This window comes from Pseudidiomarina sp. PP-1MA (genome assembly GCF_041200125.1).
Taxonomy (GTDB): Bacteria; Pseudomonadota; Gammaproteobacteria; order Enterobacterales; family Alteromonadaceae; genus Pseudidiomarina; species Pseudidiomarina fusca.
The window spans coordinates 2587105-2700133 of sequence record NZ_CP165718.1 but is presented as its reverse complement, the minus strand read 5'-3'; the positions used below and the strand labels follow the sequence as shown (position 1 = coordinate 2700133).

Annotated in this window: 124 protein-coding genes and 1 pseudogene (2 of these 125 running past the window's edge); 78 read left to right on the top strand and 47 right to left on the bottom strand. The window is 46.9% G+C overall.

Going from position 1 to position 113029, the window contains the following annotated elements; genetic code table 11:
* Window positions 1-2169: the 5' portion of a flagellin gene (locus AB8S08_RS12805; RefSeq protein WP_369742967.1), read on the bottom strand. 300 nt of this gene lie to the left of the window's left edge; 2169 of the gene's 2469 nt are visible here — the first part of the coding sequence; its start codon is at window positions 2167-2169; its stop codon lies off the left edge, out of view.
* Between the two features lie 233 nt (window positions 2170-2402).
* Here AB8S08_RS12805 and AB8S08_RS12800 point away from each other — a divergent pair, with 233 nt between their 5' ends.
* Window positions 2403-3551, top strand: coding sequence for a dicarboxylate/amino acid:cation symporter (locus AB8S08_RS12800; protein WP_369742966.1), 1149 nt, complete (start codon window positions 2403-2405; stop codon window positions 3549-3551).
* 85 nt (window positions 3552-3636) lie between these two features.
* On the opposite strand, the gene AB8S08_RS12795 is transcribed toward AB8S08_RS12800, so the two are convergent.
* From AB8S08_RS12795 to AB8S08_RS12715, 17 genes are all read right to left on the bottom strand, one after another.
* Window positions 3637-4263 (bottom strand): OmpA family protein, encoded by a 627-nt coding sequence (locus tag AB8S08_RS12795; protein WP_110075721.1) that lies wholly within the window; start codon window positions 4261-4263, stop codon window positions 3637-3639.
* Window positions 4264-4386: 123 nt separating this feature from the next.
* Window positions 4387-4884: a DUF4199 domain-containing protein gene (locus AB8S08_RS12790; RefSeq protein ID WP_153826538.1), complete on the bottom strand. Its 498-nt coding sequence runs from the start codon at window positions 4882-4884 to the stop codon at window positions 4387-4389.
* Window positions 4885-4947: 63 nt separating this feature from the next.
* Window positions 4948-5652 (bottom strand): RNA polymerase sigma factor FliA, encoded by a 705-nt coding sequence (locus AB8S08_RS12785; protein ID WP_313932775.1) that lies wholly within the window; start codon window positions 5650-5652, stop codon window positions 4948-4950.
* Between the two features lie 29 nt (window positions 5653-5681).
* Window positions 5682-6182: a hypothetical protein gene (locus AB8S08_RS12780; protein ID WP_369742965.1), complete on the bottom strand. Its 501-nt coding sequence runs from the start codon at window positions 6180-6182 to the stop codon at window positions 5682-5684.
* A gap of 9 nt (window positions 6183-6191) precedes the next feature.
* Window positions 6192-8336, bottom strand: coding sequence for a flagellar biosynthesis protein FlhF (flhF, locus tag AB8S08_RS12775; protein ID WP_369742964.1), 2145 nt, complete (start codon window positions 8334-8336; stop codon window positions 6192-6194).
* Window positions 8333-10414, bottom strand: a complete 2082-nt coding sequence (gene flhA / locus AB8S08_RS12770; RefSeq protein WP_369742963.1) for a flagellar biosynthesis protein FlhA — start codon at window positions 10412-10414, stop codon at window positions 8333-8335. The genes flhF and flhA overlap by 4 nt, the downstream gene beginning before the upstream one ends.
* Window positions 10411-11553 carry a flagellar biosynthesis protein FlhB gene (flhB, locus tag AB8S08_RS12765; RefSeq protein WP_110075727.1) on the bottom strand — a complete coding sequence of 381 codons (1143 nt, stop codon included), beginning with the start codon at window positions 11551-11553 and terminating at the stop codon, window positions 10411-10413. Before flhB ends, flhA begins: the two co-directional genes overlap by 4 nt.
* Before the next feature lie 100 nt (window positions 11554-11653).
* Window positions 11654-12601, bottom strand: coding sequence for a flagellar motor protein MotB (gene motB / locus AB8S08_RS12760; protein WP_110075728.1), 948 nt, complete (start codon window positions 12599-12601; stop codon window positions 11654-11656).
* Window positions 12601-13467: a flagellar motor stator protein MotA gene (motA, locus tag AB8S08_RS12755; RefSeq protein WP_110075729.1), complete on the bottom strand. Its 867-nt coding sequence runs from the start codon at window positions 13465-13467 to the stop codon at window positions 12601-12603. The genes motB and motA overlap by 1 nt, the downstream gene beginning before the upstream one ends.
* Window positions 13468-13523: 56 nt before the next feature.
* On the bottom strand, window positions 13524-14069 hold the full coding sequence (gene flhC / locus AB8S08_RS12750; protein WP_110075730.1) for a flagellar transcriptional regulator FlhC: 546 nt from the start codon (window positions 14067-14069) through the stop codon (window positions 13524-13526).
* Window positions 14070-14078: 9 nt separating this feature from the next.
* A complete protein-coding gene (locus AB8S08_RS12745) occupies window positions 14079-14378 on the bottom strand; it encodes a flagellar transcriptional regulator FlhD (protein WP_369742962.1) in 300 nt (99 codons plus the stop codon).
* Window positions 14379-14505: 127 nt separating this feature from the next.
* Entirely contained in the window at window positions 14506-14799 is a 294-nt protein-coding gene (locus AB8S08_RS12740; RefSeq protein WP_110075732.1) for an EscU/YscU/HrcU family type III secretion system export apparatus switch protein, read from the bottom strand.
* The gene (locus AB8S08_RS12735) at window positions 14789-15595 is read right to left on the bottom strand and encodes a flagellar hook-length control protein FliK (RefSeq protein ID WP_369742961.1); all 807 of its coding nucleotides are present in this window, start codon (window positions 15593-15595) and stop codon (window positions 14789-14791) included. The genes AB8S08_RS12740 and AB8S08_RS12735 overlap by 11 nt, the downstream gene beginning before the upstream one ends.
* Window positions 15592-15894 (bottom strand): flagellar protein FliT, encoded by a 303-nt coding sequence (locus AB8S08_RS12730; RefSeq protein WP_162014506.1) that lies wholly within the window; start codon window positions 15892-15894, stop codon window positions 15592-15594. Before AB8S08_RS12730 ends, AB8S08_RS12735 begins: the two co-directional genes overlap by 4 nt.
* Window positions 15895-15956: 62 nt before the next feature.
* Complete coding sequence (fliS, locus tag AB8S08_RS12725) at window positions 15957-16355, bottom strand: flagellar export chaperone FliS (protein WP_181394909.1); 399 nt, start codon at window positions 16353-16355, stop codon at window positions 15957-15959.
* Between the two features lie 15 nt (window positions 16356-16370).
* Window positions 16371-17744 (bottom strand): flagellar filament capping protein FliD, encoded by a 1374-nt coding sequence (fliD, locus tag AB8S08_RS12720; protein WP_369742960.1) that lies wholly within the window; start codon window positions 17742-17744, stop codon window positions 16371-16373.
* A gap of 116 nt (window positions 17745-17860) precedes the next feature.
* Window positions 17861-19567, bottom strand: coding sequence for an HD domain-containing phosphohydrolase (locus AB8S08_RS12715; protein WP_369742959.1), 1707 nt, complete (start codon window positions 19565-19567; stop codon window positions 17861-17863).
* 206 nt (window positions 19568-19773) lie between these two features.
* Between AB8S08_RS12715 and AB8S08_RS12710 the strand changes: the two genes are divergently transcribed.
* From AB8S08_RS12710 to AB8S08_RS12695, 4 genes are all read left to right on the top strand, one after another.
* The gene (locus AB8S08_RS12710) at window positions 19774-20871 is read left to right on the top strand and encodes a FliC/FljB family flagellin (protein WP_369742958.1); all 1098 of its coding nucleotides are present in this window, start codon (window positions 19774-19776) and stop codon (window positions 20869-20871) included.
* Between the two features lie 160 nt (window positions 20872-21031).
* Window positions 21032-22129 carry a FliC/FljB family flagellin gene (locus tag AB8S08_RS12705; protein ID WP_369742957.1) on the top strand — a complete coding sequence of 366 codons (1098 nt, stop codon included), beginning with the start codon at window positions 21032-21034 and terminating at the stop codon, window positions 22127-22129.
* An 87-nt stretch (window positions 22130-22216) separates the two neighbouring features.
* Window positions 22217-22567: a hypothetical protein gene (locus AB8S08_RS12700; protein WP_110075739.1), complete on the top strand. Its 351-nt coding sequence runs from the start codon at window positions 22217-22219 to the stop codon at window positions 22565-22567.
* A 79-nt stretch (window positions 22568-22646) separates the two neighbouring features.
* Window positions 22647-22994 (top strand): flagellar protein FlaG, encoded by a 348-nt coding sequence (locus AB8S08_RS12695; RefSeq protein ID WP_110075740.1) that lies wholly within the window; start codon window positions 22647-22649, stop codon window positions 22992-22994.
* A gap of 31 nt (window positions 22995-23025) precedes the next feature.
* Here AB8S08_RS12695 and fliE read toward each other — a convergent pair whose 3' ends face one another.
* Window positions 23026-23373 carry a flagellar hook-basal body complex protein FliE gene (gene fliE, locus AB8S08_RS12690; protein ID WP_110075741.1) on the bottom strand — a complete coding sequence of 116 codons (348 nt, stop codon included), beginning with the start codon at window positions 23371-23373 and terminating at the stop codon, window positions 23026-23028.
* A gap of 206 nt (window positions 23374-23579) precedes the next feature.
* Between fliE and fliF the strand changes: the two genes are divergently transcribed.
* From fliF to fliR, 13 genes are read left to right on the top strand one after another with little or no spacing between them, the layout of a single operon-like run.
* Window positions 23580-25340 (top strand): flagellar basal-body MS-ring/collar protein FliF, encoded by a 1761-nt coding sequence (gene fliF, locus AB8S08_RS12685; RefSeq protein WP_369742956.1) that lies wholly within the window; start codon window positions 23580-23582, stop codon window positions 25338-25340.
* The gene (gene fliG / locus AB8S08_RS12680) at window positions 25327-26373 is read left to right on the top strand and encodes a flagellar motor switch protein FliG (RefSeq protein ID WP_369742955.1); all 1047 of its coding nucleotides are present in this window, start codon (window positions 25327-25329) and stop codon (window positions 26371-26373) included. Before fliF ends, fliG begins: the two co-directional genes overlap by 14 nt.
* A complete protein-coding gene (fliH, locus tag AB8S08_RS12675) occupies window positions 26360-27088 on the top strand; it encodes a flagellar assembly protein FliH (protein ID WP_369742954.1) in 729 nt (242 codons plus the stop codon). Before fliG ends, fliH begins: the two co-directional genes overlap by 14 nt.
* Window positions 27081-28439, top strand: coding sequence for a flagellar protein export ATPase FliI (gene fliI / locus AB8S08_RS12670; protein ID WP_369742953.1), 1359 nt, complete (start codon window positions 27081-27083; stop codon window positions 28437-28439). Before fliH ends, fliI begins: the two co-directional genes overlap by 8 nt.
* Complete coding sequence (gene fliJ / locus AB8S08_RS12665) at window positions 28439-28888, top strand: flagellar export protein FliJ (protein WP_110075746.1); 450 nt, start codon at window positions 28439-28441, stop codon at window positions 28886-28888. The genes fliI and fliJ overlap by 1 nt, the downstream gene beginning before the upstream one ends.
* A 10-nt stretch (window positions 28889-28898) precedes the next feature.
* Window positions 28899-30200 (top strand): flagellar hook-length control protein FliK, encoded by a 1302-nt coding sequence (locus AB8S08_RS12660; protein WP_369742952.1) that lies wholly within the window; start codon window positions 28899-28901, stop codon window positions 30198-30200.
* A gap of 36 nt (window positions 30201-30236) precedes the next feature.
* Window positions 30237-30728: a flagellar basal body-associated protein FliL gene (gene fliL / locus AB8S08_RS12655; protein ID WP_181394910.1), complete on the top strand. Its 492-nt coding sequence runs from the start codon at window positions 30237-30239 to the stop codon at window positions 30726-30728.
* A gap of 9 nt (window positions 30729-30737) precedes the next feature.
* Entirely contained in the window at window positions 30738-31853 is a 1116-nt protein-coding gene (fliM, locus tag AB8S08_RS12650; protein ID WP_110075749.1) for a flagellar motor switch protein FliM, read from the top strand.
* A complete protein-coding gene (gene fliN / locus AB8S08_RS12645; protein WP_110075750.1) occupies window positions 31843-32244 on the top strand; it encodes a flagellar motor switch protein FliN in 402 nt (133 codons plus the stop codon). Before fliM ends, fliN begins: the two co-directional genes overlap by 11 nt.
* Window positions 32245-32248: 4 nt before the next feature.
* A complete protein-coding gene (gene fliO / locus AB8S08_RS12640; RefSeq protein ID WP_110075751.1) occupies window positions 32249-32617 on the top strand; it encodes a flagellar biosynthetic protein FliO in 369 nt (122 codons plus the stop codon).
* On the top strand, window positions 32617-33360 hold the full coding sequence (fliP, locus tag AB8S08_RS12635) for a flagellar type III secretion system pore protein FliP (protein WP_110075752.1): 744 nt from the start codon (window positions 32617-32619) through the stop codon (window positions 33358-33360). The genes fliO and fliP overlap by 1 nt, the downstream gene beginning before the upstream one ends.
* A gap of 9 nt (window positions 33361-33369) precedes the next feature.
* Window positions 33370-33639, top strand: a complete 270-nt coding sequence (fliQ, locus tag AB8S08_RS12630; RefSeq protein ID WP_110075753.1) for a flagellar biosynthesis protein FliQ — start codon at window positions 33370-33372, stop codon at window positions 33637-33639.
* Between the two features lie 8 nt (window positions 33640-33647).
* Window positions 33648-34433 carry a flagellar biosynthetic protein FliR gene (gene fliR, locus AB8S08_RS12625; RefSeq protein ID WP_369742951.1) on the top strand — a complete coding sequence of 262 codons (786 nt, stop codon included), beginning with the start codon at window positions 33648-33650 and terminating at the stop codon, window positions 34431-34433.
* Between the two features lie 41 nt (window positions 34434-34474).
* On the opposite strand, the gene flgL is transcribed toward fliR, so the two are convergent.
* The 11 genes from flgL to flgB are packed head-to-tail and all read right to left on the bottom strand — an operon-like array spanning window position 34475 to window position 43742.
* Window positions 34475-35671, bottom strand: a complete 1197-nt coding sequence (flgL, locus tag AB8S08_RS12620; RefSeq protein WP_110075755.1) for a flagellar hook-associated protein FlgL — start codon at window positions 35669-35671, stop codon at window positions 34475-34477.
* Window positions 35672-35688: 17 nt separating this feature from the next.
* Window positions 35689-37296 carry a flagellar hook-associated protein FlgK gene (gene flgK, locus AB8S08_RS12615; protein ID WP_110075756.1) on the bottom strand — a complete coding sequence of 536 codons (1608 nt, stop codon included), beginning with the start codon at window positions 37294-37296 and terminating at the stop codon, window positions 35689-35691.
* Window positions 37297-37353: 57 nt separating this feature from the next.
* Window positions 37354-37674 carry a rod-binding protein gene (locus tag AB8S08_RS12610; RefSeq protein WP_110075757.1) on the bottom strand — a complete coding sequence of 107 codons (321 nt, stop codon included), beginning with the start codon at window positions 37672-37674 and terminating at the stop codon, window positions 37354-37356.
* Window positions 37674-38777, bottom strand: a complete 1104-nt coding sequence (locus AB8S08_RS12605) for a flagellar basal body P-ring protein FlgI (protein WP_369742950.1) — start codon at window positions 38775-38777, stop codon at window positions 37674-37676. Before AB8S08_RS12605 ends, AB8S08_RS12610 begins: the two co-directional genes overlap by 1 nt.
* Before the next feature lie 26 nt (window positions 38778-38803).
* The gene (locus tag AB8S08_RS12600; protein WP_313933292.1) at window positions 38804-39487 is read right to left on the bottom strand and encodes a flagellar basal body L-ring protein FlgH; all 684 of its coding nucleotides are present in this window, start codon (window positions 39485-39487) and stop codon (window positions 38804-38806) included.
* A 12-nt stretch (window positions 39488-39499) separates the two neighbouring features.
* The gene (flgG, locus tag AB8S08_RS12595) at window positions 39500-40282 is read right to left on the bottom strand and encodes a flagellar basal-body rod protein FlgG (protein ID WP_110075759.1); all 783 of its coding nucleotides are present in this window, start codon (window positions 40280-40282) and stop codon (window positions 39500-39502) included.
* A gap of 14 nt (window positions 40283-40296) precedes the next feature.
* On the bottom strand, window positions 40297-41040 hold the full coding sequence (locus tag AB8S08_RS12590; RefSeq protein ID WP_110075760.1) for a flagellar basal body rod protein FlgF: 744 nt from the start codon (window positions 41038-41040) through the stop codon (window positions 40297-40299).
* A 6-nt stretch (window positions 41041-41046) separates the two neighbouring features.
* Window positions 41047-42231 (bottom strand): flagellar hook protein FlgE, encoded by a 1185-nt coding sequence (gene flgE / locus AB8S08_RS12585; protein ID WP_110075761.1) that lies wholly within the window; start codon window positions 42229-42231, stop codon window positions 41047-41049.
* Between the two features lie 11 nt (window positions 42232-42242).
* Complete coding sequence (gene flgD, locus AB8S08_RS12580; RefSeq protein ID WP_313933293.1) at window positions 42243-42917, bottom strand: flagellar hook assembly protein FlgD; 675 nt, start codon at window positions 42915-42917, stop codon at window positions 42243-42245.
* The gene (gene flgC, locus AB8S08_RS12575; protein WP_110075763.1) at window positions 42917-43321 is read right to left on the bottom strand and encodes a flagellar basal body rod protein FlgC; all 405 of its coding nucleotides are present in this window, start codon (window positions 43319-43321) and stop codon (window positions 42917-42919) included. Before flgC ends, flgD begins: the two co-directional genes overlap by 1 nt.
* A 13-nt stretch (window positions 43322-43334) precedes the next feature.
* Complete coding sequence (gene flgB, locus AB8S08_RS12570) at window positions 43335-43742, bottom strand: flagellar basal body rod protein FlgB (RefSeq protein WP_110075764.1); 408 nt, start codon at window positions 43740-43742, stop codon at window positions 43335-43337.
* A 153-nt stretch (window positions 43743-43895) separates the two neighbouring features.
* Here flgB and flgA point away from each other — a divergent pair, with 153 nt between their 5' ends.
* The 3 genes from flgA (at window position 43896) to flgN (ending at window position 45456) form a co-directional block, all read left to right on the top strand.
* Window positions 43896-44657 carry a flagellar basal body P-ring formation chaperone FlgA gene (flgA, locus tag AB8S08_RS12565; protein ID WP_110075765.1) on the top strand — a complete coding sequence of 254 codons (762 nt, stop codon included), beginning with the start codon at window positions 43896-43898 and terminating at the stop codon, window positions 44655-44657.
* Window positions 44658-44723: 66 nt separating this feature from the next.
* Window positions 44724-44993 carry a flagellar biosynthesis anti-sigma factor FlgM gene (flgM, locus tag AB8S08_RS12560; RefSeq protein WP_369742949.1) on the top strand — a complete coding sequence of 90 codons (270 nt, stop codon included), beginning with the start codon at window positions 44724-44726 and terminating at the stop codon, window positions 44991-44993.
* 7 nt (window positions 44994-45000) lie between these two features.
* The gene (flgN, locus tag AB8S08_RS12555; RefSeq protein ID WP_369742948.1) at window positions 45001-45456 is read left to right on the top strand and encodes a flagellar export chaperone FlgN; all 456 of its coding nucleotides are present in this window, start codon (window positions 45001-45003) and stop codon (window positions 45454-45456) included.
* On the opposite strand, the gene AB8S08_RS12550 is transcribed toward flgN, so the two are convergent.
* Genes AB8S08_RS12550 through AB8S08_RS12530 form a run of 5 tightly spaced genes read right to left on the bottom strand, consistent with a single transcriptional unit; the run spans window position 45453 to window position 50872 of the window.
* Window positions 45453-46280: a S1/P1 nuclease gene (locus AB8S08_RS12550; RefSeq protein ID WP_369742947.1), complete on the bottom strand. Its 828-nt coding sequence runs from the start codon at window positions 46278-46280 to the stop codon at window positions 45453-45455. The genes flgN and AB8S08_RS12550 overlap by 4 nt on opposite strands.
* 19 nt (window positions 46281-46299) lie before the next feature.
* Window positions 46300-47418: a PQQ-dependent sugar dehydrogenase gene (locus tag AB8S08_RS12545; RefSeq protein WP_369742946.1), complete on the bottom strand. Its 1119-nt coding sequence runs from the start codon at window positions 47416-47418 to the stop codon at window positions 46300-46302.
* The gene (locus tag AB8S08_RS12540; RefSeq protein WP_369742945.1) at window positions 47415-47873 is read right to left on the bottom strand and encodes a hypothetical protein; all 459 of its coding nucleotides are present in this window, start codon (window positions 47871-47873) and stop codon (window positions 47415-47417) included. Before AB8S08_RS12540 ends, AB8S08_RS12545 begins: the two co-directional genes overlap by 4 nt.
* A gap of 21 nt (window positions 47874-47894) precedes the next feature.
* The gene (locus AB8S08_RS12535) at window positions 47895-48422 is read right to left on the bottom strand and encodes a DUF6702 family protein (protein WP_181394912.1); all 528 of its coding nucleotides are present in this window, start codon (window positions 48420-48422) and stop codon (window positions 47895-47897) included.
* Window positions 48422-50872: a M1 family metallopeptidase gene (locus AB8S08_RS12530; protein WP_369742944.1), complete on the bottom strand. Its 2451-nt coding sequence runs from the start codon at window positions 50870-50872 to the stop codon at window positions 48422-48424. Before AB8S08_RS12530 ends, AB8S08_RS12535 begins: the two co-directional genes overlap by 1 nt.
* Window positions 50873-51102: 230 nt before the next feature.
* Between AB8S08_RS12530 and AB8S08_RS12525 the strand changes: the two genes are divergently transcribed.
* The 17 genes from AB8S08_RS12525 (at window position 51103) to glmS (ending at window position 68106) form a co-directional block, all read left to right on the top strand.
* Window positions 51103-52506 carry a diguanylate cyclase domain-containing protein gene (locus AB8S08_RS12525; RefSeq protein ID WP_369742943.1) on the top strand — a complete coding sequence of 468 codons (1404 nt, stop codon included), beginning with the start codon at window positions 51103-51105 and terminating at the stop codon, window positions 52504-52506.
* Between the two features lie 52 nt (window positions 52507-52558).
* Entirely contained in the window at window positions 52559-53014 is a 456-nt protein-coding gene (locus AB8S08_RS12520; protein WP_369742942.1) for a flavodoxin domain-containing protein, read from the top strand.
* A 447-nt stretch (window positions 53015-53461) separates the two neighbouring features.
* A complete protein-coding gene (mnmG, locus tag AB8S08_RS12515) occupies window positions 53462-55372 on the top strand; it encodes a tRNA uridine-5-carboxymethylaminomethyl(34) synthesis enzyme MnmG (protein ID WP_369742941.1) in 1911 nt (636 codons plus the stop codon).
* Between the two features lie 8 nt (window positions 55373-55380).
* Window positions 55381-56001: a 16S rRNA (guanine(527)-N(7))-methyltransferase RsmG gene (gene rsmG / locus AB8S08_RS12510; protein ID WP_153826500.1), complete on the top strand. Its 621-nt coding sequence runs from the start codon at window positions 55381-55383 to the stop codon at window positions 55999-56001.
* Window positions 56002-56006: 5 nt separating this feature from the next.
* Window positions 56007-56804 carry a ParA family protein gene (locus AB8S08_RS12505; RefSeq protein ID WP_110075776.1) on the top strand — a complete coding sequence of 266 codons (798 nt, stop codon included), beginning with the start codon at window positions 56007-56009 and terminating at the stop codon, window positions 56802-56804.
* A gap of 20 nt (window positions 56805-56824) precedes the next feature.
* Complete coding sequence (locus AB8S08_RS12500; protein WP_110075777.1) at window positions 56825-57730, top strand: ParB/RepB/Spo0J family partition protein; 906 nt, start codon at window positions 56825-56827, stop codon at window positions 57728-57730.
* Window positions 57731-57803: 73 nt separating this feature from the next.
* Window positions 57804-58199 carry an ATP synthase subunit I gene (locus AB8S08_RS12495; protein ID WP_110075778.1) on the top strand — a complete coding sequence of 132 codons (396 nt, stop codon included), beginning with the start codon at window positions 57804-57806 and terminating at the stop codon, window positions 58197-58199.
* Between the two features lie 17 nt (window positions 58200-58216).
* Window positions 58217-59074: a F0F1 ATP synthase subunit A gene (gene atpB, locus AB8S08_RS12490; RefSeq protein WP_153826497.1), complete on the top strand. Its 858-nt coding sequence runs from the start codon at window positions 58217-58219 to the stop codon at window positions 59072-59074.
* A 55-nt stretch (window positions 59075-59129) separates the two neighbouring features.
* Window positions 59130-59363: a F0F1 ATP synthase subunit C gene (gene atpE / locus AB8S08_RS12485; protein WP_034733567.1), complete on the top strand. Its 234-nt coding sequence runs from the start codon at window positions 59130-59132 to the stop codon at window positions 59361-59363.
* Window positions 59364-59408: 45 nt separating this feature from the next.
* Window positions 59409-59879 carry a F0F1 ATP synthase subunit B gene (gene atpF / locus AB8S08_RS12480; RefSeq protein WP_110075779.1) on the top strand — a complete coding sequence of 157 codons (471 nt, stop codon included), beginning with the start codon at window positions 59409-59411 and terminating at the stop codon, window positions 59877-59879.
* 18 nt (window positions 59880-59897) lie between these two features.
* Window positions 59898-60431: a F0F1 ATP synthase subunit delta gene (atpH, locus tag AB8S08_RS12475; RefSeq protein WP_110075780.1), complete on the top strand. Its 534-nt coding sequence runs from the start codon at window positions 59898-59900 to the stop codon at window positions 60429-60431.
* Between the two features lie 14 nt (window positions 60432-60445).
* Window positions 60446-61987, top strand: a complete 1542-nt coding sequence (gene atpA / locus AB8S08_RS12470; RefSeq protein ID WP_369742940.1) for a F0F1 ATP synthase subunit alpha — start codon at window positions 60446-60448, stop codon at window positions 61985-61987.
* A 57-nt stretch (window positions 61988-62044) separates the two neighbouring features.
* On the top strand, window positions 62045-62911 hold the full coding sequence (gene atpG, locus AB8S08_RS12465) for a F0F1 ATP synthase subunit gamma (protein ID WP_110075782.1): 867 nt from the start codon (window positions 62045-62047) through the stop codon (window positions 62909-62911).
* A gap of 39 nt (window positions 62912-62950) precedes the next feature.
* The gene (atpD, locus tag AB8S08_RS12460; RefSeq protein WP_110075783.1) at window positions 62951-64336 is read left to right on the top strand and encodes a F0F1 ATP synthase subunit beta; all 1386 of its coding nucleotides are present in this window, start codon (window positions 62951-62953) and stop codon (window positions 64334-64336) included.
* 17 nt (window positions 64337-64353) lie between these two features.
* A complete protein-coding gene (locus AB8S08_RS12455) occupies window positions 64354-64770 on the top strand; it encodes a F0F1 ATP synthase subunit epsilon (protein WP_110075784.1) in 417 nt (138 codons plus the stop codon).
* Window positions 64771-64903: 133 nt separating this feature from the next.
* Window positions 64904-66268, top strand: a complete 1365-nt coding sequence (gene glmU, locus AB8S08_RS12450) for a bifunctional UDP-N-acetylglucosamine diphosphorylase/glucosamine-1-phosphate N-acetyltransferase GlmU (RefSeq protein ID WP_369742939.1) — start codon at window positions 64904-64906, stop codon at window positions 66266-66268.
* 5 nt (window positions 66269-66273) lie between these two features.
* Window positions 66274-68106, top strand: coding sequence for a glutamine--fructose-6-phosphate transaminase (isomerizing) (gene glmS, locus AB8S08_RS12445; RefSeq protein WP_369742938.1), 1833 nt, complete (start codon window positions 66274-66276; stop codon window positions 68104-68106).
* 11 nt (window positions 68107-68117) lie between these two features.
* Here the strand turns inward: glmS and AB8S08_RS12440 are convergent.
* Window positions 68118-68638 (bottom strand): annotated as a pseudogene (locus tag AB8S08_RS12440) (phage integrase N-terminal SAM-like domain-containing protein).
* Window positions 68639-68948: 310 nt separating this feature from the next.
* On the opposite strand from AB8S08_RS12440, the gene AB8S08_RS12435 reads away from it, so the two are divergent.
* From AB8S08_RS12435 to AB8S08_RS12305, 27 genes are all read left to right on the top strand, one after another.
* A complete protein-coding gene (locus tag AB8S08_RS12435) occupies window positions 68949-69497 on the top strand; it encodes a hypothetical protein (protein WP_369742937.1) in 549 nt (182 codons plus the stop codon).
* Window positions 69498-69558: 61 nt separating this feature from the next.
* Window positions 69559-69897 carry a hypothetical protein gene (locus AB8S08_RS12430; RefSeq protein ID WP_146204078.1) on the top strand — a complete coding sequence of 113 codons (339 nt, stop codon included), beginning with the start codon at window positions 69559-69561 and terminating at the stop codon, window positions 69895-69897.
* Window positions 69898-70070: 173 nt separating this feature from the next.
* Window positions 70071-70358: a hypothetical protein gene (locus tag AB8S08_RS12425; protein WP_110077075.1), complete on the top strand. Its 288-nt coding sequence runs from the start codon at window positions 70071-70073 to the stop codon at window positions 70356-70358.
* 79 nt (window positions 70359-70437) lie between these two features.
* Window positions 70438-70674, top strand: coding sequence for a hypothetical protein (locus tag AB8S08_RS12420; protein WP_369742936.1), 237 nt, complete (start codon window positions 70438-70440; stop codon window positions 70672-70674).
* A gap of 71 nt (window positions 70675-70745) precedes the next feature.
* Window positions 70746-71036, top strand: a complete 291-nt coding sequence (locus AB8S08_RS12415; protein WP_369742935.1) for a hypothetical protein — start codon at window positions 70746-70748, stop codon at window positions 71034-71036.
* A 119-nt stretch (window positions 71037-71155) separates the two neighbouring features.
* Window positions 71156-71473, top strand: a complete 318-nt coding sequence (locus AB8S08_RS12410) for a heavy metal-binding domain-containing protein (RefSeq protein ID WP_110077055.1) — start codon at window positions 71156-71158, stop codon at window positions 71471-71473.
* 127 nt (window positions 71474-71600) lie between these two features.
* Entirely contained in the window at window positions 71601-71900 is a 300-nt protein-coding gene (locus AB8S08_RS12405) for a hypothetical protein (protein WP_369742934.1), read from the top strand.
* Between the two features lie 78 nt (window positions 71901-71978).
* The gene (locus AB8S08_RS12400; protein WP_153827398.1) at window positions 71979-72401 is read left to right on the top strand and encodes a hypothetical protein; all 423 of its coding nucleotides are present in this window, start codon (window positions 71979-71981) and stop codon (window positions 72399-72401) included.
* A 113-nt stretch (window positions 72402-72514) separates the two neighbouring features.
* The gene (locus tag AB8S08_RS12395) at window positions 72515-72745 is read left to right on the top strand and encodes a hypothetical protein (protein WP_153827399.1); all 231 of its coding nucleotides are present in this window, start codon (window positions 72515-72517) and stop codon (window positions 72743-72745) included.
* A 676-nt stretch (window positions 72746-73421) separates the two neighbouring features.
* Window positions 73422-73721 (top strand): hypothetical protein, encoded by a 300-nt coding sequence (locus tag AB8S08_RS12390; RefSeq protein ID WP_369742934.1) that lies wholly within the window; start codon window positions 73422-73424, stop codon window positions 73719-73721.
* A gap of 110 nt (window positions 73722-73831) precedes the next feature.
* Window positions 73832-74794 carry a hypothetical protein gene (locus AB8S08_RS12385; RefSeq protein ID WP_369742933.1) on the top strand — a complete coding sequence of 321 codons (963 nt, stop codon included), beginning with the start codon at window positions 73832-73834 and terminating at the stop codon, window positions 74792-74794.
* Window positions 74795-74908: 114 nt separating this feature from the next.
* Entirely contained in the window at window positions 74909-75268 is a 360-nt protein-coding gene (locus tag AB8S08_RS12380) for a VOC family protein (protein WP_369742932.1), read from the top strand.
* A 77-nt stretch (window positions 75269-75345) separates the two neighbouring features.
* The gene (locus AB8S08_RS12375; RefSeq protein WP_369742931.1) at window positions 75346-75879 is read left to right on the top strand and encodes a hypothetical protein; all 534 of its coding nucleotides are present in this window, start codon (window positions 75346-75348) and stop codon (window positions 75877-75879) included.
* Window positions 75880-75963: 84 nt separating this feature from the next.
* Window positions 75964-76551: a hypothetical protein gene (locus AB8S08_RS12370; RefSeq protein WP_313933456.1), complete on the top strand. Its 588-nt coding sequence runs from the start codon at window positions 75964-75966 to the stop codon at window positions 76549-76551.
* A gap of 163 nt (window positions 76552-76714) precedes the next feature.
* A complete protein-coding gene (locus AB8S08_RS12365) occupies window positions 76715-77137 on the top strand; it encodes a hypothetical protein (RefSeq protein ID WP_369742930.1) in 423 nt (140 codons plus the stop codon).
* Window positions 77138-77245: 108 nt separating this feature from the next.
* Complete coding sequence (locus AB8S08_RS12360) at window positions 77246-77692, top strand: hypothetical protein (protein WP_369742929.1); 447 nt, start codon at window positions 77246-77248, stop codon at window positions 77690-77692.
* Window positions 77693-77803: 111 nt separating this feature from the next.
* A complete protein-coding gene (locus AB8S08_RS12355) occupies window positions 77804-78208 on the top strand; it encodes a hypothetical protein (RefSeq protein WP_008983325.1) in 405 nt (134 codons plus the stop codon).
* Between the two features lie 111 nt (window positions 78209-78319).
* Window positions 78320-78733, top strand: coding sequence for a hypothetical protein (locus AB8S08_RS12350; RefSeq protein ID WP_110077099.1), 414 nt, complete (start codon window positions 78320-78322; stop codon window positions 78731-78733).
* Between the two features lie 116 nt (window positions 78734-78849).
* Complete coding sequence (locus AB8S08_RS12345; RefSeq protein ID WP_110077101.1) at window positions 78850-79506, top strand: hypothetical protein; 657 nt, start codon at window positions 78850-78852, stop codon at window positions 79504-79506.
* A gap of 144 nt (window positions 79507-79650) precedes the next feature.
* Complete coding sequence (locus AB8S08_RS12340; protein WP_146204115.1) at window positions 79651-80013, top strand: hypothetical protein; 363 nt, start codon at window positions 79651-79653, stop codon at window positions 80011-80013.
* A gap of 1795 nt (window positions 80014-81808) precedes the next feature.
* Window positions 81809-82330, top strand: a complete 522-nt coding sequence (locus AB8S08_RS12335; protein ID WP_369742928.1) for a YcxB family protein — start codon at window positions 81809-81811, stop codon at window positions 82328-82330.
* 725 nt (window positions 82331-83055) lie between these two features.
* The gene (locus tag AB8S08_RS12330) at window positions 83056-83328 is read left to right on the top strand and encodes a CopG family ribbon-helix-helix protein (protein ID WP_054640921.1); all 273 of its coding nucleotides are present in this window, start codon (window positions 83056-83058) and stop codon (window positions 83326-83328) included.
* A complete protein-coding gene (locus AB8S08_RS12325) occupies window positions 83325-83606 on the top strand; it encodes a type II toxin-antitoxin system RelE/ParE family toxin (RefSeq protein ID WP_369742927.1) in 282 nt (93 codons plus the stop codon). The genes AB8S08_RS12330 and AB8S08_RS12325 overlap by 4 nt, the downstream gene beginning before the upstream one ends.
* A gap of 173 nt (window positions 83607-83779) precedes the next feature.
* Window positions 83780-84031: a hypothetical protein gene (locus tag AB8S08_RS12320; RefSeq protein ID WP_313932587.1), complete on the top strand. Its 252-nt coding sequence runs from the start codon at window positions 83780-83782 to the stop codon at window positions 84029-84031.
* A 74-nt stretch (window positions 84032-84105) separates the two neighbouring features.
* The gene (locus tag AB8S08_RS12315) at window positions 84106-85371 is read left to right on the top strand and encodes an APC family permease (RefSeq protein ID WP_369742926.1); all 1266 of its coding nucleotides are present in this window, start codon (window positions 84106-84108) and stop codon (window positions 85369-85371) included.
* Window positions 85368-86303, top strand: coding sequence for a cation diffusion facilitator family transporter (locus AB8S08_RS12310; protein WP_369742925.1), 936 nt, complete (start codon window positions 85368-85370; stop codon window positions 86301-86303). Before AB8S08_RS12315 ends, AB8S08_RS12310 begins: the two co-directional genes overlap by 4 nt.
* Before the next feature lie 24 nt (window positions 86304-86327).
* The gene (locus tag AB8S08_RS12305; RefSeq protein ID WP_369742924.1) at window positions 86328-87086 is read left to right on the top strand and encodes an SDR family NAD(P)-dependent oxidoreductase; all 759 of its coding nucleotides are present in this window, start codon (window positions 86328-86330) and stop codon (window positions 87084-87086) included.
* Between the two features lie 85 nt (window positions 87087-87171).
* Here the strand turns inward: AB8S08_RS12305 and AB8S08_RS12300 are convergent, their stop codons facing one another.
* Both AB8S08_RS12300 and AB8S08_RS12295 read right to left on the bottom strand, forming a co-directional pair.
* Window positions 87172-88527, bottom strand: a complete 1356-nt coding sequence (locus AB8S08_RS12300) for a permease prefix domain 1-containing protein (RefSeq protein WP_369742923.1) — start codon at window positions 88525-88527, stop codon at window positions 87172-87174.
* Window positions 88508-88855, bottom strand: coding sequence for a PadR family transcriptional regulator (locus tag AB8S08_RS12295; RefSeq protein ID WP_369742922.1), 348 nt, complete (start codon window positions 88853-88855; stop codon window positions 88508-88510). The genes AB8S08_RS12300 and AB8S08_RS12295 overlap by 20 nt, the downstream gene beginning before the upstream one ends.
* A gap of 150 nt (window positions 88856-89005) precedes the next feature.
* Here AB8S08_RS12295 and AB8S08_RS12290 point away from each other — a divergent pair, with 150 nt between their 5' ends.
* On the top strand, window positions 89006-89251 hold the full coding sequence (locus AB8S08_RS12290; protein WP_153827169.1) for a GlsB/YeaQ/YmgE family stress response membrane protein: 246 nt from the start codon (window positions 89006-89008) through the stop codon (window positions 89249-89251).
* Window positions 89252-89322: 71 nt separating this feature from the next.
* Here AB8S08_RS12290 and yghU read toward each other — a convergent pair whose 3' ends face one another.
* Together yghU and AB8S08_RS12280 are read right to left on the bottom strand one after the other, a co-directional pair.
* Window positions 89323-90186: a glutathione-dependent disulfide-bond oxidoreductase gene (gene yghU / locus AB8S08_RS12285; RefSeq protein WP_313932584.1), complete on the bottom strand. Its 864-nt coding sequence runs from the start codon at window positions 90184-90186 to the stop codon at window positions 89323-89325.
* A gap of 58 nt (window positions 90187-90244) precedes the next feature.
* Window positions 90245-90655: a BON domain-containing protein gene (locus tag AB8S08_RS12280; protein WP_110076819.1), complete on the bottom strand. Its 411-nt coding sequence runs from the start codon at window positions 90653-90655 to the stop codon at window positions 90245-90247.
* 168 nt (window positions 90656-90823) lie between these two features.
* Here AB8S08_RS12280 and AB8S08_RS12275 point away from each other — a divergent pair, with 168 nt between their 5' ends.
* The 7 genes from AB8S08_RS12275 to AB8S08_RS12245 all read left to right on the top strand — a co-directional run bounded on the left by AB8S08_RS12275 (window position 90824) and on the right by AB8S08_RS12245 (window position 98845).
* Window positions 90824-91282 carry a YccF domain-containing protein gene (locus tag AB8S08_RS12275; RefSeq protein ID WP_110076818.1) on the top strand — a complete coding sequence of 153 codons (459 nt, stop codon included), beginning with the start codon at window positions 90824-90826 and terminating at the stop codon, window positions 91280-91282.
* A gap of 40 nt (window positions 91283-91322) precedes the next feature.
* On the top strand, window positions 91323-92360 hold the full coding sequence (locus AB8S08_RS12270) for a trans-acting enoyl reductase family protein (RefSeq protein ID WP_369742921.1): 1038 nt from the start codon (window positions 91323-91325) through the stop codon (window positions 92358-92360).
* Between the two features lie 26 nt (window positions 92361-92386).
* Entirely contained in the window at window positions 92387-93352 is a 966-nt protein-coding gene (locus AB8S08_RS12265) for a phospholipase A (RefSeq protein WP_369742920.1), read from the top strand.
* 11 nt (window positions 93353-93363) lie between these two features.
* On the top strand, window positions 93364-94443 hold the full coding sequence (locus AB8S08_RS12260; RefSeq protein ID WP_369742919.1) for an HlyD family secretion protein: 1080 nt from the start codon (window positions 93364-93366) through the stop codon (window positions 94441-94443).
* A complete protein-coding gene (gene rbbA, locus AB8S08_RS12255; RefSeq protein ID WP_369742918.1) occupies window positions 94443-97193 on the top strand; it encodes a ribosome-associated ATPase/putative transporter RbbA in 2751 nt (916 codons plus the stop codon). Before AB8S08_RS12260 ends, rbbA begins: the two co-directional genes overlap by 1 nt.
* A 1-nt stretch (window position 97194) precedes the next feature.
* Window positions 97195-98307: an ABC transporter permease gene (locus AB8S08_RS12250; protein ID WP_369742917.1), complete on the top strand. Its 1113-nt coding sequence runs from the start codon at window positions 97195-97197 to the stop codon at window positions 98305-98307.
* Window positions 98308-98368: 61 nt separating this feature from the next.
* Complete coding sequence (locus AB8S08_RS12245) at window positions 98369-98845, top strand: hotdog fold domain-containing protein (protein WP_369742915.1); 477 nt, start codon at window positions 98369-98371, stop codon at window positions 98843-98845.
* On the opposite strand, the gene AB8S08_RS12240 is transcribed toward AB8S08_RS12245, so the two are convergent.
* The gene (locus tag AB8S08_RS12240; protein WP_369742914.1) at window positions 98846-99427 is read right to left on the bottom strand and encodes a gamma-glutamylcyclotransferase; all 582 of its coding nucleotides are present in this window, start codon (window positions 99425-99427) and stop codon (window positions 98846-98848) included.
* Window positions 99428-99593: 166 nt separating this feature from the next.
* On the opposite strand from AB8S08_RS12240, the gene AB8S08_RS12235 reads away from it, so the two are divergent.
* Window positions 99594-102152 carry an EAL domain-containing protein gene (locus tag AB8S08_RS12235; RefSeq protein ID WP_369742913.1) on the top strand — a complete coding sequence of 853 codons (2559 nt, stop codon included), beginning with the start codon at window positions 99594-99596 and terminating at the stop codon, window positions 102150-102152.
* A 17-nt stretch (window positions 102153-102169) separates the two neighbouring features.
* Here the strand turns inward: AB8S08_RS12235 and AB8S08_RS12230 are convergent, their stop codons facing one another.
* Entirely contained in the window at window positions 102170-103675 is a 1506-nt protein-coding gene (locus AB8S08_RS12230) for a PH domain-containing protein (RefSeq protein WP_369742912.1), read from the bottom strand.
* Window positions 103668-104174: a PH domain-containing protein gene (locus tag AB8S08_RS12225; protein WP_369742911.1), complete on the bottom strand. Its 507-nt coding sequence runs from the start codon at window positions 104172-104174 to the stop codon at window positions 103668-103670. The genes AB8S08_RS12230 and AB8S08_RS12225 overlap by 8 nt, the downstream gene beginning before the upstream one ends.
* Window positions 104175-104251: 77 nt before the next feature.
* Here AB8S08_RS12225 and AB8S08_RS12220 point away from each other — a divergent pair, with 77 nt between their 5' ends.
* On the top strand, window positions 104252-104932 hold the full coding sequence (locus AB8S08_RS12220; protein ID WP_082388970.1) for a type 1 glutamine amidotransferase domain-containing protein: 681 nt from the start codon (window positions 104252-104254) through the stop codon (window positions 104930-104932).
* Between the two features lie 118 nt (window positions 104933-105050).
* Here AB8S08_RS12220 and AB8S08_RS12215 read toward each other — a convergent pair whose 3' ends face one another.
* Window positions 105051-105434, bottom strand: coding sequence for a DUF4168 domain-containing protein (locus AB8S08_RS12215; protein WP_369742910.1), 384 nt, complete (start codon window positions 105432-105434; stop codon window positions 105051-105053).
* 156 nt (window positions 105435-105590) lie between these two features.
* Here AB8S08_RS12215 and AB8S08_RS12210 point away from each other — a divergent pair, with 156 nt between their 5' ends.
* Both AB8S08_RS12210 and AB8S08_RS12205 read left to right on the top strand, forming a co-directional pair.
* Entirely contained in the window at window positions 105591-106919 is a 1329-nt protein-coding gene (locus AB8S08_RS12210) for a sensor histidine kinase (RefSeq protein ID WP_369742909.1), read from the top strand.
* Window positions 106920-106936: 17 nt separating this feature from the next.
* Window positions 106937-108310, top strand: coding sequence for a sigma-54-dependent transcriptional regulator (locus AB8S08_RS12205; protein WP_369742908.1), 1374 nt, complete (start codon window positions 106937-106939; stop codon window positions 108308-108310).
* Here the strand turns inward: AB8S08_RS12205 and AB8S08_RS12200 are convergent.
* Entirely contained in the window at window positions 108288-110276 is a 1989-nt protein-coding gene (locus tag AB8S08_RS12200; RefSeq protein ID WP_369742907.1) for a TonB-dependent receptor family protein, read from the bottom strand. The two genes, AB8S08_RS12205 and AB8S08_RS12200, sit on opposite strands and share 23 nt — an antisense overlap.
* A gap of 3 nt (window positions 110277-110279) precedes the next feature.
* Window positions 110280-111416, bottom strand: coding sequence for a PQQ-dependent sugar dehydrogenase (locus AB8S08_RS12195; protein WP_369742906.1), 1137 nt, complete (start codon window positions 111414-111416; stop codon window positions 110280-110282).
* Between the two features lie 266 nt (window positions 111417-111682).
* On the opposite strand from AB8S08_RS12195, the gene AB8S08_RS12190 reads away from it, so the two are divergent.
* Entirely contained in the window at window positions 111683-112108 is a 426-nt protein-coding gene (locus AB8S08_RS12190) for a hypothetical protein (RefSeq protein ID WP_181394956.1), read from the top strand.
* Window positions 112109-112136: 28 nt separating this feature from the next.
* Here AB8S08_RS12190 and AB8S08_RS12185 read toward each other — a convergent pair whose 3' ends face one another.
* Window positions 112137-113029: the 3' portion of a hydrogen peroxide-inducible genes activator gene (locus AB8S08_RS12185; protein WP_110076806.1), read on the bottom strand. 22 nt of this gene lie beyond the right edge of the window; only the last 893 of its 915 coding nucleotides appear in the window; its start codon lies off the right edge, out of view; its stop codon occupies window positions 112137-112139.

Below are 113029 nucleotides of genomic sequence, written 5' to 3'. Positions count from 1 at the left end.
ACCCATTTCGCGAATATTCAATTGAGTATGCGCCACCCCATCATCGACAAAGCCATCGGCATCGGTGATGGCTGTAACACTATAATTAACACCCGCTGAGACATTACTCGGATAGTAAAAAACCACCTCACTGCCACCATTTTTAGTCCGTATTACAACCTCTCCGGTACTATCTAAGTCGACCAAAGTCGCTGTTTTATAGCCGCTAAAGTCAGTACTTGAACTCGGTAGTTGAAAAAAGTAATTACCATCGTCACTTTGCCGCAACACATCCGTATAGGTTTGTCCTTCAAGATCGGTATAATTCACGCTTACATTGCGGGTATCGATAAGGATTTCAGAATAACCAGATACACGGTCCTGCTGCTGAGCTGTTGCACCTAAAATCAGAGGAGTAGTTTGGGTTGCATCCGCTCGCACTGCGCTCAGTTGCTGTTGCCCATCAAACTCGAGGTCAACATTCGCGTTAAAGTAGGCGCTGCTACCATCGGCTTGCTCGCCACGAATCACCCATTGCCCCAACCCATCATTTCGTTGCACGAGAGTGAGGTTTGATAATCCGGAAAAGTCTGCACCACTAAATTCTACGTTCGCAAATGCAGTAAAATCCTTAGCGGGTGTCGCCCAGCTTGAAACGCTCGCTGCGCTGGCCAAATCAACACCAGTAAAGCTTTGGCTAGCCGCCGTCAACGCTAAGTCGTACTCTTCACTTACATTACTCAACGCGTAATAGCTATTATTTGCTGCTTGCAGATACAAATCGCCGCTAGCTGTGTCTTCTACAAGAACGGCCCCAAGATAATTGAGAATCACTTCATCAACCGCGGTTAAGGCGTAGTCATTACCAGCAAAATTAAAGCTATCAGTCACTGCGACAAAGGTCTCCGACCCAGTCGGGGTGGTGGCGCTTGCTTCTGCATCCAGGCGTAAACGATCGGTTTGTTCAATAGCGGCTACGCGTTGATAACGCATGTCACTCCCGCTACCACTTTGAATATAGAACTCGCTGGTACTATCTGCTTGCACTAATGCCGCAGAGGGTAACGAGTTACCACTATCGCTCACAAAACTAACGTTTGCGGCTGCAGCTAGGTTGTAATCGATACCAGCAATAGTAAAATCATTTTCAACCGCCGTGTAGCTCCCCATTTCCGGATTCGATGGAGCATAACTGCTTTGTGCCGGATACACTTTATAGGTGTAGGGGTTACCATCGATGTCATACCCCGTCGCCCAGTCTTCTTCGTATTGCAGCAAGGTATTGGCCTCACGGTAACTCAAACTATCATCGGCGTTGCGAGACTCAATGTAAAAGGTGCCATCCGCTTCTAGCAGACGCTCATTAGGGTTAAGCGCTGGCAAATCGTTACTTCCTGCATTCAGCGTAGGATTAAATAAGTCATAAGCTGGCGTGATGGTCACCGAGCTAGTATCCGTGGCGGTAGTATGGGTCGCCGCAACATTTAACCGGACAAACCCCTCAGCATCGTCACTAGCGTAATAGCCCACACTTGGATTGTAGAACAGCGGCAGATTCACCCCATCTGCGCTCAGCGTTGTAGCTGCATCATACAAGCCAATGTGCTGAGCTACACCGGTTAACTGATTGCGCTCAGTAATGGTTGTTGGTGGACCAGCGATGTTAAATCCGGCCAAGCCTAGCGCATCAGTTGAGAACCCTGGGCCGGTCAGATCAAGCTGCAGCGTTTGTTGGTCGTTAGCCCCCACTTGCATGCTGATTCTGTTTGCACCGCCGTTAAGGAGCTTTAATCCGTTGAAGTTGGTCTTTTCGGCGAGGCGGTCGATTTCTTTTAAATGCTGATTAATTTCTGCCTGAACCGTATCTTTGTCTTGTTTATTTAAGTTATCACTTAAACCTTGCACACTGAGCTCACGAATTCGTTGCAGGCGCTCATTGATACTATCAAGCACACCAAGGGCTGTTTGACTCAACGAAATGGCATCTTGAGCATTACGAGACGCTTGCTGTAAACCGCGCGTTTGACTACTAAAGCGATTAGCTATCGCAGCACCGGCAGCATCATCTTTGGCATGGTTAATTCTTAGCCCCGACGACAGTCGTTCAAGAGCGACTGCCACCGTTGATTTCGCTTGCCATAAATGGGCTTGACCTTTGTGCGAAAGAATATTGGTATTAATTATCGACATACCTGTCCTTGCCATATTCCATAGGTAAAAGTAGAAACTCAATGATGCTATACAGAAGTTATCGGATAGCCGGCGACATTCTTTAATTTCTATGCGCCAGTTCATGACGCGACATCAATCGCAAGGCCCTAGCTACTGAACTAAAACTTTTCCCCCTTAGTGACTTTATTTGCGATAATGCAACGGTATAGATAAGTCATCACGACACATTTTTATAATAACGAGAGAACATCATGGGTCTTATAATCAAACTCATTCTAGGGATTGTTGCAGGTACACTTATTGGCCTCTACACCCCCGATTGGATGACACAGCTGCTACTAACCTTCAAAGCAATTTTTGGTCAGCTACTATTTTTTACCATTCCGCTGCTCATCCTGTTTTTTATCACAAGCGGTATCGCTGGATTACCACAAAATTCTGGAAAACTACTCGGACGCACCCTTGGTATCGCCTATTTATCCACAATCATCGCCGGTATTGTCGCCTATTTTGTGGCCAGCATTGTGGTGCCTTTCTTAACTACTGCCGCTAAGAGTGCTAAACAAACAGACGCTAACTCGCTGGAACCATTTCTTACCTTAGATATGCCCCCCGTATTTGGGGTTATGACAGCATTGGTCCTGGCTTTTATATTTGGGTTAGGGATTGCAAGCACCAAGGCTGAAAACTTAAAGCAAATAAGTGACCAGGGCCGTGACATCATCGAGTTACTGTTAGGCAAGGTGATCATTCCTTTATTGCCAATCTATATTGCTGGCGTATTTGCAGAAATGGCCGCTGCCGGCACTGTTTTCGCTACCCTCAAAACCTTTGGTATCATCTTACTGCTAGCAGTTGCACTGCACTGGGTTTATATCACCGCGATTTATACCCTTGCCGCCGTGAAATCAGGGCGTAATCCTTTTGCGCTTATCAAAAACATGTTGCCAGCCTACTTTACTGCGCTTGGTACCATGTCTAGCGCTGCGACTATTCCGGTCACCTTGCAGAGCGTGAAAAACAATAAGGTTAATGATGACGTGGCCAACTTCGCCGTGCCTTTGTGCGCGACGGTGCATTTGGCAGGTTCAACAATCACCATTGTTAGCTGTACTCTTGCGGTAATGTATTTACATAGCGCACTCGCTATTCCGTCATTTCTTACCATACTGCCATTCATTTTGATGCTAGGCGTGGTGATGTTGGCTGCGCCAGGAGTACCAGGTGGTGCGGTGATGTCGGCGGTTGGTTTGCTGGGATCTATGCTGGGTTTTGGCGAGACCGCCATTGCTCTTATGATTGCCCTTTATATGGCCCAAGATAGCTTCGGCACTGCCTGTAATGTTACTGGCGATGGTGCGATTGCGCTGCTAGTCGATTCGTCACGGCAGCAAGCATAATTGATTGGTTTTATAAATAAAAACCCGCCTTTATAAGGCGGGTTTTTTGATGGTTAATAACTAGCGTTGCCAATGCGCTTAAGCGCTAAGCTTGATTTGGCACAATTCGTAACTCTACGCGGCGGTTTAACTGCCGTCCAGACTGAGTATTGTTATCTGCAACCGGCATGGTTTCACCATACCCAACTGTCGTAACTCGGCGACTATCTACTGCTTGACCTACTAAATGGTTACGGACTGCATTTGCACGGTTCACACTAAGGGTTTGATTATATTCGGCAGCCCCGGTGCTATCCGTGTGACCTTCCACAATCATGGTGGTTTTGTTGTATTTATTCAACACCTTAGCAACATCATTAAGAACCGGATAAAAACCTTCGCTGACCACCGTGCTATCGGTAGCAAAGGTTATGGCGCTAGGCAATTGTAGGCGAATATTGTCACCATCACGGATAACTTCAACACCGCTACCTGCTAGCTCTTGGCGAAACTCCTCTTCTTGCTGGTCCATATAGTTACCGATCGCGCCACCGGCGATAGCGCCTACGACAGCACCCCATGCATACCGACTTTTATCATGGTCGCCCGTGCCTTTACCTAATACGGCACCTGCTACAGCGCCGATTGCTGCGCCTTTTTGAGCATTGGTCATATTGGCACAACCGGTTGCCACTAGGGACGACATGGCTACCACTAACATAAGCTTTTTCATACAAGGTTCCTTTTAATGCTGATTCAAGACCAAACATAGCTTACTAGCTTTCTTTACAATGAAAGTAGCACATACATCCTGACAATAAAGCTTTCTTTGCGTGTTCTTTACCCTCAACCAAGCTTACTTAGTAGCTGGGGATTGCGGCGTTCTACGAACAAAAAATGCCACCACCAACGAGGTGAGAACCCCCATCACAAAGGCCCCAAGCACGGCTTGCAACATGTAGCTTTGCAATGAGAAATATTGGGCCGCAGCCGTGGCCTCCATGAGTCCGTTCTGCACCGCATAGTCTGCCATATTAGTGAAGAAATGCGGACTAATCAGGGTATGGATAACCCATTGCGATAGTGGCGTTAATAAGGCGACAAAAACACTGATTAATAGGCCGCATTTAAATGCTTGCCCCCAACTAATCAAGCCTCCAAAAACACGATCTCGCTTATCCCGTAGCGCCAGCACATAGATGGTTATTGCTACAATCGCGAACACATTAGTATAAATCGCATGTTCTTCTATACGTGTGCTATGCAATCCGAACAGTCGCTCGATCAGCATCCACACCCACATCGCTAGAGTAAAGATAACGGCCCAGCGCAATTCTAGTTTGATAGCATTCATAGGGTTGTCCTTGTTTTATTATAGTTCTTATTGCGATAACAACTTCAAGAGGTATAGCAGAAACTAGCTATATTGCCCAATTCGCGCGCGAATACGTTTAATCGCTTGGCTATGCAATTGACTCACTCGAGATTCGGTGACATCAAGCACCGCGCCAATTTCTTTAAGATTTAGTTCTTCTTGGTAGTAAAGCGTCATCACCAACTGCTCACGCTCGGGTAAGGCTTCAATAGCCTGCAGCAAGAGTCCTTTGAGTTCGGCATCACCAAAGAGATTCTCGGGCTGGCTGGCTGGATTTTCCGCAGACTCGGTGTGAGGGCTATCCTCCAACATATCGTCGTAAGACATGATAAGCCCGTTATTGGTATCCAATAACAGCTGTTGATAATCGCTCAAAGACATATCTAAGGCTGCTGCAATTTCGCGCTCTTCGGGGCTGCGACCCAACTGCTGTTCTAGCTTGCGTATCGTCTGTTCAAGTTCGCGGCCGCTGCGGCGCACACTGCGCGGCAACCAATCGCGACTCCGCAGCTCATCAATCATGGCGCCACGAATACGTTGATGGGCATAGGTTGAAAACGCCACACCTGCCTCAGCATCAAAACGCTCGACACAACTTAACAGGCCTTCAACGCCAGCTTGGATAAGATCGTCCACATCGATACCCGCCGGCAACCGCACTTTCAAGCTAAAGGCTTGTTTGCGCACCAGCGGATAGTATTGCTCTATCAAGCTCTGTTTGTTGATTTTTCCTGCGGCCGTATACATGCGTTAGGGTCCTGTTTTGTTGCACCAAATTAAGACGACAAGACTAATAATTCAATATTAAAGTAGCGTTTGGCGACATCTTGTAAATTAGCCAATAAACCTCGCCGCGCCAAGCTTGCTTGGTGTAACGCAAGGATCTGCTTCGGTGCACCCGCCTGGTGCATGGCTTTCAAGGCTCGATAAGCCCGTGCGAAACTATCTAAATCATCATTTATCCAAAGCGCCCAGCGTTGGTAAGTACCCACCAACCTAGCCATCTCAGGATAATCTGATGCAACGGGTATCACCCGCCATTGACTCGGATCACCCACCCATTTTTTACCAGCCGCGGCCCAGCGTTGAAACACCTCTAATGCCGCTAAGGCATGTTGCTCTTGCAAACTAGGCAAGCCGAGCACGACCACTTGCTGCCCGCTGAATTGTGACTCATTCGATGGACTCACCTGTTCACTCACCGCTTTCTGCTGGTCTTGCGGTTGGTCTTGCCGCTGCGCAGCCCATTGGCGCAAACTTGCTGCTTGATCACTCATACTACTGCGTTATGCTCCTGCTTGTCGCCCTGCTGCCACCAACGCTTGGTGAGCCTGTAAAACTCGCAACATACCAGGCACTAATTTATCCCCCTGCACGCGTCCACGTTTACCGGTTAAGCTAAGTAACTCACCCCGTAAATGGGCCGCTTCAGGGTGCTGACTGTACTCTAACTGCAAGGCGGCGGCGGCCAGAGTTCCAGCCAACAGCAACTGTAATGGCTGTCCGGCCTCACGCATAGTAGCTTTCAATTCTTGCCATGCCAGCCTGGTCAAACGACTGTACTCTTCGCTTTGCAGCATTGCTTTAACCCGAACTACGAGTTGCTCCGCACTACATCTGCTATCAAGCATCCAATAACGGCGCTGCACGGGGTTTTTACCACTGCCGCCATGTAATTCACCATAGACTACCTGATAAGGTGCGTCTGCTTGATGACTGTCTGCGGCAGCAATGCGCAACTCTAACCGGCGCATTTCGCCACGATACAGGAGGTTCTGTTTGGTTAGCGGAATAGCATGCTTCTTAACTAAATCAACGACTGCAAGCTCAGCCCCTTGAAAGCTTAATTTGTGGTTTAGATTTAAACTCACCAACCAACCGGTTCCATGTTCGATAAATATCTCTAACAGGGTGGTCGCAGGTAAATAATCAAATAACTGCACCGGTGCCAACTGATAGTCCGGTTGCAACTCATCAGCTTGCTGCAATACCGCCGGTAATTGTGGCGAACCGTCGGCGTTTAGGGCCAAATGGGGCGTGCGATGCTGCCAACCTTGCAATGGTTGTGGTGCCGCCCAACGCAACAGCGGAGGAGCCGCTGCAGCAGTGCTAGCATTTTCCGTAAAGGCCATAGCCTGCAGAGGACTGGGCCATTGCTGGGTGCGCCAAGCTTGCTCAAATTCGGTAAATCCTGCCAGTTGCGCTCGTAACGCTTGGATACTCGACTGAATCACCGAGCCTTGACTGATCACTTGGTTAGCCGCCAAGCCGGTAGCCATAGGTTGTTCCCACTCGGCTTGGGCCAGCACCGATTCATTCACCTCGTTCGCTAAACTCTGACTGATCAGCGCAACAATATCTGGTGCCTGAATATCTTCTGGCACGCGTTGCCCGACCGAACACGATTGAATGGTTAGCTTATGCCGAATAACCGTATCTAACACGCCCCCAAGTAGCGCTGACTCGTCTAGTTTGGTGAGCACACAGTCTCTTACTGGCAATCCACTTTCGGCACCTAAACGCTGATAAATGGTAGCTACTTCGGCTAATGTTTCAGGTTGCGAGGCGGCATTTAACAGCAATACCACGCGCGTAGAATCTTTATAATCATCAGCACCTAGCGCAGCGATTTTCTGGGCTAAACGCTGGTCTCTTTGGCTCATGCCGACCGTATCCACTAACACCAACCGTTTGCCCTGCATTTTCTCCTGCAAGCTGTTCATGGTGTCGCCTTCGGCCAAGGCATGCATCTCTACATTAAGGAGCTCAGCATAAATAGCTAGTTGTTGTTGAGCCCCAATCCGATAACTATCCGTTGTTACTAACAACAGGCTATCGTGGCCATGGCGCATCACGTAGTGAGCTGCCAACTTAGCTGTGGTGGTGGTTTTTCCCACCCCGGTCGGGCCTACTAACGCAAGCACCCCTTGGTGCTCAAGTAAGTCCCAAGTTCCAGCATGATGGCTTATGCGTGCACCTAATTGCTGCTCAAGCCATTCTTGTGCTGCGGTTAACTGCTTGGCGGAATGATTTAAATGCACCGGTAGCAATGCTACTAATTGGCGGGCTAGCTCATCGCTATAGCCGCCCGCTCGCATCTTGCGATACAGCTTACGTTTATTGTCGTCGGGTACTTTTAGCCCTTGCTGTTGGTGCAACATCGCCCGCATGTCCTGCACGTCGCTTAACAGCTGCTGTGCCACTTGTGAAAAGTCGCTACCGGCAATAACACCCGAGGTGGTCTGATGCCCGTTCGTTGACGGAGCTGTAGTGTCACTTAACTGCAACAGTTCTGCTTCAGCAATGGCAAAAATCTCTGCCCCTTGTGCCGTTTTGCGGGATAATACAATCACCGCATCATCGCCCAAAGCATCACGTACTTGGCGCATTGCATCTTTATGGCTGGCCGCTAAAAAGCGCCGAATACTCATGCCCTTTCTCCGATTACGGTCACTACTTGTATACTACGATCATCTGGAATTTCAGCCTGCGATAATACTACCAAATCACGTAGCTGACGGCGCAAAAAGTGAGACAACAGTGGCCGTAAATTAGGTGCTACCACCAATACCGGTGGTAACCCCATAGCTTCAGCTTTGTGCATGGCTTGCTCGGTTTGTTGTTGTAACGTCATCGCTAAGCTAGGCTCAATTGAGCTATTTTGCTGCAAAGCTTGGCTTAACATGGTTTCTAGCTGCATGTCTAAGCCCATTACTTGCAGATTACGCTCGCCGCCAAACCATTTTTGCGTGATATTACGCCCCAAAGCTATACGCACTCGGGCCGTTAATTCATGCACATCAGACTGTTGTCCTTCAAACTCTGCCAGTGTATCAAAAATCGAGCGTAAATCGCGGATAGATACGTCTTCTTCTAGCAAGTATTGCAGCACCCGCTGTAGGGTCGTTACGGTCACGCACTTAGGAATAACGTCATCAACTAACGCCTTATTCTCTTCGCCCAGCTTGTCTACCAACTGCTGCACCTCTTGGCGACCGAGTAAATCTGCCGAATAGCGCTGTAACAGATGGTTTAAATGAGTTGCCACAACAGTACTTGCATCAACCACCGTGTAGCCAAAGATTTGTGCATGCTCACGTTGATTCGCTTGAATCCAATGGGCCGGCAAACCAAACGCCGGGTCAGTGGTTTCTATCCCTTCTATCGCCCCAGTTACTTGCCCCGGATTAATCGCCAGCCAACGATCAGGGTAAATCTCCGCACGACCAATCTCACCGCCTTTCAGGGTAATGGTATAGGTGTTTGGTTTGAGCTCTAAATTATCGCGAATATGAACCACCGGTGGTAGAAAGCCCACTTCTTGGGCAAACTTCTTACGCACACTTTTTATTCGTCCTAGCAGTTCACCTTGCTGATTATCATCCACCAGTGCTATCAATCGATGGCCAACTTCCATGCCCAAAGTATCCACTAACTGCACATCTTGCCAACTAGCTTCAGGGCTACTGAAGGTGGGTGCAGGAGCTGCTTCGGTGGCGCTGGCTGCGGCTTGCTGTTGCTGCTGCTTTTGCTGTAAATACCAAGCAAATCCGCCCAACATGGCGGTGAACAACAAGAAGATAAAGTTTGGCATGCCTGGCACTAAACCAAGCAAACCAATCACCCCGGCCGCCAAATACAGCACCTTGGGGCTGATAAAGAGTTGTTTTATAAGCTGCTGGCCAACATCTTGCTCGGTGTTGACCCTAGATACAGTTACGCCGGCTGCGGTTGAGATAATCAGCGCAGGAATCTGTGCCACCAAGCCGTCCCCGATGGTCAGCAACACATAAGTATGGGCTGCGTCACCGGCACTCATATTGTGCTGCATAACCCCAATTAATAAGCCGCCAATAATGTTCACTACCATGATCACAATACCGGCTACAGCATCACCACGAACAAACTTACTGGCACCGTCCATCGACCCGTAAAACTCGGCCTCTTGAGCAACTTCTTGGCGGCGTCGACGAGCTTCTTCTTCACCAATCAGGCCGGCGTTAAGATCGGCGTCAATCGCCATTTGCTTGCCGGGCATAGCGTCTAACGTGAACCTAGCTCCAACTTCAGCAATACGTCCGGCACCCTTGGTAATCACCATAAAGTTAATAATGACCAAAATGGCAAAGACCACTAGGCCAACCGCAAAATTACCGCCTACCAAGAATTCACCAAAGGCTTCAATCACCTTGCCTGCCGCGTCTCCTCCGTTATGCCCCTCCATCAACACCACTCGGGTTGAGGCCACGTTCAAGCTCAGACGTAATAGCGTGGTAAACAGCAATACAGCAGGAAATGCAGCAAATTCAAGAGGCTTTTCGGTGAACATACTCACCAATAACACCATCAAGCTGAGCGCAATGTTAAAGGTAAACAAAAAGTCCAAGGCAAAGGGCGGCAATGGCAATACCATCATCGCCAAAATCATCAAAATTAGAACCGGGCCCACCAACACTTGCAGCCGTGCAGTGGTCAAGCTACCCGCGAGGGCTTGATAGCTTAATTTCATGATGCGGGTACCTCATAATCTGCAGGAACAACAATGTTTTCAGGCGTTGGCGGCACAGCGACGGTGCCTTGCTCTGCGCGTTTTAACTGGAACGCCCAAGCTAAAACCTCGGCCACAGCGGTATAGAGAGCGGCAGGGATCTCATGCCCTAAATCAACGTGAGTATACAATGCTCGCGCCAAGGGTGCAGCCTCTAAGCGGGGGATCTGGTGTTCATCACCTAACTCTCGAATACGCTGAGCCACCAAATCTGTCCCTTTGGCAATCACTCTGGGGGCACCCATGGCACCATCTTGATACGACAAAGCCACGGCATAGTGAGTTGGGTTAGTAATAATCACGTCGGCTTTTGGCACCTCACTCATCATTCGACGCCGGGCCATAGCTTGTTGCTGCTGTCTAATCTTACCTTTAACGTGCGGGTCACCCTCTGTTTCCTTGTTTTCTCGTTTGACTTCTTCTTTGCTCATCCGCAATTTTTTTGTATGGGTGAATAATTGATAGGGCACGTCAAACAGTACCACCACTATTAATGTTAGAATCATCAGCAGGCAGGCGAGTGCAGCAAGTTTCATGGCCTCAAACAAAGCACTCTTAACGTTTAGTGACATCAGCGCCAAAAAAGTATCGCGGTGTTGCCATAAAAACAGCATCAATACGCCGCCCACCAAGATCGACTTCGCCAAAGCTTTACCTAATTCTGCCAACGCCTGGCTCGAGAACGTGCGCTTAAGTCCTTTTAGTGGGTTAAGCTTTTCAAATTTCGGCTGCAAAGATTTAGCCGACACCACCCAACCACCTAATAGCGCCGGAGCAATCAAGGCCAACAGCAGCATCACGGCAAACAGAGGCAACAGCGCCAGCAGTGCTGATTGGCCCAACTCTAGAACATTTTGCAGCATAGGCCCGGCTTCAGACACTTGTAGGCGTTCAAACAGAAAAGCTTGCTCCATCACCCTACCCAAGTTTTGATAAAGGGTTTCGCTTACGGCCCAAAGCACGCCAACGCCGCCAAAAAGTATGACAAATGTAGTTAACTCACGCGATCGTGCAACCTGACCTTCTTCCCGCGATTTTTCAATTCGCCTGGCCGTGGGGTCTTCTGTTTTTTCCTGATCGCTGGTTTGTTCTTCTGCCATCGCTGCTGCTACGCAATAAAAACTTAGAGTTAGGGATATTGCGCTCTAGTATGCCGCAGTTGAGGCGGTTTGAAGGACTGAATAACGGGGTTAGAACCCTTTATTTCGAGGACTGTTTGGTGCTTGGTGGATCGCTAACACGCGGGTCGACCACTGACGGGTCTATAGCTTCAGGGTCAGCAACGGGAGCTGGTTCAGCTTGCTGATCTTGAGGGAAAAATCCTTGGCGCTTAATGAAAGCTGCCGATTCTGGCGTATGCACCACAATAGTAATGCGTCTATTACGCGGATCAGCCGGCTCGGTCCCGTCTAAGGGAATGCGGTCCGCAGCTCCCATCACCAGTAACAACTGGTCCGAGTTAAACCCGCCTTGCAGAAGCGCTTTGCGCGACTCGTTGGCTCGATCGGCTGACAATTCCCAATTACTGTAACCTCGCTCACCACCAGCATAAGGTAAGCTATCGGTATGGCCAGCAATGGTTATTTCATTGGGTAATTCATTTAATAAGGGGGCTAACGTCTCTAATAGGCGCTGCATGTAGGGTGCTATGGTGTCACTACCGATCTCAAACATGGGTTTGGTTTCGGTGTCTAACATCATGATGCGTAAGCCTTCGCGAGTCACGTCAAAACGTAATTGTGCTTTAAGTGCACGCAGAACGGGGTCGCGATCTATCGCAGCCTCTACCCGTTGCCGTAATTTATTGAATTGTTGGCGCGTATCCGCTGGCCGCGTCTCACGACGCAGATCGATACGAGCCTGCTCGCCAGCGCTATGAGAGGGATCATCACCACCTCCTTTGATAGCGCTGGTACTGGCCGACGCTCGGTCACCACCAGCCATAGCTACTAACAAGGGTGTGCGAAAATATTCAGAAATACTTTGCTTCTGCTTTTCCGACGACATCGACAAAATCCACATCACCAAAAACAACGCCATCAACGCCGTCATAAAGTCCGCCAGCGCAATCTTCCAACTGCCGCCGTGGTGTTTCTTTATGATTTTCTTGCGCCGAATAATAATCGGTCGTTGTTGCTGGTCATTCATCACGAGGCGTCCGATTTTGCTCCACGTACATAGTCTTCAAGCTCATTGAAGCTAGGACGCTCTTCCGAGAATAACGCCTTACGGCCAAATTCAACCGCCAATTGCGGTGCATAGCCGTGCATACTGGCAAGGAGAGTCACTCGAATCACCTGGAGGGTTTTCGACATTTCTTGCACTTGCCGTTCAACGCGACTGGCAAGCGGATTGATAAAGCCGTAACCCAATAAAATACCAAGGAAAGTTCCGACCAATGCATGAGCAATCATGTTACCCATAACATCCGGCGGTACATCGGCAGTACTTAATGCCCGCACTACCCCGAGCACAGCTGCAACGATACCAAAAGCCGGCATGGCGTCACCTACTTTACTCAAGGCATCCGCTGGGATTTCTCCTTCGGCTTCAAAGGTTTCTATTTCGTGCAGCATCAACTCATCTAGTTCTTGTGGGTTCATGTTGCCACTAATCATGAGGCGTAGATAATCTGAGATGAAGTTCAGCATCATCTCATCTTCTAGCACATCAGGATGTTCGCTGAAAATGGCACTTTCGGTAGGATTTTCAATATCTCGCTCTACCGCCAACATCCCGTCTCGGCGCATTTTATTGAGTAGTTTATAAATCACCGCCAGTAATTCGAGGTAGGTTTCGTTGGTGTATTTGGTCGAGGGCTTAACTCGCTTAGCCATCTTTAAGGTAGCTTTTATAGCCTTGCCATTATTTGCCGCAACAAAGGCTCCAAGCCCGGCACCACCAATGATGACAAACTCTAACGGCTGGAACAAAGGCCCTAACGAACCACCCGCCAAGGCATAACCACCAAACACCGAAGCAATAACAATGATAAACCCTAGAGGAACGAGCACGGCCTAATCCTTCTCTTTTTTACTATAAGAATTTTATCGGCCACAACAGGCGAAACTTAAGCAGGTTTTGCTGCTTTTGGAGATTTATTTTTCAACGGTTTACCGGCTCGGGAGGGGGGTGCGCAAACACCACATACGTAGTCTTTATCTGGGGTATGAGCATGATTAACGAATTTTAGCCCACAACAGGTGCAGCTAGACAACTGAAACATGTCGCTTTCAAAAAACCGAATGAGTGTCCAAGCGCGGGTGAGCGCCAACACATCTTCTTCATTGCATAACCGAATATGTTCTTGATAGAGCTTGTAGGCCTTGATAAAAGCTTGCATCCGCTCTAATTTGTGTTGCTCGCGCAAACGCAGGTAAATGTTGTAGAAAAAAGATGCATGTACGTTCGGTTGCCACGTCATAAACCAGTCCGTAGAAAAGGGCAACATACCTTTTGCTGGTGATTTACCTGCGACTTCTTTATACAAGCGAACCAAGCGACCACGGTTAAGACTAACTTCTGATTCAAGCACTTGCAATCTGGCACCCAGCTCTATCAACTCGATGGCGAGTTGCACTTGGTTCAGTTCATCAAGTAACTTGGTAGAGCTCACAAGCTATCCTTATACCGATGCCATCAACATCGCTAAATGAGTTTGTTGCATGCCGGTGTCGCGTTTATTACCAAGCACCGCTTGTAACTGTTCTACCGACCCTAAACTTGGTTTGAGTAGACTGTGTGGCTGGCGTGCAAGCAAGGTGAGTTCTTTGGCCGACAAGCCTTCAATAAGATCCGCAAGATCCTCGTCAATTTTAAGACGAAACATAGCAGTATCGCGATCTTCTGCAATTAACTTTTGCACCAGCATCAAGTAACTTAAATTAAGTTCTTGTAGCTCAGCGATAATTCTATTTTCAGACATGTACTACAGTCCCAGATCCATTAATCCATACAAATTAATGGGATCTTTAACAAACTTTAACAGTGCAAGTCAAGATTTCGGCAAAGATAAAACAGCTAAGCACTCATAGCTTTATGTAATTTATTTGTTATTTTGGTTCATTATTTGAACTGAATTTAGCGTTATCCTCTAAACCCTTCGCCCATATTAACAATTCAGCAACAATTAGCCACATCGTTTGGGGTACATAGGTATCGAGTTCCAGTTGCGACAACAAATCCACCAACTCCGGCGAATCATGCACAAACACCCCATGCTCATTTGCCAGTGCGATCATCTCTTCCGCCACTAGCCCCTGCCCCTTAGCAATCACCTTGGGCGCAGGTTCAAATTCTTGATATCTTAGCGCTACTGCTTTCTTGTTTGGCTTATCATGATTCATTGGCTAGCACCCCTACAGCAATGGGATCGATCTGCAATCCTGTTATTTGCCTTAAGCGTTGGGCTAACATATCTACCTGAGACCGTACCAGCTGCACTTGAGACTCTGTGCATTGTACCTGCATCGTGAGATGTTGATCACCGAGCCTGAGTTTGGCTCGCAATACTCCAAGCACTGGTAAACTCAATTTTATCTCACTAGTCCAAGCTGCGGCTTCGGGCTCATCTCCCTGTTGTCGCCGTTGCTCATCACGCCAACGTTGCACTAGAGGATTAACCTCGGGTTGCACCAACCATTGCAGCGTGGCTTGGGGCCATAACTCGGTTTCAATACGCAACATGCCGCTATTAAGTAGGTCTATTTGCTGCCCTAAAATAGATTGAATAGTACTGGGGGTGCGATTTTGAGGCTGTTGTTGCAGCAAGTTTATTGGCGCTTTTTGTGCAGCCCAGCGGGCTAATAACGTCTCGTAGAATACGCCAGAATCTTTCACTAATGTCTGTAATTTGCTAACTAATGCAGCGACATTCAAGTTAGTCGCTTGAGCTGGGAATAATTGCCCCGCAGTTTGGATAAAGGCAGATTGCGAACCACGTGGTGGGAGTTGCTGCTGCCAGCTGTCTATTAGCTGTAATAAGCGCGCTACTTGCTGACCCGCTTGGCTAAATTCAGTGGTGGTTGCGGCGGCTTGAATGGGGGCAACTGGTAAAGGATGTCTGGGCAGAGCTGCCACCGGGCTGCGCTGCTTGGCAACCTGGTGGACTAACGTATCGAGAAGAGGTGTGATGCTGCTCAATTGCGATAACTATGCTCTAGTTTTTGCTTTTTGTTCATACTGCGCAAGGTTTGCTCAAGCATGGTTCGCCGTGCAACCAAGCGTTCGCGAATCTCGCGGTCTTGATCCATGATAGTGCTTAGCAACTGCAATTTATCGAGCTTTTGTTGGTCACTCAACTCAACTTCTGCTTCAGCTACGCTCAACCGTTCCACTTCTTCAACGTATTGTAGCTCAGCTTTAATTAAGCTATCCCAGTCTTCGTTACGCACACTAGCTAACATCTGGTTTGAGTGCTCGAGCAAAGTGTAATACGACATAATAACCTCCGTCGCAGAGAGAGCATAGGTGCGGGCAACTCGCTCAGATGCTGACACTGCGATCATGCTCCTTCAACCTGCGGCTGAATTTCTTTCCAAGCAGAACCAATTTGCTCCAACAACGCTGCAGCTTCGTCTAGTTTCGCTACATCATTGTGCAAATTAGCTTTCAGTAGCAACTCAGCCACGTAGGTGTAAAGGGCCTCTAAGCGTTCAGCTAAGTCACCACCTTGTTCTTTATCTACGGCAGCCAACAAACCTTGGTTCACAATATCCAACGCCTTGCTAATTGACTGAGCTTTAGCAGCTATGTTCTTTTGCGCAATGTGTGCTTTCGCGCCTTTAATGGCTTGAATAGCCCCATCAAATAACAAACTAATCAGTTTGTGCGGGCTCGCTGAAAGAACATGGCTTTCAATTCCTACTCGACCGTAAGCGGCCGCTCCACGCATACCGTACATAGGTAGTTACTCCTGCTACTTCTTATTGCCTAGCTGCGCATTTAAAGCATCAAACTGCTGCATTAAATACGAACTAGTAGAATTCATATTAGCGATCATGCTGTCTAGCTGACCAAACTGCACTCGATACCGCTCTATTGTTCGAGCGATGCTGACTTCTTCTCGTGCATAACGTTCTTCAAGACGTTCTATCGCACTCTTCATACCTTCGGTACCCAGCGCTATCGGACCATTTTCGTCCAATAACTGAGTGACCGTATTACCAGCTTTAGCGACGAAGCCATTCGCCTCGTCAGTACCAACGTTTTCGGTACCCGTGAAGAAGTTACTTAATTGCGTTAGTTGTGTACTGGTTAGCTCTTTCAGCTTATCTGTGTCTAGTTCTAACGAACCATTGAGCTGTCTGCTGATACCGATCTCGCTTAAGGTATTAAGCCCCTCGCCATCTACAGCTTCAGAAAAAATGCTACGCAAGCGCGTTTCTACGGTGCGCAAACCACTATCACCCAACAACCGGCCAGCGGTTTGAGTTTCAGCGTTGTATTTGCTTAAGTCTTTGATGGTGCTTTGTAAGCTGTTATAACTTTTCACAAAGTTCTCAACAGCACCCGTGATAGCCGCTTCATCTCGGGTGACATTAACCGTAGCAGTCTGCCCTTCTTGTTCAAGAGTAAGGGTTATGCCCTGCAACGCATCGGTCACTTGGTTTGATTGGCTACTAATGCCAATCCCGTTCACGGTTAAACTGGCATTAGTACCGGCTTGAATCGAGCCAGCATCAACAGCTAGCTCATCACCAAAGCCATTAAAGGTTAGTGAACTTACGGCAGCATCTGTGCCGGTTTTACTCGAGGTCAAAGCTAGACGGAAGGGTGCGTTAGGGTCGCCGTCATTAATGATCGAGGCAGTGACATCACCTTGCTGAGCATTAATAGCATCCCGAATATCTTCTAACGAACTCGCACCGGCTTCGATATCTATACTATGACTGGTGCCATCACCGAGAGTAAAGCTAAAAGTTCCAGCCCCTAAATCACGACTTTTATCGTCTAATCCAAGGGTTGCACTGCTGTACGCCCGCGCTAGGGTATTCACTTGAACGTTATACGAACCTGGTACCGCACTTGCGCTAGCTGCTGCCTGCAAACCTTCGCCAGTTACTGAGCTACTAACGGCTTGAAAGGTCTCTGGTTTACCAAGGTTGGTTAAGGCATTTTGAAACGCCGATAACGAACCTTCTAGACGACCATAGGCAGAAATGCGCGCCTGATAGCTAGCGCGTTGTTGCACTAACGGCTCTAAGCGCTGACGTTCAGCTGATTCTAGCTGCGTCAGTAAGCCATTTAGATCTAACCCGGAACCAATTCCGAGTGCTGCAATAGATGCCATATCAATACGTCCTATTTAACTGCTAATCAGTTTGCCTGATGCGAATCAATTCAAAACCGATAATAGCCGCTGTTACGCGCTGTATTTCATGTTTATCGGCTGTTATTTAAACAACTTTAGGTCTCTGGAACTAAAACATCTCTAATTCGTCCGAGCTCGGCCAATGCAGCGCCAGCAATCACAGGTCCCAGCTTTTCATCCGGAGCATACTTATGCGGGGACACTCGTACTTTCGCTACTCGTTTTTGTCTATCTAGCCCAACCACCCAGGCAAAGACGCCTTTCTCAAAACGTAATAAAGAACCTATAGGTAGCACGCCAAAGTGCGTAACATATTTTTTTAACCAACTTTCATCGAACTGATCTACCAAGGGTTGCATAAGCTTAGCCGCAACCGCTGCCGGTTTAGCCGGTCGGTCTGGACGCGAGCGCTGTAATGCATCCATACTGTCTACGACCGCCGCCATACGCGCTAATTGTCCCAACTGGTCGGCCTTTAATCCTAACGGATAACCCGAACCATCAAGGCGTTCATTGATTTGCGCAATCACGTTATCGCGAACCACCGGCGCTAACCACTTTACGCCACCCATTTTATCCAATAGCGCATCCACGTGGGTGTGCATTTCTTCGTACATTTCTGTACTTAAAGTCGTTGCTCGCCAAATATCTTGTGGCAATAAGCCTTTCCCAAGATCATGTACCATGGCTGAAGCCGCCACCGCTTTGCGCAATTCACGCGGTACTTTCTGACTGCCTAACATATCAGCCATTCGCAACGCCACAGCTAAACCGTGTCGCACCCACCGCGATTCGCGATGAATACAGTGCACTGAAAATAGCGCTTCTTCGCGGTCATCATCTAACATATCCAGTAATCGATCGGCATGCAGCGACAATTGTTGTGAGCTCACCGCTTCACCTTGGCGCATCACCACCATCTGACTATCTAAATAACCAGCGATACGAGCCAGGCGCCGCGCCATAGGAGTCGCATATTGATGCTTATGCCGGCGCCCTAAGCGGTCATCATCTTCATCGCGAATTCGAAACAGCTCTGATTCGTTGCGACTATCCCCATTACTTGCACTACGGCTAGCTTCGCGTTCAATCTCCCGCACATAGTTCCAGACCTCGCGCTCTTGCGCCTTACTGGGGTTTTCAAACTCAAAACCCACCGCCATAACCTGACGGTCGTTGTCGTTCTTAATATGGCGAACCCTAGCAGTCACCTCAAACGAGGTGCCGTTAGGAAAATGCAGTGCAATTTCCGTAGCAATATCCGGCAATACCCGCGATACACCATCTTGCATAAAAAATTCAGCCAAACATCCTGTCGCGGATAAATCACGTAAATCACCTTGCAGCTCTACTAACTCTTCTTTGTCGTTATCGGTACTGCGCACCAGCACCCCAACGTGCATCCCTAACCTTAAACTGGCGCGAAAGCTCGCACGACGTTGTTGTACATGAATTTCTTTGGGCCAATCTACATAAGCTAACAAGCGCCCTTCTACTGAAGAAAAATCACGAACCGCCAAGGGGTTTGAGCGAACTAGGCCGCCTGGTGTATAGCCTGAAAGGATAAACTTACCCCCACGACGTAAACTAGGTGCAACATCACGAATGGCGGTAAGATCAAGTAATAAATAATCTTCTTCTAGCTGCTCAACTATCACCAACGGATGACTTTTCTCACCCGGTCCCAGTAGGGTTAGGTTTGCTACCCCCGGTTGGCTCAAAGCATCGTAATAGGTGGCGAGCTCTACCACACTATTAACGGGAGTAAACTCGTTGTCGGCTGTTACCGGCGCTTCGTTCACGCAAAATTCCTTGTGTCACTAAATTTAACTTCGCTGATGTTGATATCGGCATGAGAGCTTAGATCTTTAGCTTACTCTGGGGCTTCGCTTAGCCTATCCACAAATAATCAAAGGAAAATTTCTAAAGTTATTTTTTTTGCTTCCGATAACAAGAATAACGGCAGGCCGATTGGGTTGCCTAATTTGGAAACAGAAGGAATATACCTATGTCAGTTATCAATACAAACATCACCTCGATGATTGGCCAACAGAACCTGTCTAAATCACAGTCTGCTTTGGCTACCTCTATGGAGCGTTTGTCTTCAGGCCTGCGTATCAACAGCGCTAAAGATGACGCCGCCGGTCAAGCCATTGCAAACCGTATGTCTTCACAAATCACTGGTTTAGGCCAAGCACAGCGTAACGCCAACGACGGTATCTCTGTCGCGCAAACTGCTGAAGGCGCACTGAACCAAGTGAACGACAACTTGCAGCGTATCCGTGAATTGAGCGTTCAGGCGCAAAACGATACCAACTCGCAAGACGACTTAGATTCAATCCAAGCTGAAATTAACCAACGCTTGAGCGAAATCGACCGTATCTCTTCTGAAACTAGTTTCAACGGCGTGAAAGTATTGGCTTCTGACCAAGCTCTTTCTATCCAAGTTGGCGCTAACGACGGTGAAAAAATCGACGTTAACTTGCAGGAAATTACTGCAGCAACATTGAACATGGATACTTTCAATGTGAACGGCGTTGATACTAACAACCTTCAAGCAGCCTCTTTTACTGATGACGACGGCCAAACTGTGGCTGGCACGGTTACTATCGAAGATGCTGATGGCAACGCTTTAACTGGTACTTTACAAGAAATTACTGATGCTGATGGTAATGGCACCGGTGCGTATGTACTGCAAACAACGAACGTTGATGGTGATACCGTATACCAAAACGTTACCGACGTAGCTGTAACAACTGGTGTTGCTGGTGACGGTTCTGATTCAACCGCTACTGTGACAGTAGATGCTACTTATGACCTTGGCGCGTTGACTGCAACACCTTTAGCAGCAATCGACGAAGCGTTATCAACTGTTGACACCTTACGTTCTGACCTCGGTGCTATCCAAAACCGTTTCGAGTCTGCAATCACTAACTTGCAAACCAACGAAACTAACTTGGCAGCAGCGCGTTCACGTATCGAAGATGCTGACTACGCAGTAGAAGTTGCGAACATGACTCGTTCACAAATTCTGCAGCAAGCGGGTACTTCGGTTCTTGCGCAAGCGAACCAGGTTCCACAAGGCGTATTGTCACTGTTGGGTTAATACCGGCAGGGCTAATCCCCTTAGCGATGATGAAAGGCACCTAAGGGTGCCTTTTTTATTTTTAGAAATTTTTCTAAAGCTTTTCTAATAGCGACCGATAACTAGATACAACGGCAGGCCAACGTAGGCAGCCTATTTTGGAAACAGAAGGAATAAGACTATGTCAGTTATCAATACAAACATCACTTCGATGATTGGTCAGCAAAACCTTCAGAAGTCGCAATCAGCATTAGCAACTTCTATGGAGCGTTTGTCTTCAGGCCTGCGTATCAACAGCGCTAAAGATGACGCCGCCGGCCAAGCCATTGCAAACCGTATGACCGCACAAATCACTGGTTTGTCTCAAGCACAGCGTAACGCCAACGACGGTATCTCTGTTGCACAAACTGCTGAAGGTGCTTTAAACCAGGTAAACGACAACTTACAGCGTATTCGTGAATTGAGCGTTCAGGCGCAAAACGATACCAACTCGCAAGACGACTTGAACTCAATCCAAGCTGAAATCACTCAGCGTTTGAGCGAAATCGATCGTATCTCAAAAGAAACGAGCTTCAACGGCGTGAAAGTTTTGGCTTCTGACCAAGAGCTTTCAATTCAAGTTGGTGCGAATGACGGCGAGAAGATCGACGTTAATTTACAAGAAATCACTGCTGCAACGCTAAGCATGGATACTTTCAACGTGAATGGTGTTGATACTAACAACCTTCAAGCAGCCTCTTTTACTGATGACGACGGCCAAACTGTGGCTGGCACGGTTACTATCGAAGATGCTGATGGCAACGCTTTAACTGGTACTTTACAAGAAATTACTGATGCTGATGGTAATGGCACCGGTGCGTATGTACTGCAAACAACGAACGTTGATGGTGATACCGTATACCAAAACGTTACCGACGTAGCTGTAACAACTGGTGTTGCTGGTGACGGTTCTGATTCAACCGCTACTGTGACAGTAGATGCTACTTATGACCTTGGCGCGTTGACTGCAACACCTTTAGCAGCAATCGACGAAGCGTTATCAACTGTTGACACCTTACGTTCTGACCTCGGTGCTATCCAAAACCGTTTCGAGTCTGCAATCACTAACTTGCAAACCAACGAAACCAACTTGGCAGCAGCGCGTTCACGTATCGAAGACGCTGACTATGCGGTAGAAGTTGCGAACATGACTCGTGCGCAGATTCTTCAGCAGGCTGGTACTTCGGTTCTTGCGCAAGCAAACCAGGTTCCACAAGGCGTATTGTCACTGTTGGGCTAATCGCTCTGAATTGTTTGAAAAAGGCGCCGATTGGCGCCTTTTTTATTAGTAGAGGCAGTATATGATGCTCACTTTTAAGGCGAATTTATGGCGTGGTCGGCGACAACCATTACTTCAGTCAACCTAATCAATGACGTGATTCCGAAGCTGAAGACGGTAGAGTTTATTTTACAAGGTAAGCTACAACAGGCTATTGATCATGGCCCTAGCGCTGAGAGCCGGACTAAATATCAGTTACTGCAACAAGAATTTGAGTTAGAGCTATTGATGATTCAAATGAATTTAGAGCATTTACTTCATCGTTATACTCAAGATTTACAGCCTACGGCTGGTCGGCTTGATAATAAAATTTTAGATCTAGACGATAACGAGCGTGTGGCAATCACTGCTGTCTACCAATTGTATGAACGTGTTTGTGCGCTCACGACCAAACTTTAGTTGCTTCGTTAAATTGTTTAAAGTTTCAGCAATGATTGCCGATATATCGTTATAACCTCATTGTTTATGGAGAACTGTTATGGCGTCGCCTATTAATGAAGCCGGTTTAAATTGGCCGGTAACATCGGCAGCTGCCGAGCAACAACGGCTTGATCGGGTACTACAGCAATTGCCTGCGGTACGCCAAAGTGAAGCTCAAAAGGAACTGAAAAAAGACGAATTGGTGAAACCTATTCAACAAATCAACGAAGTGATGAACAATTACGGCATTCATTTTGAAATGAATGATGATGCTGGTCGAGTGGTGGTTAAAGTGATTAGCCGCGATTCCGGTGAGGTGATTCGACAAATCCCATCGGAAGAAGTGATTCGCATTGCCCAGCATCTGCATGAAATGTCTGGCTTGCTGGTCCGCGAGCAAGCCTAGCAGGTCACCATGACGACGCCATGCAGGTGTTCTACACCTGCATGTTCATGATTTCTTTGTAAGCGCTTACTAATTTGTTTCGTACTTGTACACCCATCTCAAAAGCCAGCCCGGCTTTTTGTTTATCCACCATCACTTGGTTTAGAGACACGTTCGGGTCACCTAACTGAAAGGCTTTGGTGTTGGCTGCGGCAGTTTGTTGCAGACTATTAATTCGTTCCAGGGATTGTTTTAATTCAGTGGCAAAACCACCCTGTGGTACTGCGCTGTTTGCAGCGCCTATTGCGTTGGCTGCCATCGAGCTCGCTGAAGGGGCTGCTGTTTCGGCTTTAAGCGCTTGCATTTGTTGCAATGCGGTTTGAATTGCGGGTACGCTCATTATTGTCCTTGGTGCTAGTTAGGCCATTTTTATGCATGCCACTATACCCAGTTGAATCGCTAGTGAAGCAAACAATAAGCCTTAAAAAAGTGCCTTTATTGCCCCTTTGAGTTGCCACTACCTGCGCATAATGTGCACTAGATAAATCCGTCTACCCTAGACGACATTTCCGTCATTTGATTAACCGAATTGAGACCCAAGGCCCCATGGAAGCATCTGCAACAGTGACCCAAGCCGGTACCGCTAGTAATAGCCCAGACTGGCTGGCCAAGTTAAAACAAACCGGAATGGTGCCATTATTGATTGGCGGAGCTGCATTCATCGGCTTGGTTTTTGCCCTAGTGATGTGGGCTAGTGCGCCTGAATATCGCGTGCTTTATAGCAATTTAAGCGAAGCTGATGGTGGCCGTATTGTGACTCAACTGGACACCATGCAAGTGCCCTATCAGCTAAACGGCAATGGGACTATTTTGGTGCCTAGTAACGATGTGCATAAGCTGCGTTTACAAATGGCTGAGCAAGGTTTACCGCAAGGGGGCAATGCTGGTTTCTCACTCATGGACAACCAAGCCTTTGGGATCAGTCAGTTTGCCGAGCAAGTTAATTTTCAGCGTGCCTTAGAAGGCGAACTGGCCAGCTCCATGGAATCTCTCGGCCCTGTACTCAAAGCACGAGTGCATTTAGCCATGGCTAAAGCCTCCGTGTTTGTCCGTGAACGTGAGCCAGCCAAAGCCTCGGTTATTCTTACCTTGCATCCTGGCCGCAAGCTTGGCGATGGACAGGTACAAGCGATTATCCACATGGTTTCAAGCAGTGTTCCCGAGTTAGCGCCGGAACAGGTTACTGTGGTGGACCAATACGGCTCCTTATTGTCGAACAGCAATCAAGAAGACGCTCAAATCGGTTCTAAATTAGAGTACATCCATCAGTTAGAGCGCTCCTATCAAGAACGTATCGAAAATATTTTGAGCCCGATCCTTGGCCGCGATAATATCCAAGCGCAAGTTGTTGCTGAAGTCGATTTTGCCAAGCGTGAAGCGACCGCCGAGCGTTATAGCCCCAATCAAACGCCGGAAACTGCGGCTATCCGTAGTATTCAACGCAATCTCAGTATGCAGGGCAATGCCCAGGGCGCTAGCGGCGTTCCCGGAGCATTGAGCAATACGCCTCCTGGTGTAGCTGCATCACCGATCGAGTCGATCACCAATGCCGATGAAGCCACCGCTGCCGACAACGCTAATCCACAACAAATTCAGCAAGACCAAGTGGTTAATTACGAAGTTGACCGTACCGTTGAACACGTTGACCACCAACGCGGCCAACTGCAACGACTAAGCGTAGCCGTGGTTATCAATCATCGCAGTGTGTTAGACGAAGAAGGCGTGCCGCAATTAGTTCCACGCAGTGAAGAAGAGCTTGATTACATTAATCGGCTGGTACGCCAGGCTATGGGCTTTTCAGAAGTCCGTGGCGATCAGCTCGAAGTAGTGAATAGCGTGTTTGTACGACAACGCACCACCGACGAACAGCCGCCTTGGTACGAGCAACCGTCAATGGTTGATTTTATCAAGCAGCTAACTCGGTATGTTATTGCTGGTATCGGCGTGCTATTACTGTATTTGCTGATTCTACGGCCGTTGTTAAAACGTTATGCACCAGCTCCTGCAGTTACCGAGACCCCTGAAACTCGTGGCCGTCTACGCGCAGTAGTAGGCGACGATGATGATGATGATGCCGTTGCTGCAAATAGCAACAATCGCAGCCGTCGAGCGGGCGGCGGTTACGCTGATGATGATGAGCTTGAGGTGGATGACAATACCCCAAGCGATCCTTTCCATTGGCCGAAACAGCAACGTAATGCGAGCTATGTTCAAGCCTTAGCGAAGGCGAAAGAAGCAGCACAAAGTAACCCACGCCAAGTAGCTCGTATTTTACAAAATTGGATGAACGAAGATGACCACGTCTAACCCAGCGAGCGCGACGCCGGCCACCAATGGCGCCAAAGCAAGTAAAGAAACCACCGGGCTACGGCGGGCTGCGCTACTGTTACTAATGATTGAAGAAGAATCTGCTGCAGAAGTCTTTAAACACTTTGCGCCTAACCAAATTCAAAAGATCAGTAAGGAAATGACGCGCCTTAATGACGTATCCCATGCCGAAATCAAAGCGGTGCTGGAGCTCTTCCATCAGCATCTGGCCGACACCCCATCGCTAGATAAATACGACGATTACGTGCGTTCTGTGTTAACCAAAGCGCTTGGTACCGACCGTGCCAACTCACTGATTGAAGACGTGCTTGAGCACAAAGTGGGTGGCATTGGTATAGACGCATTAAACATGATGGACGTACCAGAAGTTGCTGAAATGATTAAAGATGAGCATCCGCAAATCATTGCCACCATCTTAATCCACTTGGATCGTGCCCAAGCGGCAAAAGTACTGGAGCTATTTGACGAGCGCCTACGCAATGACGTGGTGCTACGAGTTGCCACCTTTACCGGGGTGCAGCCAGCGGCTTTACAAGAGCTGACCGAGGTGCTTGGCGGTATGTTAGATGGTCAATCGCTCAAGCGCAGCAAAATGGGCGGAGTGCGAACGGCTGCAGAGATACTCAACTTACTTTCTGCAGGCCAAGAAGATACTGCATTGGAAAATATTCGCGCCTATAACGACGAGTTGGCACAAAAGATTGTCGACGAAATGTTCTTGTTCGAAAACTTATTGGACTTGGACGACCGCAGTATCCAAGTACTCTTGCGTCAGGTAGAAACCTCATCGTTGGTGATCGCTCTCAAGGGCGCACCCGACGAATTGGTGGAGAAATTTCTACGCAATATGTCCCAGCGTGCGGCACAGCTTATTCGTGAAGAAATGGAGACTCGTGGACCGATCCGAGTATCGCAAGTGGAAGGCGAACAAAAAGCTATTCTGCAGGTGGTTCGTCGCTTGGCCGATGCTGGTGAAATTGTCTTGAGTAGCGGTGACGATGCCTACGTTTAAGCCTTTTTTTACTGAACCAAGCTCTACCAATAGCAACTCTGAGCAAGAGTGGCAAAGCTGGAACATGCGTTCGTTAAATCAGCCGGCGCCGTCCAAACCACCAACACCCGCCGACAATGCTCAGGTTAAAACGGCCGAGTTTGCCCAGCAAAGCGAACTTAAGAAGTTACAAGAGCAAGCGCGTACCGAGGCCGCTGAACAAGGCCATGCCGAGGGGCATAAGGCAGGTTACGACGCAGGTTACGCTGAGGGCCTAGCGGCGGGTAAAGCGGCCGCAGAAGAAGCCGCAAAAGCCGAACTAGCACAAGCTCTAGCGCCATTAGCAGACTTATTAAAAAGTGCCGACAGCGCTATCAATAGCATGAGCGAGCAGTTAGCTGATAGCTTACTGCAATTGGCCATGACGGTAGGAAAACAACTTGCCGGTGAAGCCTTGGCGGCGAATCCTGAGCAAATCATTGCGCTTATCCGCGATATCATTCATGAAGACCCCTTGCTGGGTGAGCGTCCCACGCTAGTTCTGCATCCACAAGATCTGGCGCTCGTGGAACAGCATATGCAAGATGAGCTCGCCAGTTTACGCTGGAAATTAAAAACCGATGAGCGATTAGAGCGCGGCGGCTGTAAGTTACTCACCTCTCAAGGTGAATTAGACGCAACCATCGAAACCCGCTGGCAACGTATGCTACAGCAAGTACGAGGGCGACATGCCTAATTCGGCCCGCCTATTGCCCCACTGGCAACAAACGCTTACCAGCGTACAGCAGCGCCTTAACGAACAGCCGCGTTGGTTTATGTGCGGCCGCTTGGTGCGGGCCACCGGCATGGTACTTGAGGCTGTGGGCTTACGAGTGCCGGTTGGCAGCCATTGCTGTATTGAAGCCAATACCAACAACATTACTGCTGAAGTGGTTGGTTTTGCAGGTGATATTACTTATTTAATGCCACTCAACAACGTGCAAGGATTAGTGCCAGGCGCACGCGTGGTGCCTTTTACCGACAACGACCAAAGCGGTCAGCGCTTTCCTCTGGGCCCTGCGTTATTAGGACGGGTGTTAGATGGTTTAGGACAGCCTTTAGATAATCGGCCATTGCCTAAACACACAGAATTTGGCGGCCTTGCTAGTGCTCCTATCAACCCCATGCAACGTGCCCCTATCGATACTCCTATCGATGTTGGTATTCGTGCTATCAATGGCTTACTGACCGTTGGTCGCGGCCAACGCATGGGCCTATTTGCCGGCTCTGGTGTGGGTAAATCTGTTTTGCTTGGCATGATGGCGCGCTTTACCAAAGCCGACGTGATTGTGGTGGGTTTAATTGGTGAGCGTGGTCGTGAGGTACAAGAGTTTATTGATCATATTCTTGGGCCACAAGGGATGGCCAGGTCCGTGGTGGTAGCTGCACCCGCAGATTCATCGCCGTTACAACGCCTTCAAGGCGCTACCTATGCTACCCGCTTAGCCGAAGACTTTCGCGATCGCGGCCAACATGTGTTGTTGATTATGGATTCTCTTACTCGATATGCCATGGCGCAACGTGAAATCGCCTTAGCTATTGGCGAGCCCCCAGCTACTAAAGGGTATCCACCAAGTGTCTTCGCTAAATTACCTAGCTTAGTTGAACGCGCCGGTAATGGTACCCGTGGTGGCGGCTCTATCACTGCATTTTATACGGTGTTAACTGAAGGCGATGACCAACAAGATCCGATCGCTGATAGCACCCGCGCCATTCTCGATGGCCACATTGTTTTATCACGTGAATTAGCTGAGAGTGGACACTACCCGGCCATCGATATTGAGGCCTCTATCAGTCGTGTTATGCCTAGCATTACCGCGCCTAATCAGTTGCAAAGTGCACAACGCTTGAAAAAACTATTCTCGGTCTATCAACGCAATCGCGATCTTATTAGTGTGGGTGCTTACAGCCCGGGCCACGACCCCCTCTTAGATCAGGCGGTGCAAAAACAACCGCAAATCGAGCGCTTCTTACAACAGCAAATGCACGAACAAGCACCTTTTGAGGCCGCTTTTAAAGGCTTAACCTCGTTAGTAGGAGGGGCATAATGAACTCTACCGCATTGTCTTTGTTAACCGAGCGTGCTGAACAAGCTCGCACCGAGGCAGCTGTGTTGCTCGCCTCTGAGCGGCAGAACAAAGTAAAGATTTCGCAGCAGTTACAGGTGTTGCAGCAATATCGCAATGAATATGCGGCACAGTTGCAACAGCAATTGCAGGCGGGCTTGCCAACCGTGATGGTAACCACTTATCGGCGTTTTTTAAGTAGTTTAGATCAAGCCATCACGCAGGCTCAGCAAGCGTTGGTACAACAGCAACAAAAAGTAGCTCACAGTACCAAGCATTGGCAGCAGCAACAGCAGCAGTTGCAGTCTTATCAAACCCTAGCACAACGGCAGCAGGATAAGGCGCAGCAACAACAAAATAAACGTGAGCAAAAGCTGGCTGACGAACTATCCATTGCGATGTACGTACGTCAGCAACAAGCGCTTAAATAAGGGAATTGCCATGGTACAAATATCTTCGGTTATCGCAGCAGTGCCTGTTAGCCCTCGTACTACCGGCACTAAAGATGCCAGTGGTACTGAGCTAGGCAGCACTGGCGCCGACAGTGGTTTTGCTGGGCTTTTCGCTGCTTTACAGTTGCCGGCCCAAACTGCCACCAGCAAGAACCCAGATCTAACGCAACAGGTGGCCGCTGTGGCCCGCTCTGGCAGCCAATTACCGCAATTTTCAGCGCCGGCCTTACTGGCAAACCTTGGTGTTGCAGCTGACCTGGCAACGGGGAATCCATCAGGTGCACCTGCTGCGACTCTGTTCGCACAGACGCTGGCTGCGAACGAAGGCGGGACCACTGCACAAGTACTCGCCTCAGTGACTGCTCATACTAACTCATTATCGCCAGCGGTTCTGGCTGGTACCCAACAGGCTACGAATACCGCAGCAAGCCATGTTGCAAATCATGTCGCAAGCAAGACTGCCAAACCTAATCACGTGTCGGGAGCTTTAACAGCTGCTAGCGCGACTGCGAGTGATTTAGCAGGGGCTAAGCCAACACTATCAGCAGCCCTCTCCGCAACCCATGCGGCAGCCACAACCGAAGCGCCCCATTCTAGCGTTGCTAACTCTGTGGCAGCAGCGTTAGCTAGCCAAAGCAATCAAGCACTAGCACCTGCGGATAACGCCTCACCACAACTGGCTACGGGCATACTTGCCAGCACTGCGGCTCCTGCGGCAGCAGGCTCGACCCTGACAGCACCTGCTATTCAAGTGATGTTAACCGATGCGAGTAACTTATCGAGCGCAAGCACCAGCAGTGCCCAGCTAACTGCATCGGTAGGTTCTCAAGCTTGGGCTAACCAGTTAAGCCAATCAATGGTGCAGATGGTGATGCACAACGGCCAACAGATGACGCTAAAGCTTCATCCCGCCGAGCTTGGTCCGCTACAGATGCAACTGCAATTGGATGAACGCAATCAAGCACAGCTGGCTATCCTCACTCACAGCGGTGCTGTGCGTGCAGCGTTAGAGCAAGCCTTGCCACAGCTACGAGATACTTTGGCAAATCAGGGAATTCAGTTACAGGGCTCGCAAGTAAGTGAGCAATCTAACCACGCTAGTACCGCACAGCAATTTGCTGGTTCCGGCCAGTCTGCAGCTGGCTTTGCGCAACAAGATCGTGACCAGGGGCGAAATAACTCGCAAATTAACCCTGCAGAAATCGCCACTGCGGCCGAGAATACTGACAGAGAAGCAAATTCTCGGCATACTGCTGTGTCTGCTTCAGGCGCAGTTGATACTTACGCCTAAGCAAGCAGCTAATGGATGATAGAAAAGGTAGATAACATGGCGCGAAAAAATGACGCTCAGCCGGCTACGGCGGGACAGGGCTCTCCAATCATGATGGTCTTGCAAGTGCTCCTCATTGGGGTAATGGCGCTTAATACGTATTTGCTTTGGGATACTCGAAACATCGCGGCAACGGCCTCTGTCGCTAGCGGACATGCGGAACCCGAAATAGTTGAGCCAGTATTTTTAAATATTGCGCCGTTTACGGTGAACTTGGCCAGCGATCAGTATGGTCCGCGCTTGCTCTATGCCGGATTAACGCTAGAGTTACCTAGTGAGAAAATGAAAGAATTGCTCACTAAAAACATGCCGCAAGTACGCAACCGCTTACTGGTCTTATTATCAGGTCAGCAAGCAGAACAGATTGCTAAATCTGAAGGCAAAAAAACCCTGGCTAGCAACATAGCCAAGGCTTTGAGCGAGCCTTACTCGAGCGATGAAGAAATCCTCATCAACGATGTTTTGTTCACAGAATTTATTGTTCAATAAGAAGAAGTTATGAGTAGCGGACACCACCTGTCACAAGAAGAGCTTGATGCTCTTATCAGTGCTATAGAACCAGAAGCGGAAGTTGCCGACGAGATCGGCTCTACCGCTACTGACCATGTGTCCGCAGGTACCGCTAAAAGTGCGCAGCCGCAGCGCAAGAAGGTCAAGCAGCAGCCTTTCGACCCTGGTTCACAGGCTCGTATTGTGCGCGAGCGCTTGCATACCTTAGAAGTTATCAATGAGCGTTTTGCCCGACAATTTCGCATGAACTTGTTTAACTTGTTGCGCCGTAACGCAGATATCACGGTGGATTCGGTGCGCTATCAGCGCTTCAGTGATTTTGCTGATGCGACCCCGTCACCGGCTAACCTCAATATCATCTCGATGAAGCCGCTGCGCGGCAGTGCCTTGGTGGTGTTTCCCCATGCCTTGGTAAGTATTATTGTCGAGAACTTGTTTGGTGGTGATGGCCGGTTTATGACGCGTAACGAAGCGCGAGAATTTACCGCCACCGAACAGCGAATCATCAATCGAGTCTTGAATTTAGCTATCGACGCCTATCAAGAATCGTGGCGTGCCGTGCATCCGTTAGAGATCAGCTTCATTCGCTCAGAAGTACAACCTAAGTTCGCCGCCATCACCAGTTCACCCAGCGAAATTGTGGTGACGACGACGTTCCGTTTAGAAGTCGGGCATTTAGAAAGCACCTTTAAAATCTGTATGCCGTATGCCATGGTCGAGCCACTGCGCGACAAGCTAAGTAACCTTCGCGCAGACATCGGTGGTAATTCAAACGACAAAGCTTGGCGCCAACGCATCACTCATGAACTACAGTCGTCTAGTGTTGAAGTCATTGCCGACTTTGTCGAAATCCCCTTGCGCTTACCCCAAGTGATGTCATTGAAGCCAGGCGATATTTTACCCATTGAGCTACCGGCGACTGTGATGGCTACGGTTAACTCATTGCCTATCATGGAATGTGAATTTGGTACCATTGATGAACATAGAGCGCTGAAAGTGAAGCAAATGCTAGATAATCACCGCTTCCCTCAATCTATTCTGCGAGATAGCCGCAAAGGTGTATTCACACCATTGCGCGCCAAGGAGTCATCTGATGACGAATAAAGACGATTCGTTTAACAACGAACAAGACCCATGGGCTGATGCCCTAGACGAAGAGCAAGCCAGTGCGGCGAGTGATAATGCCGGCGTGTTTAAACCACTGGATAGTAGTGCAGCTGCCAGTTCAGCCATGAACGAGCTCGACATCATTATGGATATTCCGGTTAAGCTAAGCGTAGAGCTTGGGCGCACCCGGATCACCATCAAACAGTTGCTAGAATTAGCCCAAGGCTCAGTGGTAGAGCTTGATGGTCTTGCTGGCGAACCGATGGATATTCTGATCAACGGTTACTTAATCGCACAAGGCGAAGTGGTCGTGTTAGACGATAAATACGGTATCCGAATTACCGAAATCGTCACGCCGTCTGAGCGTGTACAAAAGTTAAACCGTTAAGCTTATGCAAAGTACCGACGCACCCGAATTAGCCACCGGTATGGCCCTCTTAGGCCAGGTAACCCTGATTTTGTTATTTATTATTGCGGTGATCTTGGTGTGCGCTTGGGTGTTTCGTAAGCTGTCAGGAAAAAGTGTTGGCCAACCAGGCTTAATGCAGGTGGTTGGTAGTTTGGCTATCGGTCAACGCGAACGTGTTGTCATTGTTGCTGTAAAAGACACTTGGTTGGTGCTTGGCGTTACCAACAACGGCATCAATAAATTACACGAAATGCCAGCGCAGGCTCTTCCTGCATCTCAACTAAGCAGCTTTGCCGCTCGTTTTCAGGCTGCCAATTCTCGCGTTGCTAACCCCACCAAGGATAACGACTGATGCGTTGGTGGGTGTTCTTAGTTGTTGCATTAGGTAGCCTGTTACTGCCGCTCGACGCCATTGCGCAGAGCATCCCAGGGGTAACTACTAGCCCAACTGAAGATGGCGGCCAACAATGGTCGCTGTCGCTGCAAACCTTACTGTTTTTAACTAGCCTTACTTTTTTACCCGCCGTACTCTTAATGATGACCTGTTTTGTGCGGCTTATTATCGTATTTGGCTTGCTGCGTACGGCGATGGGTACGCAATCAGCACCGCCTAACCAAGTGCTGCTGGGGTTAGCATTGTTTTTAACCTTTTTTATTATGCAGCCGGTGTTCAGCCAAATTTACGAACTTGCATGGCTCCCCTTTAGCCAAGATGCTATCGGATTTGAGCAATTTATCGAGTTAGCTGGCGGCCCATTACGTGAGTTTATGCTCGCACAAACGCGCGAGCCGGATTTAGCGTTATTTGCGAACTTGGCGAATGTCGGGCCCTTAGAAAGTCCTCAAGACGTGCCTTTTCACGTACTGGTGCCGAGCTTTATTACCAGCGAACTAAAAACCGCTTTTCAAATTGGTTTTACTATTTTCATTCCCTTTTTAATCATCGATTTGGTGGTTGCTAGTGTGCTGATGGCCTTGGGGATGATGATGGTCCCGCCGGCGACCATTTCGTTGCCGTTTAAGCTAATGCTGTTTGTGTTGGTTGACGGCTGGCAACTACTGATTGGCAGTTTAGCCAACAGTTTTTACCTGTAGGAGCCGGCGATGACCCCAGAAACAGTCATGACCATTGCCTACCAAGCGATGCTGGTGTGTCTCTATCTAGCGGGCCCGCTGCTGCTTACAGCGCTGCTTTTAGGTTTGTTGATCAGCTTGTTTCAAGCGGCCACCCAAATCAACGAAATGACCCTATCTTTTATCCCCAAAATACTTGGTGTATTAGCTGTTTTGATTATGATCGGGCCCTACTTATTGCAGTTGATTATTGATTTTACCACGCGTCTCTTCACTAATATTCCTATCATGATTCAATAGGGTCGGTCATGATTACCGTCTCTTTTGCGCAGTTACAAGAATGGATTAGCCTGTTTTTGTGGCCATTTTGCCGTTTTACTGGGTTTTTATTGATAGCCCCTATCTTCAGTCATTCAAGCCTGCCCAACCGAGTTAAACTTGGTTTAGCGCTGATTTTCACGGTGATTATTAGCCCAGTACTACCAGCGCTACCAGCCGTGCCGCTGTTCTCGTGGGCCAGCTTTGGTATCATCATCGAACAGCTGATTATTGGGGTCGCCATAGGTTTAGTGATGCAAGTTGTATTTGCCGTGGTGCAAGCCGCAGGTGAATATATTGGCTTACAAATGGGGTTAGCGTTCGCGACCTTTTTCTCGCCCGATAGCGGCGCCAACACCATGATCTTATCGCGCGTCTTCTATACCTTTGCTATTTTGATGTTCTTAGCCCTAGACGGCCACTTGTTGATGCTAGAAGTTCTGGCTCGCTCTTTTACTTTGTTACCAGTCGGAACCTTGGGCATGAACGCTGATGCCTTTTTGTTGATTGCCCAGTTTGGCATGGTCATCTTTAGTTCTGGTATTTTACTGGCTTTACCGGTGTTCGGCGCACTGCTTATTGTTAACCTTACCTTAGGTATATTGAATCGTTCTGCGCCACAGCTTACCGTATTTTCGGTGGGCTTTCCGATGTCGTTGACCTTGGGTTTGGTGTTATTAACGGTATTGATGACTGAGCTTGGCGGGTATTTACGGCGGCTATTTGAGCAGGGGTTTGCCATGCTAGAGCAGGTACTCACCAGCATGGCGTTATAAGCTATTGAATTTGGCTTGGAGTTTGCTCCCTGTTTAACAACTTACAGGAAGTTAAACAGGCTCATTCCTTTCATATCAACAAAGGCTTTTTGCGCGGCCTGTAAACCCACCATCCGCACGCTGTACTGGCTAGCCGCCTCGACATAATCTAAATCAACCAGTTGCGATAATGCTTGTTCGTAAGCCAGTTCCCGATTACCAGCAATAGCATCTAACGCATCCAATTCGTTTAAGCTCGCACCCACCTCTGCACGGGTAGTAAGCACGTTGTCTAGGCCATTATCAAACTCGCGCATCACGGTACGCAGGGTATTAGCTCGGGTAGCTTTACTGGAGGCATCCGTAGCAGGAGCATCTAACACGGCCATGGCTTTCTCGAAGGTGCGGAAAATATTGGTATTATTTTCAGCTCCTCGAGCCACACGCAAGCTATCGCCCGCAGCTGGCTGGCCTTTTAACTCAATCGCCACGCCGGCTAAAGAAACCGTCATAGGATCGGTGTAATCTTCCCAAGCACCGCCATTAACACGGTATTGCATGGCGCCGCCATTGTCGGCAAATTCAATGTCAAAAGCGTCCCCAAAACCCGCCGCATCAACGTCGGTAATGGCGATATTGCCAAATTCTAATGTCCCTTGGTTTGTAAGCGGGGCATCAGCAAGGTAGTTAGCACTGCTATGCACACGATCAAAAATATCGGCCCCGATGTGACCCACATCAACCAATCTATCGCCATCTATTTTTTGTTGTCTAACTTGGTCGTTACCTACGTATTGCACGGCTCCATCAGCGCCAGCAGCAAAAGCTGGGCTATCGTCTTGGTACCCGGCGAACAAGTAGCGGCCATTGCCATCACGGGTATTAGCCAACCCTAACAAGGACTGATAAGCCCCTTCTAATTCGCTCGCAATAGAAGCCCTGTCGGCATCCGACATGGTATCGCTAGAGGCTTGTATCAGCAGCTCTTTAGCGCGGCTATACACATCACTGACGCTGTTCAAAACGCTCTCTTCTTGCGATAGCGCGTTGCGCACGCCAATTCGAGCTTGGTCATACTGACCACTTACCGCTTTAGATTGCTGAATATTAATGGCTTGGGTCATGGCTTGCGGGTCATCAGAAATATTGACTATTCGCTTACCACTGGCAATTTGCTGCGAGATCTTCAGAAACTCAGTTTGCTGCCGATTCATCGAGGTATTGCTCTGGTTGTACATGGTCATGGTACTAATACGCATCTACTTGCTCCCAACCCTTAACGTAACGACAAAATGGTATCGAGAATGGTTGAACCGGTCTCGATGACTTTTGCGTTAGCCTGATAATATTGTTGATAACGAATCAAATTAGCGGCTTCTTCATCTAGGTTGACCCCAGACTCAGATTGCTGCAGCGCATAAAGTTGCTCGGTTAGGCCTTGCTGGGCCGCCATGTTAGCTTGTACCACATTGATTTGGTTACCCAAGGTGCTCACCATGCTGCCGTAGGCTTGATTAAAGGTGCCTTTACCTTCCACCAACAGCTGATTCTGTAGCTCTTGTAAGGCTAAGCTATTGCTATTATCGCCACTGGCATTCGACTGGGCTGCTGCAAACTGTGAGCCATCTTCAAGCTCCAGCTCGAAATTCTTCGCTTGGTTTACCAGCGGCCGTACTTTAAAGCGATCACCTTCGGCTACTGCGCCCCCAGCAAAACTCACCTCCACGCCCGCAAAAGATAACGTATTAGTAGCAGCATCAAAGGTTGCTGGTACGGTTTTACCGTTATCTAGACGAGTCACCTGATAACCATCTGGTCCTAATTGCACATCAAAATCTGTGGCTAACAGTGCCGTTGCATCGGTAATTGTTGTGGTGGCGGTAGCATCGCCAGTGTTAGCGCTATGACTGTAGGTAAGCGGGCTGCCCATACTAAACATCGCTTGGCCCGGGTCCTGATTTAAATCCACCCCTTGTTGATGCTGCTCGTTCATTGCTGAGGCAAACACCGCAACCATCTGGCCTAGCTGATTACGAAGGGTATCGAGGCTTTCTGAGCGAAATTCCAGTAACCCACCCAGCGAGCCGCGGCTAAATACGTTTTCTCGTAACTGAATAGGCTGCCCTGTAGCATTGGTATAAACAATCGCTAACCGGGTAGGATCTGCTTGGTCCGTTTGCGCCTCAAGCTCATAGGTTTTATCGCCGGCTACTAACGGTAGGCCATTACTCATTGAGACACTGTAAGAGCCTGAAGACTGCTCATACACGCGCACGTCCATTTTTTGGCTAAGCTCATGCACCAACTGATCGCGTTGGTTTAAGAGACTATTGGGAGCCTCGGTACCACCGCTGCGAGCCAACAAAATTTCTTTATTGAGGCTAGCAATTTGAGTATTGAGTGAATTGATGCTGTTCACCTCGTAGGTGATCTCATTACCAATGTTGCGCTCAATGTCGTTTAAATAATTATCAAAGGAGCGGAATTGTGCGGTTAAGGTGCCCGCGGTACCCATAACACCCGCACGAGCGGCTGGATCTGCTGGGTTACTATTCACCTGGCCAATAGCTTTAAAGAACTCTTGCATAGCCGGAGCCAAGCCTGCACGTTCGTCCGATAGCAAATTATCAATCTGCTTAACTTGAGTGTGATAGGCTTCAAAGGATGCTAATGAGCCACTTGCAGCATTGAGTCGAGTTGCTACAAACTGGTTAAACTGGCGTTCAACCCCATTCACTAAAACCCCAGCTGCACGGTTTTCACTTAACTGGACTAACTCACGATTGTAACCGGGCGTACCCACATTACTAATGTTACCGCTGGTGGCAAACAATCCACTTTGAGCAGCTCGAAGACCGCTTAAGCCAATGGCAAAAATACTCATAATTGCTCCCTTTACTGATGCCTATGGTATCGGCAGCAGCGGCATAAACTTAAGTGCTTAGCGTGGCTTTTGCTGAAGTTGCTGTAATAACTGCTCAGCTAAACCAATCCCTTTACCTGCGGCCATCTCGCTCGCTAGTTGCTGATCAAACATATCGGTATAGGTGCGCATGGCGTTACTATTAAACAGCTCTGACTCGCCGCCCGCTTGCCGCATCGATTTCATCATCTGTTGAATAAATAAGGCTTCAAACTGCTGCGCAGCCTCGGTAGCCGCTTGCTCTGGGCGATGCCTACTGGCCGTTTTCAATGAGTCTAACGATTGCACATCCATGGCCACGCCACGGGTTAACTGGCTTATTGCGTTACTATCAGCCATTAAATAATCTCCAATTCAGCCCGTAATGCACCAGAGCTTTTGAGCGCTTGCAGAATCGCCATTAAATCACTAGGAGTTGCGCCCAAGCTATTTAACGCCTGCACTACTTGCATAAGATTTGTGCCTTCAACCACTTGCAGTGCACCACCTTCTTGGCTAATCGCAATATCTGCACCTTCGGTAACCACGGTATCACCACCACTAAGCGCTGGCGGTTGACTCACCTGACTACGCTGGGCAATGGTCACGGTTAAATTGCCATGGGCTACCGCTGCTTGACGAAGTGTTACCGGGCCACTCAAGACCACCGAGCCTGTACGTGAATTAAACACCACTTTGGCATCACTTGGGCCAGCATAGACATCAATGTTTTCAATGCGCGCCATAAAGCGCACGCGGTCGGTTGTATCAGCAGGGCTCTCTAAGCGAATGGTGCCTCCATCAATGGCCTGTGCTACTGGATAACCAAAGTCACTATTGATGGTATCTACCATATTCAACGCGGTGGTAAAGTCTGCCTGCTTTAAATGAAGCTGTAGACTGCGCGGGGTACGATCCAAATCAAGTGCGACGCTACGCTCTACGGTAGCACCGGCACTAATACGACCACCGGCTTGTTGATTGATTTGCGCTGACGAGCCTTGTGCTTCAGCACTGGCGCCATTGATTAGCAGATTGCCTTGGGCTAACGCATAAACTTGCCCGTCTGCACCCTTCAAGGGGGTCATCAACAAGGTGCCACCGCGCAAACTACGGGCATTACCAATGGAGCTCACCACCACATCAAGTTGTTGCCCTGGGCGTGCAAAAGCTGGCAAGGTGGCAGTAACCATCACCGCCGCAACATTTCGTAATTGCATATTCGTACCTGGCGGAATAGTGACTCCTAACTGAGCTAGCATGTTCGTCATACTCTGGCCAGTAAACGGCGCTTGCATGGTTTGGTCACCTGAACCATCAAGCCCTACAACGAGACCATATCCCACCAAACTGTTGGTGCGAACGCCGGCAAAATCAGCAAGATCCTTAATGCGCTCGGCGTGCACGGTAGGCATCAAGAGTGTCAGTGCTACTAAAGCTACCCAAAACTGTCGCATCTTCATTCTTCTATCCTGCTTATATGCTGCTGTTAAAACGGCGCAATATAATTAAAAAAGCGTTGTAGCCAGCCCATTTGCTGCGCTTCGGTGATATAACCATCACCTAAATATTCCAATCGCGCTTCTGCGACAGCCGTAGAAGTAACGCTGTTTTGTCCACTAATACTGCGTGGATTCACAATCCCAGAAAAACGGATGTACTCAGTGCCTTGGTTAATTGCGAGCTGCTTTTCGCCACGCACTCGTAAATTACCATTGGTTAATACTTGCGTAACTTGTACGGTAATAATGCCAGAAAATTGATTACTGGCACTGGAGCCGCCAGACCCAGCAAAATCATTGGCACTGCCAACGGTGAAACCATATTCAGCTAACTGTTCTAAAGCTTCCGGTAAGCCTTCTAAATCCAACCCCATATTGCTGCTTCGAGAAGTCTGCGAGGATGAGTTTTTAGTAGCACTCACTTGTTCTTCTAGCACTATGGTAATCACATCACCGACTCGGCGGGGACGCTGATCTTCAAACAAAGGAACATAGCCCTGTTGTGCTTGAAAGATCGAGCCATTCGCTTCTGCTTGGGCATACTCGGGAATATGAATAGGCTGATAAGGCTCTACAACTTTGGGCTCAGGTGGCGATGAACTGCAAGCCGCTAAGCCTAATAACCCAACAGTTGCCATAGCTCTGATTGCCAGCTTACCAGCGCGCATCATGGTGCTCATTCCTTACAGTTGACCTAAACGCGCCAGCATTTCGTCGCTCGTAGAAATGGCGCGACTATTAATTTCATAGGCTCGCTGGGTTTGAATCATATTCACCATTTCTTCTACGACGTTAACGTTAGATGCTTCAACAAAGCCTTGATACAAGGTACCAGCCCCATTAAAACCTGGTAGTGCTTCGTTTGGAGCGCCAGACGCTTGAGTTTCCACGTAAAGGTTACCACCACGAGCCTCTAACCCGGCGTCGTTCATAAACATTGCCAGAGAAATTTGACCTACCTGCACGCTTTGGGTGTTACCCGGCTGAGTGACCGTAACAATACCGTCTTGACCAATAGTGACGCTCAAGGCGTTCGCTGGTAGAAAAATTGCTGGCTCTAATGGAAATCCATTGGCCGTAACCATTTGCCCATCTTGGTTAATCTGAAAGCTACCGTCTCGGGTGTAGGCAATACTGCCATCGGGCATCAACACTTGAAAATAGCCTTTGCCACTGATGGCCAAGTCGCGCGAGTTCTCGGTGTTGTTTAGGCTACCTTGGGTGTGTAGGCGCTCGGTGGCAACGGTTCGCACCCCGGTACCCACCTGCAACCCCGACGGTAATTCGTCTTGAGCGTTGTTCATCGCACCTGGTTGGCGCATATTTTGATAAAGCAAATCTTCAAAAACTGCCCGCGAGCGTTTAAAACCAGCAGTATTCACGTTAGCTAGGTTGTTGGTGATAACGTCTAACTGTTGTTGCTGGGCGGTTAAACCGGTTTTTGCCGTCCATAATGATTTAATCATTGCGATTCTCCTAACTAACCTTTCACCGACAACAAGCTGTTTGCCTGCTGAGCTGTTTCGTCTGCAGTTTTTATCACGCTCATATTAAGCTCGTAACGACGTTGGGTATCAATCATGGCTACCATGGCTTCTATGGTATTGACGTTGCTACCCTCTAGCGCGCCGCTGACAACTTGGGCGGTTTCATCACGTTCTAAAGCGCCGCCATTGGGGCTTCTAAACCAACCATCAGCGCTGCGTTCTAGCTGCTGCGGTTGATCCACCCGCACTAACTTTAAACGATCTAGCGGCACCAACTCATTGGCATCACCCCCTAGGCCAATCCCACTCAAAGTACCGTCATTGCCAATACTTAACTGGGTGCCCAAAGGCACTAGAATAGGACCACCATCACCTAATACCGGCATGCCGTTCACCAGCAACTGGCCGTCAGCATCTACCTGCAAGTCACCTCGTTTGGTATAAGCTTCGCCTGTTGGGGTTTGTACCGCTAGCCAGTTGGCTTGATCTAAAGCTACATCTAAGTCACGCTCGGTGGTTTGAATGGCACCAGCACGGGTATCAAACAAGCCCGTCGTAGTGACGGCAGCGACGCGAGTATCCAACGGACCCGGGCCTTGCACAGGCACGGCCCTAGCCGCAGCCAACTGCGCACGAAAACCGGTGGTCGAAGCATTACTTAAATTATGCGTTACTACCGATTGCTCATCGAGCGTCTGCCGGGCGCCGTTCATGGCGGTATATAAAATGGCGTCCATGGTTTATTACTTCAGCTGCATGGTGGTTTGTAGTGCTTCGTCTTGCGACTTAATGCTCTGAGCGTTGGCTTGATAGTTACGCTGAGCAATAATCATAGCAACGAGCTCTTGGGTTAAGTCTACGTTAGAGGCTTCTACGGCACCGGCCATAATGCCACCAAACTGGCCTTCTCCTGGAACTGACACAATCGGCACGCCTGATTTTTGCGTTTCAATCCACGCGTTATTACCAATAGATTGAAGACCTTCTAAACTTTGGAAGTTAGCTAAGGCAATGGTACCCAAAACTACTTGTTGTTCGTTCGAGTAGGTACCAACAACGTCACCATTTTCGCTTACTGCTACTTGCATCAAGGTCCCTGACTGGTAGCCATCTTGCTCAATCGCGGTAAGCTCAAATTGGTTTGCAAACTGGGTGGTACCAGTCACATCCAACGCAATCGACATATCAGCCGCACCCTCACCTGGGGTAAAAGTAAAGGCATCCATATCGGTTTGAGTAACCAACAGGCCATTGGCATCAAAATCTAGTACACCAGTTTCTGGCGCTAATTCACCATCGCGTGACATCCGTACTTGCCATTGGTTATCGGCCACCTTGGTAAAGTACATCATGCTCTGATGCGGGTTACCTAACGAATCGTAAAGGGTTACCGAGTTTGCATAGCTGTAAGTATCAGGGTTGTTCATATCAAAAGGCGTGGTAGCCGGATCGATAATGGGCGTTGAGGTATCCAAGTTAAACGTGGCTTCAATACCGGTCGAAGCATTCGCTGCTAGACCAGACGCTGGCACCTGCAATACTTGCGGTTGACCACCAAAGCCTACGCCATCTGGATACCCCGTTAAGCGTGCGCCCTGCGCATTCACTATGTAGCCGTTTTTATCGATAGAAAGTTGACCATTACGCGAATATTGAATCTGACCTTGCTGCTCGAAGCGGAAAAAGCCTTTCCCAGTGATAGCTAAGTCCATAGTACGGTTGGTCGTTTCAATGTTACCGTCGCTAAAATCCTGAAACACACCGGCAATACGAGTACCTAAACCAACTTCCGCGTTGGCATAAATATCGGCAAACTGAGCACGAGAGCTTTTAAAACCAACAATTTGTGAGTTGGCAATGTTGTTACTAATCACATCAAGGTTAGTAGCAGCAGCGCGTAATCCAGATAAAGCTTGAGAAAAACCCATGATAGAGCTCCTTAAATAATTTGCCGAACGTCTTCAAGACGCACCGGTTCTAAAATTCCGCCTAAATCTAACCGTGGCCCATCTTGACCCATGGTTACAGCAATCACTTGAGCATAATTAAAGCGTTGAGAGGTTACTGCTTGATCACCATTGGTGGCTTCAACAGTAAAATTATAAGATCCGGCGGGCGCCTGATTGCCATCATCCATCACCCCATCCCAAGAGAATGATTGTGGCCCACTGCCTACAGCGCCCACATCCATTCGCTTCACTAACATACCGCTAGCGTTATAAATATTTACCGTGACATTCTCAGCCGGTGCGCTTAGCTCAAGACCAAAAGGGGTCACATCACCCACTTCGCCACCCACCAACAAACGGTCGCCAGGCACCAGCACAGCACGACCAATCAAGGCCGACGCTTGCATGTTTTTTGCGGCTTCCATTTGCCCGTTGATGTTTTGCATGGTGTCATTTAAGGACTCGATACCACTGACGGTGTTGATCTGCGCCAATTGCGAGGTCATTTCATTGTTTTCCATCGGGTTCAATGGATCTTGGTTACGCAGCTGTGTAACCAACAAGGTCATGAAGTTATCGCGCATCTCTTGGCTATTCGAAGCCACCTGTGCGTTCTGGGTAGTTTGATTAACCTGGTTTAATACTGCGTTATTGATGGTGTTCATTAGCCTTTACCAATCGTTAGGGTACGCATTAACAAATCTTTACTGGTGTTCATTACTTCAACGTTGGCTTGATAAGAACGCGACGCTGAAATCATATTCACCATTTCTGCAACAGGATCGACATTGGGCATGGTGACATACCCTTGCTCATCCGCTAACGGGTGCCCTGGTTGATACTCTCGTCGAGCTGGCGCAGTAGATTCAACCACTTGTTGCACCTTTACGCCGCCTACCCCGTTGGCTTGCAACTGCTGTTCAAAAATGACTTGTTTCGCCCGATAGGGTTCGCCATCAGGACCAGCCACACTGTTGGCATTAGCCATATTACTGGCCGCCACGTTCATGCGCTGGGATTGCGCCGAGAGAGCCGAACCAGAAATATCCAGAATTGAAAAGTTAGCCATCCGTTAAGCTCCGTTATTGTTCCGGTTGCATGGCTTTACGCAAGCCTGTGATACGATCATCTAAAAATTGGATATCTGCTTGATAACGTAACGAGTTATCTAAAAACTGAGCGCGCTCCATTTCCATATCCACGGTATTGCCATCAAGGCGCGATTGCGCAGGAACGCGATACTGCATAGCTACTGGAGCTTGATGAGTATTGCTTAAGCTCAAATGGCCGCTATGGGTTTTTGCTAGCGGTACTGGCCCCGGTTGACTAGCTGTGGCCCGTTTTAGGGCAGTAGCAAAGTTAAAGTCTTGCGCTTTATAATTGGGGGTGTCAGCATTAGCGATATTACTGGCTAAGGTTTCTTGGCGCTGCTGCCGTAAGGCCAACGCTTGTTGCTGAAACTGTAATGCACTCGTTAACTTATCGATCATCAAAGAGACCCTCCTTTACACCAAGCAGATTACTGCGCTTTAGGGCAAGCCAAAGCGATGAATAAGCGCTTTTTTTAACGCCAATTCTAACCATCTCAAAGCATGCTTATGGCTATAATCTAGGCAGCTGTTATCCATCATCACCTTGTGAGTATGCTTATTTTATTGCGTGCGATAGTTTTTCTTGGGGCCACTCTCTGGCTTGCTTACGTACCCTCGAGTCAGGCCACCAGTCTGACCGAGTCTTTGTTGCCGCCAATCATTCAACAAGCTATTGCGACCTTGGTTCGTGAAGAACTGCCGCTGGGTAGCTCCGAGCATCACATCAGTCTACTTAGCTCAAGCGCTAGTTTAGCCAGCCTTCGTGTCTGCACCAGTAGCTATCATGACCAGCCTCTGGCGCAATTTACTCGTGTGCCAGAGCGATTGACAGGTCGGGTGATGGTAAAAATCATGTGCAGTAATTCAAGCGCTGAAAGTGCGCCCACTGCCATCCAGCAATTTGTGCAACTTCAGGTTGAGGTTATCGGTAGCTATTGGGTGACAAAAGCAGAGCTTGCCGCAGGAACTCCCTTACAATCAGAGCATATTGACGTAGTCACTGGGCCGCTGCAGCGCTTACCGCGCCATGCGGTATTAGGCCAATTACAAGATCATCCCCAACTGCTAGGGCAAACACTTCGCCGCAGCTTAAGTAAAGGGTCTATTATTCAAGAAAATTTACTGCAAGCCACTCAAGTAATTCGCTTTGGTGACGACATTATCATCACCGCAGAAGGTCCCGGCTTTGTAATTACTCGTAGCGGTAAAGCCATGGATACTGCCGCAGTAGGTGACAGAATTAGAGTAAAATTAGATAATCAACGCATCATACAAGTGTTAGTAACAGGTAAAGGTACGGCAAAAGCACTATAATAGGTTAAAGAATTACCAGCAGATGCCGATAAACCATGTAGTGCATGATAAAACGAGGGAATAGCCGTGAAAGTTAACGGATTTCAATCACTGAACAACTTAACTCAAACTGAGTCTAGTCGTTCACAAGCAACCACAAAGAAAGCTGATACCGCAGCGCCTGCGACTCATGCTGATGTGGTTACTCATTTAAGTTCGGCAGCGCAAGATGCTAGCCAAGACATTGATATGGCCCGCGTTGAAGAGCTTCGTCAAGCCATTCGCGATGGTAGCCTCTCGATGAATGCTGACAAGATCGCTGAAGGCTTACTAAAAAGCCTGACAGACGAGGTTTAATTAAAGTATGAGTTTGCGCCAACACTTAACGCAACAACAGCAGCGCCTGCAAGATCTTCTCTCGTTATTGGAGCAGGAGCAGCGTGAGTTAAGTTCTGGCACTATCAACGGTGAACAGTTGCAAGTATTGGCACAACAGAAACAAGAACTGCAACAGCAGCTTGAACAAGCAGAAACTCAGCGCCGTAAAGCCCAACAAAAACTGGGCTACAGTAATGATGCTGCTGGCGCTAAAGCAGCGGCAGCAGCGACTGGTTGTGCTGAGGTTTGGCAACAACTGCTAGCTACAACCCAGCGGGTTGCCCAATTAAACCAACTCAACGGTGAATTAATTCAGCACCGCTTGCATCACAATCAGCACATGCTGAATATTTTGCAAGATGCCGCCGGCACCAGCGGTTCACTTTATGGTGCAGACGGCAATCAATTCAAAACCCCATCTAGAATTAACTCTAAAGCTTAAAACGAATCGCCATAAAGTTCGTCCAATACGGCCGCTAAACGCTGTGCTCCTTGTTGCATGCGTTGTTCTAGCACGGGTCCCCATTGGTCGGTATAACTCTGGCCTAGTTTCTGTTCAGCACGATAGTCTGAATAGATACGACGAGTAATTGCTGCTGACTCATTCGCCCACGCCAACGTTTGCTCAGCATCGATAGCCGCTGGCTTTAAAGGGCTTAAGCCGCGCAGCAGCTCACTTGCTTTAGCTTTACTATCACTACCACCGCGTTGCATTAACATTTGGGTATCCCACAACCGATGTAAATTGGTTGCTTCATCAAAGTAAGACAAGCGTGCTCTGTTACCCCCGAGATCATCGGCAAAACTCACATGCATAGGCTGATGTAAATCACCAATAAAGTGCGCTAAAAAAGCCAAGGCAATCCAATCTGTGCGATCGTGTTTAAGCACATCATAATGATGTTGAATCGCTGATAAAATACATCCGTTAGCCGCGCAGTCTGCAGCCGTTACCTTGGCACTTCCACGAGCAAAATTCACATAATGATGCGGCTTAGCCCAGTCCCAACGTTTGTCACTTTTTATGTTGTCGGCCCAATTACACATACTGGCGAAGTCTTCGTAATCAGGATGCTGATCCGCAAAGGACTGCAACACTTGTTGTGTTTTCGGCGAGCTCAAATCAAATGCTAGTTGGCAAAAAGCATCATGCCCAATACCTCCGTAACTGTGCGCTGGGCTGCTTACTAAACTGACGAAACCTAGGCTTAATGACAGAATTAATGCCGCACTGAGGTGTTTTAACTGGTAATAAACAGACTGCATATATAACCTCATCTTTCTGTTATTGCTGAATATCTAAATCTAACGACCACAATTCACCTTCGTTACTATCCGTTAGCACCAGCACACGACCATCTTTGGCAACCATTACCGCGCGTAAGCGCTGTTGTTGTGCTACTAGATATTCAGCTATGAGATGCCATTTGCCATCCACTAAACGCAAACGCTGTAACCTCTTTCCAGCTAAATGGCTAACGAGTAAATCACCCTGATACAGGGCTAAACCAGCCGGAGCTAACGATGGTGTCCATTGATAAAGCGGTGCCTTTACCCCAGGTAAGTCATTATAAGGGCTCACTAAAGCACCGGTATAGTCTTTACCAAACGTGGTCATAGGCCAACCATAATTGCCGCCCTTTACAATATCATTAATTTCATCACCACCTTTAGGGCCATGTTCGTGCTGCCACACTTTATTGCGCTCGGCATCAAACACTAAACCTTGCACGTTTCTATGACCATAACTATAAACTTCGGGAGCTTGTGTGTGGGTAAAGGGATTATCCTCCGGCACTTTGCCGTCACGCAGAATTCGCACAATCTTACCCAAGTGGTTTTGTAAATTTTGCGCTTGTTCTCGATAAACAAAGCCATCCCCCAAAGCCACCAACAAGCTACCATCACCAAGCCAAGTCATGCGGGCACCAAAATGGGCGGCACCTTCTTTTTTTGGTAGCGCAGTAAAAATATTCTGTAATGCAGATAATGCATAACCAGCGGCATTCGGTGGTGATAATTTGGCTTTAACTACGCAGGTATTATTCGCTTGCTCAGTACCACAAGAATAACTCAGCACCAGCTCTCGCGATTGCTCAAAATCAGGGGTAAGCAGCACTTCAAAAAGACCAGCTTGAGCGGTGGCGTACAAATCAGGCAAGTCTAAGGGAATGTGCATGCGCTGCCCTTGGGGATTTAAATACACTAAGTTACCCGGGCGCTCAGTTACTAACCATCCACCTTCCGGTAACTCTGCCATCGACCAAGGATAGTGTAACCCCTTTGCTAGAACCTTAGGTGTGACCTGCACTTGTGGTGCTTGTGGTTCTTGCTGTGACGCCGTCGCTGCCGCCGACAGAACCATACTTAAGCTTACTAATAAAGCTTGTAGCAATCTACTCATGGCAATTCCTCCAATAATTCTTGCGGGCGAGGATGCCATAACCTATCAAAAATCCAGCCACCAAAGGCACCACAGCTACTCATTAAGATAAATCCTAGCAAGGTTCTATTAGCTGCGATTAAGATGGGCATAGGGGCTAAACTATCGATGAGGGTAAAAGCGACAGCTAAGCCAACGCCTCCGGCTAGAATAAACCACCAACGTTCAGCCACTTTTAGTTTACGACTAAGCCAATAAGCCACCACAAAAGCAATGGCAAAGGTAGGAATAAAGATTAACGCAATGATAGGACCAAAATGCAGTAAATCATGGCTAATTGCATGCATCCGTACAGTTAAATCAATAGGTACGGATAACGCCACTAACGCTGCTAAATTAAATTGAGTTTGAATGACAGTGGCAACTAAAGCCGCCCCGATAACTGCCAATGCAAAAGCTATCATGATGCGTGCCATAGCTGCCTCCAAGTAGGTTAACTAGTTTAATTGAACAGCTTGCCAATCACTTTCGGCAGTAAAAATGACACTTTTTACTGCCCCTAAACCTTCCACATTGACAAGATTCTGTTGGTCTGGCCATAAATCATGCAAGGCTTTATGTTTAATCTGTAATTGCGTTAAATCAGCTGGGATCGGAGTTTCTTGGTACACCCAAAAATTAACGCCTTGAACTTCGTGCCCCACCCGCATTAAGGGTAACTGCTGCTGATGATGATCCGCTAGCGCAAAGGCTTGCATCACATAATCTGCGAATTGCTGACGAGTTGCCTCTCGCTGATGAATGTCCGCTTTACGATCAAACAAATCACGTACTGCATGTTCGGCATCATGCAAAATAAACCGATGCATAATTTCAATATTGCCAGTGCGTTCGTTAAACAGCACTGTAGTACTGGCTATTTTTAGTTGGTGAGCACTAACTTTAGTGCTCACCGCCATAATAGCTAAACTTAGAATAAAAACGCTAGTTACCGCTAGCAACCAACGTAAGATCACGAATGGCATTAATCCTGCTCTTCTTCATTAGCTTCTTTGGTTTTTAGTTTGGTTTTAGCATCTTGCATGATATCGCGAGAAATGTGATCCTGACCACGAGTTGCTTTAAACGCTTCAATACGTGAAGGAATAATCTTCCGCGGATAATAGTTGTTCTCGATATCTACGTCTGCTGTTTCCCAATTTGGGTCGACCGCAAATTCTAAAACTTCTTTATCAGTAACTATCAGTTTGCTTACTGATTTAGCATTTCGCCGCCAAATTTCAGCAGGGATGTACATGCTGTCTTGGCTACCGTCAGTGTAGGTCCACTGCAGTAAAATAGGCATCACCAAACCACCTAGATTATTGAAATCTAGTACATAATAGTTCTTATCTTCAGCAATGGCACGGTCAAAAGTCTTACGCTCCCAAGGCTCTAGTTTGTCTAAGAAACTCTGATAGGCATTCCGTTGTTTATTAGTGACGGTGAAGCGATCATTCTCGTCGTGAAAATCACGCACATCTGGATTCAGCTCTACCCAAGTTTTTCGACCTTCAGCTTGATTACGTTGCACAAACAGCGAGGTTGGCTTATCGGCCTCTTCTTGACGACGACGCTCCCAATCAATATCTGGGTCTTGGGTATCAAGACGTAACTTGTAAACCCGATCTAGCGCAATATCAACATGGTCGGTTGAGTAGAACCAACCGCGCCAGAACCAATCAAGATCAACCCCTGAAGCTTCTTCCATGGTACGGAAAAAATCTGCTGGCGTAGGTCGTTTGAAAGCCCAACGCTGTGCATATTCTTTAAAGGCAAAATCAAACAACTCACGCCCTAAGATCACTTCTCTTAGAATATTCAATGCTGCGGCTGGCTTGGTGTAAGCATTAGGCCCTAAATTAAGAACACTGTCAGACTGGGTCATGATTGGAACTTGATTGGTTGATTTCATGTAATCAACGATTGAACGCGGTTCAACACCCCATGGAATGGTCGGGTCCCACTCACGTCCGGCAACCCCATCCAAAAAGCTGTTTAAACCTTCATCCATCCAGGTCCATTGACGTTCATCCGAATTCACAATCATTGGAAAGTAAATATGACCAATTTCATGAATGACCACGCCAATCAAGAATCGTTTTTCTGACAAAGAATAAGTACGGCTTCCATCATCCTGTAAAATAGTACGCGGACCATTAAAGGTGATCATCGGATATTCCATACCACCGACGGGGCCATTCACTGACTGTGCGGTTGGATACGGGTAATCAAAAGAAAAGCGAGAGTAGACTTCCATAGTATGAATAACCGACTCGGTCGAATATTTTTCCCACAACTCGCCGCCCTCTTTTGGATAAAAGGACATCGCCATAACTTCTGGTTGAACGTTACCGCCTTGCTGATAGCCTTTGGCATCCCAAATAAACTTACGCGATGATGCCCAAGCAAAGTCGCGCACGTTTTCTGCTTCAAAACGCCAAACTTTACGCTTGTCCGTACCTTCTTTCTCGTTTTCCAAGGCTTCTTCTGGGGTTACTACAAAGACCGGACGTTTTGCTTTGCGCGATTGTTCTAAACGGTCGCGTTGGGTTTTGGTGAGCACCTCACGATCATTTTTCAATACCCCTGTAGCCGACACAATATGGTCTGCTGGGACATCTATAGTTACTTCAAAATCACCAAATTCTTGGGTGAATTCACCTCGTCCTAAAAATTCTTTATTGGTCCATGCTTCATAGTCAGTAAAAGCAGCTACGCGCGGATACCACTGCGCAAGTAAGAAAATATCGTTGCCACCTTCGCGCGCATCATCAGGAAAATGCTCATAGCCCGAGCGTCCGCCTACGGTGTCGCTATCGATGATGTTGAAACCAAAATCTATGGCCAACGACGTTTTATCGCCGGCTTTAAGTGGCTGCGGTAAATCTATCCGCATATTGGTACCAACCACCACAAAATCCAGTGCTTTGCCACGACCATCCGCAACTTTGTTAATGGCAAAACCTAACTCGTTGTCGGTCATAAACTGTTGCCGACGTAGTTGGTTCAGGCTGATTCGAGCAGGGCGATCCACGCCACCCAAACTCGGATCTGGCTTACTATTAAAGGTAGCTGTTAACTCAGCCATCGAATCATTTTTAAAGATATTTTGATCCAGCTGAATCCAAATGTATTTGAGGGTGTAGGGAGAATTATTAAAATAAGTGATGGTTTCAGCAGCATCTATGCGACGCTTTTCTTCATCTAAGCGCACTTTAATTGAATAATTAGCCTGTTGTTGCCAATACTGCTCACCCGGTTCACCGGCTGCACTGCGATAAACGTTTGGTGTTGGTAACACTTCATCGAGTTGGCGAAACTTATCTTCAAATGTGCCTTTGGTTTGTTGAATTGCCGAACTGTAAGCAGCAGTACTAAATAATTGCGTCGCCGCTAAAGCCAGCGCAGAACACCAATACAGAGTAGATTTCATTATTATTATCTCGTTAGCTGGGTCGTCGTATAAAAGAAGAAATAAGTACGTACGAATGTATCAACAAATGGCACCCTGCACCATTAACTTGAGCGTAAAAAATCGCCGTTCATCGAAGCTATTTAGTAATCCCGCTAAAATTCCACTCAATAATGCTTGCAACCTCAAGCCAGCTAGGTTTAATTAGTTATAAATAATAATAAAAACTCTCAGCAGATTAGGGCGTCAGTTTGAATCTAAAACAGCAAGTAGTCGTCTTCGCATCTTGGGTAGCACTGTTCTACGGTGCCGCCATCATGTCCTATACACAATATATCAGTCTTTATTATCTGCCTGCTGGGGTTTCCACAGCCGCATTTTTTGTGTTTGGAAAACGTATTTTCCCTGCCGTTTTTTGCGCTATTTTCTTCGTGTCCCTAGATTTAAATGGGCTCTTGCAGGGGCGTTTTGACCCTCATCAGTTAGCTACAGCTACCTTGTTCGCCATGGTGCACACGGGCGCCTATGCTTTCGCTGGTTTAAGTGCGCAATTCATTAGTAAACACGTGTTCACAAATAGTTTACCAGCTAAAAATAGCATGATTCTAATATGCTACACGCTCGCCGCTTTAATAGCTGCTACCGGAGCCTTATTGATTTGGGAATTGGTCACCTTACGATCAGACGTGCCCTTTATTGAAGCTTGGCTACCGTTTTGGATTGGAGATGCCGTTGGAGTTGTAGTTATCACCCCGTTATTTGCTGTGTTATTTAGACGCCTTTTACCCAAACAACGAATAGCATGGCTGGATGTTTATTTTGAACATGATTACCTATTGAATAATCAATGGGGGCCGTTCGTTTTTAAATTGGCCGCATTGTTGATAACAGTGATAACAGTTTTATTGCTAGATAACGCTATTGCTCATCCATCTATTGGTATGCTTATTTTCTTTGTGGCTATTCCACAATTTTGGATAGCATTTACGGAACAAACCATTCGCACTATCTTTAGTTTGATTTTGCTCACCGTGGTCATTTCTTCAGGCTATAATTTTTTGGCGCTCGGCGATAATGCCATCATTTACCAAATCGCTATCTACTTTGTGGCTGTAACCTGTTATTTAGGCACCGCAGTGCCTGCTCTACACCAGCGTAACCGTGATTTAGAACAAGATAGCATTTACAACAAACAAACCGGTCTCTACTCCGCTAACTATTTTGAGCAAGCCGCTAACTTACTAATTGCTAACCGTAAACCAACACAAGAATTGAGTATCGCTGTGATTGATATTGATCAACTGCAGCAAATTAATACTGAATGCGGCTTCTCTACGGGCGATACCGTCATCAGCCAAGTAGCTACAGCGTTGCAACAACACTTACCTCATCACTGCTTAGTTGCCCATTCACATGGGGACATTTATTGGGTCTTGTTGCCCTCGACGTCAGTTAGTAATGCAGTTGAAATTTTAGACAAAATTCGACGGAACATGCCCTTTGTAAAAGATGAACATGTCACCTTACGAATTAAGCTAAATATTGGGGTAACTAGCCTTCACTTGAGTGAGACGACCAGCACCGCATTAAACCGTGCCTTCATTGCGTTAGAGCAAGCAAAAGCCAGCGGACGTGATAAAGTATGCGTTAATTAATGCAATAATTAATGTAACAACACATCTAGCACGCACAGAAGGGCCTTTTAGCATGTCATTCCCTACCATTCATATTCTCGTAGCCACAACCTCTGGTAATACTGAATACCTTGCTGACGAAGTCGCAGCCCTATTGGAACAACAAGGGCTGACTAGCGTGATGCATTATGAACCAAGCTACTCTGAACTAATCACTGAAGTGACAGATCAAAGCATCTGGTTATGTTGCGTGGCAAGCCACGGTGCCGGTGAATATGGTGACAGCATGCTTGATTTTTCCGAGCAACTAAGCCAGCAAAAACCTAACTTAAGCCCTCTCAAATATGCCGTTATTGCTGTGGGTGACAGTTGTTACGATACCTATTGCCAGGCAGGTAAAGATTGCGATGCTATGCTGCAACTTTTAGGCGCAAAAAAGCTTTTAGATCGCTTAGAAATAGATATGTCATGCGATGATCCGATTGAAAAATCATCAACATGGCTACCTTATTTTATCCAAGCCCTGTGATCAAACCATGTATAACCTAGCTTGAACCCTGTACATACGCACTGTATTAACCTGTGAATAAGATCGCTTGTGGATAACTAGCCCGGTTATACACACCTTGATCACCTAAAGGATCATGATCTAATCACACCCTAACCGATCGTTGTGATCCTTACCAAACCTAGCTTAGCTTCAGTTATCCACAAACATTGCTGAACTAGTAGTAGTAGCAATAAAAAAGATCAAAACAAAAGATCTAAAGATATTCTTAGATCCTTAACGCGATCGAGACTAAAATATAGACGTTCCGATCAAGCCAAATAACAGGTACAATACTCGGCTACATTTTTGTGAACTAAGCTTTTAAAGCCAAGACGCGATAACATCTGATGATCCTCACAAGGATCATGGGTTAGCCCAACTTTTTTGGTGTTACACGACATCTGTTTATCTAGGATTTATCAATCTATGCCAACACAGCCAACAAGCAATTCTTACCATCAACATTATGACGTGATTGTCATAGGTGGCGGCCATGCAGGTACTGAAGCAGCCTTAGCAGCTGCACGAATGGGCTGCAATACTTTATTGCTTACCCATAACATCGAAACCTTAGGGCAAATGTCATGTAATCCAGCGATTGGCGGTATTGGTAAAGGTCACTTAGTTAAAGAGATTGATGCCCTAGGCGGTGCCATGGCTATGGCAGCTGATAAAGCTGGTATTCAATTTCGTACCTTAAACTCATCGAAAGGGCCAGCGGTTCGCGCCACTAGAGCTCAGGCAGACCGACAGCTATACCGAGCTGCTATCCGAACGATACTAGAAAACCAACCTAATTTAAGTTTATTCCAACAAGGTTGTGATGATCTGATCGTTGAAAACGATCGGGTTGTTGGTGTTGTAACCCAGATGGGCTTAAAGTTTTCGGCAACCACAGTTGTACTTACGGTAGGTACATTTTTAGGTGGCCAAATCCATATAGGTTTACAAAACTATCAAGGTGGACGAGCTGGCGATCCTCCAGCAAATGCATTGGCAAAACGCTTACGTGAGCTGCCATTGCGAGTAGATCGCTTAAAAACCGGAACACCTCCAAGAATTGATGCAAAAAGTATCGATTTTTCAGTGATGCAAGAACAACCGGGTGATACCCCAACTCCTGTTTTTTCATTTATGGGATCACAAGCAGATCACCCACAACAAATTTCTTGCTACATTACCCATACCAATGAACAAACTCATGAGATTATCCATGGTGGCTTAGATCGTTCCCCTATGTACTCTGGTATCATTGAAGGCGTTGGTCCGCGTTATTGTCCGTCTATCGAAGACAAAGTTATGCGCTTTAGTGATAAAAACTCGCACCAGATCTTTGTCGAACCAGAGGGTTTAACCACCCATGAAGTGTACCCCAATGGTATTTCAACTAGTTTACCTTTTGATGTGCAAGTAGCCTTAGTACGCTCCATCAAAGGTTTTGAAAATGCTCACATTACTCGTCCAGGCTATGCCATAGAGTATGATTATTTTGATCCTCGCGATTTAAAACAAACCTTAGAAACCAAACATCTACAGGGCTTATTTTTTGCCGGACAAATTAATGGAACGACTGGATATGAAGAAGCTGGTGCACAAGGCTTAATAGCAGGCTTAAATGCTGCATTACAAGTGCAAGGAAAAGACGGTTGGGCTCCTCGTCGTGATCAAGCTTACATGGGAGTATTGATTGATGATCTCAGTACGCTCGGCACTAAAGAACCCTATCGGATGTTTACGTCACGCGCCGAATATAGATTGTTATTGCGCGAAGACAACGCAGATATGCGCTTAACTGAAAAAGGCCGCGAGCTAGGTTTAGTTGACGATGCAAGATGGGCTGCGTTTAACGACAAGATGGAAGCCATTGCACAAGAGCAACAACGTCTACGTAGTACTTGGATCCATAAAGATCATCCAGCAGTTGCTGCGGTTAATGAATTAGTTAAAACGCCGATAACTCGAGAAGTGAATGGCGAAGAATTATTACGTCGCCCTGAAATTAGTTATCAAGATCTCGTCAAAATTGATGCTTTAGGACCAGGTTTAGCCGACGAAAAAGCTGCTGAACAAGTAGAAATTCAAACGAAATATGCTGGTTACATAGCGCGTCAGCAAGACGAGATTAGCAAACAGCAACGTCATGAAAATACTCAGTTACCGGCTCATTTTGATTATGCCAGTATCAAGGGTTTATCCAATGAAGTGATTGCTAAGCTGAATCAACATCAACCAGAAACAGTTGGTAAAGCTGCTCGAATCTCTGGCATTACTCCAGCAGCAATCTCAATGTTGTTGGTGCATTTGAAGAAACTTGGCCTATTGCGAAAGAGTGCTTAATAAAATCCATGTTAAATAGACTACAATCATTATTGGCTCAGGCCGAGCTTGATCTTTCTCTAGATAAACAAGTTCAACTTATTCAATTGGTTGAACAATTAAATAAATGGAATAAAGCCTACAATTTAACGTCGGTTCGTGATCCCATCCAAATGGTGAGTCGCCACATTGTGGATAGCCTTGTGGTGTTACCACATCTTCAAGGGCAACGTTTTATTGATGTCGGAACTGGGCCTGGATTGCCTGGTTTACCTTTAGCCATTGCTTGTCCAGAACGTGATTTTGTTCTGTTAGATAGCTTAGGCAAGAGGATTCGTTTTATCCGCCAAGTTAGCCATCAGTTAGGCCTTAAGAATGTAACAGCTGTGCAAAGTAGAGTTGAAGATTATCAACCTGAACTAAAATTTGATGGCGTGATAAGTAGAGCCTTTGCCTCGCTTAATGATATGCTGAATTGGTGTGAGCATTTACCTAAGCCTGATGGCCGGTATTTTGCTCTAAAAGGGCAATACCCAACTGCTGAATTGGCTGACTTGCCAGCGCAGTTTGAGGTTGAACAAGTGATTCGATTACAGGTTCCAGAGGCCGATGGCGAACGCCATGTGGTGATTATAAAAACGAGAGGATAACTCCTGTGGGCAGAATTATTGCGATTGCTAATCAAAAAGGCGGCGTTGGTAAAACCACCACTGCTGTTAATTTGGCAGCATCGATGGCAGCAACCCGCCGTAAAGTATTGCTGATAGATCTTGATCCTCAGGGCAATGCAACCATGGGTAGTGGTATCGACAAATACGATGTTGAAAACACCGCCTATGAACTATTGGTTGAGCAGAAACCAGCCGAACAAGTGATTATTAAAGAAACTAACGGTAAATATCACCTCATTGCGGCTAACTCTGATACCACGGCTGCTGATATTAAATTAATGGAAGAATTTGCGCGCGAGCAGCGCTTGGCTAATGCCTTAAAACCAGTGGTTGATAATTACGATTTTATCTTCATCGATTGTCCACCATCGCTCAGTATGTTGACCGTAAACGCCATGGCCGCCGCTGATTCAGTGTTAGTGCCGATGCAATGCGAATATTTTGCTCTTGAAGGCTTAACGGCGTTAATGGATACCATTGAACGATTAGCCGAAGCTGTTAATCCACGGTTGATTATTGAAGGTATTTTGCGAACCATGTATGACCCTCGTAATCGTTTAGCTAATGATGTGTCAGAGCAACTGAAAAATCATTTTGGTGACAAGGTTTATCGAACCGTTATTCCAAGAAATGTTCGCTTAGCTGAAGCTCCTAGTTTTGGCTCACCAGCCATGTATTACGATAAATCATCAGCCGGAGCTAAAGCCTATTTGGCCCTGGCCGGAGAGTTAATTCGTCGCGCCGAACAACAAAAAAAAGCCGAAGCAGCGGCTGAAGCTTAAGCTAAAGGAAACGACGCTTTATGTCTGCCAAAAAAAGAGGATTGGGGCGCGGTTTAGATGCCCTACTTACAACCAGTAAAACGGCTCGTGAAAAAGAACATCAGGTTCCAGATGAGATAGTTCAAGACTATCGCCAAGGCGAACTGCAAAAGTTACCGATAGAATGGTTACAGCCGGGCAAATATCAACCACGCAAAGATATGACTCCCGAGGCCCTTGAAGATCTCGCTGCTTCAATTAAAGCCCAGGGTGTAATTCAGCCCATTGTTGTGCGCGAAATAGCGCCAGAAAAATATGAAATTATCGCAGGTGAGCGACGTTGGCGTGCAAGCCAGCTGGCACGCCTAGACGAAGTACCTTGTTTGATTAAAAACGTCCCTGATGAAGCGGCTGTAGCTATTGCGTTAATTGAGAATATTCAACGTGAAGATCTCAATGCCATGGAAGAAGCGACCGCCTTACAACGCCTACTAACGGAATTTCAATTAACTCATCAAGAAGTTGCCGATGCGGTAGGTAAATCCCGAGCAACTGTAACTAACTTGCTGCGTTTGAATAATTTACAACCCGAAACTAAAACGCTACTAGAGCGTGGTGACATTGAATTAGGTCATGCCAAGCTGTTACTTGCTTTAGAGGGTGATGCGCAAACAGACATTGCTCGGTTAATTGCAGCAAAAGGCATGACCGTGCGTGAAGCTGAAAAAGTGGTTCGCCAAGCTCTAGAACCAGCCAAGCCAAGCCCAGCAAAACCGCAGCCTGATGCTGATATTCAACGTCTAGAGAAGCGCTTAAGTGAACGCTTAGGCGCCGCTGTCGCAATCAGTCACGGCCGTAAAGGCAAGGGTAAAGTTGTAATTAATTACAGCAGTTTAGATGAATTAGATGGCATTCTTATGCAATTTCAATTGAATGAGGATGGCTAACCATCCCATTTCATTTGCATTTGAACGTTAAATCTTTATACTATCGCGGGCTTTCAACCGAGGGTTTTAGCCCGTGAATAGAACGTTAACAGGCCAAGGGAAACAACTCGCAGCGAAGTTAATTCGCGCCCAAGCTGGAGCTATATTTTTGCTCGCTTGTGTCTTTTCTTTGGTGCAGCCGCATTTTGGCTATATGTATTTTTGGGGTGTTGTAGGTGGCGGTATCGCCGTCATTATTCCTACAGCACTGTTTGCATGGCGAGCCTTTGCTGAAGGTGGAGCGCGAGCTGCGCAAACTGTAGTGAGTAATTTTTTTGCCGGCGAAGCATTAAAAATTTTCTTCGCAGTAGCCTTATTGGTTGTATTGCTGGTATTTACTTCGCTCCCGCTTAGTGCGGTTGTTAGCGGCTATATTACCGCCTTAGCAGTGCAATGGCTGGCACCAATTTTGTTTTTAAAATCAACTTAAAATTGTGGGAAACTAAGATGGCTGCAGAAGAGTTAACGCTCCAAAGTCATATTCAGCACCACTTAACTAACGCCAAAATGTGCTCTACCGAAAATGGTATTGCCTTTAATAAAGCGTGTAGTGAAGCTGGCTTCTGGACATGGCACATTGACACCTTAGCTTGGTCTATCGGACTAGGTATCTTGTTCTTAATGATCTTCCGTAGTGCTGCAAAGAAAGCAGATACTGGCGTGCCCGGTAAGCTACAGTGCTTTATTGAGATGATTGTTGAATTCGTTGGTAACAACGTACGCGACACTTTCCACGGTAAAAGTAAACTTATCGCTCCTCTAGCGTTAACCATTTTCGTGTGGGTTTTCCTCATGAACTTAATGGACTTAATTCCGGTTGACTTTTTGCCTGCTTTTGCTGGTTTTGTGGGCGAGCAAGCCTTCGGTGTGGATTCGCACGATGTGTACATGAAAATCGTACCAACCACCGATATCAACATGACCGCAGCCTTAGCCATTGGTGTGTTCTTACTCATGATTGGCTACGGTATTCGTATGAAAGGTATCGTTGGCTTCATCAAAGAACTTACCTTACACCCGTTTAGCTCAAGTAATATGGTCGTTCAGGTGCTACTGATTCCATTTAACCTATTGCTTGAAACGATTGCTTTGGTGGCCAAGCCGTTCTCGTTGGCACTGCGTTTGTTCGGTAACTTATATGCCGGCGAGCTAATCTTTATCCTGATTGGAGCGATTGGTCTGGCGCAATTACCATTGCACTTTGTGTGGGCGGTATTCCACATTCTTGTAATTGTGTTGCAGGCCTTCGTATTTATGATGCTGACTATTGTTTACTTAAGCATGGCCAGCTCAGAAAGCCACTAAGATTTTGTATTAACTTTTATTTTTTAACTTAACCTTTGAAATATCGGAGAAAACAATGGAACTAATGTTAGGTCTTAAATATATCGCTGTAGCTTTACTGATCGGTTTCGGTGCAATCGGTACCGCAGTAGGTTTCGGTAACATGGGTGGTAAATTCTTGGAAGCGTGTGCACGTCAACCAGAACTAGCTCCTTCTCTGCAAGTTAAAATGTTCATCTTAGCAGGTTTGATCGATGCGGTAGCCATGATTGGCGTAGGTATCGCAATGGTACTGTTGTTCGTACTGTAAGGTCTATTGATACCAATTCGAACAACTGAACTAAGGGGGTAGGTCGTGAGCTTAAACATGACCCTTATCGGCGAACTGATTGCCTTTATCGTCTTCGTACTATTCTGTATGAAGTTCGTATGGCCACCGCTGAATAATGCGATTGAAGCCCGTCAGAAGAAAATAGCCGATGGTCTGGCTGCCGGTGAACGTGCAGAGAAAGACCTGGAATTAGCGCAAGCTAAAATTGCTGACGAGTTAAAAGAAGCGAAAGCACAGGCGGCTGAAATCATTGCCCAAGCGAAGAAACGCGCTGAGCAATCGGTTGAAGAAGGCAAACAACGCGGCGAAGCCGAGCGCGAAACTATTATCGCTGCTGGTCACGCTGAAGTTGAAGCTGAACGCAATCGCTTACGCGAAGAACTGCGCAAGCAAGTAGCTGTATTAGCTGTTGCTGGTGCTAGCAAAATCATCGAGCGTGAAATTGATAAAGACGCTCACAGTGACATTGTTGAAAAACTGGTCGCTGAACTCTAACCAAAGGGGTTTGTGCAAATGTCAGAATTGACTACGGTTGCTCGCCCCTATGCAAAAGCAGCTTTTGATTTTGCAGTAGAGAACGGCGCGATTGAAAATTGGCACAGTATGATTGCTTTTGCTGCTGCGGTAGCAAAAGACTCGGCTATGGCCACATTTTTGAGTAGCGCCGAAACGCTAGATAAGAAAACTGAAGTGTTCATTAATGTATGTGGCGAACAATTGGATGAAAAAGGCCAGAATTTTGTTCGTTTAATGGCTGAAAATAGCCGTTTGAATGCTTTACCTGCTGTACTTGCCCTATTTGGTGAGTTACGCGCTGAGCATGAGAAAGAAGTCACGGTAGATGTTACCTCCGCCGTAGCACTCTCACAGCAGCAACAGGACAATCTAGCGAAAACGTTAGAGCAACGTTTTTCACGCAAAGTTAAGCTGAATTGCACTGTCGATGAGGCTATTGTCAGTGGCTTATACATTAAAGCTGGTGACACAGTAATCGACGGCACGGTGCGCGGCAAGTTAGAACGACTTGCACACGCACTGCAATCCTAATTGGGGACTTGAGCATGCAACTGAATTCAAATGAAATCGCAGAGCTGATCAAAAAACGAATTGAACAGTTCGAAGTGGTCAGCGAAGCTCGTAACGAAGGTACCATCGTTTCTGTAACCGACGGTATCATCCGCATTCACGGCCTTGCAGACTGTATGCAAGGTGAGATGATTGAGCTTCCTGGCAATCGTTACGCTATCGCTTTGAACCTTGAGCGCGACTCTGTCGGTGCCGTGGTTATGGGTCCTTATGCGGACCTTCAAGAAGGCGTAAAAGTTAAATCAACAGGCCGTATCTTAGAAGTTCCGGTTGGTCGTGCATTACTTGGCCGTGTAGTGAACACCCTAGGTGCTCCTATTGACGGTAAAGGCCCGATCGATGCGGATGGCTTTGAGCCGGTAGAAAAAATTGCTCCTGGTGTAATCGAGCGTCAATCGGTAGATCAACCTATACAAACAGGTTATAAGTCAATCGATGCTATGATTCCAGTAGGCCGTGGTCAGCGTGAGTTGATCATCGGTGACCGTCAGACAGGTAAAACTGCATTAGCTATCGACGCTATCATTAACCAGAAAAACTCTGGTATTAAGTGTGTGTACGTAGCTATCGGTCAGAAAGCTTCTACTATTGCTTCAGTAGTACGTAAATTAGAAGAGCACGGTGCCTTAGAAAACACCATCGTGGTAGCTGCATCTGCTTCTGAATCAGCAGCATTGCAATACCTAGCAGCCTACTCAGGTTGTACTATGGGTGAATACTTCCGTGATCGTGGTGAAGACGCGTTAATCGTTTATGATGATTTGTCTAAGCAAGCTGTTGCTTATCGTCAAATCTCATTGTTGTTACGTCGTCCGCCAGGTCGTGAAGCTTACCCAGGTGACGTGTTCTATCTTCACTCACGTTTGCTTGAGCGTGCAGCGCGTGTTAACGCTGACTACGTTGAAAAGTACACCAATGGTGAAGTGAAAGGTCAAACCGGTTCATTAACGGCGCTGCCTATTATCGAAACCCAAGCGGGTGACGTATCAGCGTTCGTACCAACCAACGTGATTTCAATTACCGATGGTCAGATCTTCTTAGAAACTGACTTGTTTAACGCGGGTATTCGTCCTGCAGTTAACGCTGGTATCTCGGTATCTCGTGTAGGTGGTGCAGCGCAAACCAAGATCATTAAGAAACTTGGTGGTGGTATCCGTTTAGCGTTAGCGCAGTATCGTGAATTAGCAGCGTTTGCTCAGTTCGCTTCAGACTTAGACGAAGCAACTCGCGCGCAGTTAGAACACGGTCAGCGTGTTACTGAACTGATGAAACAGAACCAATATGAGCCAATGAGCGTGGCTGACATGGCAGTGTCTATCTTCTCTGCAGAAAAGGGTTACCTTAAAGATGTAGAGCAAGACAAAATCCTCGACTTCGAAAGTGCGCTGATTGCGTACATGCGTAGCGAGCACGCTGAGCTGATGGCGGATATTGACAAAACTGGCAACTATAACGACGACATCGAAGCTAAGCTGCACGAAGGTTTAAAAACCTTCAAGAAAACGCAGTCTTGGTAAGCGGAACGTGGCTACAATTTTTGTAGCCACAAGTCGTTGAGTTAACAGGAGAATATCATGGCCGGCGGTAAAGAGATAAAAACCAAGATCGGGAGTATTAACAATACTCAGAAGATCACCAGTGCAATGGAGATGGTTGCTGCGTCCAAAATGAAAAAGGCGCAGGAACGTATGGCTTCAAGCCGTCCGTATGCGGACAGCATTCGCAAGGTGATCGGCCATGTTGCCCATGCAAACCTAGAATACAAGCATCCGTATCTAGAAGATCGTGATGTGAAACGGGTTGGCTACATCGTCATTTCTACCGACCGTGGCTTGTGCGGTGGTTTAAACACAAACGAATTTAAAGCGGTTGTGAAACATGCCCAAGCACAAAAAGAAAACGGCGTAGAAGTAGACTTTGCAGCCATTGGCAACAAGGCTACGGGTTTCTTTAAACGCTTTGGAGGCCGTTTACTGGCACAAACATCGGGTCTAGGCGATAAGCCAAGCGTGAATGATGTGTTAGGGACTGTACAAGTGATGCTAGATGCCTTTGATGAAGGCAAATTAGATCGCTTGTTCGTGGTGTACAACAAGTTTGTTAACACCATGAAGCAAGAGCCAACGATAGCGCAATTGCTACCGTTGCCAAAAGCTGAGTCTCGCGATGAGGTTCAATCAGGTAGCTGGGACTATCTGTATGAACCTGATCCACAACCCATTTTAGAGTTGCTGATTCGTCGCTACGTAGAAGCAACCGTGTATCAAGGTGTGGTGGATAACATTGCCAGTGAACAGGCAGCGCGGATGGTGGCTATGAAAGCCGCTACCGACAACGCCGAAGACCTCATCGATCAGTTGCAATTGGTGTATAACAAAGCACGCCAAGCAGCGATTACGCAGGAAATTTCGGAAATTGTATCGGGCGCCGAAGCGGTTTAAGGCGAAGCTTGCAAGAATTTTAGAGTTAGAGGAAATGTCATGAGTCAAGGTAAGGTCGTGCAAATTATTGGCGCGGTTGTGGATATCGAATTTCCACAAACAGACGTGCCAAAGGTATACGACGCGCTGAAGGTGACCGACGGTGACCTCAAGGGTTTGACCTTGGAAGTTCAGCAGCAGTTAGGCGGTGGTATCGTGCGTACAATCGCACTTGGTACTACTGACGGTCTGCGTCGTGGAATTACCGTAGAAAATAGCGGCGAGCCAATCATGGTACCAGTGGGTAAACAAACCCTAGGTCGTATCATGAACGTATTGGGTGAGCCAATTGATGAAGCGGGTGAAATCGGTGAAGAAGAACGTATGTCTATTCACCGTGCTGCACCTTCGTACGAAGAACAGTCAAGTGCTACTGAACTGTTAGAGACCGGCATCAAGGTTATCGACTTGATTTGTCCGTTCGCTAAGGGTGGTAAAGTTGGTCTGTTCGGTGGTGCGGGTGTAGGTAAAACCGTAAACATGATGGAACTTATCCGTAACATCGCTATCGAGCACAGTGGTTACTCAGTATTCGCTGGTGTAGGTGAGCGTACTCGTGAAGGTAACGACTTCTATCATGAGATGAAAGACTCAAACGTACTCGACAAAGTTGCACTGGTTTATGGCCAGATGAACGAGCCTCCAGGTAACCGTTTACGCGTAGCGTTAACAGGTTTGACCATGGCAGAGAAGTTCCGTGATGAAGGTCGTGACGTTCTGTTTTTCGTAGATAACATCTACCGTTATACCCTTGCTGGTACCGAAGTATCTGCATTGTTAGGTCGGATGCCATCTGCGGTAGGTTATCAGCCAACTCTTGCCGAAGAGATGGGTGTCCTACAAGAACGTATTACTTCAACCAAAACTGGTTCAATCACGTCGATTCAGGCCGTTTACGTACCTGCGGATGACTTAACTGACCCATCACCAGCCACTACCTTTGCTCACTTAGATGCAACCGTAGTATTGTCTCGTGATATCGCGTCACTGGGTATCTACCCAGCGGTTGATCCATTGGATTCAACGTCACGTCAGTTGGACCCATTGGTTATCGGTAAAGAGCATTATGAGACTGCGCGTGGCGTTCAGTCAGTATTGCAGCGTTACAAAGAGCTGAAAGATATCATCGCAATCTTGGGTATGGACGAATTGTCTGAAGAAGACAAGATGACCGTATCTCGGGCGCGTAAAATTCAGCGCTTCTTATCGCAGCCATTCTTCGTAGCAGAAGTATTTACTGGCTCACCAGGTAAGTATGTGTCTTTGAAAGACACCATCGCTGGCTTTAAAGGCATCTTAAACGGTGATTACGACGACCTACCAGAACAAGCGTTCTACATGGTTGGTAGCATCGAAGAAGCAGTCGAAAAAGCCAAAAAAATGTAATAAACCGGGAGGTTTAAATGGCAGCTAAAACTGTACAGCTTGACGTGGTCAGCGCCGAAGAACGTTTGTTCTCTGGCGCCGTAGAGACCTTGCAAGTGACCGGTAGCGAAGGTGAGCTAGGTATTTATCCTGGTCACGCCCCTTTATTAACGACGATTAAACCAGGTATGGTTCGCGTAGTTAAAGAAGGTGGCGAAGAAGAAATCATCTACGTAGCCGGTGGTGTGCTAGAAGTGCAGCCTCACAACGTCTCGGTACTTGCTGACTCGGCAGTTCGTGGTGAAGAGCTTGATGAACAGCAAGCCCTTGATGCGAAGAAACGTGCTGAAGAAGCAATTGCAGATTCTGCCTCTGATTTAAGTTATGCAGAAGCAGCAGCTGAATTAGCTCGAGCGTTGGCACAACTGCAGATTATTCGCAAAATTCGCAAGTAATCAGCGCGCCTGCAATCTAAAGAAAATGAAAAGACCCGTAAATTTCGGTTTGCGGGTCTTTTTTTCGTCTGTTAATTTGTTGTAAACAGCTTTAAAATAGCTGCAGGCTTATAAAATAGAAACGGAAGGATTCATGTCTCTGAATGTGGTAGTTCTAGCAGCAGGTAAAGGCACCCGGATGCGCTCAGCGTTACCTAAGGTGTTACATCCCATCGCCCATAAACCCATGGTTCAGCATGTGATTGATACTGCGCATACCTTAGCGCCTACACATGTGCAGGTTATCTATGGCCATGGTGGCGATGTACTTAAGGAAAGGCTAGCCGGACAATCGTTAAATTTTGTTGAACAAGCGCAACAGCTAGGTACTGGTCATGCCGTGCAGCAAGTCGTGCCTTATGTGGCTGACGACGAAACTGTACTTATTTTGTATGGTGATGTACCGCTAACGCGCACCGAAACTCTGCAAGGCTTGTTGGATGCTGCGGCAACGACGGAGTTAGCGCTGCTCACCGTGACCTTACCCGACCCCACCGGCTATGGCCGTATCATGCGTGATGCCAGTGGCGCGGTAGTAGGTATTGTTGAGCAAAAAGATGCGAGCCCAGAGCAGCTGGCTATTACTGAAGTAAACACCGGTATGATGGCGGTAAAAGGAGCAGCGTTAAAACGCTGGCTTGGCGATTTATCCAATGATAACGCCCAAGGTGAATACTATTTGACGGATATTGTCGCCATGGCCGCCGCAGAAGGCGTAGTGATTACCACGGCACAACCGCAAGCCATTAGCGAAGTGGAAGGTGCCAATAATCGGGTGCAGTTAGCCGGGCTAGAGCGTGCCTATCAAGCTCGCCAGGCTGAGCAACTGATGCTTAACGGTGCCACCTTAATGGATCCGGCCCGGGTTGATGTTCGCGGCGAGGTTATCATCGCGAATGATGTGGTGGTTGATGTTAACGTTATTTTTGAAGGCCGGGTTGAACTTGGCGAAGGCGTGGTTATCGAAAGCAACTGTGTGCTGCGTGATTGTAAGATAGGCGCAGGTTCTCGGGTAAAAGCGAACAGCCTGATTGAAGAAGCCGTACTTGCAGAAAATTGTGCTGTGGGCCCTTTTGCGCGCTTACGACCAGGAGCTGAGTTGGCTGAGGGCGCACAGGTAGGTAACTTTGTTGAGATTAAAAAGACTCGCATGGGGCAAGGCTCTAAAGCGAGCCATCTTACCTATTTAGGTGATGCAGAAATTGGCGCTGGAGTGAATATTGGCGCAGGCACTATTACTTGTAATTATGACGGTGTAAACAAACATCTGACAGAAATAGACGATGGTGCGTTTATTGGTTCAAATAGTTCGTTAGTGGCTCCGGTACGAATTGGTAAGCATGCTACCGTAGGTGCAGGCTCTACCGTAACGAAAAATATCGATGATCATGAGCTAGGTGTGGCCCGTGGTCAGCAACGGAACATCAGTGGCTGGCAACGCCCTGTAAAAAAAGGATAAGGACAATGTGCGGAATTGTTGGTGCAACCTCAGAGCGCCGTATTAGTGAAATCTTGATTGAAGGCCTAAAGCGGCTTGAATACCGTGGTTACGATTCGGCTGGTTTAGCCGTATTGAGCGAAGACGGACGCCTACAAAGTGTGCGTCGGACTGGTAAAGTCCAGGCACTCAAAGATGCGGTTGGCGAGCAACCGTTAGCCGGTACTGCTGGTATCGCTCACACGCGTTGGGCTACTCATGGTGGTGTTACCGAGGCAAACGCACATCCTCATATTTCTGAAGATTGTATTGCCGTAGTGCACAACGGTATTATCGAGAATCACGATAAATTGCGTGAGCAGTTAAAAGGATTGGGCTACACCTTTGCGTCTGATACTGACACCGAGGTGATTTGTCATTTGGTTCATCACGAGCGTAAAACTCATGCGGACTTATTCACTGCTGTACAAGCCGCAATCAAACAGCTTGAAGGGGCTTACGGCACTGTCATCATGGACTGTCGCGATCCTGGCAGACTTATTGTCGCGCGCTCAGGTAGCCCCTTGGTGATTGGGCTTGGTATTGGTGAAAACTTTGTCGCATCAGACCAATTGGCTTTGTTACCAGTAACCCGCAAGTTCATGTACCTTGAAGAAGGTGATATGGCGGATATTAGTCGTACCGAAGTAAAGGTGTACGATGCTGACGGTAACCGCGTTGAGCGCGAAATTCATGAGTCTGACGGCAACTACGATGCTGGTGGCAAAGGCGAATACCGCCACTTTATGCTCAAAGAAATTCATGAACAGCCAAGTTCGGTGCGTAATGCGTTAGAAGGCAGGATTGTTGATGGCAAAATTGCCGAAGATGTCTTTGGTAATGGTTCTTTAGATCTATTGAAAGGTATTCAGCATGTACAAATTGTTGCCTGCGGTACCTCTTATCACGCTGGAATGGTGGCTCGCTATTGGCTTGAATCCATGGCTGGAGTTTCTTGTAACGTTGAAATCGCCTCAGAATTCCGTTACCGCACCTCTCATGTTCATCCAAATAGCTTATTAGTCACTATTTCACAGTCAGGTGAAACGGCTGACACCTTAGCGGCGCTACGTTTAAGTAAGGAGCTTGGTTACAAGGGCAGCTTAACCATATGTAACGTTTCTACCTCGTCAATGGTACGTGAATCAGATTTAGCCTACATGACTCGTGCGGGTACGGAAATTGGCGTGGCATCAACGAAAGCTTTCACCACGCAGTTAGTTGGCTTGCTGATGTTAACTTTGGCTATTGGTCAGTACCGCGGCATGAACGAAGAGCAGCAAGCGGCCGTAATTAAGTCATTGAAAACATTACCGTCTAAGCTTGAAGAAGCCTTACTGCTGAGCGATGCGATTGAAGCGCTCGCCCCTGAGTTTGCCGATAAATTCCATAGCTTGTTCTTAGGCCGCGGTACGCAATACCCTATTGCAATGGAAGGCGCGCTAAAGCTGAAAGAAATCTCATACATTCATGCTGAAGCCTACGCCGCTGGCGAACTGAAACACGGGCCTTTAGCACTGATTGACGCCGACATGCCGGTTATCGTGGTCGCGCCAAACGATGAGCTGTTAGAGAAGCTGAAATCAAACGTGGAAGAAGTACGCGCCCGTGGCGGAATCATGTATGTGTTTGCTGACAAAGACGCACACTTTAAAGGTGACGACAGCATGCGCGTGATCAACGTGACGCACTGTGATGAGCTGATTGCGCCAATTGTGTACACAGTACCGTTGCAACTACTCTCCTACTTCGTTGCCATTATTAAAGGCACCGACGTAGACCAGCCGCGCAACTTGGCTAAATCGGTAACGGTGGAGTAATTCCACCAGTTTTACTGGTTGCTGATAAGCCTATCAAGTGGGCTAGCTGTGCCCGCATAATGTTGACCAATGACGTGTGTATAAATTTGAGTTGTACTCACGTCGTTGTGCCCTAGTAGTTCTTGCACTGTTCTAATGTCGCATCCTGCTTGTTTATAAGCATTTGGATATTTTCTATCGAGCGCATTAGGCATCGATGGGCCAAGTCGATTCTTGTTATCCTCGATCTGAACAGTTAAAGCCGTTTCAATGGCTCGTTGTAATGGTTCAATGAGTCTTTGGCTGAGAAGGGTTTGCCGATCTTTCTTGCCTTTACCGTCACGAATCGTAAGTGCAGCATGGCGCTCATTCGCCAACCAACTTAAAAAGGCTTCACCTCTTCCGCTCCCATATCAATAGGATGTCGTTTTTTATGAAAATAGATAAACTGCCGTATCCAACCTAAATAAGATTTCTCAGTTTTTAAGCTATAGCCACGTAATCGCATATCAGCGCGAAGTTTTTCAATAAAAGGGCTCGCCATCATTAACATCCATGACTTTTGATAATCGTGAGTTAAGCATAATCGATCAATCGGCACGCTTCACGGCTCAAAGTCGCACACTTAAAGCTTGCATGTAGGATAAATATGTCTTATTTTCAATTACATAATTTAAACAAAAATAGTGTTACCAGGCGTAGTCGAACAGCAAAGTGTGCGTGCTTACTTTACTGACAGTAAAAGGCGACTTTTTAGATGGTTTTTGTATTGTTTTTTGTGAGTTACCAATTTAAACGAACGATTACGACATGTGCCAGCACACTACACAAATGTTATGCAATCAAAAACTAAGGAGAAAAAAATGAAGTTAGTAAAGTTTACGTTTGTTCTAGTTCTATGCTCATACCTTTGGGGTTGTGCTTCAGGAGCAAAAATGGAAAACATGGTTTTCCACGGCGATCAAAAAAACTACTCTGAAGAAATACAAGAGAACTTGAGACTTGGGAATGTGTCAGGTGGCAAAAAAACTAATCCCGCGTGGACCTCTGAAATAGATAATGAAGCATTTTCTGGTGCTGTAAAAGAGAGCCTCAAATCTCAGGGTCTCTATTCAGACAACGGAAAATATCGGTTAGAAGTAAATATGCTCAAAGTCGACCATCCGCTATTTGGATTAGATTTAGAGGTAACTACGCATGTTCGATACATTTTGACCAACGCTGATAGCGGAGCAGTGGTTTTTGATGATACGGTTATAACACCCCATACCGCTGGTGTGGGTGACGCTTTTGCAGCTGTGAAAAGACTTAGGCTAGCCAATGAAGGTTCGGCTAAGAAAAATATTGAAGGTTTGCTTAATAAATTGTCAGAGCTTCGCATAGATTCACAAGAAATATCATTGGCCAAGTAATGCATAACAAACAGCTGCAAGCGACGCACTGCGTGCGCGCTTGAGCTGGGCGTTAAATGCCATGAATAATGTGTACCGCCTTATATCTGTTTTTTTAGCCGTTACCGCGATGGTTCAATTATTCGGTATCGGTGAGCGAGTTCATCACGCATTGTGGCAATGGTACAAATTCGCTGGATACGGCAATGATGGACATACAACGCTTGATGCAACTATGGTGGTTGCCACTTTTGCGCTTTCGTTTTGTGCAATTTTCGTTGCTTGGTTGGTATATAAATTTTCTGTTAAACAACTATGGGCGGCAAAAGTAGCAATGTACTCTGGTTTTAGCTTTTGCTTGGGGCTAGCACTGTTGTCTGCACTTTTAATAAGTCCACTGGCGCAAGTGGTGCAGCGGTAATGGCATTTAACAAAGCCAGTCAGCAACGGCCACTGCGTGGCCTGGACCTCAAACCCGCTGCGCGGCTTTTCGGCCGCTGCTGGCAGCGTTAGCTTTGCGGAGGCTTTATTGACATTTTAATATTAGTTATCGCCTCAGTATTATTCTTTGTTTTGGTTATAAAGTTGGAATCAATGATTCCCATCAACTTTTTGGACAAAGCAGAAAGAACGTTTAACGATCTAGGTGCAAACGTGCAGGTAAGAACAAATTCTTACTCTCGTTTTTATAACACCAAAGGACGATTGGTAAAAAAGTCGGATATAGCAAAAATCCAAAAAGCGGGTTGTCTTACACTTTTTACATTATCGGATAACGCAATCGATATTACGGTGCATCCAGCTAATCAAGATACTGTGTTTGAAAAAGCTAAAAGTATATTTAAAGAGGCTCAAGTTGTTGAAATTGATATACAAAGCTAACAAACCAATTATTCCGACCTCAACTCGCTGCGCTCTTTTCGTCGGCATATTGGGGCGTTAATGTTCAAAGGAGAGTGAGATGGCCAAGCAACCAAAATGGCAAAAACAGCCATCACAATGCCCACAATGCAAAATTGCATTAGTGCGGAAAATCAAAGCTCTCAGAAGCCACTTTCGTTCAGAGCATGGCCGTGCACCAACGCATGGCGAAGAGTTGCAATTTAAAAACTTTAAAAATTCAGGCACTCCATATTCTGACAAGGATTTCGTAAAACCTAGATGCGAAGTATCGGGTGGTGGATGCTCGCCAAAATGAACATTAACAAGGCGCCCAAGCACGACGCGCGAAAAGCGCGCGTGTCTTAGCTTTAGCGTTATGAGTAAGTAATGGGACAGAAACTACCACCAGATCAGTTGGAACTTTATAAACGAATTGATGAGGTTCTTTTCTATAAATGGGATCCGATTGGGATTTCAGATGGGGACTGGGCTAGAGATGAGTATCAGTCTTACTTGCCTAGAGTTTTTGCCCATGCAATGGAAAGTGATTCGCCTGAGCCAATTGCTAAGTATCTTGGCGTAGTTTCAACGGAAAGTATGGGCTTGTCTACCGCGCCAGAGCACGACTTGAATATTGCAAAAATGATCATTGAAATAAAAAATGGCTTGGGGCTGTAGTATGCAGCAAGTAACACTCATAACAAGGCCAAGCACAAACGTGCAATGCAAAAAACGCATAGCACTGGACCTCGCTTCGCTCGGCCTGTGTTGGCAGCGTTATGTTCTAGGAGTAAATTATGATTTATACGACGACTGAAACGGTTCCTGGCAAGGAAATCGAAGCTGTGTTGGGCATTGTGAATGGAAATGTGGTGCAATCTAAACATGTTGGCCGAGACATCATGGCGGGATTGAAAGGTATTGTCGGAGGAGAGCTCAAAGGATATACCGAGATGTTGATGGAAGCTAGAAATATAGCGGTACAACGACTAATAGAAGATGCTGAAAAGTTAAATGCAGATGCGATAGTGGGCATACGTTTTACAACTAGCTCTGTTACTGATGGTGCGTCAGAAATACTAGTGTTTGGTACAGCAGTGAAGCTTCGAACATAACAAGCTGTTTAAGAGGGATTCGCAACGCGTGGCATTTTTGCTATGCGTTAAATTTAGTGATTAAGGTGGTTTACGGCGACTTCGGTATTGCGTTGCTCCCCCCTTAACAGAGCGTTAGGCGGTAACCATGAGTCACGCTGAGCTGTTCCAAAACTGGCGTATACCATTTGTTGTGTTTGGACGTGAGTGCGTAGTTGCGAGAGCCAATGCAGTTGAAGTGATAAAACAGATTTATGGTAATGGTTTTATCTTTCTGGGCTACGATGCTTTTACCGTATTATCAAACGGTAAGCGACAACCTGTTAACGAGTTTTGTGCTTCTTTCTCCATTAAAAATCAGCCTAGTATTGATGAGGCAATAGATTCTCTTAAAGAAGATCCATCACAGGTAACAAGTTATGTTTTTTACTTTAAACCCAGCGCCTAACAAAGTGCGGCATTCGGGGCCTGCGGCCCCTGCGACGCTCACAAGTTCGCGCGCATGCGCACGGCGTTAGGCATTTCCATGAACGAAAAGATTAGTTTAGATAGCAAATACCTTGTTGAAATTCGTCTTGGGGAAAACCATGAGAAGGTTCATGCTGCTTGGCAAGACGATACTAATGAAGGTTTTCTGATTTGTTATGACATTAATTTATTATTTGATGATCAAACTATATTCTTGGTCAAACCATGTGAAATTGGGATTGCTGGTCGGTATCCCGGGATGGCGTTGTCATTGGAAAAAATTGAGTCAGTAAATTGTCAGTCGCCGTTCAATGCTTCGTGCCTTCCGATGAAAGTTGATGAAGTAATTCAAACAGATTACTTGGGTGAGGGCGCTGTAAATGAAATTATCCTTGTTCTAGTGAATAAATGCAGAATTATAATCAGGCATGTCTTTCCCCCCATGACAATGGGTGTAAAACTGGAGCAAAAAAATGCCTAACAAACCGCTTAAATTCGTTCCGGCCACAAAAAGCGTGGCCTCCACTGGACTGCCTACGCTGCGCTGCGGCAGCCAATTAGCAAGGCGTTATGTGGGGGCGCTGAGTAACGAGCATGGATAAATATTCCAAGATCGAAAAGTATGTTGTAGCGAGTGATGTTTGCAGCCGGGATGGAATCGGAATAGAGGTTTATTCTGGCAACAATATGCTTCTGGAAGTCTTTCGAGATGACACTAAAAAGACTAGAGAGGTGACTCTTTACAAAAAGGAGCTTGATCTTGAGCTCGTAGAGCAAGCAGTTGCACTATTCAAAAAGGAAATCCCGTGGGAATTTCAAGAATAACATCAGCTTACAAGTCGCCACATAACAAGGCCCAGCAGTTCGCAGCCTGCGGCTGCCGGACTCGCTACGCTCGCCGCTGTGGGCGGCGTTAGGCGGCAAGGACCGTTCAATGATTGTCCGCGAAATATTAGACTTCTTGTATACCTACGTACTCACTGCATGGTACTTCTACGCTGCACTGGTCGTTATAGTTCTAGCCATTGCTGTTCTGACGAGGCGTACTAAGCCGTCAATTGCGTCAAGCATTCCCGTTCTCGGAGATCATGTTAGTACTGTTCCATTCTTTATTGCAGATATCTGGCAAGGCCTCGCAAAAGGCCATGGCTTAGTGGCCCTGCATCAAGAAGCTATCAGACTTGAGGTCCAAATCGTTGACTCATTAACCGGACTAATAAAATTTAGGCATCAGATTGTGGAAGTTCCAATCAGAGATGTCGCATCGATTGCCATTAGATCCTACTTGTTTGGAACCTACACACTGCTTTGGTTGCAGGGAACGAGGATGGATACTTTCCAAAGCTTTCCAAGGTTGCGTGGCGGGCGATGCAGACTGCGAATCGCGCGTCGCGACCGACAGAACTGCGCAGCCTTCGTAGAGCACTTCGCAACCGTCAAGGCGTCTGGGCAAGTGGTGTAGCTACACAAGTCGGCTTAACTCGAGCGTTAGGCGGTAACCATGAGTCACGCTGAGCTGTTCCAAAACTGGCGTATACCATTTGTTGTGTTTGGACGTGAGTGCGTAGTTGCGAGAGCCAATGCAGTTGAAGTGATAAAACAGATTTATGGTAATGGTTTTATCTTTCTGGGTTACGATGCTTTTACCGTATTATCAAACGGTAAGCGACAACCTGTTAACGAGTTTTGTGCTTCTTTCTCCATTAAAAATCAGCCTAGTATTGATGAGGCAATAGATTCTCTTAAAGAAGATCCATCACAGGTAACAAGTTATGTTTTTTACTTTAAACCCAGCGCCTAACAAAGTGCGGCATTCGGGGCCTGCGGCCCCTGCGACGCTCACAAGTTCGCGCGCATGCGCACGGCGTTACATTTCATTCAGTGTTAACCGTAAAAATTCGGATAGAATAAATGAGTAAAAATGACGGTGACTTAAAGAAGCTTTTCTACTCCAGTATCAACTCTGAGTTTAATAAATGCCTTGAACGCAGCATGGAGTGCGAAAATAAAGCTATAAAAGCACATTCGGTCCAAAATTCGAATGTTTTAGACTTGCTTTGCGAAGATGGCCATGTAATTCAAATCAAACTTAAAGTGGGTGGGGATGCCCAGCCTGAGCCTGAATACAAGCTTGTAGGAAGAAATAGGGCAACAACATTTACCGGCCTATGCAGTACTCATGATAGCGATATATTTAGGGAAATAGATACTGAAGAAATTGATGTAAATAATGTCCGGCAACTATATCTGCTTGCGTACCGGTCTGTTTTAAGAGAGCTTCACGCAACAATGCACGCTGCGGGAATGATACAAGGCGCCTATCAGCAAAGAGTGGAAATGGGCTTAGATCCAAAGGGCCAGCCTTCTCCAGCAGGGATGGAAGCAATATTTCAAATGATGAAATCGTGGAGGACTTATCGATATAGGTGTAAGTTCGATAAATTGGAAGAGGCTGGCGACTACGAAAATTTGGTACATTTCACCAAAGAGCTAGAAACATCTGAGGCTACCTTAGCCGCAAGTGTTCTATTTGGTGTTGGAAAATATACGAATGAAGAAGATTTGGTTGGAGTGGCGCTGAATATCGTGCCCTTAAGCGAAAATAAAACCGTCGTAATATTTAGCTACCTCAAAGAACATGAAGGTGAAGTAAAAAAAGCATTCCCTGAGTTATACGAAGCTGAGGCGCATTATTTCGGTTACGTGGTTTCTAAACTATTATTAGAGTACGGTGAAAACCTTGTAATAAGTCCCAAATATTACGATTCTTGGTCTGATGAAAAACGCACCTGCATTTTGGATTACTTTACAGAAACTCTCCTTGAGCAGGAGCAGGAAAAAGAAAATGAGAACTTGCTTCTATTCCAAATGTAACAAAGCCATCAATTTGACAATTTTTCCGTTACGTCTTTTGTGCTTTAAAATAGCACAAAAGTCTCCACTCCAAAATTGCGAATTATGGCGGCGTTATGCATACGGGAGGATGCCATGAGGGAAACCGGTAAAATAAACTATGTCGAGATTCCTTCAAGGGATCTTGAAGCGACTAAAGCATTCTTTGCCTCGGCATTCGGGTGGTCATTCATTGACTATGGCCCTGAGTACGTGGCTATAGAGAATGCCGGGTTAGATGGCGGTTTTTATAAATCTGACAAAGTATCCGCACCTGAGAACGGTAGCGTACTGGTGGTACTTTATAGCTCAGATCTTGAGGCAACGGTAAATAAAGTCACGTCGTCAGGCGGCAAGGTGGTTCAGGATATATTCGATTTCCCAGGTGGTCGTAGGTTTCACTTCAATGATCCAAATGGAAACGAGTATGCCGTATGGTCGGAGCCCGATGCATAACCAAGCCATGAAATACGCTCCCTTTGGTCGCCGGACCTCGTTTCACTCGGCCGTTTATGGCGGGCGTTAGGTTTACTATGCGCCACATTCTAAAATTAGCGATAATTACACTTCTTTTGGTAGGTTGCTCGTCATTAGGCGGTTTTGTTGAATCGAGTGCTCCAGACGAAAATTTTATTGATATCACAGGTGGTATCGACAGAAGCTTTTCATACAAATTTAAGGTGGAATATCGAACAACTACTGATTTAAATCAGTGTACAACGTACCATCTGGCATTAGGAAAACGTATTGCTCAGCAGTTCGAATTTGACTATTACCCTGACATAAAAGGATCTGCATATTCGGTTAGATTGCCTTTACAGGAATTAGAACCGAATACACCTTGTAATTGGAAACCAGTAATGGCCTTTTTGTGTGTAAATTCAGCTGGCAAAGAACCAACATCTTGTACAAGTATCTTTTCATTTAGAGGGGTGCAAGATATAGGCTCCGTTACAACAATAGAATGCACCAATAGTAATTTTTGTACAGACAGTGAAAGTAATATTGGCAGTGGCGCTATAAATGAGTTTAACAGGGCATATCAAGTTGATATTGTTGCTAGATAAACCTAACAAGTTAAATCAACGGAAAACCGCTCGCTACGCTCGCGTTTTCCGCTGTTTAAAGCGTTATAGCTTAAAGGAACCGAGATGACCGGTACTTACGACTGGAACCCAATGCCGCACAAAGTTGACATTAAGTGTCCTGCTTGTGGCGGGCATTGCGTCTTCGAGTTTGCCGAGGTTGTCAAAATAGCGCAAAAGAAAGATTTATCTTTTTTCGAGCAAAGCGACGTCTTTGAGTATGCAGTATTTACCGATAGCTGTGGTCATAAGTGGCACGGTGCAATTTACTTCGCTAATTTGCATGGTGGTTCCACCGACGCTATCACTCAATTACCAGAGGGGTATTCTCCCGAGAATTGGGCTCATTCAAAATATTTAATGAGAAATCATGGACTTGATCTTGGTGCGTTTTCCTGTAGCCACTGCGATACAAGAAAACCTTATATTCTTCAGTGGCCGGAAGATGCTTATTATTCCATCGGTTACAAAGGTGAAATACTTTGGGCATTTAATCGTGAGTCTGCTATCGATCTTCGTGATTACATTGCATCAAACGAACGAAAAACCGAAAAATATAGATGGGCTAAGTTTCTTTTGCATGTGCCAACAGTCTTTAAAAGTAAAAATGCCCGCATTAGTATCGTCAAACAAATAAACAAGGTCCTCGGTTAGACGTGGCTATAACAAAGCCAGTCAGCAACGCCCACTGCGTGGGCTGGACCTCAAATCCGCTGGCGCGGTTTTTCGGCCGCTGCTGGCGGCGTTACACGTCACTATGAAATTAAGCATCGCTACATTAATCCTATTATTTTCAACATTTTGCTTTGGAGGCAGCATGGAGCAAGGGAAAGCCGAATCACAACAACTCATGGATGCCGTATTGCCATTGGCAGAGCAGCTGCTAGCCCAGCATGGTGAGTTCTTCCCCTACGGAGGTGCAATGACGCCATCCGGAGAAATAGTTAGTGTTGCAGCTTACGATGGTGATGAGCACCCTCCATCATCTGAAGTTATCTCAATGCTTCAGCAGGCCTTCATCTCAGCAGCACAGTCAGGGGAATATAAAGCCACCGCCTTAGTCTATGATGTCCGTGTCCCGTTACCAGAAACCGGCGAAAAGTCAGACGCTATAGCAATCGCTCTAGATCATGAGTCTGGTTACTCTGTTGTAGTGCTCCTGCCATATCAGCTCACAGAGCAAGAGCTTAGGTTTGGCAATATCTTTGCGCAGGCAGGAGATAACGGTGTTTTTAAATAGTCCGCAACGTGTAACAAGTGCAGGCAACATCGCCCCTTCGGGGCTGGACCTCCATTCCGCAGCTTTGCTGCTCCATTGCGGCCGTTGCTGCAGGCGTTAGGTAATCAGATGCAGTTTGAAACTTGGTCTACCCTGTTTGAACAAGGGACAATATTTCTAGTCGACCTTTCTTGGGGTACGAAAACCTGGACGCTAGAAAAGGCTGATGGCACCAAGTATGAAATCAAAGGTAACGACAAACTTGAGAATGTCGATTTGATTGCTCGAGTATTTCATTTGGAATCAGAAATGCTTTACGAGATATCCTTTGGGATAGTAAATGCATATAGATGTCTTGATGAACATGGGCTCACAGATGTATGGAGTAGCAACCCACCTAAGGTGAATACCTTCAAGATTAAGGGACACGGTTGGCACAAAGAAAGCCCGTTGTCATTTTTCATGGGTAATGATAACGAATGGTCTTATTTGCTAGTTACCGGCGATGAATGTTTAGAAGTGATTTGCCGAGGTGAGCCCAAAATACGAGTAGTTGAAAAAATTGAGCGTATTTAAAAGCTTACCTAACAAGCAAATTTTATCGCCAGCAAAAAGCGCTGGCTGCGACGTCAACCCGCTGCGCGGCTTTCCGCGCTAAATTTGGGCGTTATATAGCCTAAGAAACTTATGAGAAATCTACTAATTGGGTTAACAACTGTCCTTGCCTGGGTGCCATCAACTTTGCTGGTTGTACTCGCATGCTTCGCTTTAATTGGCGCGGTAGGTAGCATTTTTGATTTACCTATTACATTTAGCCTTAAATGGATTTTGACTTCACTATTTGGGATTGCTGGCTATATTGCTTTAACTTCGGTAAGTTGGGGTTTAAAGCTTAATCATAAGACACGGTTGGTATTTCTTATTTTAGGCTTCTTGGCTCTGGGATTTACCTATTGGTCAGGTGTTAAATTCGACGGTGAAATGTTTAAACTTGGTAGTGGCTGGTTTGAGGTTTATTTGTTTTTATGCCCAGCTTTATTTTTACTAATTCATATAGTTTTGCACCTGCTTTGGTTACGCAAGGCTATATAACAAATTGCTTAATTTCGTTCCGGCCACAAAAAAACGTGGCCTCCACTGGACTGCCTACGCTGCGCTGCGGCAGCCAATTAGCAAAGCGTTATACGTTTTCGGAGTACTGAGTTGAAGCAACTTTCAATTAAGCCAAATTACTTGGTTAAAACCGATAATATTGGATTTCTATTTCCGGTTGTCTGGTCTTCAATCGCTCTAATTTGGGGCGTACTATTCCACGAAGTGTCAGGTGCAATTTTCATATCAATAATGTCAATATTCTTTGTATGGTTAACTTACAAGCTGACTTCGTTCGTTTTAAGCTTTCAGCAGCATAGTGGTATCGTATCGAATGGGCATTATGATCAGGCTATTAAGTTTTTATGGTTTGTATCAGCGTTCGGTTTTCTTGTGTCTATAGCAAATGCCGTACTTTTTCAGCCAGAAAAACATATGTATTACCAAGCCGTATTTTCAATAGTCAGTTTTGGGTTTGCACTAGCCTCGGCGCGAAAATGGGGCTGTCACTATGTGGCTAAATGATATTTTAGCTAAAGCACGTATAACAAGGCGTAGCACTCGCGGCCTGCGGCCGCTGGGATGCCAACCGCTGCGCGGTCGTCACCCGTGTGCTTTGCGTTAGATTTACAGAGTAGATTATGAATAAATTTAAGTTTATACCTTTAATGTTGCTTTTATTAGTTGGTTGCCAAACAACCAGAAACAATTCTGGTTTTCCAGAGATCTTATTTAACGAATTACCATGGCAGCTAGGCGTATCTAGGGATTCTGTCGTTTCATTTAGTGAATACGGCCCTTACAAACATGTAAATGTAACGGGAGGGCTCGAAACGAGTAATGGAAAGTTCCTTGGAGAAAAGGCTAATATTTCATTCGTATTTTCTTCAGACAATTTGGATTTTATTCAAGTCTGGGCTTACGAGGGTGAAGACTATAATGCAGCAAAAGAGCGCTGGCTAAAAATTTATCACTACTTTGATTCAAACTTTGGCGGTGTAGAAATTCCAAATGTAACAGCCGAAGAAGGATTTGACGAAGCAGCTGTAGCAGTAGTAAGTGACCGAGTTATCGGTATGGCTCCCGAGCTAACGAAAAAATTCGAGAAGGATGGTGCTACAGGTACTTTTATACTTGATATGCTTCCAGTGAAACAGCCGAAAAATGTAACTCTGACAGGGAAATTAGTTTATTCAGGCCAGCATGATACATTCTACACGTTTGTTTTTATAGACCGCCCTAATACCCAAGGGCGCTTAACGAAAAACATGGTAGAAATTAATAAGCTTCGAATCTAACAAGTTGCTTAATTTCGTTCCGGCCACAAAAAGCGTGGCCTCCACTGGACTGCCTACGCTACGCTGCGGCAGCCAATTAGCAAAGCGTTAGGAGTCAAATTGAAAGTCCATGATATACTTGAAGACCTCAAAAGAGCTTTTGAGATGAATGAAGAATTTAAATCTTTTTCTGTAGGTTTTGCTGAGTATACGGAAGATAAAGACGGAACAATTTATCTTAAGGATGTCGAGGCTATTGACTGGGATGAGGACGAAGAGTTCTTTTTGATACCATCTGGTATTGCTAAACACTATGAACTACAGGCTAAAAGTTATACAGCGATAGTACTCTACGAAGAGCTAGTTTCTTTACCTGATATTCATAAATTCGATGTATTTGCTCGCTCTAAAACAAAGGTTGCAAAAGACGGCTCTGTTGCATCGATTAACTCACCCACTTGGGCAACAAATTATTTAACCAACGATAAAATCATATATTTTCAGCATGGTGACAGCCTTGACTCCTAACAAGCGCAGTCACAAACGGCCACTGCGTGGCCTGGACCTCAACCGCTGCGCGGGTTTCGGCCTGTGCTGCGAGCGTTAGGTTGCTATGAAGAAATTTCTTATTCTTTTGATTCCAGTAGTTTTTTTATTAGCTTATTGCCAAAAGAACATTGGAGGTGTCACAGCCTCTGAATTAGACAGAGATTTGAGTAAGTTACTTCAGGCTGGAGATTCGCTAGAAAAGATAAATAGATCACTTATTAAGCTTGATATTGGATATCATTTCGATAGTGATCTAGGGCGATTTCAGGGCTCGCTTAAAAGTAATAATGATAACTGTATGGTTCACGTCCTTTATGATTGTTCAGTAATAATTTACGTGTATACAGACCAAGAGCAAAGGTATTTAAATCATGAAGTTGAAGTTGTCTACTCAGGGTTGTAGACCGCAACCTAACAAGTCAATTATGTTCGCCCAACACGTTGGGCTGGGACGCGCAAACAGCGCGCGCCCCATATTGAAGCGTTAGTTGCTAGATTCATTCTGAGGGATAGGACGTGAAGAAAAGGATGGGATTAGTCTTAATTGAAGTACCTGTATTCGCTTCAATAATCATTAGATTGCTTGCAGGCATTCTTGCCTACTACTATCTCGGCAATCTCATTGAAGCAATTCAAAGTGAACAGGTTCTTAGAAGAGGCAATATTTACACACTTGATGACAACCCGAGGTCATACTTTATTCGCACATCACTTTATTCCATCTGTGCATTTGCTGGATGCTGGTATGCAACTCTTGGTACAAAAGTAAAGAATGGCAACTAACAAGCGCCATCAAAAACGCGCCCTTTGGGCACTCGACTCGCAACACGTTGCTCGCGTTTGTGGCGGGCGTTAGGGTTACAAAGAAGATGGTGTTTAATTTTAGATATCTTTGCTTAATCTCATTGATGCTATTTGTAAGCGCATGTTCACAGGAAATAGTGTATTCGTCTTGTTCAAGCTCAGTAAAAGAAGGCCATGTCTGGATTTCCATAACTAAAAATAATGATGTGATGCTTGGCTCAGAGCGCTATTCTGACGATCTACTGCAAGATATTGTCTCAAACCTAAGTAAGAGCTGTGAAACTGTAACCGTAAACATTTCTTCGGACGCTGGGGCATCACATAAATCTGTATATGAAACGATCAAACGTATTAAGGTGTTGGGGTATAAAGTTGCAAGCCAACAACCCTAACAAGTGCAACCAGGCAGGGACAAATCCTCGCTGGCTAAACTACGGCCAAATCGCTCGAATTTGCCGCTGTTGCAAGCGTTATGCATTATGACTGAGTTCCTACACAAGTTTGCTTGCTTTGATTGCAAAGTTGCGTTTAAGCGTCAAGCAACTGAAGACACATCGTCTGGTTCAGCTCACCAGCCTGATTCAGATATCGTCCATATGTGCCCAAACTGCGCCCATCGCATGGCATGGCATTTATGGGCCGTAATTTTGCAGTGCCCTCGAAAGCAGATTCTTCTGCTTGGGCTGCTGCAAAGAGTCTCTGGGAAGCTGGATTTCGTTTTGTCGGTAGCGGTTCTCACAGTGATCCTGCGCTACCTAGAAGTAAATCTGATGTCTCAGCATTTATAAAAAACAACCCTGAGCACAAGCAAAGGGTAGGAATAAAGCAGCAGTGGGCAACCTATGAATAACAAGGCCACACAAGCCGGACAAAAAATCGCTGTCACTTTTTTTGCAAACGGCGCAACAAAAGCGCCATCAAATTTTTGCCGCTGGTGGCGGCGTTATACATATATGGATATTCACGACCGATGATTAAATCTGTAACTATTACAAAGCAAGATTACTTGGATTACTCTCAATTTGCGGTAAAAAGACTTTGCAATCCTAAAAATCAAAAAAGCTCTGGTTTTCTTAAGAATATGATTATTTGGTTTGTTTTGACTGCAACTTTTATGGCTGTTTTTCAAATTAAGTCGATTAGCTTTTCTGATTTTCATTGGCAATCTGCGTTAATCATAGCAGTTCCATTTTCGATTTTTCTTATTGCGTTTCTGTACAACATCAATAAATTCAAAAAACTCTCAGTTCCAAATGAAAATGGCGTAATGATTGGTGAAAAAACCATAGAACTTCAATCTGATGGCATCAATGAAACCAACCATCTTGGTAGTTGCTTCTACAAGTGGGAGGCAATAGAAGCAATTGAAGAGCATAAAGGTGACCTATACATCTTTGTAGATAAACTGTTGGCATTAATAATTCCGGCAAATTCATTTGCTAGTGAAGCTGAAAAAGACGAATTAAAGGCAATAGTGCAAAAATATGTATAACAAGTTGCTAAAGTTCGTTCGTAAACTCACTGGGACAATTAACAGTTGGCTTGGCGCTTCGCGCAAGTTTAGCCAACAGTCAATTGCCCCTTAGCAAAGCGTTAACTGTCACGGAAGACCTCAGTGAAATTTGAAGTATCGAGCAATCTCAAAATCAGTCCCGAAGATGTCGATGGGCTCCTCACCATGAAGGGCGTGAATAGGGAGCTGAGTCCCATCATCCGTATGACGGCTCCCTCAGAGTGGTCAAGCAAGCCAATCTTTGAATGGCCTACGGGTAAGGTGCTCTTTTCTAGCTCGATACTCCTTTTCGGTATCCTTCCCATCGATCGGCACACGTTCTTCTTTCAATCCATTGATCGCCAACGGGGTTTTGCGGAGGCGTCGAGCTCTTTAACCAATAAGCTGTGGCACCATCGGCGGGAGATCGATAGAAGCGAGGCATCATGCCGAGTCACCGATACGGTCGAGTTCCAGTGTAGGTTGCCCCTGCTGGCATACGTTCTGGGGCCTGTTTACCGGTTCATCTTCAAGCACCGTCATCAGGTGCTAAGGTCTTTCTACGGTGGCAGCGCCAGTTAACCAGTCAATTAAGTTCGTTCCGGCCTGCGGCCTCCACCGGACGCCCCTGTTGGGCCGCCGCTTATTTCAGCGTAAAATTTTTTGCCTAACCTCGCAGACTATGCTGTAATACGTTGTAGTCACTAGGTATGAGGGGCATAGTCATGAGCGTCACCACAGTTCGCCTTCAAGCAGAAGTTGAACAGCATCTGGAAGCAATCGCCAGCAGGCTACACCGTAGCAAAGGCTGGGTAATTAACCAGGCATTGTCGGAATACATAGAAAAGCAGCAGCTTGAGCAAGAGCGGTGGAAACAAACGTTAGAGGCAATGGAGTCTGCTGCCCAAGGCAAGGTTGTTGATGCCAGCGAGGTCCACAGTTGGCTTAATAGCTGGGGAACCGAAAACGAGCAAGATGCGCCGAGGTCAGGTAAGTGAAGCTGGTTTACACGGACGAAGCCATTGATGATTTGAAACGCCTCAGGGAGTTCATTGCGGTGCACAGCCCGTCGTCGGCAGTCAGGATTGCCGACGAACTGGTTGGCAAAGTCGAATTACTTCCAGACTTCCCCAAAATGGGCGCACCAGTTGAAATGGCACCGGTGCCTGACTCTGTTCGAGATATGGTTTTCGGAAAATACGTCGTTCGATATTCAGTTCATGCCAGTGCCATCATTATTCTCCGAGTGTGGCATGGTCTTGAGGGTGAACGATAGCAATTTAACCAAACACGGCACTCGGACGCCCTTGTCTCCGCTTCGCTACGTCAAGGTCACCGGTGCGCTCTGCGTTATGTATAGGTCCCCCATGAACCTTGTCGCTCCTTACTTGGGGGAGGTTAGGTGGACACAAAAACGTATAAGTTAATCATTTAATCATTGGAGTATTGATGCTTAAAAAATTACTGCAGCATGTGGGTGCGTTTGTAATAGTTATGCTAGCTTTTGCAATGCTCAGTATACCGGCAATTGGCTTTACGTATTTACTGGCCTGGCTGCTAAGTTTCCTGTTTGATATCAATTTCGACAGTGCGATCACTCACGGTGTGCTCTTGGTACTAGCGGCTATTTGGACATTAGCTACCATCAATAGCAAAGAGGGCAGCGAAGAACTCTCCAACATGTTAACGTTGAAGCGCTAACGCATCATCTGTCATAAAAACGTCATGTGGCACTGTTAGGTTGGCTGATTATCACAAATGAGATAAGTGAAACGATGACACAACAGTTAGTACGTGAAACGACGTTAGGCGGGGCCATTATTCTCGGGCTTGGCTCAATTTTGGGTACTGGAGCGTATGTGAGTGTCGGCTTGAGCGCTGAATTAGCTGGGCCAAATCTAGTTGTTGCCATTATTCTGGCTGCATTTACGGCGTTATTTAATGGCCTAAGCTCGGCTCAACTAGCCGCGGTACATCCAGTAAGTGGAGGCACTTATGAGTATGGCTATAAGTTTCTTAATCCTACCGCAGGCTTAACTGCGGGCACCTTATTTGTGCTCGCAAAAAGCGCATCAGCCGCTACCGCAGCACTTGCTGTTGCATGGTATTTACATGGCTATCTCAATACACTTGTAAACACCCCAGCTTGGACCATTCATGGGATTGCAGCGGGATTATTGTTGCTTTTTACTAGCTTTGTACTCAGTGGGGTACGCCGTACCAATGGGCTCAATGCTATTCTCGTAACCCTTAGCCTGATTGGTTTAGTGGTGTTTATTGTTGCTGCATACAGTGAACCTAGCCCACCATTGATTTTTACCGAAGCATCGTTACAGCAATACGATAATGGTGTGTTTTTTGCTGCTGCGCTGATGTTTGTAGCTTTTACCGGGTATGGCCGTATTGCTACTATGGGCGAAGAAGTGGTAAACCCACGCCAGACTATTCCCAAAGCCATTGTGCTCACGTTGGCTATCATTAGTCTGTTGTACATAGCCGTCGGCCTAGCTATTTTGCATGTTAGTGGTGCCGAGAGTTTTGCTCAGAGTAACTTTAATATAGCCCAATTAGTGGAGCATTCGACCTGGCATGGAGTGATCGTGCTAGGCGGTATTGTAGCCATGTGTGGCGTTATTCTAAATCTAGTACTTGGCGTATCGCGGGTCGTCTTGGCTATGGGCCGCCGTGGCGATTTACCTCGCAGCCTTGCTCGTCTCGATAGCCAACAAAAATCAGCACCAGCTGCAACCTGGTTAACCTTTGCCGTGATGGCTTTGATTGCTCTCGTCGGCGGTATTGAAGCTGCATGGACATTGAGTGCTTTTACGGTCTTGGTCTATTATGGGTTAACTAATCTAGCTGCGCTTAAGGTTCCGCAAGCACAGCGTTTTGTGCCTAAATGGGTGTCTTTTTTGGGCTTAATCGCTTGTCTTGGTTTGGCTGTTTTTATTCCCTGGCCTACCATTGTTCTAGGCACTTTTTTAGTGTTATGTGTTATCGTTTTAAAACGGATAACATCCATAACTAACGGTAGTCCATGAGCCATCACCATCATGATCACAGTAAAGATCTTTCTTCCGAACGGCTAGGCTGGGCCTTCGTTCTCAATTTCTGTTTTACTATCATCGAGTTTATTGGTGGGATATTAACCAATAGTACTGCGATTTTAGCTGATGCGGTACATGATTTAGGTGATAGCTTAGCCTTAGGGTTAGCTTGGGTACTCAATAAATTGGGGCGCAAGCAGGCTAATCCGCAATACACCTATGGCTACCGTCGGCTCAGCTTGGCGGGTGCTTTCATCAATGCGCTGGTGCTGATTGCTGGGTCTGTGTGGGTGCTCACTGAAGCGATTCCACGCCTGTGGGATCCGCAAATGCCGGTTACCGAGGGCATGATTGGCTTAGCGATTTTAGGCATAGCGGTGAATGGCTTTGCCGCTTATAAGTTATCAGCGGGCAAAACCTTAAATGAACGCGTGATTAATTGGCACCTACTAGAAGATGTTTTAGGTTGGGTTGCGGTACTGATTGTTGCCGTCGTATTGATGTTTGTTGAATGGCCTATTCTCGATCCATTGTTATCAGTAGCTTTTACGATTTTTATTTTAGTTAATGTAGTTCGTAACCTATTTCAGACGGCACGGCTGTTTTTTCAGGCCGCGCCAGACCAAAATACGATAAGCTCTGTTGAGCAACAACTGCGCCAGCTGGAGCAAGTAGCGGATGTGCATCATTTACATTTTTGGTCGTTAGATGGTGAGCATCATGTTTTAACTGCACACGTGGTCGTAGCTGTCGACTTAGATATAGCGCAGCGGCGCTTATTCAAACAACAAATTGATGCGGTACTGATGCCATTCGCATTGAGTCATACAACCATTGAATTAGAGTTTCCTGGTGAATTATGCCGTGACAATGAGTACCACGAGCATGAGCACGAACACGAGCATCATCACCACCATTCACATTAAACCCAGTAGGTTTAGGAGGTAGGTATGTCGACGTCATTTCAAGGTAAAGTTGCTTTGGTTACCGGTGCCGGTTCAGGCTTAGGTGAAGCTATTGCTAAAGGCTTAGCGAGTAAAGGCGCGAAGGTGGTGCTAACAGATATCAACCTAGCAGCAGCAGAACGAGTTACTAAGGCTATTCAGCAAGCCGGTGGTGATGCTACTGCTTTTCAGCAAGACACAGCAAAAGCCGAAGCTGCAGAGCAAGCGGTTAAGTTTGCCGAAGCCACTTACGGTGCATTACATTATGCCGTTAACAATGCGGGTATTGGTGGTGCTCAAGCGCCAGCGGGTGAGACCGATTTGGCTGAATGGCAGCGGGTGATTGATATCAATTTAAACGGTGTGCTGTATGGCATGAGATATCAAATACCTGCCATGCTTAAGGCTGGGGCTGAACACTGCGCTATTGTTAATATGGCATCTATCCATGGCATGGTGGCAGCACTTGGAAATGGTGCTTATACCGCCGCTAAACATGGGGTGGTGGGACTCACGAAAAACGCCGCAGCTGAATACGGCCCACAAGGCTTACGCATTAATTGTGTGGGCCCTGCCTACATAGACACACCATTATTAGAGAGTTTACCGCAAGAGTTACGCGATCAATTGGTGAGCCGGCACCCGCTAGGGCGTTTAGGCCGAGCCGATGAAGTTGCTCCGTTGGTATGCTTTTTATTGTCGTCTGAGGCATCTTTCATGACTGGTGGTTATTACTTGGTTGATGGTGGCTACACCAGTATTTAATACTGTTAGCAACGGTCAGTCGTTACCGGTTAGAGTAACGACTGGCTGTGCTAAGCAGGTCAACAAGACCCATATTGTTGAGCAATTAAGCAAATCTAAATGCTAGTGGTAATAAGAAGACTACGACCGCCGCCCAAGCTACATAAAAGGGTATCAGTTTAATTTGCCACTGCTCTAACTGAACAAAGCCTGCTCGTGCTCGAATAAACAAGAAGTAATACCAGGCATAGCCGGCTAAACTAGTTAGCAACAGTAAGTTTGCCCCTAAAACGGCGATTCTATTGGGAGTCAGACCGAGCTCTAAAATGCGGCCACCTATTGCCAAGAGAGCCAGAAGGTCAACACACAATGCTGTCACAACTAGCAGCAATTGCAAATAATCAAAGAGACTAGGGCTTTGTGCAGGCGCTTTTGAACTGACACTGTAGAGCACTAATCCAAGTACCAGAATCAGCATCATATTTAACCCTAACAGTACATCTCGTTCTAAATTGAAGCCTTTGCCGGTGACGAGCATCACCATTAAAAAGACACTTAAGAGCAGCGTAAACAAAGGAGTAAAGATCCGAGCAAGCACCGGCGCCATCGTCTCTATCGCCCCTTGTTTTGCGCCAACTAGATAGCCTACGATGACCACCGCGCCCATAGCTCCACAAGGAATGATCCATTGACTGGCGAACCATTCCACATCAATGTCAATAAACGAGAAGATACCTATGGTAAATGCTGTTAAAACGGCTCCGCCTAACGCAACAAGCACAAAATAAATAAAGTATTCGCCCGAGAAGCGGATAAAATCCATCTGCTTGGCATCCGAACGCCACCAGTTTCCGCTGTAGGTGACACCTACCATAAACCACAACAACAGTGGCAAATGCAGCATGGCCAAGACAGCCGTATCACCACCAAGTTGCCACGGCATAGCATTCATATAGATAGCCGCAAACAGGGTACAACTACCGACAAACAGCCAGCCCCGTTGCCCCAGCTGCCGTTCAATAACCCAATAGGCTGCTAACATGGGCAAGCAAAACAATGAAATATTATAGGCAAAAAACCATTCATGAGATGCCATGGATACCCCAAATAAAAGGGGAGCTTTAATGGCTATGGCTGCTACCAGCGCTAACAGCAATACCGTCAGCAGAGAAGCCGAACTAGTAGCAGGGCTAAAGACAAGATTTCGCCATAATCGGCCCGCATGTACCTCCGCAAATTCATGCGAAATAGCTGCGATTTGACCAAGCCGTTTGGTGGCGACTAAAAAGGCTTCGTCGGCAGCTAAACCGGCACCGATGAGTACGTCGATTTCATCGCGTAAATGGCTTTCTAATTCATCCGCATCTTCTTCTTGAATGGCCGATTGGCGTAATAAATAGCGTCGCCATTCAGCAATATTTTGGGTCAGAACAAGATGGTCATCAGGCGGGTTGGAAGTCATAAGGATTATTCCATAATGTGTTTAGGGCGTTGTTGATCACCTGCCATTGTTGGCGCTGTTCAAGAATGGCTTGTTGGCCAAGATCAGTAATAGCGTAGTATTTACGTTTTCTGCCGCTGTCAGCTAAGCGCCATCGGGCTACCAGATAACCTTGTTTTTCTAACCGATGTAATAAGGGGTACATCATGCCGTCAGTCCAAGTGAGAATGCCGCCAGATAGTTGCTCAACCCGCTTAACGATTTCATAGCCATAAGTTTCACCTTCAGCAATCACGCCTAATACAATAGGGGTGGATGATGCTGCCATCAGATCTTTGGATAAGTTCATATGTAACCTAATGAGTAAAATAAAATGCTTATACCTAGAACTTCTAGGTATAAATTCTATACCTAGATCTGTTATGTATGCAAGAACTATCATTTACTGCTAGGTTTAAGTATCAGTACTTATTGATAAATCAGAAGAAAGGAGCGTGCTATGGGCTTTTTATGGTTTTTATTGGTAGGCATTATTGCCGGTTGGCTAGCAGGTACCTTAATCAAAGGAGGCGGTTTTGGGCTGTTAGGCAATATGGTGATAGGTATTATTGGTGCCATGATTGGCGGCTTTTTGTTCAACGCACTTGGTGTTGCTAGTGGCGGTGGCATCATTTGGAGTATTGTGGTGGCAACAGTTGGAGCGGTGGTATTGCTGATTATTGTGCGCGCCCTTAAAAAGGCTTAGTTAGGTTAAGCAGGTCACCCTAGCTAGGCTTCTTTTCGAGCTGTGCTAGGGCGACGTTTTGCTGCAACTCGTTAGGTTGTTAGCTTATCTTGCGTGCGCAGCTCAAAATCGCTGGCATCGTGGCGTTCATGCAACTGCTTATGCAATTCTCCCCACGTTTTGTTGACGATACGACCGCGCTGCACTGCTGGGCGTTGTGCTATGTGTTCAGCCCAGCGCAAAACATGTTGATAGGTATGAGCTTCTATAAACTCTGCAGCATCATAAACTTGGTTGGTGACTAAGGCACCATACCAAGGCCAAATAGCCATATCGGCGATACTATATTCAGCGCCCGCCACATAGGGATGCAAGGCCAATTGCTTATCTAAAACATCAAGCTGACGCTTTACTTCCATCGTGTAGCGATTAATCGGGTATTCAAATTTTTCTGGTGCGTAGGCATAAAAATGCCCAAAACCGCCACCTAGAATAGGTGCGCTAGCCATTTGCCAAAACAACCAGTTAAGCGTTTCCGTTCGTGCAGCGGGTTGTTTAGGTAAGAAAGCATCAAACTTTTCAGCAAGATACAATAAAATCGAACCACTCTCGAAAACTCGTGTGGGTGGTGTGGTCGAGGTATCTAAAAGTGCTGGGATTTTTGAGTTTGGATTCACCTCGACAAAGCCACTGCTGAACTGTTCACCTTCAAGAATTTGAATCAAATGAGCATCGTATTCGGCGGCTTGAATGCCCTGCTCAATTAATTCTTCCAGCATAATAGTGACTTTCACGCCGTTGGGGGTAGCTAGCGAGTAAAGCTGTAGAGGATGCTTGCCACGAGGCAGCTCAGCTTGGTGAGTGGCGCCGGCCTGAGGGCGATTAATACTAGCAAACTTGCCACCGCTTGCTTGATCCCATTGCCACACTTTAGGTGGTGTATAAGATTGGGTCATACCATACTCCTTGTTATGCAGAGAATGGTTAGTTTAACGCAAAGCGGTGGCGTTTGGACTACTCTACCTCAATATCATTTTCTACCGATTTCACACCTTCAATGCCCTCAGCCAATTGTTCGGCTAAATCGGCTTCGGCATCGGTTTTCACCACACCACTTAAGACCACGTGGCCGTTAATGGTTTCTACATTGATTTGGCCGGCGTTTAATTGGTCCGCTTCAAATAAGGCAGTTTTAACCCGAGCGGTAATTGCACTATCACTTAGAAAGTCGCCGGCGCGCTCAGAGGCATCTTTAGCGTAGTCGGCAGCATCATTGACTGCTTGCTTAGTAGCCTCGGTCGCTTGTTCTAAACTCGATCGTGCTTTATCGCGAGTTTCTTCTTGCTGCTGCTCAGAACAAGCAGCTAAACCACCTGTAGTTAACATAGCTACAATCACAAGAGTTGCTGTTGTTGGTGCTTTCATGATCAACCTCCATTAAGGTGATGAGTTAATGCAAATAAACGAAAAAATAGCTGATACTGCTACTAAGCTTAGTAGAGCTTGATGGTATTTCTAGGTGGTTTACAAAGCTTTTGCGCTTTACACTAAGAAAAGATGGTTAAAGTTTGTTAAGAAAGGGAGATATACAGGGTGCGTACTATTGGTAATATTTTATGGTTTTTGTTGGGTGGGATCCTCATGGGATTAGGCTGGTTATTGGCCGGTGTGATCGCATTTATTACCATTATTGGTATTCCATGGGCGCGTTCTTGCTTTGTGATTGGGGTGTTTGCTTTTTTCCCCTTTGGTAAAGAAGCTATCAGCCGTAACGAACTGACTTTGAGAGAAGATTTAGGAACAGGGCCATTAGGATGCCTAGGCAATATTGTTTGGTTTGTACTGTTTGGTTGGTGGCTGGCGCTGGGGCATTTAATTTCGGCCGCGGCTCTTATTTTAACTATTATTGGTATCCCTTTTGCGATTCAACATATTAAGTTGGCGGCCCTAGCGTTATCCCCGGTTGGAAAAACCGTGGTCACCATTGAAGAAGCCAGTGCCGCTCGGCAGTTTAATGCCAGTGAAAAAATCTCGAAAATGCGCAATAAATAACAGCTTAATTAACTATGCTCGCTAATAATAAGAAGGATTTATGATGCAGTGGATGATTTATGGAGCTAACGGCTACACCGGTACTCTCATTGCCGAGCAGGCCGTCGCGCGCGGCTTGCAGCCTATCTTAGCAGGTCGTAATCAGGCAGCGATAGAAGCCTTAGGTGAGCGCTTAGAATTACCGGTTCGAGTGGTAGATCTAGCCGACCAAGCGGCGTTGCACCAGGCCTTGGCCGAAGTTGATTTAGTCTTGCATTGTGCGGGGCCGTTTGAGCTCACCGCCGAACCTATGATTGAAGCCTGCCTAGCAACTCGTACTCATTATTTGGATATTACGGGTGAGTTGGCTGTGTTTGAATATGCCCATCAGCAACATCAACGGGCGCAAGCTGCAGGGATTGTACTCTGCCCAGGCGTTGGCTTTGATGTGATTCCGACCGATTGTCTGGCGGCACGGTTGCAGCAGCAATTACCTGATGCAACTCATTTAACTTTGGGGTTTGATTCGGCTTCACGAATGAGTCGTGGTACCGCAAAGACAAGTGTCCGGCGTTTAGGTGAAGGTGGTGCGATTCGCCAGCAAGGCGAGATAAAGACGGTTCCGCTGGCTTATAAAACACGCGACATAGATTTTGGTGGTGGTTCTAAATTCGCCATGACGATTCCTTGGGGCGATGTAGCGACCGCTTTTTACAGCACCGGTATTGGTAACGTTGAGGTATTCATACCCGCGTCACCTAACCTAGTTAAAAGATTAAAAAGACTGAATCGATGGCGTTGGCTATTGCGATTTAATTGGGTTAAAAACTGGTTAGCGAAGAAAATAGATGCGCAACCCGCAGGCCCAGATCAGCAGCAATTAGAGCAAGCGCACACCTATGTTTGGGGTGAAGCGACGAATCGTGCAGGCGAGCGGGTAGAATTGAAATTAACCGTGATGAATGGCTATAAGCTGACCAGCTTAGGTGCGCTGGATGTAGCGCAACAGGTTTTAATGCAAGCGCCAGAAGGTGGTTATTATACCCCTTCTAAGTTGCTTGGACCCGAGCTGGTTGACCGCTATTTAGTGACATCATGACGATTGAATCATAACGGAGATAAAGCATGTGTTGGTCACCATTAACACCCCTAATGAAAGTTACTATAACGGCGGTCATCGCAGGATTATTTACGTCTGCAACGCTAGCACAGGATGTTGATAACAGCTCAGAGCAACAACAAGACAAAGATCCTGCGTTTGCGGTGACGGATGTTATTGGCACTTATTGGGAGCTTAGCGAAGAGCAAAAGCGAGGGATTTTTCAGCTACGTACTTACGAGCCAAATTTTATTCTGCCCGTGATTCATAGCTCGGATATTAATGAGCAACCTGTGTCTCCTACTCGAGGTCCCGCTAGCACCTTAGATAGCTACAAGCCGAATGAAGCTAAGATCCAGATCTCATTGCGTACGAAGCTACTTGAAGACGTGATTTTACCGGGCGCTGATTTGTGGGTGTCTTATACACAGACCTCGCTATGGCAGGTGTGGGATGGTGATAATTCATCTCCCTTCCGCAGCACGGATTACAACCCTGATGTGTTTGCTGTTGTGCCTATTCCAGAAAACCTTGATGTGTTGCCGGGTAAGGCGCGCATCCGCTTTGCTAAAGTAGGTTTTGCACACGAGTCTAATGGACAAACGAAACCGGATTCGCGCAGTTGGAATTACTTTCACTTTGGTGGAATGATTGAGTACGGTGATTTATCGTGGGAAACCACCTGGAAGCAACGAGTGAATGAAACCGGTGATGACGATGATAATCCAGACCTTATCCGCTACCGTGGAAACTTTGAGAACCGCTTGTTATGGCGGGACTCGTTAAGCACCTATAGCGTTACTCGGGTTACTCGAGAGTTATCTTGGGATAAAGGGTCGTGGCAAGTTGACTTTACCCACCCACTTAACTCAAGTAAGCCCGACGGGTTACGTTTTTACATTCAATTCTTCTCCGGTTACGGTGAAACCTTATTGGATTACAACCACCGCCAAAACCGCATTGGAATAGGGTTTTTGTTGTTAAATATTTAAAAGGATGAGACATGAAGACCTCGACTAAATGGCTGTTGCGCTTGGTAATAATCGCCGCTATTGGCTGGTTCGGTTTTACCTACGTACAGTCGTTGGTATCGGCGCCACCTGAACATATCGCGAGTGGTAATGGACGCATCGAGGCCGTTGAAATTAATGTAGCAGCAAAAACGCCAGGCCGAATTGCGGCTATTAAGGTGCAAGAGGGCCAAATGGTGGCGGCTGGAGACGAGCTGGCGTTGATGGATACCGCCTCGCTTCAGGCGCAGTTGCACCAAGCCCAAGCGCAACTGCGACAAAGCCAGAGCCAAGTCGTTGCCGCTCAAAGTGAGGTTACTTTACGCGAGTCGGAGCAAGTTGCCGCGCAAGCGGTATTGGCTCAGCGGGTGGCGGAATTGGAGTTGGCACAAGCGCGTTATCAACGAACCCAGCAGTTGGCCCAACAAGGCTCCATGTCGGCGCAAGATTTAGATAATGCTAAGGCGGCCTTGGTTGGGGCTGAAGCCGCTATTGCTGCTACCAAGGCGCAAGTTGCTGCCGCAGAGTCAGCCATCACGGCTGCGCAAACTCATGTCGCTGGTGCCGAAGCTGCCGTTCAAGCAATGCAAGCGACGGTCGAGCGTATTCAAGTTGAGTTAGATGATAGCTTGTTACTAGCACCACGAGCAGGGCGAGTGCAATTTATTGTCGCCCGCGAAGGCGAAGTTGTGGGCGCTGGTGGTCGAGTGCTTAATTTGCTGGATTTAAAAGAGGTCTATATGACTTTCTTTTTGCCCACTGCCGTGGTCGGTAAGTTGGCGATTGGGAGTGAAGCTCGTATTCTGCTCGATGCTGCCCCCAATTATGTGATTCCCGCTACTATTTCATTTATTTCAGACGAAGCACAATTCACCCCGAAAACGGTAGAAACTGCATTGGAGCGCGAAAAACTGATGTTTCGGGTACGGGCTCAGGTGTCGCCTGCACTGCTTGAGCGCTACATCGACCAAGTAAAAACCGGTCTACCAGGGGTGGCCTATGTTCGCACCGATAGCTCTCAGCCGTGGCCCGCGCGATTACAGTTAGCGGCACCGCAAGCAACGGGCGAGTGATGATGAACACAACGGCAGTGATTCAAGCCGCTGCGGTTTGTCACTGTTATGGTGCTACGCAGATACTTACGGATATTGAGCTTGCCATTCCTGCAGGGGTGACGGTAGGCTTGATTGGCCCTGATGGGGTGGGTAAATCAACGTTGCTGTCTTTAATTACTGGCGCGAGAAAGTTACAGCAAGGTCAGCTTACGGTGTTGCAAGAAGATGTTCGGTCGAGCCGTGCGCGGGCGCGTTTGTATCATCGGATTGCGTATATGCCGCAAGGTTTAGGTAAAAATCTTTACCCAACTTTGTCTGTCTATGAGAATGTAGAATTCTTTGCTGATTTATTTGGCTTAAGCAAACATATCCGTAAACCACGTATCATGCAGCTGTTGCAAGCGACTGGGTTGGCCGCTTTCGCCGATCGTCCAGCGGCAAAATTATCCGGCGGCATGAAACAAAAGCTAGGACTTTGTTGCGCGCTGATTCATGATCCTGATTGCCTCATTTTAGACGAACCCACCACCGGAATTGATCCCTTGTCGCGGCGACAATTCTGGCAACTTATCGCGCGCATTAAAGCACAACAGCCGGCGATGACTGTGGTTGTTGCTACTGCTTACATGGAGGAAGCCGCGGTCTTTGATTGGCTGATTGCTATGCATGATGGCCGTATTTTAACCCAATGTAGTCCCGCTGAATTATTGCAACAAACCCAATCTGAACACTTAGAGCAAGCCTTTGTAAGGTTGCTGCCGGATCACGCCGATTATCAACCATTCGTGTTGACGCCACGAGAGCATGACAGCGCTGCTACCGTGGCTATTGAAGCGCGTCATTTGACCATGAAATTTGGTGATTTCACGGCGGTAAAAGACGTTAATCTAACCGTCTATAAGGGTGAGATCTTCGGTTTTTTAGGTTCGAACGGTTGTGGCAAAACCACCACCATGAAGATGCTTACCGGCTTACTACAAGCCAGTGCAGGAGAGGCCTTTTTATTTGGTGCCCCAGCTGAAAAAAGCTCGGTGGCTATGCGAAAGCGTGTGGGCTATATGACCCAACAGTTTTCGTTGTTTGGTGAGCTGACAGTAACGCAAAACTTAGCCTTACATGGACGCCTATTTGGGTTGCAGGGTGCTGAATTAAATGCACGTATTAACACCATGGCTGAACAGTTTGCGTTAGGTGAAGTACTTGATGAGTTGCCTGATAGCTTGCCATTGGGTGAGCGCCAGCGCTTAAGTTTAGCCGTGGCTATGATTCATCAGCCCGAGCTCTTGATCTTAGATGAGCCGACCTCGGGCGTAGATCCCATTGCGCGCGATATTTTCTGGCGCATCATGATGCAATTAGCCCGCGAGCAGCAAGTGACTATTTTTATTTCCACCCATTTTATGAATGAGGCCGAGCGCTGCGACCGAATTTCTTTGATGCATGCAGGTGAAGTCTTAGTGAGCGATACTCCGGCAGCAATTACCGCCAGTAAACAGGCTGATTCGTTAGATGATGCCTTTGTGGCTTACTTGCAAGATGCTATCGCCGCGCAGCAGCGTACTACCGGTGCTACGGAACAGTCGCAAGCTGCAGAATTAGAGGTATCAACTAGGCCAACTAGTAACACGGCAAAACAGTCATTAAGATTTAGTTGGCAGCGTCTCTGGAGCTATTTGAGGCGCGAGAGTATCGAGTTGATTCGAGACCCCATCCGGTTAGTTATGGCCACGTTAGGCAGCGTCATTCTCATGGCGGTATTGGGTTATGGCCTTAACATGGATATCGAAGATTTATCTTTTGCGGTGTTAGATCAAGACCAAACTAGTTTGAGTCGTGACTATGTAGCTAGTTTAAGTGGTAGTAGGTATTTCGATGAGCGTCCTCCTCTGAGCAGTTACACAGAGTTAGATGCCCGTATGCGTAGTGGTGAGTTAAGTTTGGCGCTAGAAATACCAGCTGGATTTGCGCGTGATTTGCATCGTGGGCAAGGGGTTGAAATAGGTGCTTGGATAGACGGCTCGCTGCCGATGCGAGGTGAAAATGTGCAAGGTTACGTGCAGGGTATTCATGCGCATTGGTTACAAGAGCAGGCACGTTTGCAGGGTTTAGATGGGTTGCAAGGCTTAGCTCAGATTGAGTCACGATTTCGTTATAACCCTGATGTGAAAAGTCTACCAGCCATGATGCCAGCGGTGATTCCACTGCTGTTACTGATGTTTCCGGCTATTTTGACGTCGCTGGCGGTGGTGCGAGAAAAAGAGTTGGGCTCGATGCTAAATTTTTATGTGACGCCAACCACCAAGCTCGAATTTTTGTTAGGTAAGCAACTGCCCTATGTCGCTATTGGCATGCTTAATTTCGTTATTTTGATGGTGCTGGCTGTTTATTTATTTGATGTGCCTATTACCGGGAGTTTGACCGCTCTGACGCTGGCTTCGTTACTGTATGTGATTATTGCCACCACATTTGGCTTGATCATGTCGGCTTTTGTAAAAAGTCAGATAGCTGCGCTATTTGGCACCACCTTAGCCACGATTTTACCTGCTGCACAATTTTCGGGTTTAATTACCCCAGTGCCCTCACTGGAGGGCGGCGCGCGCTGGTTAGGCGAGGTGTTTCCAACCACCTATCATATTATTGTCACCCGCGGGGTCTTCTCAAAAGGATTAAGTTTAGCGGACGCCGGCTCGGCACTGTGGCCATTAGCCGTTAGTATTCCGATTTTATTGGGCATCGGTGTGTGGTTACTGAATAAGCAGGAGCGCTAACATGCAAATGAAGAATATCCTGTATTTGGGATTGAAAGAATTACGCGCCATAGCCAGAGACCCCATTCTATTGCTGATTATTGTCATGGCCTTTACCTTATCGGTTTATACCGCAGCTTCAGCTATGCCAGAAACACTACACAATACGCCGATTGGTGTGATAGATGATGATCGATCACAGCTTTCTAGCCGCATTGTCCAGGTGTTTGATGAACCCTATTTCATGCCACCAGAGGCGGTTGATAGTCACCAAGCCGATCGGCTCATGGACGAAGGACGTTTTACCTTCATCGTACACATACCTAGTGGCTTTCAGCGTGATGTCTTAGCGGGTAACCAACCGGCTCTTCAAGTCTTAGTAGATGCCACTCGAATGAGCCAAGCTTTTACCGGTAACGGCTACATTCAGGCCATGATTCAACAAGAACTGCAAGACTTTGCACAAACGGATACTCAAGTTCCAGTGCAGTTAAGCATGCGTTCGCGATTTAACCCGGAACTCAATGGCAGCTGGTTTTCTGCCATCAATGAGGTGATTTCTCAGATCACCATGTTGTCTATTATTCTGACCGGAGCTGCGCTCTTACGTGAACGTGAACATGGAACCGTTGAGCATTTGCTAGTGATGCCGATTACTCCGTTCGAGATCATGGCTGCCAAAGTTTGGTCAATGGCATTGATTGTGTTGGTGGCAGCTAGTTTATCGCTACTCGTGGTGGTTGAAGGAGCGTTACAGATACCTTTAGCGGGTTCAGTCGGTTGGTTTATTATCGCTATGGCTTTTCATTTGTTTGCTACAACCTCACTAGGTATCTTCCTGGCCTCGTTTGCGCGTACAATGCCGCAGTTTGGGTTGTTGCTGATTCTAGTTATTTTACCGATGCAGATCCTTTCTGGTGGCATGACCCCGCGCGAGAGTATGCCGCAAGTGATTAGCTGGATCATGAGTGCGGCGCCAACCACCCATTTTATTGAATTAGGCCAAGCTATTTTATTTCGTGGGGCTGGGTTTGCTCATATTTGGCCGCAATTAGTGGCCCTCATTGTGATAGGATTAGCCTTCTTTATGATCGCTCTAGCCCGCTTTAGAAAGGCGCTGGCAAGTATGGCGTAATGACAACAGTTAGCTCGTCGTACCCTGATAAGAATAAAGGTAACAAGAACGGAACCTGCGCATGTCTGATAACTATTTACTGAAACTATACCATCAGTGTCTAAAGTACCCTTTTGGTCGCACGATTTTCTCGCGGATGTTTGCGCGCAAAGCACCTTACTTTGCCACCATAAAACCAACCATCACCGAGCTCAAACCTAATTATTGTGAGTTAAGGTTCAAAAAACGTAAGGCAGTGCAAAACCACATTGGTACTGTGCATGCGATTGCTTTGTGTAATGGTCTAGAAATGGCAATGGGGGCACTAGCTGAAGCCTCTATACCCAAACACCTAAGGTGGATTCCTAAAGGCATGACGGTGCAATATACCGCCAAAGCCGATAGTGATATCCGCATTATTGCCGAATGCTCTGCTGATAGTTGGCAAGCAGGCGATAGTGCTATTTGCGTACGCGGGTTGCGAGCTGATGGTCAGGTAGTGATAGAAGGTACCATCACCATTTATATTTCTGAAAAACCATCACAAAAGTCATCATAACTAAGTAGAATGACGCTGTCGCAGTGCGAGTAATTCGCGCTCAATCGCAAACACATGAGAGTCATGGTCATCAAGATCTCTCAAGGCTTGTGCCAATAACAGTAAATATTCGTCATTGGGGCCACTAGGCCCTGCTGACTGTGCAATATGCCGAGCTATTTCCTGCTCACTAGCGGGGCCTAAATAAGCCTCATTATCAGGTCCTGCAACATAGACTAATCCGTTTACCGTGCCGCTACCGTCTAACCATTCAAATTCAGTGAAGAAGCGTAAGTAGCCATTTTTTTCACGATGGTCTAAATGCTCAAAAACTGCTGGCGTAACTTGGTACGCCATACCGCTACACTGCGCATTTTCGGCTTGAACGAGTGTGGCAACCCGGCCTGGAGCTGTTGGAGTGCCTCGATGATCGTGAGAGCCTTGCCAAAACCGCCGCTGCCAGCCATGGATGCGCGCTGGGCGTCGTTGCAAATAGCTAAAGTCAGCTTTATAAATAAGTGAGCCATAGCCGAACAGCCAAACTGAATCGAGATGATCGAGCGGTTGCTGGGCCTGATTTATTGCAACAGTGTTATGTGACATGGGCGAATCGTTTACTAAGTGATGAGCGTTAACAAACTCGTTTATAATTTTTCCAGCATTGCAGCAAAAAGCATTTTCATCAACTATAGTTAAGGCTTAAAGCAGCAACTGAATTCATCTGTAATTCATTGGTTGTTAAGTAAAAACTATTGGGTGGGGTTGATGATTGCGACAAACTAAATTGCTTATTGCTGCCTGGCTAGCTGTGAGCCTTTGTGGCATCTCCTTCACCAGCATTGCGGCGGCGCCTGTGGTGCGTATTGGGGTGTACCATAACCCACCTAAAGTGCAGCTGCAAGATCAGCAAATATCAGGAATATTTGGTGATTTAGTTACTGAGATTGCACATCGAGAAGGTTGGCAAATAGAAGCGGTGAGTTGTGAGTGGAATCAGTGCTTACAATGGTTAGAGCAAGGTCGAATTGATTTAATGCCGGATGTTGCTTTAAATCATGAACGCGACCAGCGATTTTTCTTTCACCAGACCCCGATTTTGCATTCATGGTCGCAACTGTACGGGCAACGAAGTTTAAAAATCAGTAGTTTACTTGACCTTGATGGGGTGAAAATTGCAGTTCTAGAAAATTCGGTTCAGCAAAGTTACCTCCAAGATATTGCCACCAACTTTGGTTTAACCATTGAGTTTGTGCCAGTGCAATCGTTTGATGCCGGTTTTGCCGCGGTGGTTAGTGGTGCCGCAGATGTGGTGGCGGCCAATCACTTGTACGGTGATTTAAAAGCCCACGAGCTGCACTTAGAGCCAACGCCTGTCATGTTTCAACCCACCCGTCTCTACGTCGTAGCCGCGGCTCCCGCCATGCAGTCACAGTTGCTTGTGATTAATGATTATGTACAAACTTGGCGTAATGACAGTGATTCACCCTACTATCAGATTTTACAACGGTGGCGGACTCCGCAACAGGCGGGTGTTTTCCCTTACGTGCTGGTGTGGTCACTGGTTACTATCGTCCTACTTACACTTGCCCTGGCGCTATGGATGCGCCAGCGAGTAAAGCAAAAGACACAACAGCTGCGCCATAGTGAGTTAAAGCTCAGTGCCATTTTAGATTCCGTTGAAGCCTATATCTATATCAAAGATAAACAGCTTAAGTATCAATATGCCAATAAGCGCGTGTGTGATTATTTGAACACCACAGCCGAGGCCATTATTGGGAGAACGGATCGAGATTTTTTTGATCAAGAAACCTATGCCAATCTACGTAGCAATGACTTAAAGGTGATTGAGCAAGGCCAGCGAGTTTCTAGTGAAGAATTCAATGTGACTGCCAGTGGTGAAATACGGCAATTCTTATCGGTCAAGATCCCGCTATTCGATGCCCAGCATAAGGTGTATGCGCTGTGTGGTATCTCTACGGATATTTCAGAGCACTTAGCCTTCAAAGAAACCCTGAATCAATTGGAGTTTTTTGACAGCGTGACGGGCTTGGCCAACCGAAAATTACTATTACAAAATCTTGAGCATGCGGTGGCGAGCGCTAGTAAGACGGGCTATGAAGGAGCCTTGGTGGCAATTGATTTAACTCATTTCACCATTATCAATGAAACACTCGGACATCATGCCGGCGATCAAGTGTTACAGCAAGTGGCCGCACGTATTCGACAATGTTTAGGTGAGGCAGATACCGCGGCAAGACTTGGTTCAGACGATTTCGTGGTGATTTTAGAGACCCTTGATAAAGATCCTCAACAGGCAGTTGTTGCCGTACGCCATTGGGCTAACCGTGTTTTAGAATTACTTAGCCAGCCGTATCAATTAGCCGACCATACGCATACAACAAATGCTTGTCTTGGGGTCACCATGTTTTCGGATAGCGTCGACGATGTTGGCGGCTTGCTACGAAACGCCGATTTAGCGATTGCCGAAGCCAAGGCGATGGGAGGTGGATCCATTAGCTTCTTTGACCCGAAAATGCAGGCGCAGATTAGTCGCCGCATGACCATTGAGGCTGCGCTACGGCAAGCCATCAAGAACCAAGCGCTGGAGGCTTATCTGCAACCTCAGGTGAATGACCAGCGGCAAGTCGTTGCGGCGGAGCTATTGTTACGCTGGACAGACCCTAACCTAGGTGTTATATCACCAGCAGAATTTATTCCGATTGCTGAATCTAGTGGGCTGATTATTGAGTTGGGACACTGGGTGATTGAACAAGCCTGTCAAACGTTACAGGACTGGCAATGTATCGATCAGCTCAAGCACATTCCTATTGCCGTGAACATAAGTCCGCGACAGTTTAAGCATGGTGGTTTTGTTGAACAAATAGAGCAGTGTATTCGCTCCGCTGAGGTGCCAGCAGGCTTATTGGAGCTAGAAATTACGGAGGGGATGCTGATTGACGACGTGGAAGTTACCGTGAAGCGAATGTGTAAGCTTGGCAGTTTAGGCGTACGTTTTAGTCTTGATGATTTTGGTACTGGTTATGCGTCGCTCGCCTATTTGAAGCGCCTACCTTTATATCAGTTAAAAATAGACCAGTCTTTTGTGCGCGATATGCTTATCGATAACAATGATGACGTGATAACAGCTACTATTATTGGCTTGGCTCGTAATTTAAATTTATCGGTGATTGCTGAAGGTGTCGAAACCGAAACTCAGTTACAACACCTTCGCAGCTTAGGCTGTCGCAAATTCCAAGGTTACCTCTTTGGTTACCCTGAGTCGCTTGCCAGTTGGCAGCAAAAACTGCAGCAAAGTACCACCCTATAGTCGCGTAGAACGGCGGCTTACATCCAACGCTGCTGATTTTGTCCTACTTGCTGTATCCATTGCTGTTGTAGCTGTAATGCCGACGCCAGCGACTGATACTTGATAACTTCAGCACCCGCAGCAGTGTGCACAATGATGTGCGCAAACCCAAGCATTCTTAACCAAGGCGACTGGTACACATCCAGTTGCTGAATTTTATAATAGGGATACCAGTTTTCGGTCCGTCCCAGCACACCGTGCTTGACGGCTAACCAAGTGCTGTCATAACTGAAGCCATAATTACGCCAGCGAATTACCACATAGGTTTGCATTAATCCCCATAGTAAGACGGCAATTAAGAAGCTGCTTGTTAGGCTCAGTTCGATCGCAAAATATCCGACCAAGCAGGCTATCGGGGCTAACCAAGCAACCCAAAAGGTAGGGCTTAATAACGCTAAAGCACTGATGGATTGCCAATGAACTTGATTGGCATTGGTGAGGTTTAGCTGCTGCCTAAGTTCATGTAAGAGTTCGGGGTTAACGACTGGCAGAATAAAAGCACTTGCCCCAGCGGTATGCTGTGCCATGGCCGGTTGTAACTGACTTACCCGTACGCGAAAGCGTTTGAGTAGGCGCGCGCGTAAATTTTGCTTGATCTGCACTCGTTGTAGTTTGGGATACCTGAAACTCACAGTACGGATACTAAAAAGGCCACTACGAGCCTGATAACGGTCTCCATCAATGCTGACAGCTAGACCATAATAAGTGATAACGGTTACTGCTATGGCAAGCACAAACAATAGGCTTAACACCGCAAGCACTAACCCGACATTTAACCACAGGCTACTTTCAATAAATCCGATATTTGCTTCTAGCCAGGGCACCACTTGTTCTTGTAGCCAATCGGTTTGCGACAGTGGGTAACTTAACAGCGCCAGTAGCACAAATATTTTATTGTCGATGACGCCGGCTTTAATGATTTCAGCTAAACTGAACTGAGTTTGCCATTGAGGTTCTTCTACCGCTGCAGCTTGGGTCGCCTCGGTGGTGGCGCCAGGCTCGGATTCTACAGCGGGCGCGGTAGCCAGCATGAGCTGCCGCAACTGCTGTGCTTGCTGCATGGGTAAACCGGGGATCTCTACCTCTTTGCCCGCAGAGCCGGCGCTATCGACTTTTAAAATGGTGAGGTTAAAGGGTCGAAAATACCAAGTTTGTTCGAGTTCGGCTTGTTGAATGCGCTCATATTTCAAGGTTAGGCTTTTTTTACCAAGGACGCCGGTTCGTAAATGCACCGCATCATTGCTTAGCGCAAATAAAAAGAAACGATGATTGAGCAAGGCGCTGATAAAAATATAAACCAAATAACTACCACCGAGTGCGTAAGGCACCCAAGCACTGTCGGTGACAAAGATAACTGCTAGCGCAGGCAGGAAATTCGTAAAGTTCTTGATGAACAACTTAATTTCTTTGGCGATAAAAAAGCCAAGGGTTAACCATGGTGTGCGCTGCCACTTAAGTTGTGGCTGGGTTGACTGCTCAGACATGCTCTTCAGTTTCCGTGGCTGCTGGGCTAGATTCGGTTGCAATGGCATCAACCAAAGCGGCTTTCATAGCTTCTGCTGTGGCTAGTTTGAGCCCGGGAATACTCAGATCGGCACCACCGCTACCGGCCGTATATAAGGTTAAATGTGCTAAGCCCAAAGTGCGCTCAATCAGTCCTTGTCGCACTTCAACATGCTGTATGCGGTTAAGCGGCACCGCCCGAGTTAAACGCCACAAGGCGCCGCGGCGTAGATACATGGATGCATCTGTACGCGCGTAAGCGGTAAACTGAAAGCGTCGCGAGCTCCAAAAAAGCCCCAAAAAAAGTGTGATGACAGCCCAAGGAATCGCCAGCCATAGCGCATTGGGCAGCCATGAGGTATTAGGGACCCATAGATAAAAAACTGCGCCAACAATGGCGAGTAAGCCCATATCTAGTATGACCGCTATTTGTAAACTGGTTTTATAGGCCGGCTCAACCGGCTGCCAAGTAATACTCATCTAATCCATTCCTTACTTGAAAAAGTAATAGGTAACACCCATACCTATATTACATTCAATGAAAACCGGAGTTCGGCATGAAAATTCTAATGGTACTAACGTCACATGAACAGCTCGGTGACAGTGGCCACAAAACTGGCTTTTGGGCAGAAGAGTTTGCCGCCCCCTACTATGCTTTTAAAGACGCTGGCGCTGAAGTTGTGCTAGCTAGCCCCAACGGAGGCCAACCTCCGATCGATCCTAATAGTCAACAAGCTGCAGCTCAAACCAATGAGACTGTACGCTTGTTTGAAGATGAAGCAGCTCTGGAACAACTAGCTAATACGCTTCAACTTAGTCAAGTAACAGCCGATGGTTTTGATGCAATCTTTTACCCCGGTGGCCATGGTCCGTTATGGGATTTAAGCGAAGATCCGCTATCCATTGGCCTGATTCAACAATTCTGGGAGCAGGATAAGCCAGTAGCAGCGGTATGTCATGCCCCTGCTGTTCTTGTTCATGCCAAAACCCCAGCCGGAAAACCACTCGTAGCCGGCCGCAAGGTGAGTGCTTTTACTAACAGCGAAGAAGCTGCAGTGGGCTTAACCGATGTTGTTCCCTTCTTATTAGAGGACAAGCTACAAGAGCTGGGCGCGCACTATCAGAAAGTAGACGACTGGAAGCCACTGGCAGTAGTTGATGGTAACCTTATTACCGGTCAAAACCCAGCTAGCTCAGCGGCAGTTGCACGAGCTCTATTGCAGCAGCTAAAGCACTAAAACCATCTTGCTAAGTCGTGCAAGAGTGACAGATTGAGTAGAAATTAAAACTGCAAATTTGTAACAAAAAAGCCAACCCGAAGGTTGGCTTTTTTCTGCAAGTATTGAGGACCTTATTTTATTCGGTCATTTCTTGAAGCTTGGCGCGTAACTCTTCATCTTGCTGTACCCGTTGCACAATCGCGTTGTACTCAGCAGCAGTTAGGCCAGATTCTTCAACTGCGGCGACCATTTCTTCTTGTGCCTTACGTTGAATTTGTTGGGCCTGTTCAGCATCTTCAGCATTCTGAAATTGCTCAGCATATTTATTGCTAATTTGCTGCACGCTACCCATAGCATCAACAAAGTCGTTTAACATATCGTCATTAATTTCAATGTTTTGCTGTTGCTGCATCATTTGCTGTTCTTGCTGCGCTTGCACTGGAGTAGCGTTAGCTGCGGTAGTTACCAAAGCGCCAGAAAATAGTGCGGCCAATGCCAATGCGGTCATTGAATGTTTCATGATTTACCTCCTAAGTTGAATTCACTGATAAGGCTGCAAAGGTCGTGCCAACTTTTTAAATAAAGCAATTCATTGTTTTTATTAAATTTATTCTCCAGTATGATTCTTTGGGGAAAAATGTGTATCATAATTAAACACTTTTTGCAGGAGTTGCACGTGACAAAAAGATACACATGGTTAGCACGATGGTGGCGCAAGAGCGGTGATAATCTTCAGCGTGTCTTAACCTTTTACGTCATGCTGCCCTTGCTTGCATTATCAGGCATAGCCATAGGTGTTGGGTTAGAGCGGGCAGCAGAGTTCCAGAATGAGCGGTTACGTGATGATCTCGAGCTAGTGGGGCGAGCTATTCGCATACCTATTAGTAATGCTATGGTGAGGCAAGACCTTGATACGGTTCAGGCTAGCCTTGATGCGGTATTCCAAATTGGCCGTGTTTATGGGGCATCCGTTTACAATACAGACGGTGCTTTGATTGCATCAGCGGGTATTACCGAACGCGATTTAACCCAAAGCCTTGTTGCCGAGCAAGTCATCCTCACTGGTGAAGCTCAAGATAGTTACCGTGAAGTAGCCGGCCGTGATGTGTTCTCTCAGTTTGTCCCTATTCAAGATAATGGCGGCCAAATCATCGGGTTTATGCAATTGAATAGGCGTGCCCAAGATTTTGATAATGCATTCGCAGATCTTGCCCAAGTAGCTTGGGGTACCTGGTTAGTCCTTGCGATAGCGACCATCGGGATTCTTGTCTTTGGCCACTACCGTGGGGTGGGACGCTACTTAGAGCAGAAGCTTGAACAACAGCGGCGCGACCAAGAAAAAATGGTCGCTATTGGCCAAGTTGCTAGTGGTGTTGCACACGAGCTGGGAGCTCCACTAACGGTGATTGATGCCAGAGCTAAAAAATTAGCAAGGTTGCATACAGAGCCCGAATCACAACGGCAACTAAAAGCCATTCGTGGACAAGTGCAACGGCTAACCAAGATTGTGCAGCAGTTATTAGATTTCACCCGTACGCCGATCACCGCCAAGCGGCAAGTCGTGTTAGCTGATGTTATCAATCAAGCTTATCAAGCTGTTTCATACGAGCAGCCTGAACCGCCGATACGATTTAGTTTACCGGCCGCAGCTGAGTCAATACGAGCCACTATCGATGTACAAAGGTTCGAATTAGCTTTGGTTAATATATTCAGAAACGCAATGCAGGCTGCTACTAGCCAAGTTTCGGTGGTTATTGAAAAAGGCAATCAGCAGGTGCTTGTCCGCGTTCGTGATGATGGCGCCGGGTTACCTCAACAGTTGCAACATGATGACTTATTGCAACCCTTTACCACCACCAAGCAAGTCGGTAAAGGTACCGGTCTAGGGTTAGCTTTGGTGAGTTACATTATGGCGGATCATCAAGGTCAGGTGCGGTTACGCAATCATCCCACAGGTGGTTGTGAAGTCGTGTTAACACTTCCCACGGGTGCCACTGACGTGTAGGCAAAGGATGACTTGGAATGACAAATAATAATCTCATGATTGCAGTAATTGAAGATGATCCAGGGCTACAGGAGTTGTTAGTAGAAGAACTGGAAAGCGAAGGATATCTCACGCTCGCTTGCAATAGTGTTGAAGATTTTCATCAAGCTTTGCCGCACAACCCAATACAACTGATCGTCAGTGATATTCGCTTGCCGGGCATGTCGGGATTAGATTTGCTGGAGCAATTACAACAGCAAACGCAGCCGATTCCACTTATTTTGATTACTGCTTTTGGTACGGTTGACCAAGCTGTACAGGCTCTACGTCAAGGAGCGGATGATTTTTTAACGAAGCCATTAGATCTAGAGCATCTATTAGTAAGTGTTGAACGGGTACTGGAATTTCATCAGTTACGTTCTGAGCTGGAATACTATCGGAGTAGCCAACAACAATCTCAGCAGGGTCCAGCTGGAATCGTTGGTCATAGCCGAGTGATGCAGCGTTTATATCAGGAAATTGAGCGAGTGGCACCGGTCGAGGGGGCTGTGCTTATTCTAGGTGAAAGCGGCACTGGTAAAGAGCTGGTGGCACGAGCTCTACATCAACAAAGCGCTCGCCATCAGGGTCCCTTTCTGGCCGTGAACTGTGCCGGTATACCAGCTGATTTATTGGAAAGTGAGTTTTTCGGACACGCGGCTGGGGCTTTTACCGGAGCGCAGCGCGCGCGCGCAGGACTACTCAAAGAGGCACATGGTGGTACCTTATTGCTTGATGAAATTGGTGAGATGCCGCTGGCTCTGCAAGCAAAATTATTGCGGGTGCTACAAGAAGGGGTGATGCGCCCCGTTGGTAGTGACAGAGAAGAAGTCATAGACGTGCGAATCTTGGCCGCCACCCATCAAGATTTAGAACAGAAGGTAGCGGATAAGAGCTTCCGTGAAGATTTATTCTATCGACTAGAAACCTTCACTATTAAGGTGCCACCGCTGCGTCACCGGGGAGATGATGTCCTGATGTTGGCCGAGTTTTTCATAAACAAGGTGATGGTCGAACAAAATAAATCACTCAAAGGTCTAGCGCTGGATGCGCAAGAGTTGATTTATTCGTATTCTTTTCCTGGTAATGTCCGTGAATTGCAAAATGCGATGGAGCGGGCTGTCACTTTCTGTGATAGCGATTGGATAGCAGCAGCGCATTTACCTGAGCGTATTCGAGCAGGTAAAACCAAAGAGGAACCTATTGCTACTGCGCAAACAGCTCAGCAATGGCCCTCTATGCAACAATTGCAGCAAGACTACGTAGCACAAGTTATGCGTCACACCCAAGGTAACAAGCAGCAGGCAGCAAGAATTCTCGGGGTGACGCGTCGCACCTTGTATCGATGGCTTACCAACGGTGAGTCAGATTGACGCCTAACTGTAGCTCGCGTTCGGTACCAGGTTCAAAGGCTCGACCATTCCCTTGATTAACCACGACCGAGCCCACATAAGTGCGGTTAGTGAGGTTATGCACTTTAAGCCAAGGCTCAAGTTGCCACTGCTGCCATGCCCACTGAGCCTGCCAACCTAAGTGCCAAAGGGTATGACTTGGGGCAATCACATCGTTGGTATCGGTTGCGGCAATATCGCCACGGTATTCGGTGACTAAGCTTATTTGCTGGTAAGGATTGAGCTGCCAGTTCCATTGACTAAACAATTGCCGTTCAGCGACTCCGGGTAGGCGCGCACCATTGGCATAATTTGCACTTAGCCAAGTTAATGCAGAGCGCCAAGATAAAGCGTTGGTTAGCGCCCAATAACTCTCTAACTCAATCCCTTTACGCTCGGTTAAACCGGCGTTGGTATAGGTGGTGCGCCCATCGATACTTTGGTCAACTACGATTTCATCGGTGGTATCAATCACAAACCCAGTTAGCTGCAAACGTAAGTCTTGGCTTTGCCACTTCAAGCCAAGTTCCCATTGCTGATTAAAAGCTGGGCCTAACTGAGTATTTAAACCGGTTTCATTATTGCTGTAAGCTAACTCAGTTAGCGTAGCCGTCTCAAACCCACGACCACGGGCAATAAACACATCTAACTGGTCGCTCAGTTGATAGCTGGCGCCTAAGTTCCAACTCCATGCATGTTGCTGTTGCTCGCCACTATCATCGGGATTGCCAGCCACGATAAAGTAATCATTCACACGAAAGCTCATGTCACTGTAGCGTAAGCCAGCTTGCAGGGTGAACTCAGGTTGAGGTTGCCAGCGAGTTAAGCTGTAGAGGCCTTGCTGAGTCACTTCACCCAGTTCATTGCGGCGTAATTCTCCGCGTTCGCCAAAGTTGTTCTCATAGCCAAAACGACGATCGTTTTGCTCTGCTACATGCAAACCCAACGTTGTGGTAACCGGTTGCGCCAGCTGCCATTGATAATCATAGCTAGCATCTAAGCCGGTAAAATCCCGACGCAAATCGATGACAGCACCCGATCCGCGTATATCATCGCCAGGAAATGGCAAATATTGCTCAATACTCCGCCAGCCCCGCCAGGTACTTACATTCCAGCCAGCTTGGCTACGCAGAGTTACCGATAGCTGTTGATGATGAATCCGTTTGCGCGTATTAAAACGCTCAGCACCGGCAAAGGTTTGTTGAGGATCTTGCTGCCACGCGCTTGGGGTAAGTGAGCCAGGGTCTTGTAGTAGCGGCGCATTATTGTCATCCGCACGAACAATCAATTCGATACTGTCGGTGAGGTCGTGATACCAACGTAAAGCATACTGGTCGCGCTCTGCTTTATTGTGCGCGCGAGGGCCATCGGTGCGAAATCTAGCACCCACGAGTTTTAATGCGTTAGTATCGTTAACCCATTCACCGGTAACTACTTGGCGTTGCGTATTATTTGCTGCGCCAGAGGCGGCAAGACTTACAGATGAAGACTCTGGACGCGTACTAAACCACTGGATGATACCACCGGCACTATTACCATAAATAGTGGCAAGGGGGCCCCGCAAAACCTGCACATTAGCAGGCTCATCGAGCAGAATACTGGAGGTTTGTGCTTGGCCATCGGGCATACTTAGCGGAATCCCGTCAAGCTGCAGCACCACCCCACGCACTCCAAAAGCTGAGCGCGCACCAAAACCGCGTAAGGTAATCCGCGAATCTTGAGCGTAGTTGCCACGTGAATCAGCTTGGACTCCGGCTAGGCCTTGTAATAGCTCCGCCGCATCCACTCGCATACCAGATAGTTGCTGTGTAACCTCAAGATTAGAGGTGGCAGCGGCTGTTTGTTGCGCACTTTGCGGAGCGGCTGGATTAACGACAATAACTTCATCTACAGTAACGCTAGCCGAAGCTAGCGTTATCAAAGGTAGTAAGTAACCACTTACAAACATAAATTACTTCGCTGGTTTGATTTGGATTAACTGACCATTACGATCATCGGTAAGCAAATAAATATAGCCATCCGGACCTTGCTCAATGTCTCGTATACGCTGCTCAATGGCATCTTCAAATAAGGTTTCTTCGTGCATGACACGATTGCCGTGCAGGTCAAGTCGAGCCACTTGTGAGCCTTTCAATGCTGCCACGAGCAAATCGTTCTTCCATGCTGGGAATTGGTCGCCGGTATAAAAAATCATATTAGAGACGGCAATGGACGGCACCCAATAATAGTGTGGTTGTTCAGTACCAGCTACATGGGTCTTATCGCTGATGATGCTACCATCGTAATCAACACCATAGGTGGCCTCTGGCCAGCCATAGTTTTTGCCCGGCTGGGGGATGTTGATTTCGTCACCACCTTTGGGGCCATGTTCCGCCGTCCACAATTCACCTGTTTCGGGATGAAAGGCGGCACCTTGAACATTGCGGTGACCATAAGACCATATTTCAGGCAGAGCATTGGCTTGGTCAACGAAAGGGTTATCGCTAGGGACCGAGCCATCGGGCTTGATGCGAACCACTTTACCATGATGATTATCCAAGGTTTGCGCATCGGCCATAGCGGAATAGCGATCGCCCAGAGTGATAAATAAATGTCCATCAGGAGCAAAGACTAAGCGCGAGCCAAAATGCGCACCGCTTTTGTATTTTGGCGCACCTCTAAAGATAACTTCAACTTGGGTTAAACCATCATCACCAAGCTTGCCGCGAGCTACCGCCGTGCTATTACCCTCGCCCCCATCGGGGTCGGCTTCAGAGTAACTTAGATAAACCCAGTTGTTGCTGCTAAAGTTGGGGTCGATCGCAACATCGAGCAGGCCACCTTGGCTACGAGCAACAACTTCAGGAACCCCAGCTAGAGGCTGACTTACGGCCCCATCGAGGCTTACTCGTCGCAGTTGGCCGCCCTTTTCGGTAACTAGCAAGTCACCACTTGGTAAAAAAGCCATACCCCAAGGGTTTGCTAAGGAGTTAGTGAGACTAGTTATTTCTACTTGATGGCGTTCGGTAGCAACGGATTCTGCATAGCTAGCGGTACTGGTTACGGCTAGTGCGCCAGCGATGGTTACGGTGAGCAATGTGCGAAACATAGGGTGCTCCTTGTTGAATAATAAATTGAGGGTCTAAATGTAAATATCGTTTAAAGCCAAATTTGGATTGCTTTGAGTTAGCTATACTTTGTAAAGAGTACGGTAAAGAGTACGGTAAAGAACATTAACTACAAAAGAGTAGCGTCGTCATTTATCCAGTTATTACTTGCTACATAGCTTAGATAACACATTTGTTGGCGACCAGCTAAACTAATACAGGTTTGTCAGAGTATCGGATATTGGATAAAAGCACCAAGGAGAAAATAATGAATCTATTAAAAAGCAAAACGGTTAAAGCCGCGGCTCTAATTGCTGCAACCTTACACTTAAGTGCCTGTGGAACCATTCTTTATCCGGAGCGCAAAGGCCAAGTTAGCGGTCAAATTGACGCTGGCGTGGCAGCGTTAAATGGTATCGGGCTATTGTTTTTCTTAGTCCCGGGCGTAATAGCTTTTGCCGTGGATTTCTCGAACGGTACTATTTATCTGCCAAATTCAGCTGATGCTAGCGGTGAGGATGATGTGCGTATTGTTCATGCGGGAAAAGATTTAACTGCCGATCAGTTACAACAGTTAATTTCAGCAGAAGTAGGGCAACCTGTTGATTTATCCCAAGCGCAAATTCGGTCTGAGAAAGCCGCTACGCAAGCTGCTATCCATATGCGTCTAAATGAACTAACGGTAGCTCCGTAACTTAGCTACCGTTAGCCAGCCAGGGCCGTTAGTTAAGTAGCGGCTCTGGCAATAGGCCCGCAATACACTCGGCTAAGCGCCGAAACGTCTGCCGCCGGTTTGTGGTAGGTCGATAAATAAGGCCAATATCACGAGAAGCTTGCTGTCCAGTTGGTGTCAGTGCAACCAAGTCAGTCCCATTCAAAATGCCTCTTTCTATAGCCATTTGTGGTATAAACGTGGCGCCTAAACCAGCGTCGGCCATTTGCACCAAACTGTGCAAGCTGGTCGCGGTAAACGGATTAATTTTGCTTGAATCAGCTAATTCACAGGCTGCCACCGCATGACCGGTTAAACAATGCTCTTTTTCTAGTAGGAAAATGGAATTGTCAGGGAGACGATTATATTGCACCGGTTCTTGTAAATTTTCAGCCAGCGATTTGTGCATGACTAACTTAAATGGGTCACGACCAAGCAAATAACTTTGATTACCCTGTACATCAAATGGCAAAGCTAGCACCAACACGTCTAATTCACCATTGCGCAGCAAGTTGAGTAAGCTGCTCGTGGTATCTTCACGAATGTTCAACTGTAAATTAGGGTATTCACGCTGCAGCTTCTTGGTTAAATCACCCAGCAAGAAGGGGGCAATGGTTGGAATACAGCCCAATCGTAACGGGCCTTCCATGGTTTTGCCTTGGCTTTGCGCAAAATATAACAACTCTTCGGTTGAGGTGAGGATGTTTCGAGCTTGTTTAACTACCTCTTCCCCCATTCCGGTAAACAGAAATGATTTGTGGTCGCGCTCAATGAGTTGGCAGCCTAGTTGTTCTTCTAAATTCTGAATACCACTACTTAAAGTGGACTGGCTGACATTGCAGGCTTGTGCGGCGCGATTAAAGTTCTGATGTTCATGTAGCGCTAACAGGTAACTTAGATTTT

What these genes read in the sequence shown, in the direction of transcription:
- AB8S08_RS12425 (WP_110077075.1), top strand. Translation starts at nt 70,071, where the DNA reads ATGATTCCCATCAACTTTTTGGACAAAGCAGAAAGAACGTTTAACGAT.
- AB8S08_RS12270 (WP_369742921.1), top strand. Translation starts at nt 91,323, where the DNA reads ATGATGCAGTGGATGATTTATGGAGCTAACGGCTACACCGGTACTCTC.
- flgC (WP_110075763.1), bottom strand. Translation starts at nt 43,321, where the DNA reads ATGGCTAACTTTTCAATTCTGGATATTTCTGGTTCGGCTCTCTCGGCG.
- AB8S08_RS12590 (WP_110075760.1), bottom strand. Translation starts at nt 41,040, where the DNA reads ATGGACGCCATTTTATATACCGCCATGAACGGCGCCCGGCAGACGCTC.
- fliQ (WP_110075753.1), top strand. Translation starts at nt 33,370, where the DNA reads ATGACCCCAGAAACAGTCATGACCATTGCCTACCAAGCGATGCTGGTG.
- AB8S08_RS12795 (WP_110075721.1), bottom strand. Translation starts at nt 4,263, where the DNA reads ATGAAAAAGCTTATGTTAGTGGTAGCCATGTCGTCCCTAGTGGCAACC.
- AB8S08_RS12355 (WP_008983325.1), top strand. Translation starts at nt 77,804, where the DNA reads ATGAGAAATCTACTAATTGGGTTAACAACTGTCCTTGCCTGGGTGCCA.
- AB8S08_RS12455 (WP_110075784.1), top strand. Translation starts at nt 64,354, where the DNA reads ATGGCAGCTAAAACTGTACAGCTTGACGTGGTCAGCGCCGAAGAACGT.
- AB8S08_RS12215 (WP_369742910.1), bottom strand. Translation starts at nt 105,434, where the DNA reads ATGAAACATTCAATGACCGCATTGGCATTGGCCGCACTATTTTCTGGC.
- AB8S08_RS12400 (WP_153827398.1), top strand. Translation starts at nt 71,979, where the DNA reads ATGAACGAAAAGATTAGTTTAGATAGCAAATACCTTGTTGAAATTCGT.
- AB8S08_RS12375 (WP_369742931.1), top strand. Translation starts at nt 75,346, where the DNA reads ATGCGCCACATTCTAAAATTAGCGATAATTACACTTCTTTTGGTAGGT.
- AB8S08_RS12280 (WP_110076819.1), bottom strand. Translation starts at nt 90,655, where the DNA reads ATGAAAGCACCAACAACAGCAACTCTTGTGATTGTAGCTATGTTAACT.
- AB8S08_RS12250 (WP_369742917.1), top strand. Translation starts at nt 97,195, where the DNA reads ATGCAAATGAAGAATATCCTGTATTTGGGATTGAAAGAATTACGCGCC.
- AB8S08_RS12610 (WP_110075757.1), bottom strand. Translation starts at nt 37,674, where the DNA reads ATGGCTGATAGTAACGCAATAAGCCAGTTAACCCGTGGCGTGGCCATG.
- AB8S08_RS12395 (WP_153827399.1), top strand. Translation starts at nt 72,515, where the DNA reads ATGGATAAATATTCCAAGATCGAAAAGTATGTTGTAGCGAGTGATGTT.
- AB8S08_RS12290 (WP_153827169.1), top strand. Translation starts at nt 89,006, where the DNA reads ATGGGCTTTTTATGGTTTTTATTGGTAGGCATTATTGCCGGTTGGCTA.
- motB (WP_110075728.1), bottom strand. Translation starts at nt 12,601, where the DNA reads ATGAATGACCAGCAACAACGACCGATTATTATTCGGCGCAAGAAAATC.
- AB8S08_RS12305 (WP_369742924.1), top strand. Translation starts at nt 86,328, where the DNA reads ATGTCGACGTCATTTCAAGGTAAAGTTGCTTTGGTTACCGGTGCCGGT.
- AB8S08_RS12430 (WP_146204078.1), top strand. Translation starts at nt 69,559, where the DNA reads ATGAATAATGTGTACCGCCTTATATCTGTTTTTTTAGCCGTTACCGCG.
- fliL (WP_181394910.1), top strand. Translation starts at nt 30,237, where the DNA reads ATGGCGCGAAAAAATGACGCTCAGCCGGCTACGGCGGGACAGGGCTCT.
- AB8S08_RS12225 (WP_369742911.1), bottom strand. Translation starts at nt 104,174, where the DNA reads ATGAGTATTACTTGGCAGCCGGTTGAGCCGGCCTATAAAACCAGTTTA.
- flgE (WP_110075761.1), bottom strand. Translation starts at nt 42,231, where the DNA reads ATGGGTTTTTCTCAAGCTTTATCTGGATTACGCGCTGCTGCTACTAAC.
- atpE (WP_034733567.1), top strand. Translation starts at nt 59,130, where the DNA reads ATGGAACTAATGTTAGGTCTTAAATATATCGCTGTAGCTTTACTGATC.
- fliG (WP_369742955.1), top strand. Translation starts at nt 25,327, where the DNA reads ATGACCACGTCTAACCCAGCGAGCGCGACGCCGGCCACCAATGGCGCC.
- rsmG (WP_153826500.1), top strand. Translation starts at nt 55,381, where the DNA reads ATGTTAAATAGACTACAATCATTATTGGCTCAGGCCGAGCTTGATCTT.
- fliF (WP_369742956.1), top strand. Translation starts at nt 23,580, where the DNA reads ATGGAAGCATCTGCAACAGTGACCCAAGCCGGTACCGCTAGTAATAGC.
- AB8S08_RS12330 (WP_054640921.1), top strand. Translation starts at nt 83,056, where the DNA reads ATGAGCGTCACCACAGTTCGCCTTCAAGCAGAAGTTGAACAGCATCTG.
- AB8S08_RS12200 (WP_369742907.1), bottom strand. Translation starts at nt 110,276, where the DNA reads ATGTTTGTAAGTGGTTACTTACTACCTTTGATAACGCTAGCTTCGGCT.
- AB8S08_RS12745 (WP_369742962.1), bottom strand. Translation starts at nt 14,378, where the DNA reads ATGTCTGAAAATAGAATTATCGCTGAGCTACAAGAACTTAATTTAAGT.
- AB8S08_RS12730 (WP_162014506.1), bottom strand. Translation starts at nt 15,894, where the DNA reads ATGTCGTATTACACTTTGCTCGAGCACTCAAACCAGATGTTAGCTAGT.
- AB8S08_RS12245 (WP_369742915.1), top strand. Translation starts at nt 98,369, where the DNA reads ATGTCTGATAACTATTTACTGAAACTATACCATCAGTGTCTAAAGTAC.
- AB8S08_RS12780 (WP_369742965.1), bottom strand. Translation starts at nt 6,182, where the DNA reads ATGAGTGATCAAGCAGCAAGTTTGCGCCAATGGGCTGCGCAGCGGCAA.
- AB8S08_RS12435 (WP_369742937.1), top strand. Translation starts at nt 68,949, where the DNA reads ATGAAGTTAGTAAAGTTTACGTTTGTTCTAGTTCTATGCTCATACCTT.
- flgN (WP_369742948.1), top strand. Translation starts at nt 45,001, where the DNA reads ATGAGTTTGCGCCAACACTTAACGCAACAACAGCAGCGCCTGCAAGAT.
- atpD (WP_110075783.1), top strand. Translation starts at nt 62,951, where the DNA reads ATGAGTCAAGGTAAGGTCGTGCAAATTATTGGCGCGGTTGTGGATATC.
- AB8S08_RS12785 (WP_313932775.1), bottom strand. Translation starts at nt 5,652, where the DNA reads ATGTATACGGCCGCAGGAAAAATCAACAAACAGAGCTTGATAGAGCAA.
- AB8S08_RS12320 (WP_313932587.1), top strand. Translation starts at nt 83,780, where the DNA reads ATGCTTAAAAAATTACTGCAGCATGTGGGTGCGTTTGTAATAGTTATG.
- AB8S08_RS12410 (WP_110077055.1), top strand. Translation starts at nt 71,156, where the DNA reads ATGATTTATACGACGACTGAAACGGTTCCTGGCAAGGAAATCGAAGCT.
- fliE (WP_110075741.1), bottom strand. Translation starts at nt 23,373, where the DNA reads ATGAGCGTACCCGCAATTCAAACCGCATTGCAACAAATGCAAGCGCTT.
- AB8S08_RS12390 (WP_369742934.1), top strand. Translation starts at nt 73,422, where the DNA reads ATGAGTCACGCTGAGCTGTTCCAAAACTGGCGTATACCATTTGTTGTG.
- mnmG (WP_369742941.1), top strand. Translation starts at nt 53,462, where the DNA reads ATGCCAACACAGCCAACAAGCAATTCTTACCATCAACATTATGACGTG.
- flgK (WP_110075756.1), bottom strand. Translation starts at nt 37,296, where the DNA reads ATGAGTATTTTTGCCATTGGCTTAAGCGGTCTTCGAGCTGCTCAAAGT.
- AB8S08_RS12535 (WP_181394912.1), bottom strand. Translation starts at nt 48,422, where the DNA reads ATGCCATTCGTGATCTTACGTTGGTTGCTAGCGGTAACTAGCGTTTTT.
- AB8S08_RS12740 (WP_110075732.1), bottom strand. Translation starts at nt 14,799, where the DNA reads ATGAATCATGATAAGCCAAACAAGAAAGCAGTAGCGCTAAGATATCAA.
- rbbA (WP_369742918.1), top strand. Translation starts at nt 94,443, where the DNA reads ATGATGAACACAACGGCAGTGATTCAAGCCGCTGCGGTTTGTCACTGT.
- AB8S08_RS12265 (WP_369742920.1), top strand. Translation starts at nt 92,387, where the DNA reads ATGTGTTGGTCACCATTAACACCCCTAATGAAAGTTACTATAACGGCG.
- AB8S08_RS12600 (WP_313933292.1), bottom strand. Translation starts at nt 39,487, where the DNA reads ATGATGCGCGCTGGTAAGCTGGCAATCAGAGCTATGGCAACTGTTGGG.
- AB8S08_RS12550 (WP_369742947.1), bottom strand. Translation starts at nt 46,280, where the DNA reads ATGCAGTCTGTTTATTACCAGTTAAAACACCTCAGTGCGGCATTAATT.
- AB8S08_RS12300 (WP_369742923.1), bottom strand. Translation starts at nt 88,527, where the DNA reads ATGACTTCCAACCCGCCTGATGACCATCTTGTTCTGACCCAAAATATT.
- fliD (WP_369742960.1), bottom strand. Translation starts at nt 17,744, where the DNA reads ATGGCATCTATTGCAGCACTCGGAATTGGTTCCGGGTTAGATCTAAAT.
- flhF (WP_369742964.1), bottom strand. Translation starts at nt 8,336, where the DNA reads ATGAGTATTCGGCGCTTTTTAGCGGCCAGCCATAAAGATGCAATGCGC.
- AB8S08_RS12530 (WP_369742944.1), bottom strand. Translation starts at nt 50,872, where the DNA reads ATGAAATCTACTCTGTATTGGTGTTCTGCGCTGGCTTTAGCGGCGACG.
- AB8S08_RS12380 (WP_369742932.1), top strand. Translation starts at nt 74,909, where the DNA reads ATGAGGGAAACCGGTAAAATAAACTATGTCGAGATTCCTTCAAGGGAT.
- flhB (WP_110075727.1), bottom strand. Translation starts at nt 11,553, where the DNA reads ATGGCAGAAGAACAAACCAGCGATCAGGAAAAAACAGAAGACCCCACG.
- AB8S08_RS12420 (WP_369742936.1), top strand. Translation starts at nt 70,438, where the DNA reads ATGGCCAAGCAACCAAAATGGCAAAAACAGCCATCACAATGCCCACAA.
- yghU (WP_313932584.1), bottom strand. Translation starts at nt 90,186, where the DNA reads ATGACCCAATCTTATACACCACCTAAAGTGTGGCAATGGGATCAAGCA.
- flgD (WP_313933293.1), bottom strand. Translation starts at nt 42,917, where the DNA reads ATGAACACCATCAATAACGCAGTATTAAACCAGGTTAATCAAACTACC.
- flgB (WP_110075764.1), bottom strand. Translation starts at nt 43,742, where the DNA reads ATGATCGATAAGTTAACGAGTGCATTACAGTTTCAGCAACAAGCGTTG.
- fliN (WP_110075750.1), top strand. Translation starts at nt 31,843, where the DNA reads ATGACGAATAAAGACGATTCGTTTAACAACGAACAAGACCCATGGGCT.
- AB8S08_RS12340 (WP_146204115.1), top strand. Translation starts at nt 79,651, where the DNA reads ATGAATGAAGAATTTAAATCTTTTTCTGTAGGTTTTGCTGAGTATACG.
- atpA (WP_369742940.1), top strand. Translation starts at nt 60,446, where the DNA reads ATGCAACTGAATTCAAATGAAATCGCAGAGCTGATCAAAAAACGAATT.
- AB8S08_RS12415 (WP_369742935.1), top strand. Translation starts at nt 70,746, where the DNA reads ATGGGACAGAAACTACCACCAGATCAGTTGGAACTTTATAAACGAATT.
- AB8S08_RS12695 (WP_110075740.1), top strand. Translation starts at nt 22,647, where the DNA reads ATGGCGTCGCCTATTAATGAAGCCGGTTTAAATTGGCCGGTAACATCG.
- fliM (WP_110075749.1), top strand. Translation starts at nt 30,738, where the DNA reads ATGAGTAGCGGACACCACCTGTCACAAGAAGAGCTTGATGCTCTTATC.
- fliJ (WP_110075746.1), top strand. Translation starts at nt 28,439, where the DNA reads ATGAACTCTACCGCATTGTCTTTGTTAACCGAGCGTGCTGAACAAGCT.
- fliI (WP_369742953.1), top strand. Translation starts at nt 27,081, where the DNA reads ATGCCTAATTCGGCCCGCCTATTGCCCCACTGGCAACAAACGCTTACC.
- AB8S08_RS12370 (WP_313933456.1), top strand. Translation starts at nt 75,964, where the DNA reads ATGACCGGTACTTACGACTGGAACCCAATGCCGCACAAAGTTGACATT.
- AB8S08_RS12190 (WP_181394956.1), top strand. Translation starts at nt 111,683, where the DNA reads ATGAATCTATTAAAAAGCAAAACGGTTAAAGCCGCGGCTCTAATTGCT.
- AB8S08_RS12500 (WP_110075777.1), top strand. Translation starts at nt 56,825, where the DNA reads ATGTCTGCCAAAAAAAGAGGATTGGGGCGCGGTTTAGATGCCCTACTT.
- AB8S08_RS12335 (WP_369742928.1), top strand. Translation starts at nt 81,809, where the DNA reads ATGATTAAATCTGTAACTATTACAAAGCAAGATTACTTGGATTACTCT.
- AB8S08_RS12405 (WP_369742934.1), top strand. Translation starts at nt 71,601, where the DNA reads ATGAGTCACGCTGAGCTGTTCCAAAACTGGCGTATACCATTTGTTGTG.
- fliS (WP_181394909.1), bottom strand. Translation starts at nt 16,355, where the DNA reads ATGTACGGTATGCGTGGAGCGGCCGCTTACGGTCGAGTAGGAATTGAA.
- AB8S08_RS12605 (WP_369742950.1), bottom strand. Translation starts at nt 38,777, where the DNA reads ATGAAGATGCGACAGTTTTGGGTAGCTTTAGTAGCACTGACACTCTTG.
- atpH (WP_110075780.1), top strand. Translation starts at nt 59,898, where the DNA reads ATGTCAGAATTGACTACGGTTGCTCGCCCCTATGCAAAAGCAGCTTTT.
- AB8S08_RS12315 (WP_369742926.1), top strand. Translation starts at nt 84,106, where the DNA reads ATGACACAACAGTTAGTACGTGAAACGACGTTAGGCGGGGCCATTATT.
- fliR (WP_369742951.1), top strand. Translation starts at nt 33,648, where the DNA reads ATGATTACCGTCTCTTTTGCGCAGTTACAAGAATGGATTAGCCTGTTT.
- AB8S08_RS12705 (WP_369742957.1), top strand. Translation starts at nt 21,032, where the DNA reads ATGTCAGTTATCAATACAAACATCACTTCGATGATTGGTCAGCAAAAC.
- AB8S08_RS12540 (WP_369742945.1), bottom strand. Translation starts at nt 47,873, where the DNA reads ATGGCACGCATCATGATAGCTTTTGCATTGGCAGTTATCGGGGCGGCT.
- AB8S08_RS12545 (WP_369742946.1), bottom strand. Translation starts at nt 47,418, where the DNA reads ATGAGTAGATTGCTACAAGCTTTATTAGTAAGCTTAAGTATGGTTCTG.
- AB8S08_RS12385 (WP_369742933.1), top strand. Translation starts at nt 73,832, where the DNA reads ATGAGTAAAAATGACGGTGACTTAAAGAAGCTTTTCTACTCCAGTATC.
- flhA (WP_369742963.1), bottom strand. Translation starts at nt 10,414, where the DNA reads ATGAAATTAAGCTATCAAGCCCTCGCGGGTAGCTTGACCACTGCACGG.
- AB8S08_RS12520 (WP_369742942.1), top strand. Translation starts at nt 52,559, where the DNA reads ATGTCATTCCCTACCATTCATATTCTCGTAGCCACAACCTCTGGTAAT.
- flgA (WP_110075765.1), top strand. Translation starts at nt 43,896, where the DNA reads ATGCTTATTTTATTGCGTGCGATAGTTTTTCTTGGGGCCACTCTCTGG.
- AB8S08_RS12700 (WP_110075739.1), top strand. Translation starts at nt 22,217, where the DNA reads ATGGCGTGGTCGGCGACAACCATTACTTCAGTCAACCTAATCAATGAC.
- AB8S08_RS12220 (WP_082388970.1), top strand. Translation starts at nt 104,252, where the DNA reads ATGAAAATTCTAATGGTACTAACGTCACATGAACAGCTCGGTGACAGT.
- AB8S08_RS12230 (WP_369742912.1), bottom strand. Translation starts at nt 103,675, where the DNA reads ATGTCTGAGCAGTCAACCCAGCCACAACTTAAGTGGCAGCGCACACCA.
- AB8S08_RS12790 (WP_153826538.1), bottom strand. Translation starts at nt 4,884, where the DNA reads ATGAATGCTATCAAACTAGAATTGCGCTGGGCCGTTATCTTTACTCTA.
- AB8S08_RS12345 (WP_110077101.1), top strand. Translation starts at nt 78,850, where the DNA reads ATGAATAAATTTAAGTTTATACCTTTAATGTTGCTTTTATTAGTTGGT.
- AB8S08_RS12195 (WP_369742906.1), bottom strand. Translation starts at nt 111,416, where the DNA reads ATGTTTCGCACATTGCTCACCGTAACCATCGCTGGCGCACTAGCCGTA.
- atpG (WP_110075782.1), top strand. Translation starts at nt 62,045, where the DNA reads ATGGCCGGCGGTAAAGAGATAAAAACCAAGATCGGGAGTATTAACAAT.
- AB8S08_RS12660 (WP_369742952.1), top strand. Translation starts at nt 28,899, where the DNA reads ATGGTACAAATATCTTCGGTTATCGCAGCAGTGCCTGTTAGCCCTCGT.
- AB8S08_RS12260 (WP_369742919.1), top strand. Translation starts at nt 93,364, where the DNA reads ATGAAGACCTCGACTAAATGGCTGTTGCGCTTGGTAATAATCGCCGCT.
- AB8S08_RS12295 (WP_369742922.1), bottom strand. Translation starts at nt 88,855, where the DNA reads ATGAACTTATCCAAAGATCTGATGGCAGCATCATCCACCCCTATTGTA.
- AB8S08_RS12360 (WP_369742929.1), top strand. Translation starts at nt 77,246, where the DNA reads ATGCAGTTTGAAACTTGGTCTACCCTGTTTGAACAAGGGACAATATTT.
- AB8S08_RS12205 (WP_369742908.1), top strand. Translation starts at nt 106,937, where the DNA reads ATGACAAATAATAATCTCATGATTGCAGTAATTGAAGATGATCCAGGG.
- fliH (WP_369742954.1), top strand. Translation starts at nt 26,360, where the DNA reads ATGCCTACGTTTAAGCCTTTTTTTACTGAACCAAGCTCTACCAATAGC.
- glmU (WP_369742939.1), top strand. Translation starts at nt 64,904, where the DNA reads ATGTCTCTGAATGTGGTAGTTCTAGCAGCAGGTAAAGGCACCCGGATG.
- AB8S08_RS12800 (WP_369742966.1), top strand. Translation starts at nt 2,403, where the DNA reads ATGGGTCTTATAATCAAACTCATTCTAGGGATTGTTGCAGGTACACTT.
- flgL (WP_110075755.1), bottom strand. Translation starts at nt 35,671, where the DNA reads ATGCGTATTAGTACCATGACCATGTACAACCAGAGCAATACCTCGATG.
- AB8S08_RS12710 (WP_369742958.1), top strand. Translation starts at nt 19,774, where the DNA reads ATGTCAGTTATCAATACAAACATCACCTCGATGATTGGCCAACAGAAC.
- AB8S08_RS12310 (WP_369742925.1), top strand. Translation starts at nt 85,368, where the DNA reads ATGAGCCATCACCATCATGATCACAGTAAAGATCTTTCTTCCGAACGG.
- atpB (WP_153826497.1), top strand. Translation starts at nt 58,217, where the DNA reads ATGGCTGCAGAAGAGTTAACGCTCCAAAGTCATATTCAGCACCACTTA.
- flgG (WP_110075759.1), bottom strand. Translation starts at nt 40,282, where the DNA reads ATGATTAAATCATTATGGACGGCAAAAACCGGTTTAACCGCCCAGCAA.
- fliO (WP_110075751.1), top strand. Translation starts at nt 32,249, where the DNA reads ATGCAAAGTACCGACGCACCCGAATTAGCCACCGGTATGGCCCTCTTA.
- glmS (WP_369742938.1), top strand. Translation starts at nt 66,274, where the DNA reads ATGTGCGGAATTGTTGGTGCAACCTCAGAGCGCCGTATTAGTGAAATC.
- AB8S08_RS12365 (WP_369742930.1), top strand. Translation starts at nt 76,715, where the DNA reads ATGGAGCAAGGGAAAGCCGAATCACAACAACTCATGGATGCCGTATTG.
- AB8S08_RS12240 (WP_369742914.1), bottom strand. Translation starts at nt 99,427, where the DNA reads ATGTCACATAACACTGTTGCAATAAATCAGGCCCAGCAACCGCTCGAT.
- fliP (WP_110075752.1), top strand. Translation starts at nt 32,617, where the DNA reads ATGCGTTGGTGGGTGTTCTTAGTTGTTGCATTAGGTAGCCTGTTACTG.